109 protein-coding genes (1 of these 109 only partly in view) are annotated in these 111269 nt (G+C 61.8%); 51 read left to right on the forward strand and 58 right to left on the reverse strand.

The window, feature by feature from the left end; all coding sequences use genetic code 11:
• Positions 1–84 precede the first annotated feature (84 nt).
• On the forward strand, positions 85–804 hold the full coding sequence (locus tag E4T63_RS26270; RefSeq protein WP_134784857.1) for a 16S rRNA (uracil(1498)-N(3))-methyltransferase: 720 nt from the start codon (positions 85–87) through the stop codon (positions 802–804).
• Positions 805–925: 121 nt separating this feature from the next.
• Here E4T63_RS26270 and E4T63_RS26275 read toward each other — a convergent pair whose 3' ends face one another.
• Together E4T63_RS26275 and E4T63_RS26280 are read right to left on the reverse strand one after the other, a co-directional pair.
• On the reverse strand, positions 926–1828 hold the full coding sequence (locus E4T63_RS26275; protein WP_135296748.1) for a transporter substrate-binding domain-containing protein: 903 nt from the start codon (positions 1826–1828) through the stop codon (positions 926–928).
• 41 nt (positions 1829–1869) lie between these two features.
• Positions 1870–3111, reverse strand: a complete 1242-nt coding sequence (locus E4T63_RS26280) for a D-amino acid dehydrogenase (RefSeq protein WP_135296749.1) — start codon at positions 3109–3111, stop codon at positions 1870–1872.
• Positions 3112–3219: 108 nt separating this feature from the next.
• On the opposite strand from E4T63_RS26280, the gene E4T63_RS26285 reads away from it, so the two are divergent.
• Positions 3220–4137, forward strand: a complete 918-nt coding sequence (locus E4T63_RS26285) for a LysR family transcriptional regulator (RefSeq protein WP_135296750.1) — start codon at positions 3220–3222, stop codon at positions 4135–4137.
• 130 nt (positions 4138–4267) lie between these two features.
• Here E4T63_RS26285 and trhA read toward each other — a convergent pair whose 3' ends face one another.
• Positions 4268–4885 carry a PAQR family membrane homeostasis protein TrhA gene (gene trhA / locus E4T63_RS26295; protein WP_007964065.1) on the reverse strand — a complete coding sequence of 206 codons (618 nt, stop codon included), beginning with the start codon at positions 4883–4885 and terminating at the stop codon, positions 4268–4270.
• A gap of 142 nt (positions 4886–5027) precedes the next feature.
• Between trhA and E4T63_RS26300 the strand changes: the two genes are divergently transcribed.
• Positions 5028–5942 (forward strand): LysR family transcriptional regulator, encoded by a 915-nt coding sequence (locus E4T63_RS26300; protein WP_134784861.1) that lies wholly within the window; start codon positions 5028–5030, stop codon positions 5940–5942.
• Positions 5943–6053: 111 nt separating this feature from the next.
• Here E4T63_RS26300 and madM read toward each other — a convergent pair whose 3' ends face one another.
• The 16 genes from madM to pilG all read right to left on the reverse strand — a co-directional run bounded on the left by madM (position 6054) and on the right by pilG (position 24532).
• A complete protein-coding gene (madM, locus tag E4T63_RS26305) occupies positions 6054–6818 on the reverse strand; it encodes a malonate transporter subunit MadM (RefSeq protein WP_135296751.1) in 765 nt (254 codons plus the stop codon).
• 1 nt (position 6819) lies between these two features.
• Positions 6820–7236, reverse strand: coding sequence for a malonate transporter subunit MadL (gene madL / locus E4T63_RS26310; RefSeq protein WP_003229065.1), 417 nt, complete (start codon positions 7234–7236; stop codon positions 6820–6822).
• 66 nt (positions 7237–7302) lie between these two features.
• Positions 7303–8223 (reverse strand): malonate decarboxylase subunit epsilon, encoded by a 921-nt coding sequence (gene mdcH / locus E4T63_RS26315; protein WP_135296752.1) that lies wholly within the window; start codon positions 8221–8223, stop codon positions 7303–7305.
• A complete protein-coding gene (locus E4T63_RS26320) occupies positions 8220–8840 on the reverse strand; it encodes a malonate decarboxylase holo-ACP synthase (RefSeq protein WP_134784864.1) in 621 nt (206 codons plus the stop codon). Before E4T63_RS26320 ends, mdcH begins: the two co-directional genes overlap by 4 nt.
• Complete coding sequence (mdcE, locus tag E4T63_RS26325; RefSeq protein ID WP_135296753.1) at positions 8834–9619, reverse strand: biotin-independent malonate decarboxylase subunit gamma; 786 nt, start codon at positions 9617–9619, stop codon at positions 8834–8836. Before mdcE ends, E4T63_RS26320 begins: the two co-directional genes overlap by 7 nt.
• On the reverse strand, positions 9616–10467 hold the full coding sequence (locus E4T63_RS26330; RefSeq protein ID WP_135296754.1) for a biotin-independent malonate decarboxylase subunit beta: 852 nt from the start codon (positions 10465–10467) through the stop codon (positions 9616–9618). The genes mdcE and E4T63_RS26330 overlap by 4 nt, the downstream gene beginning before the upstream one ends.
• Positions 10460–10759 (reverse strand): malonate decarboxylase subunit delta, encoded by a 300-nt coding sequence (locus E4T63_RS26335; protein ID WP_103522464.1) that lies wholly within the window; start codon positions 10757–10759, stop codon positions 10460–10462. The genes E4T63_RS26330 and E4T63_RS26335 overlap by 8 nt, the downstream gene beginning before the upstream one ends.
• Positions 10759–11631: a triphosphoribosyl-dephospho-CoA synthase gene (locus tag E4T63_RS26340; RefSeq protein WP_135296755.1), complete on the reverse strand. Its 873-nt coding sequence runs from the start codon at positions 11629–11631 to the stop codon at positions 10759–10761. Before E4T63_RS26340 ends, E4T63_RS26335 begins: the two co-directional genes overlap by 1 nt.
• A complete protein-coding gene (gene mdcA / locus E4T63_RS26345; protein ID WP_095137524.1) occupies positions 11631–13301 on the reverse strand; it encodes a malonate decarboxylase subunit alpha in 1671 nt (556 codons plus the stop codon). The genes E4T63_RS26340 and mdcA overlap by 1 nt, the downstream gene beginning before the upstream one ends.
• 321 nt (positions 13302–13622) lie before the next feature.
• Positions 13623–13988 (reverse strand): DUF6124 family protein, encoded by a 366-nt coding sequence (locus E4T63_RS26350; protein WP_135296756.1) that lies wholly within the window; start codon positions 13986–13988, stop codon positions 13623–13625.
• 534 nt (positions 13989–14522) lie between these two features.
• Positions 14523–14993 (reverse strand): chemotaxis protein CheW, encoded by a 471-nt coding sequence (locus E4T63_RS26355; RefSeq protein WP_003229084.1) that lies wholly within the window; start codon positions 14991–14993, stop codon positions 14523–14525.
• Positions 14986–20886, reverse strand: a complete 5901-nt coding sequence (locus E4T63_RS26360; RefSeq protein WP_135296757.1) for an Hpt domain-containing protein — start codon at positions 20884–20886, stop codon at positions 14986–14988. Before E4T63_RS26360 ends, E4T63_RS26355 begins: the two co-directional genes overlap by 8 nt.
• Before the next feature lie 11 nt (positions 20887–20897).
• The gene (locus E4T63_RS26365) at positions 20898–22952 is read right to left on the reverse strand and encodes a methyl-accepting chemotaxis protein (protein ID WP_027610585.1); all 2055 of its coding nucleotides are present in this window, start codon (positions 22950–22952) and stop codon (positions 20898–20900) included.
• Positions 22953–23152: 200 nt separating this feature from the next.
• Positions 23153–23692 carry a chemotaxis protein CheW gene (locus tag E4T63_RS26370; RefSeq protein WP_007964098.1) on the reverse strand — a complete coding sequence of 180 codons (540 nt, stop codon included), beginning with the start codon at positions 23690–23692 and terminating at the stop codon, positions 23153–23155.
• Between the two features lie 10 nt (positions 23693–23702).
• Positions 23703–24068 (reverse strand): twitching motility response regulator PilH, encoded by a 366-nt coding sequence (gene pilH, locus E4T63_RS26375; RefSeq protein WP_025109154.1) that lies wholly within the window; start codon positions 24066–24068, stop codon positions 23703–23705.
• A 59-nt stretch (positions 24069–24127) separates the two neighbouring features.
• Entirely contained in the window at positions 24128–24532 is a 405-nt protein-coding gene (pilG, locus tag E4T63_RS26380; protein WP_003229093.1) for a twitching motility response regulator PilG, read from the reverse strand.
• Positions 24533–24757: 225 nt separating this feature from the next.
• Between pilG and gshB the strand changes: the two genes are divergently transcribed.
• The 7 genes from gshB (at position 24758) to E4T63_RS26415 (ending at position 30868) form a co-directional block, all read left to right on the forward strand.
• A complete protein-coding gene (gene gshB / locus E4T63_RS26385) occupies positions 24758–25729 on the forward strand; it encodes a glutathione synthase (protein WP_095137531.1) in 972 nt (323 codons plus the stop codon).
• Between the two features lie 107 nt (positions 25730–25836).
• The gene (locus tag E4T63_RS26390) at positions 25837–26736 is read left to right on the forward strand and encodes an energy transducer TonB (protein WP_007964106.1); all 900 of its coding nucleotides are present in this window, start codon (positions 25837–25839) and stop codon (positions 26734–26736) included.
• A gap of 233 nt (positions 26737–26969) precedes the next feature.
• Positions 26970–27542 (forward strand): YqgE/AlgH family protein, encoded by a 573-nt coding sequence (locus E4T63_RS26395; protein ID WP_041063515.1) that lies wholly within the window; start codon positions 26970–26972, stop codon positions 27540–27542.
• Complete coding sequence (gene ruvX / locus E4T63_RS26400) at positions 27542–27979, forward strand: Holliday junction resolvase RuvX (RefSeq protein ID WP_003229101.1); 438 nt, start codon at positions 27542–27544, stop codon at positions 27977–27979. Before E4T63_RS26395 ends, ruvX begins: the two co-directional genes overlap by 1 nt.
• 81 nt (positions 27980–28060) lie before the next feature.
• Positions 28061–28567 (forward strand): bifunctional pyr operon transcriptional regulator/uracil phosphoribosyltransferase PyrR, encoded by a 507-nt coding sequence (gene pyrR / locus E4T63_RS26405; protein WP_027610583.1) that lies wholly within the window; start codon positions 28061–28063, stop codon positions 28565–28567.
• A 28-nt stretch (positions 28568–28595) separates the two neighbouring features.
• Positions 28596–29600: an aspartate carbamoyltransferase catalytic subunit gene (locus tag E4T63_RS26410; RefSeq protein WP_003229107.1), complete on the forward strand. Its 1005-nt coding sequence runs from the start codon at positions 28596–28598 to the stop codon at positions 29598–29600.
• The gene (locus E4T63_RS26415; RefSeq protein ID WP_098966064.1) at positions 29597–30868 is read left to right on the forward strand and encodes a dihydroorotase; all 1272 of its coding nucleotides are present in this window, start codon (positions 29597–29599) and stop codon (positions 30866–30868) included. Before E4T63_RS26410 ends, E4T63_RS26415 begins: the two co-directional genes overlap by 4 nt.
• Positions 30869–31020: 152 nt before the next feature.
• Here the strand turns inward: E4T63_RS26415 and E4T63_RS26420 are convergent, their stop codons facing one another.
• Positions 31021–31452, reverse strand: a complete 432-nt coding sequence (locus E4T63_RS26420) for an NINE protein (protein ID WP_007964113.1) — start codon at positions 31450–31452, stop codon at positions 31021–31023.
• A 248-nt stretch (positions 31453–31700) separates the two neighbouring features.
• Here E4T63_RS26420 and E4T63_RS26425 point away from each other — a divergent pair, with 248 nt between their 5' ends.
• Entirely contained in the window at positions 31701–32327 is a 627-nt protein-coding gene (locus E4T63_RS26425) for a C40 family peptidase (RefSeq protein ID WP_003229112.1), read from the forward strand.
• Between the two features lie 132 nt (positions 32328–32459).
• Here E4T63_RS26425 and E4T63_RS26435 read toward each other — a convergent pair whose 3' ends face one another.
• The gene (locus E4T63_RS26435; RefSeq protein ID WP_003229114.1) at positions 32460–33494 is read right to left on the reverse strand and encodes a type IV pilus twitching motility protein PilT; all 1035 of its coding nucleotides are present in this window, start codon (positions 33492–33494) and stop codon (positions 32460–32462) included.
• 56 nt (positions 33495–33550) lie between these two features.
• Between E4T63_RS26435 and E4T63_RS26440 the strand changes: the two genes are divergently transcribed.
• The 11 genes from E4T63_RS26440 to E4T63_RS26490 all read left to right on the forward strand — a co-directional run bounded on the left by E4T63_RS26440 (position 33551) and on the right by E4T63_RS26490 (position 41271).
• Positions 33551–34237: a YggS family pyridoxal phosphate-dependent enzyme gene (locus tag E4T63_RS26440; protein ID WP_098966066.1), complete on the forward strand. Its 687-nt coding sequence runs from the start codon at positions 33551–33553 to the stop codon at positions 34235–34237.
• Between the two features lie 28 nt (positions 34238–34265).
• Positions 34266–35084: a pyrroline-5-carboxylate reductase gene (gene proC / locus E4T63_RS26445; RefSeq protein WP_135296758.1), complete on the forward strand. Its 819-nt coding sequence runs from the start codon at positions 34266–34268 to the stop codon at positions 35082–35084.
• Positions 35085–35094: 10 nt separating this feature from the next.
• On the forward strand, positions 35095–35685 hold the full coding sequence (locus tag E4T63_RS26450) for a YggT family protein (RefSeq protein ID WP_041063533.1): 591 nt from the start codon (positions 35095–35097) through the stop codon (positions 35683–35685).
• Complete coding sequence (locus tag E4T63_RS26455) at positions 35682–35978, forward strand: DUF167 domain-containing protein (protein ID WP_135296759.1); 297 nt, start codon at positions 35682–35684, stop codon at positions 35976–35978. The genes E4T63_RS26450 and E4T63_RS26455 overlap by 4 nt, the downstream gene beginning before the upstream one ends.
• 228 nt (positions 35979–36206) lie before the next feature.
• Positions 36207–37346 carry a homoserine O-succinyltransferase MetX gene (metX, locus tag E4T63_RS26460; protein ID WP_135296760.1) on the forward strand — a complete coding sequence of 380 codons (1140 nt, stop codon included), beginning with the start codon at positions 36207–36209 and terminating at the stop codon, positions 37344–37346.
• A 7-nt stretch (positions 37347–37353) separates the two neighbouring features.
• Positions 37354–37974: a methionine biosynthesis protein MetW gene (gene metW, locus E4T63_RS26465; protein WP_003229126.1), complete on the forward strand. Its 621-nt coding sequence runs from the start codon at positions 37354–37356 to the stop codon at positions 37972–37974.
• A gap of 26 nt (positions 37975–38000) precedes the next feature.
• The gene (locus E4T63_RS26470) at positions 38001–38435 is read left to right on the forward strand and encodes a DUF4426 domain-containing protein (RefSeq protein ID WP_135296761.1); all 435 of its coding nucleotides are present in this window, start codon (positions 38001–38003) and stop codon (positions 38433–38435) included.
• Complete coding sequence (rdgB, locus tag E4T63_RS26475) at positions 38432–39028, forward strand: RdgB/HAM1 family non-canonical purine NTP pyrophosphatase (RefSeq protein WP_041063545.1); 597 nt, start codon at positions 38432–38434, stop codon at positions 39026–39028. The genes E4T63_RS26470 and rdgB overlap by 4 nt, the downstream gene beginning before the upstream one ends.
• Entirely contained in the window at positions 39025–40230 is a 1206-nt protein-coding gene (hemW, locus tag E4T63_RS26480; protein ID WP_135296762.1) for a radical SAM family heme chaperone HemW, read from the forward strand. The genes rdgB and hemW overlap by 4 nt, the downstream gene beginning before the upstream one ends.
• A gap of 29 nt (positions 40231–40259) precedes the next feature.
• Positions 40260–40583, forward strand: a complete 324-nt coding sequence (locus E4T63_RS26485) for a DUF3392 domain-containing protein (RefSeq protein ID WP_003229134.1) — start codon at positions 40260–40262, stop codon at positions 40581–40583.
• A gap of 139 nt (positions 40584–40722) precedes the next feature.
• On the forward strand, positions 40723–41271 hold the full coding sequence (locus E4T63_RS26490; RefSeq protein WP_135296957.1) for an RNA 2'-phosphotransferase: 549 nt from the start codon (positions 40723–40725) through the stop codon (positions 41269–41271).
• Between the two features lie 129 nt (positions 41272–41400).
• Here E4T63_RS26490 and trmB read toward each other — a convergent pair whose 3' ends face one another.
• The 4 genes from trmB to E4T63_RS26510 all read right to left on the reverse strand — a co-directional run bounded on the left by trmB (position 41401) and on the right by E4T63_RS26510 (position 43642).
• Complete coding sequence (trmB, locus tag E4T63_RS26495) at positions 41401–42126, reverse strand: tRNA (guanosine(46)-N7)-methyltransferase TrmB (protein WP_098966076.1); 726 nt, start codon at positions 42124–42126, stop codon at positions 41401–41403.
• 9 nt (positions 42127–42135) lie between these two features.
• On the reverse strand, positions 42136–42930 hold the full coding sequence (locus E4T63_RS26500; RefSeq protein WP_007964131.1) for a thiazole synthase: 795 nt from the start codon (positions 42928–42930) through the stop codon (positions 42136–42138).
• A gap of 59 nt (positions 42931–42989) precedes the next feature.
• Positions 42990–43190, reverse strand: a complete 201-nt coding sequence (thiS, locus tag E4T63_RS26505; RefSeq protein WP_167734067.1) for a sulfur carrier protein ThiS — start codon at positions 43188–43190, stop codon at positions 42990–42992.
• 80 nt (positions 43191–43270) lie between these two features.
• On the reverse strand, positions 43271–43642 hold the full coding sequence (locus tag E4T63_RS26510; RefSeq protein ID WP_003229144.1) for a DUF423 domain-containing protein: 372 nt from the start codon (positions 43640–43642) through the stop codon (positions 43271–43273).
• A 74-nt stretch (positions 43643–43716) separates the two neighbouring features.
• On the opposite strand from E4T63_RS26510, the gene mtgA reads away from it, so the two are divergent.
• Positions 43717–44439, forward strand: a complete 723-nt coding sequence (gene mtgA / locus E4T63_RS26515) for a monofunctional biosynthetic peptidoglycan transglycosylase (RefSeq protein ID WP_135296763.1) — start codon at positions 43717–43719, stop codon at positions 44437–44439.
• A 199-nt stretch (positions 44440–44638) separates the two neighbouring features.
• Here mtgA and rpoH read toward each other — a convergent pair whose 3' ends face one another.
• The 4 genes from rpoH to ftsY form a co-directional block, all read right to left on the reverse strand.
• The gene (rpoH, locus tag E4T63_RS26520) at positions 44639–45493 is read right to left on the reverse strand and encodes an RNA polymerase sigma factor RpoH (RefSeq protein ID WP_003229146.1); all 855 of its coding nucleotides are present in this window, start codon (positions 45491–45493) and stop codon (positions 44639–44641) included.
• A gap of 115 nt (positions 45494–45608) precedes the next feature.
• Entirely contained in the window at positions 45609–46634 is a 1026-nt protein-coding gene (ftsX, locus tag E4T63_RS26525) for a permease-like cell division protein FtsX (protein WP_007964135.1), read from the reverse strand.
• Entirely contained in the window at positions 46631–47302 is a 672-nt protein-coding gene (gene ftsE, locus E4T63_RS26530; protein ID WP_003229148.1) for a cell division ATP-binding protein FtsE, read from the reverse strand. Before ftsE ends, ftsX begins: the two co-directional genes overlap by 4 nt.
• Entirely contained in the window at positions 47299–48831 is a 1533-nt protein-coding gene (ftsY, locus tag E4T63_RS26535) for a signal recognition particle-docking protein FtsY (protein ID WP_135296764.1), read from the reverse strand. Before ftsY ends, ftsE begins: the two co-directional genes overlap by 4 nt.
• 344 nt (positions 48832–49175) lie before the next feature.
• Between ftsY and E4T63_RS26540 the strand changes: the two genes are divergently transcribed.
• The 5 genes from E4T63_RS26540 (at position 49176) to E4T63_RS26565 (ending at position 54564) form a co-directional block, all read left to right on the forward strand.
• Positions 49176–50531: a M16 family metallopeptidase gene (locus E4T63_RS26540; protein WP_025112091.1), complete on the forward strand. Its 1356-nt coding sequence runs from the start codon at positions 49176–49178 to the stop codon at positions 50529–50531.
• Entirely contained in the window at positions 50524–52011 is a 1488-nt protein-coding gene (locus E4T63_RS26545) for a M16 family metallopeptidase (protein WP_135296765.1), read from the forward strand. The genes E4T63_RS26540 and E4T63_RS26545 overlap by 8 nt, the downstream gene beginning before the upstream one ends.
• A complete protein-coding gene (rsmD, locus tag E4T63_RS26550) occupies positions 52011–52616 on the forward strand; it encodes a 16S rRNA (guanine(966)-N(2))-methyltransferase RsmD (RefSeq protein ID WP_134784882.1) in 606 nt (201 codons plus the stop codon). Before E4T63_RS26545 ends, rsmD begins: the two co-directional genes overlap by 1 nt.
• Before the next feature lie 113 nt (positions 52617–52729).
• Positions 52730–53728, forward strand: a complete 999-nt coding sequence (locus E4T63_RS26560; protein WP_135296766.1) for a hydrolase — start codon at positions 52730–52732, stop codon at positions 53726–53728.
• On the forward strand, positions 53725–54564 hold the full coding sequence (locus E4T63_RS26565; RefSeq protein ID WP_135296958.1) for an AraC family transcriptional regulator: 840 nt from the start codon (positions 53725–53727) through the stop codon (positions 54562–54564). Before E4T63_RS26560 ends, E4T63_RS26565 begins: the two co-directional genes overlap by 4 nt.
• A 111-nt stretch (positions 54565–54675) precedes the next feature.
• On the opposite strand, the gene E4T63_RS26575 is transcribed toward E4T63_RS26565, so the two are convergent.
• Complete coding sequence (locus E4T63_RS26575) at positions 54676–55530, reverse strand: sulfurtransferase (RefSeq protein WP_134784884.1); 855 nt, start codon at positions 55528–55530, stop codon at positions 54676–54678.
• 31 nt (positions 55531–55561) lie between these two features.
• Positions 55562–56233 (reverse strand): TetR/AcrR family transcriptional regulator, encoded by a 672-nt coding sequence (locus tag E4T63_RS26580; protein WP_027610562.1) that lies wholly within the window; start codon positions 56231–56233, stop codon positions 55562–55564.
• A gap of 145 nt (positions 56234–56378) precedes the next feature.
• On the opposite strand from E4T63_RS26580, the gene E4T63_RS26585 reads away from it, so the two are divergent.
• The 5 genes from E4T63_RS26585 to E4T63_RS26605 all read left to right on the forward strand — a co-directional run bounded on the left by E4T63_RS26585 (position 56379) and on the right by E4T63_RS26605 (position 61058).
• Complete coding sequence (locus E4T63_RS26585; protein ID WP_134784885.1) at positions 56379–57809, forward strand: coniferyl aldehyde dehydrogenase; 1431 nt, start codon at positions 56379–56381, stop codon at positions 57807–57809.
• A 28-nt stretch (positions 57810–57837) separates the two neighbouring features.
• Positions 57838–58383 (forward strand): twin-arginine translocation pathway signal protein, encoded by a 546-nt coding sequence (locus E4T63_RS26590; protein ID WP_135296767.1) that lies wholly within the window; start codon positions 57838–57840, stop codon positions 58381–58383.
• A gap of 130 nt (positions 58384–58513) precedes the next feature.
• Positions 58514–60109 carry a GMC family oxidoreductase gene (locus E4T63_RS26595; RefSeq protein ID WP_135296768.1) on the forward strand — a complete coding sequence of 532 codons (1596 nt, stop codon included), beginning with the start codon at positions 58514–58516 and terminating at the stop codon, positions 60107–60109.
• Between the two features lie 115 nt (positions 60110–60224).
• Positions 60225–60704, forward strand: a complete 480-nt coding sequence (gene coaD / locus E4T63_RS26600) for a pantetheine-phosphate adenylyltransferase (protein WP_003229157.1) — start codon at positions 60225–60227, stop codon at positions 60702–60704.
• Between the two features lie 102 nt (positions 60705–60806).
• Positions 60807–61058: a YfhL family 4Fe-4S dicluster ferredoxin gene (locus tag E4T63_RS26605; protein ID WP_003195146.1), complete on the forward strand. Its 252-nt coding sequence runs from the start codon at positions 60807–60809 to the stop codon at positions 61056–61058.
• Between the two features lie 132 nt (positions 61059–61190).
• Here E4T63_RS26605 and E4T63_RS26610 read toward each other — a convergent pair whose 3' ends face one another.
• From E4T63_RS26610 to E4T63_RS26620, 3 genes are all read right to left on the reverse strand, one after another.
• Complete coding sequence (locus tag E4T63_RS26610) at positions 61191–61514, reverse strand: multidrug transporter (protein WP_135296769.1); 324 nt, start codon at positions 61512–61514, stop codon at positions 61191–61193.
• Between the two features lie 69 nt (positions 61515–61583).
• A complete protein-coding gene (mutM, locus tag E4T63_RS26615) occupies positions 61584–62396 on the reverse strand; it encodes a bifunctional DNA-formamidopyrimidine glycosylase/DNA-(apurinic or apyrimidinic site) lyase (RefSeq protein ID WP_003229159.1) in 813 nt (270 codons plus the stop codon).
• A gap of 12 nt (positions 62397–62408) precedes the next feature.
• On the reverse strand, positions 62409–63221 hold the full coding sequence (locus tag E4T63_RS26620) for an HDOD domain-containing protein (protein WP_171061892.1): 813 nt from the start codon (positions 63219–63221) through the stop codon (positions 62409–62411).
• A gap of 228 nt (positions 63222–63449) precedes the next feature.
• On the opposite strand from E4T63_RS26620, the gene E4T63_RS26625 reads away from it, so the two are divergent.
• From E4T63_RS26625 to ilvD, 6 genes are all read left to right on the forward strand, one after another.
• On the forward strand, positions 63450–63989 hold the full coding sequence (locus E4T63_RS26625; protein ID WP_135296770.1) for a type 1 glutamine amidotransferase domain-containing protein: 540 nt from the start codon (positions 63450–63452) through the stop codon (positions 63987–63989).
• Positions 63990–64239: 250 nt separating this feature from the next.
• Positions 64240–65436, forward strand: a complete 1197-nt coding sequence (locus E4T63_RS26630) for a class I SAM-dependent rRNA methyltransferase (protein ID WP_135296771.1) — start codon at positions 64240–64242, stop codon at positions 65434–65436.
• Between the two features lie 438 nt (positions 65437–65874).
• Positions 65875–66948: a SagB family peptide dehydrogenase gene (locus E4T63_RS26635; protein WP_135296772.1), complete on the forward strand. Its 1074-nt coding sequence runs from the start codon at positions 65875–65877 to the stop codon at positions 66946–66948.
• Positions 66945–67922: a diiron oxygenase gene (locus tag E4T63_RS26640; protein WP_135296773.1), complete on the forward strand. Its 978-nt coding sequence runs from the start codon at positions 66945–66947 to the stop codon at positions 67920–67922. Before E4T63_RS26635 ends, E4T63_RS26640 begins: the two co-directional genes overlap by 4 nt.
• On the forward strand, positions 67915–69147 hold the full coding sequence (locus tag E4T63_RS26645) for an MFS transporter (RefSeq protein WP_135296774.1): 1233 nt from the start codon (positions 67915–67917) through the stop codon (positions 69145–69147). The genes E4T63_RS26640 and E4T63_RS26645 overlap by 8 nt, the downstream gene beginning before the upstream one ends.
• A gap of 257 nt (positions 69148–69404) precedes the next feature.
• Positions 69405–71246, forward strand: a complete 1842-nt coding sequence (gene ilvD, locus E4T63_RS26650; RefSeq protein WP_135296775.1) for a dihydroxy-acid dehydratase — start codon at positions 69405–69407, stop codon at positions 71244–71246.
• Positions 71247–71466: 220 nt separating this feature from the next.
• On the opposite strand, the gene E4T63_RS26655 is transcribed toward ilvD, so the two are convergent.
• Positions 71467–72522 (reverse strand): haloacid dehalogenase-like hydrolase, encoded by a 1056-nt coding sequence (locus E4T63_RS26655; protein WP_135296776.1) that lies wholly within the window; start codon positions 72520–72522, stop codon positions 71467–71469.
• Between the two features lie 241 nt (positions 72523–72763).
• Between E4T63_RS26655 and E4T63_RS26660 the strand changes: the two genes are divergently transcribed.
• On the forward strand, positions 72764–74155 hold the full coding sequence (locus tag E4T63_RS26660; RefSeq protein WP_135296777.1) for an L-cystine transporter: 1392 nt from the start codon (positions 72764–72766) through the stop codon (positions 74153–74155).
• On the opposite strand, the gene E4T63_RS26665 is transcribed toward E4T63_RS26660, so the two are convergent.
• A complete protein-coding gene (locus tag E4T63_RS26665) occupies positions 74152–74700 on the reverse strand; it encodes a dihydrofolate reductase (protein WP_135296778.1) in 549 nt (182 codons plus the stop codon). The two genes, E4T63_RS26660 and E4T63_RS26665, sit on opposite strands and share 4 nt — an antisense overlap.
• A gap of 85 nt (positions 74701–74785) precedes the next feature.
• On the opposite strand from E4T63_RS26665, the gene E4T63_RS26670 reads away from it, so the two are divergent.
• Both E4T63_RS26670 and E4T63_RS26675 read left to right on the forward strand, forming a co-directional pair.
• Entirely contained in the window at positions 74786–76159 is a 1374-nt protein-coding gene (locus tag E4T63_RS26670) for a DUF2868 domain-containing protein (protein ID WP_135296779.1), read from the forward strand.
• Entirely contained in the window at positions 76152–77537 is a 1386-nt protein-coding gene (locus E4T63_RS26675; protein WP_135296780.1) for a GTPase/DUF3482 domain-containing protein, read from the forward strand. Before E4T63_RS26670 ends, E4T63_RS26675 begins: the two co-directional genes overlap by 8 nt.
• A 174-nt stretch (positions 77538–77711) precedes the next feature.
• On the opposite strand, the gene E4T63_RS26680 is transcribed toward E4T63_RS26675, so the two are convergent.
• The 7 genes from E4T63_RS26680 to E4T63_RS26710 form a co-directional block, all read right to left on the reverse strand.
• A complete protein-coding gene (locus E4T63_RS26680; protein WP_135296781.1) occupies positions 77712–78272 on the reverse strand; it encodes a phosphonate degradation HD-domain oxygenase in 561 nt (186 codons plus the stop codon).
• Positions 78272–79405 carry a TIGR03364 family FAD-dependent oxidoreductase gene (locus tag E4T63_RS26685; RefSeq protein WP_135296782.1) on the reverse strand — a complete coding sequence of 378 codons (1134 nt, stop codon included), beginning with the start codon at positions 79403–79405 and terminating at the stop codon, positions 78272–78274. The genes E4T63_RS26680 and E4T63_RS26685 overlap by 1 nt, the downstream gene beginning before the upstream one ends.
• A 137-nt stretch (positions 79406–79542) precedes the next feature.
• A complete protein-coding gene (locus E4T63_RS26690; protein ID WP_003229178.1) occupies positions 79543–80568 on the reverse strand; it encodes a putative 2-aminoethylphosphonate ABC transporter substrate-binding protein in 1026 nt (341 codons plus the stop codon).
• A gap of 47 nt (positions 80569–80615) precedes the next feature.
• Positions 80616–82340 (reverse strand): putative 2-aminoethylphosphonate ABC transporter permease subunit, encoded by a 1725-nt coding sequence (locus E4T63_RS26695; protein WP_135296783.1) that lies wholly within the window; start codon positions 82338–82340, stop codon positions 80616–80618.
• Positions 82340–83416 carry a putative 2-aminoethylphosphonate ABC transporter ATP-binding protein gene (locus tag E4T63_RS26700; RefSeq protein ID WP_135296784.1) on the reverse strand — a complete coding sequence of 359 codons (1077 nt, stop codon included), beginning with the start codon at positions 83414–83416 and terminating at the stop codon, positions 82340–82342. The genes E4T63_RS26695 and E4T63_RS26700 overlap by 1 nt, the downstream gene beginning before the upstream one ends.
• A 242-nt stretch (positions 83417–83658) precedes the next feature.
• Positions 83659–84522 (reverse strand): LysR family transcriptional regulator, encoded by an 864-nt coding sequence (locus E4T63_RS26705; RefSeq protein WP_027610541.1) that lies wholly within the window; start codon positions 84520–84522, stop codon positions 83659–83661.
• 16 nt (positions 84523–84538) lie between these two features.
• Positions 84539–86854 carry a heavy metal translocating P-type ATPase gene (locus E4T63_RS26710; RefSeq protein WP_134784897.1) on the reverse strand — a complete coding sequence of 772 codons (2316 nt, stop codon included), beginning with the start codon at positions 86852–86854 and terminating at the stop codon, positions 84539–84541.
• 84 nt (positions 86855–86938) lie between these two features.
• On the opposite strand from E4T63_RS26710, the gene cadR reads away from it, so the two are divergent.
• Entirely contained in the window at positions 86939–87388 is a 450-nt protein-coding gene (gene cadR, locus E4T63_RS26715; RefSeq protein ID WP_007964189.1) for a Cd(II)/Pb(II)-responsive transcriptional regulator, read from the forward strand.
• A gap of 126 nt (positions 87389–87514) precedes the next feature.
• Here the strand turns inward: cadR and E4T63_RS26725 are convergent, their stop codons facing one another.
• The 3 genes from E4T63_RS26725 to E4T63_RS26735 all read right to left on the reverse strand — a co-directional run bounded on the left by E4T63_RS26725 (position 87515) and on the right by E4T63_RS26735 (position 90228).
• Entirely contained in the window at positions 87515–88486 is a 972-nt protein-coding gene (locus E4T63_RS26725) for a thymidylate synthase (RefSeq protein WP_135296785.1), read from the reverse strand.
• Positions 88487–88536: 50 nt separating this feature from the next.
• Positions 88537–89352, reverse strand: coding sequence for a prolipoprotein diacylglyceryl transferase (lgt, locus tag E4T63_RS26730; RefSeq protein ID WP_095668081.1), 816 nt, complete (start codon positions 89350–89352; stop codon positions 88537–88539).
• A 93-nt stretch (positions 89353–89445) separates the two neighbouring features.
• Positions 89446–90228, reverse strand: a complete 783-nt coding sequence (locus E4T63_RS26735) for a sulfite exporter TauE/SafE family protein (RefSeq protein ID WP_115985913.1) — start codon at positions 90226–90228, stop codon at positions 89446–89448.
• A 130-nt stretch (positions 90229–90358) separates the two neighbouring features.
• On the opposite strand from E4T63_RS26735, the gene E4T63_RS26740 reads away from it, so the two are divergent.
• A complete protein-coding gene (locus E4T63_RS26740; RefSeq protein WP_135296786.1) occupies positions 90359–91105 on the forward strand; it encodes an NRDE family protein in 747 nt (248 codons plus the stop codon).
• Between the two features lie 116 nt (positions 91106–91221).
• Here E4T63_RS26740 and ptsP read toward each other — a convergent pair whose 3' ends face one another.
• Both ptsP and E4T63_RS26750 read right to left on the reverse strand, forming a co-directional pair.
• Positions 91222–93501: a phosphoenolpyruvate--protein phosphotransferase gene (ptsP, locus tag E4T63_RS26745; protein WP_047596633.1), complete on the reverse strand. Its 2280-nt coding sequence runs from the start codon at positions 93499–93501 to the stop codon at positions 91222–91224.
• A gap of 22 nt (positions 93502–93523) precedes the next feature.
• Complete coding sequence (locus tag E4T63_RS26750) at positions 93524–94003, reverse strand: RNA pyrophosphohydrolase (RefSeq protein WP_003229203.1); 480 nt, start codon at positions 94001–94003, stop codon at positions 93524–93526.
• Positions 94004–94146: 143 nt separating this feature from the next.
• On the opposite strand from E4T63_RS26750, the gene E4T63_RS26755 reads away from it, so the two are divergent.
• Positions 94147–94803: an HAD family hydrolase gene (locus E4T63_RS26755; RefSeq protein ID WP_098966125.1), complete on the forward strand. Its 657-nt coding sequence runs from the start codon at positions 94147–94149 to the stop codon at positions 94801–94803.
• A gap of 106 nt (positions 94804–94909) precedes the next feature.
• Here the strand turns inward: E4T63_RS26755 and E4T63_RS26760 are convergent, their stop codons facing one another.
• Together E4T63_RS26760 and ilvA are read right to left on the reverse strand one after the other, a co-directional pair.
• On the reverse strand, positions 94910–95335 hold the full coding sequence (locus E4T63_RS26760; protein ID WP_098966127.1) for a DUF2269 domain-containing protein: 426 nt from the start codon (positions 95333–95335) through the stop codon (positions 94910–94912).
• A gap of 39 nt (positions 95336–95374) precedes the next feature.
• Positions 95375–96889 (reverse strand): threonine ammonia-lyase, biosynthetic, encoded by a 1515-nt coding sequence (ilvA, locus tag E4T63_RS26765; RefSeq protein ID WP_027610533.1) that lies wholly within the window; start codon positions 96887–96889, stop codon positions 95375–95377.
• A 316-nt stretch (positions 96890–97205) separates the two neighbouring features.
• Between ilvA and rpiA the strand changes: the two genes are divergently transcribed.
• Positions 97206–97880 carry a ribose-5-phosphate isomerase RpiA gene (rpiA, locus tag E4T63_RS26770; protein ID WP_007913886.1) on the forward strand — a complete coding sequence of 225 codons (675 nt, stop codon included), beginning with the start codon at positions 97206–97208 and terminating at the stop codon, positions 97878–97880.
• A 149-nt stretch (positions 97881–98029) separates the two neighbouring features.
• Here rpiA and E4T63_RS26775 read toward each other — a convergent pair whose 3' ends face one another.
• The 4 genes from E4T63_RS26775 to E4T63_RS26790 all read right to left on the reverse strand — a co-directional run bounded on the left by E4T63_RS26775 (position 98030) and on the right by E4T63_RS26790 (position 102463).
• The gene (locus E4T63_RS26775) at positions 98030–98947 is read right to left on the reverse strand and encodes an SdiA-regulated domain-containing protein (protein WP_135296787.1); all 918 of its coding nucleotides are present in this window, start codon (positions 98945–98947) and stop codon (positions 98030–98032) included.
• Between the two features lie 195 nt (positions 98948–99142).
• Positions 99143–100066, reverse strand: a complete 924-nt coding sequence (locus tag E4T63_RS26780; RefSeq protein ID WP_134784902.1) for an SdiA-regulated domain-containing protein — start codon at positions 100064–100066, stop codon at positions 99143–99145.
• 295 nt (positions 100067–100361) lie between these two features.
• On the reverse strand, positions 100362–101027 hold the full coding sequence (locus E4T63_RS26785) for a fumarylacetoacetate hydrolase family protein (RefSeq protein WP_027610530.1): 666 nt from the start codon (positions 101025–101027) through the stop codon (positions 100362–100364).
• A gap of 41 nt (positions 101028–101068) precedes the next feature.
• Positions 101069–102463, reverse strand: a complete 1395-nt coding sequence (locus E4T63_RS26790) for an FAD-binding oxidoreductase (protein WP_098966131.1) — start codon at positions 102461–102463, stop codon at positions 101069–101071.
• A gap of 204 nt (positions 102464–102667) precedes the next feature.
• Between E4T63_RS26790 and serA the strand changes: the two genes are divergently transcribed.
• On the forward strand, positions 102668–103897 hold the full coding sequence (gene serA, locus E4T63_RS26795; protein WP_003229219.1) for a phosphoglycerate dehydrogenase: 1230 nt from the start codon (positions 102668–102670) through the stop codon (positions 103895–103897).
• Positions 103898–103959: 62 nt separating this feature from the next.
• Here the strand turns inward: serA and E4T63_RS26800 are convergent, their stop codons facing one another.
• Positions 103960–104385, reverse strand: coding sequence for a DUF4399 domain-containing protein (locus E4T63_RS26800; protein ID WP_135296788.1), 426 nt, complete (start codon positions 104383–104385; stop codon positions 103960–103962).
• A gap of 135 nt (positions 104386–104520) precedes the next feature.
• Here E4T63_RS26800 and E4T63_RS26805 point away from each other — a divergent pair, with 135 nt between their 5' ends.
• Positions 104521–105090 carry a transporter substrate-binding domain-containing protein gene (locus E4T63_RS26805; RefSeq protein ID WP_135296789.1) on the forward strand — a complete coding sequence of 190 codons (570 nt, stop codon included), beginning with the start codon at positions 104521–104523 and terminating at the stop codon, positions 105088–105090.
• A 121-nt stretch (positions 105091–105211) separates the two neighbouring features.
• On the opposite strand, the gene E4T63_RS26810 is transcribed toward E4T63_RS26805, so the two are convergent.
• Complete coding sequence (locus E4T63_RS26810) at positions 105212–105697, reverse strand: DUF523 domain-containing protein (protein ID WP_135296790.1); 486 nt, start codon at positions 105695–105697, stop codon at positions 105212–105214.
• Position 105698: 1 nt separating this feature from the next.
• A complete protein-coding gene (locus E4T63_RS26815; protein WP_103369653.1) occupies positions 105699–106331 on the reverse strand; it encodes a 2OG-Fe(II) oxygenase in 633 nt (210 codons plus the stop codon).
• A 108-nt stretch (positions 106332–106439) separates the two neighbouring features.
• On the opposite strand from E4T63_RS26815, the gene E4T63_RS26820 reads away from it, so the two are divergent.
• Entirely contained in the window at positions 106440–107192 is a 753-nt protein-coding gene (locus E4T63_RS26820) for a DUF2059 domain-containing protein (RefSeq protein WP_097088904.1), read from the forward strand.
• Between the two features lie 103 nt (positions 107193–107295).
• Here the strand turns inward: E4T63_RS26820 and E4T63_RS26825 are convergent, their stop codons facing one another.
• Positions 107296–108243 carry an alpha/beta hydrolase gene (locus E4T63_RS26825; RefSeq protein WP_135296791.1) on the reverse strand — a complete coding sequence of 316 codons (948 nt, stop codon included), beginning with the start codon at positions 108241–108243 and terminating at the stop codon, positions 107296–107298.
• Positions 108244–108342: 99 nt separating this feature from the next.
• Here E4T63_RS26825 and E4T63_RS26830 point away from each other — a divergent pair, with 99 nt between their 5' ends.
• Together E4T63_RS26830 and E4T63_RS26835 are read left to right on the forward strand one after the other, a co-directional pair.
• Positions 108343–108921, forward strand: a complete 579-nt coding sequence (locus E4T63_RS26830; protein ID WP_135296792.1) for a DUF6436 domain-containing protein — start codon at positions 108343–108345, stop codon at positions 108919–108921.
• Positions 108922–109023: 102 nt separating this feature from the next.
• Positions 109024–111269: the 5' portion of a penicillin acylase family protein gene (locus tag E4T63_RS26835; RefSeq protein ID WP_135296793.1), read on the forward strand. 166 nt of this gene lie beyond the right edge of the window; the window shows 2246 of its 2412 coding nt (coding positions 1–2246); the start codon lies at positions 109024–109026; its stop codon lies beyond the right edge, outside the window.

Below are 111269 nucleotides of genomic sequence, written 5' to 3' on the forward strand. Positions count from 1 at the left end.
AATGCATTTCCCTGTGGGAGCGAGCCTGCTCGCGAATGAAGTCGACACCGATCCAACTGATTCACATCTTTCCAGAGACCCGAAATGAGACTGTCCCGCTTCTTTATCGACGCCCCCCTGAGCACCGGCGAACACGAACTGCCGGAAGCCCAGGCGCATTACATCAGCCGCGTGCTGCGCATGGCCGAGGGCGATGCGGTGCAGCTGTTCGACGGCTCCGGCCATGAGTTTCGCGGCTCGCTGGTGGAGGTCGGCAAGAAACGCGTCGTCGTGCAGATCGACGAGCAGTTAGCCGGGCAGATTGAATCGCCGCTGCAGATCCACCTCGGCCAGGGCCTGTCCCGTGGCGAACGCATGGACTGGGCGATCCAGAAAGCCACCGAGCTGGGCGTGACGGAAATCACCCCGATCTTCAGCGACCGCTGCGAAGTGCGCCTGAAGGACGAACGCGCCGACAAACGCCTGCTGCACTGGCGTCAGGTGGCGATCAGCGCCTGTGAGCAGTGCGGTCGCTCGCGGGTGCCGGTGATTCATCCGCCGGTGCTGCTGGCGGACTGGATCAAGCAGACCGAAGCCGAGCTGAAACTGGTGCTGCACCCGGTGGCCGAGCCGCTGGTGAGCCATGCCAAACCGGCGACGCTGGCGTTTTTGATCGGGCCAGAGGGTGGTTTGTCGGATGACGAGGTCGAGCAGGCCAAGGGCAACGGTTTCCACGCCGCCCGCCTCGGCCCACGCGTGCTGCGTACCGAGACTGCGCCGGTGGTTGCACTGGCGGTGGCTCAGCAGCTTTGGGGTGACTTCTAGGGCCTCTTCGCGAGCAAGCCCGCTCCCACATTGGATTTCCAGTGAGCACAAATTTTGTGTACACCCGAGAACTACTGTGGGAGCGGGCTTGCTCGCGAAAAGCTTCCCCTCGGTCTGACTGTCACTCCACCGGATCACTGACTGGCCTGGCAATGATCGCCTTCAACTCGCTGGTCATCGGAAACTCCAGGTTCAACCCCTTTGGCGGAATCGGCTGTTCGAACCAGCGCTTGTAAATCCCGTTGATCTCCCCCGAGCTGTACAGATCCGCCAGCGCGTCGTTCACCAGCGCGAGGAATTGCGGATCATCCTTGCGCACCATGCAGCTGTAGATTTCCCGCGATTGTTCCTCCCCCACCACGACCCAGTTGTGCGGGTCCCGCGCCTTGGCCCGCTCGCCGTAGAGCAATGCGTCGTCCATGTAGAAGGCCGCTGCCCGTCCCGACTGCAGCATCTGGAACGCCTCGCCGTGATCCTTGGCGCTGATCACGAACATGTTCAGTTTGTGGTCAAGGTTGTAGCTCTTCAGATAGCGCTCGTTGGTGGTGCCGGCGGTGGTCACCACGTTCTTGCCGCGCAGGTCATCGAAGCTGTGAATGCCGCTGTCCTTTGCGGTCAGCAACTGCCCTTTTACGTAGATGAAACCGTAGGAGAACGCGACCTGTTTCTGCCGCTCGGCCGTCACCCCGGTGGAGCCGCACTCAAGATCAACCGTGCCGTTCTGCACCAGCGGAATCCGCGTCTGCGATGTCACCAGGTTGTACTTCACCTTCAGCTCCGGCAACGCCAGTTGCTGCTTGATCCGCTCGACAATCTTGCCCGCCAGCTCCACCGAATACCCCATCGGCTGCCCGGTGTGATCGCCCACATACGAGAACGGCACCGACGCATCGCGATAGCCCAGGGTAATGCTGTTGGCGCTGGCGATCTTGCCAAGCGCGCCGGTCAGCGGCACTTCATTGGCCTGCGCCTGGGCGCCGATGAACAGCGCCAGTGTGCAGCCGAGCAACGTGATTTTTTGCATTGTTATTCTCCGTTGTGGTTGGGGTGTTTTAGCAGAATCCGTCACGCCGCACGGGGATTGAAGCCGTGCAGATCAATGGATGTACGCTGCTGGCCGATCAGTTCGCTGAGCAACTGCCCGCTGCCGCAGGCCAGGGTGAAACCGAGCGCGCCGTGGCCGAGGTTGAGCCACAGATTGCGATACGCCGTGGCGCCCAGCAGCGGTACGCCGGTTGGGGTGGCCGGGCGCATGCCCGCCCACTCCACAGCCGCGTCGTAATTGCCGGCATCGGGAAAGGTGTCGCGGGCCTGGCGCTTGATCAGTGCCAACCGCTCGGGATCTACCGCCGGGTCGAAACCGACGATGTCCACCATCGCCGCCACCCGTAACTGTTCGCCGATGCGCGCGTAGACGATCTTGCGGTCGTAGTCGGTGATGCTCACGTCCGGCGCCCGATGCCCGTTGCCGATCGGCACGGTCAGGCTGTACCCCTTCAGCGGATACAGCGGCACGTGCAGGCCGGGCAGCGCCAGCAAAGAGCTTCGGTGCCCGGCGGCGATTACCAGTTGGTCGACCGGCAGGGTTTCGTCGCCAAGCTCAATGGCGGTGACGGCGCCGTGGCTGTGACGAATGCCGGTGACTGCCTGACCGAGACGAAACTCGCAACGGCCCGACGCCTTCAATCGCACCGCCAACTGCTGGCAGAAGGCGTGACAGTCGCCGACTTCTTCATCCGGCGTGTAGATCGCGCCCACAAATGGCGCCTTGGTCAAGGCCGGTTCCAGCTGCGCACATTCGGTGGCGGACAACACCTGTTGTTGCTGCGGATCGGCCAGGCCCTTGCGCGCATGGTCGAAACTGACGGCATTGCGGAAAGTCACCAGTTTGCCGTTGCGCCGCCAGTTGAAACCGGTGAGTCCGTCATCCTCGCGCCAGCGTTTCAGCGTGCTCTGGCTGAACAGCGCCAGACGCAACAGATGCGCCGCGTTTTCGCGGTTGACCGAGGTGCGGCAGGCGGCGAGAAACGACGCCATCCAGCGCCATTGCGCCGGGTCCAGACGCGGGCGCAGCTTGAGCGGTGAGTCGCCGCGCAGCATCCAGCCGATCGCCTGCAACGGCACGCCGGCATCGGCCAGCGGCGCCACATAGCGGTAGGACAACTGGCCGCCGTTGGCGAAGCTGGTTTCGCTGCCCAGCGACTGCCGCGCCTCGACCACTGTCACTTCGAAACCGTCGCGCACCAGCGCATAGGCCGTTGCCAACCCGATCACGCCGCCGCCGATGATGCACACACGCTGAGCCATGTCCGTCCCTATTTCTATGTGAAGACGAGGCTGAGGTTAGGGTGAGGTGACAGGCGCCGAACAATGAATAAAGATGCCAGACCTATAAACAAAGGTTATGGACTCGCCATGCGCCTTCGCCACATCGAGATTTTCCAGGCCATCCGCCAGACCGGCTCGGTCAGCGCCGCTGCGCAATTGCTGCACGTCTCGCAACCGGCGGTGACCAAAGTGCTGCAGCACGCCGAGCAGCAGTTGGGCTTTCCGTTGTTTCTGCGGGTGCGCGGTAAATTGCAGGCGACCCCGGAAGCGCTGGAGCTGGAGCGCGAAGTCGACAAGGTCACGGAAAGTCTGCAAGGCGTGCGGCGCCTGGCACAGAGCCTGCGCCGCGAACCCGGCCACAGCCTGCGGATCGGCGCGACTCCGGCGCTGGCGCTGTCGCTGCTGCCGCCGGCGATCCGGCAATGGACGGCACAGTTCCCGGACATCGCCTGCGAACTGTCCAGCGCCCACAGCCGCGAGTTGATGCAGAACCTGCTGATGCGCGAAGTGAACGTGGCCCTGACGTTGCAGTTGCCGGATCACCCGGGGCTGAAAGCGCAGCCGCTGGCGGCGGGGGTGCTGGTGGCGTTGGCGCCAAAGGACTTCTGGCCGCCGGCAGACGTCGGCAAACCGCTGCCACTGATGGCGCTTGCGGATGTGCCGCTGATTGGTTTATCCAGCGCCGATCCATTGGCGGCAAGGCTCGACAGCTATCTGGAAGCGGTGGAGCCACCGCCACGGGTGCGGATTGCCGTGCAGACCTATTCGCTGGCACGGGCGATGGTCGAGTCCGGCGCCGGCGTCGCGGTGATCGATCCGTTCACCGCATTGGGCGCCTCTGTGGCAACCACCACCCTCCGCCCCCTCGCCCCGCCACTGCCGATCACTTTGTACGCCGTGACCCGCGCCAGCGAGCCACCACCGCATACGCTCAACGATCTGCTGCAGATTTTCAGCCAGCGAGCTCAGCAACAACTCAATAACCTGCACTCGGCACAAGTCTGATGTGGGAACACAATCTAATGTGGGAGCGGGCTTGCTCGCGAATGCGGTGTGTCATTCAACAGAGATGTTGTCTGAACCAACGCATTCGCGAGCAAGCCCGCTCCCACAGGGAGATTGGGGACAATTCCGGTTAGAGGACATAAAACAGAATCGCCACAAAGTGCAGCAGACTCCCGGCGATCACGAACAGATGCCAGATCCCGTGCGCATGCCGTAACCGGTGATCCAGGGCAAAAAAGATAATGCCCACGGTATACAACACCCCGCCCGACGCCAGCCAGGCAAACCCTGCCGTGCCCAACGCCGCAATCAACGGTTTGACCGCCACCAGCACGATCCAGCCCATCACCGCGTAGATCACGATCGACAGGATCCGCGCTTCCGAGCGTGGTTTGATCTCCTGCAGGATGCCGATCAGCGCCAGCCCCCAGACAATCCCGAACAACGTCCAGCCCCACGGCCCGCGCAGCGTCACCAGGCAGAACGGCGTGTAGCTGCCGGCGATCAGCAGGTAGATCGAAAAGTGATCGACCTTCTTCATGATCGCTTTCTTGCGCCCGCGCACGCTGTGGTACACGGTCGAGGCGCTGTAGAGCACCAGCAAGGTAAAGGCGTAGATCGCCACGCTGACGATCTTCCACGGACTGCCGTCGAGGCTGGCAATCACCAGCATCCACACGCCGCCGATAAATGCGGCCACGGCCCCGACCAGATGCGTCCAGGCGTTGAGTTTTTCCCCGTGATACATGTGTCGCTCACCTCGTTATTCGTTACCGCAGCGCGCAAGGCTCGGGCCTTGAGCGTAAAAGCGCAATGTTTCTGTTCAACGCGGACCTGCGCACGCCACGGTAATTGGGCACAATCGGTCGATACCAAAAAGAGTCCGCGCCATGCTGATCGACGAAGAATTGACCCTGAAAAAACTCGAGGTGTTCCTCGCCTTCATGCGCACCGGCAACCTGGCGCGCGCCGCTGTCGAGTTGCAGACCAGCAATGTCAGCGTGCACCGGGCGATCCATTCGCTGGAAAGCGCCCTGCGCTGCCCGCTGTTCAAGCACGAAGGGCGCAACCTGACGCCCCTGGAAAGCGCCTACGTGCTCGAAGAACGCGCGCAGAAGCTGATCCAGGACGTGGTCGAGAGTGTGCGCCTGACCCGCGAGGCCGCCGGTTTCTCCGCTGAACGCTTCAAACTCGGCTCGCTGTACTCGCTGACGGTGAAAACCGTACCGCAACTGATCATGGGCCTGAAGATCCGCCGCAGCGAACTCAACATCGACCTGATCCTCGGTTCGAACATCGACCTGCTCTACAAGCTGAAGAACATGGAAGTCGACGCGATTCTGGTGTCGCTGGACGACACGGTCAGCGACCCGGACTGCGAGCAGATCCCGTTGTTCTCCGATGACATTTTCCTCGCCACGCCGGCAGATTCAAGATTCGCTCAACGCAGTGAAGTCGATCTGGCAGAGGTGCGCGATGAAACCTTCATCACCCTGACCCAAGGCTTCGCCACCCATCAGGACGGCATTCGGGTGTTCAAGCAGGCGGGGTTCGAGCCGAAGGTGGCGATGCAGGTCAACGACATCTTCACCCTGCTGAGCATGGTCAGCTCGGGGGTGGGTTATGCGTTGCTGCCAGGAAGGATTGCGGCGGTGTACGAGAACCGGGTGAAGCTGATTCCGTTGCAGGAGAAGTATCGGTTGCAGCAGCACATTGGTGTGGTGTTTCTCAAGGCCAAGGAGCGCGATCCGAATCTGCTGGCGTTGCTGGCGGAATGTCGGATGTATGCCAATCGCCAGACTTGAGACCGAGTCGCACCCTTCGCGAGCAAGCCCGCTCCCACAGGGGAACGCATTCCAAATGTGGGAGCGGGCTTGCTCGCGAAAGCGTCAGCCCAGACAACTCAAATTCCGGATCTAGCCCACAATCCCGCGAACAATGAAGAACAACAGCGACGGCCCCAGCAAACAGCCAAGCCCAGTATGGAACGTAGCGGTCAACGCCCCATAAGGCACCAACCGCCGATCCGTCGCCGCCAGCCCCGCGGTAACCCCACTCACCGTCCCGGCCAGACCACCGAACACCATCGCCGAGCGCGGGTTATCCAGGCCCATCCAGCGCGCCGCGACCGGCGTGCCGACCATCACCAGAATCGCCTTGATCAACCCGGTAGCAATCGACAGCGCCATCACATCCGAAGTCGCGCCAATCGCTGCGCCAGTCACTGGGCCGACGATGTAGGTCACCGCGCCCGCGCCGATGGTGGTCATGCTTACCGCATCGCGATAGCCGAAGGCCCAAGCCATACACGCGCCGACAATGAACGGCAGGATCGTACCGAGCAACAGCGCGATCACGCCAATCAACCCGGCCTTCTTCGCCTCGGTCGCCTGCACTTCGAACGCCGTGGCGACGATCGCGAAATCCCGCAGCATCGCACCGCCCATCAGGCCGATGCCGGAGAACAGCGTCAGATCCGCCAGGCCTTTCTGGCCACCGGTCAGGGTGCCGCCGACCCAGGCCAGCACCAGACCGATGACGATGGCAATCGCCGAGCCGTGAATGCGTCCGAAGGTCAGGCGTTTCGAGAGAATCACCGAGACCCACATGATCACGCCGACGAAGGCGAAGGCAGTGACCAGACCGTTGTGTTCCAGACCGTTTTCAATGAGTGCCCACATGTCAGCGACCTCCTACCGGGGTGCCGACCGGAGTGACTTCCACCGGTTCGTCGGGCAACGGTTCGCCTTTATGGGTGCGGCTGATCAAGGCAATCGTGCAACCACACACCACCACCGAACCGATTGCCGCCAGCACCGCCACCGGGCCACCGTGCAGGGCGGTGACGACGTTCTGTTGCGCGGCCATCGCCACCACCACCGGAATGTACATTGCGCCCCAGAAGCCGACGCCCATTTCGCAATCCTTGGTCATGCCGCCGCGTTTCTGCATCCACAACCGCGCGCAGATCAACAGGATCATGGCGATGCCGACCCCGCCGACGTTGGATTTGACACCCAGCAACACGCCAAGCATGTCACCCATGATCACCCCTGCCAGCGTACAGATCGCCAGCAGCGCCACACCGTAAATAATCATTGTTGTAGTCCTCAAAGTGCATCGTCGAATGTTGTTTTTGTTGTTCGAAGCCTGAGTCGCGGCAGTTTATGGTCGGCGGCCACCCTCCTCTCGCAACAGCGCCTGCAAGGTGTCCAGACGCGCTCTGTCAAAGGCAGTGACCGTGCCCGATTCAAACACCCGGCGCGCCAGCCCGGTCAGCACCGCACCGGGCGGCAGTTCGATTTGTAAACGTACGCCGCGCTCGTAAGCGCTTTGCACGGTGCCGCGCCAGTCCACCACGCGGCACATGTTGAAAGCGAGGTCATCACGCAAGGCATCTGGCTTGACCAGCGGACGCGCGCGACTGCCACTCAGGTAAGCGATTTTCGGGGGCTTCAGTGCAACCTTGGCGAAGGCTTCGGCGAGGGTTTGCGCCGGCGCTTCCAGCAACGGACAGTGTGACGGCACGCTCACCGCCAGGCGTTTCGCCAGACCGGCGCCACGACTGCGCGCCAGTTCCGCCACCGCTTGCATCGCCTTGTCGCTGCCGGCAATCACCACCTGGTTATCGGCATTGATGTTGGCCAGATACACCGGCGACTCCGCGCTGTGCACCTGCGCCAGCAGCGTTTCGACGGTGGATAATTGCAGGCCGATGATTGCGGTCATGCCAAAGCCTTGTGGATAAGCCTGCTGCATCAACTCGCCACGCAGGCTGACCAGATTTAACGCATCGCTGAAGCTCAATGCCCCGGCGACCACCGCTGCCGGGTAGGCACCGATGGACAGACCGGCGACGTAATCCGCTTCCAATTCGTCCTGTAGCAACTGCCGCGAGGCAGCGACCCCGGCGATCAACAGGCACAGCTGAACCGCCCGGGTGCTGCGCAACGCGTCGGCAGAATCGAGCAGCGCGACATCTTCACCGAGCACGTCGCTGGCCTCGGTCAAGGTTTCCCGAGGCAAACGCAGGAGCATGCCCGGTTGCTGCGCGCCCTGGCCGGGGAACACCAACAGGCTGCTCACGCTGCCTGCTCCTGCGGGTTCCACGGATCAGTGACCAGACAGGCTTGATGGGCGTTTTTCAGCAGCACCCGTGCAGACCCGCCGGCCCATTCGCGCAACGCGACTGCACCGAACGGCGTCTGCAATTGCATGTCGACCCGGCACACGGCTTGATCAAAAACCGCGACCAGTTTGCGTGCCTGATTACGCGTGATCAGTTGCGGTGTCCGCAGAATCAGATCGAGGTCACTGGCCGCGTGCATCGCGGTAAAACCACTGGCCAACTCAAACCCGACACTGCCGCTGACACCCCAGACCCAACCGCAGTCATCGAGCATTGGCCGCAGTTGTTTGAGGGCCTGCATCACTGGCAGATCGCGCTCGCAATCGACATGACTAAGCGCTTCGGGGCTGACCCGACAGGCAATCGAATCGAGCGCCATAAACGCCGCCAGCCGCTGCTCACGCAACACACCGCGAATGCCCACCGCGACCCAAGCTTCAGCGCTCACCGCTCGCCGCACGACCACCGGTTGCCCGGCAGCCAGCGATTCGACTGCCCACTGTGGCGCATCCGCCGGCAGCTGCGCCGGGGTCATGCCCCACAGCAGATCGTGGGCCAGTGGCAGGTTCACCACTGCGCCCTCAGCAATTCACGCACGCGGCTGGACGCTTCACGATTTTTCGCGCCGAGACGCTTGCGCAAGTCAGTGCTGGAGATATCGACGATGGCCTGTTTCAGGCATTCGGTCACCCGCGCCAGATCCTCCGCCGTCGGCTGCTCGATCTGCTGCACCGAGAGGGTTTCCCAGAGCAATCCGAGGCTGGCGTAGCTGTCGATGTCATAGGCCATTGGCGGCACGCTGGCGGACAGTGCTTCCAGTTCCTCGACACTGCGCAGCGTCACTCGCGCCGCCGAGGCCTTGCCCATCGCATGCACCATCACCCCGGGATCGCGCAGGGCAATCAAACGGTTGGCCTGATAACCATGAGCAAGAAACGCCCCGGACATGGCCTTGCCCACCAGCAGCGCAATCACCGGATGCCCGGCCAGACGGGCGCGGGCATAACTGTCCGCCGCACCGGCCAGTGCCTGATGAATGCCGAGGGCTTCTTCGCGACGACCGTAAGCCTGGCTCGGGACGTCGACGATGGCGATGATCGGGCGCTTCTGCGCTTTGTCGCGATCCGCCGTGATCGCGTCATCTACAGCCTTGGCCAGACCCCAGCCTTCGAGCAAACCGACTTCGCCATTGCGAGCCCGTGGGAAACGGTTGTCGGGGTCAGCGACCACCGCAATAAAGCGTCCAAGTTCGCCATCGGCCACTTGCAACGATGGCGGCAAACCTTCTACGGCTTTCGCGCCCGCGCTCAGGGCGTTGAACCAGTTCAAACCGCGCACGGAATAACCACTCATGAGCGCTCTCCTTGATACAGATCGCGAACCACCGACGGTTCGATTTGCTTGGCGGTGTCCAAACGGTTCAGGCGTTGCAGGAACCAATCGGCGCGCTGACTGCGCGGCTTAGCGGGCAAACCCTGCTGCAGCAATTCACCGACCTGCTGACGGATCTGCGCCACATCATCGGCGACATAACGATCCACCAGCCCGCTGGCGAAACGCTGTTCGCCGCCGGTCAGGCTCCAGATGAAGGGCCGGTCGCGGGAGTCGTATTCCTCGATCCCGGCTTCCTGCTCGATCACCTGCGGCCCGTTCAAACCGAGACGCGCTTCCTGGGTCACCAGCAAATAACTGCACAGCGCAGCGGCAATCGACATGCCGCCGAAACAACCAACACTGCCCGCGACCACACCGACCACCGGTTGGTACTGCTGCAAATCGACAATCGCCGCATGAATATCGGCAATCGCCGCCAGCCCGAGGTTGGCTTCCTGCAAACGCACGCCACCGGTTTCCAGCAGCAACACAGCGCGAGTCGGGATGCCCTTGCGGTTGTCTTCGGCGGCCAGTTCCAGCGCGCCGGCAATCTTCGCCCCGCCGACTTCGCCGAGGCTGCCGCCCTGGAACGCGCCTTCGATGGCGGCGATCACCACCGGCAAACCGTCGACGCTGCCCTTGGCAATCACCACGCCGTCATCGGCTTGCGGCACCACGCCCTGGCGTTCGAGCCATGGCGACATGACCCGTTGAAACGGGTCGAGCAATTCGCGGAAGGTCCCGGCGTCGAGCAAGGCTTTCGCCCGTTGCCGTGCGCCGAGTTCGACGAAGCTGTGTTTGTTGAGCAACGCTGCGCTGTCAGTCATGGCCGAGCTCCTCGAAACCTTGTTCCAGACGCAGGCGCACCACACCTGGCGTGGCGCCGAAATCATGAATATCGATGGCCATTGCCGGTGGCGTGGTGCCGTCGAACATCCGCGCAAACAGATGCTGCCAGCGCTGCTGCGCACCGTTGACCGAGGTCTGCACATTGATCGTCAGTTTGCCGGCCAGCCCCGGTTCGATCAGCACTTCCAGATCGCCCGAGCCGACACAACCGACCAGCGCCCGCCCGCGTGGCGGCTGCCCGGCGGGGAATTCAAAGGATAAGGTTTCCATCAAAACGCTCCCTGAAGGATGCCGTCGCGCTCGATACGGTCGAGCAGCAGCGTGGCGGCGAGCAAGTCGGCGGCGCCACCGGGCGAGGCATTCAATGCGATGAGTTGTTGATCCAGTTCGTGCAGGCGCCGACGCCCGGTGAGGCTGGCGCTGCCACCAGCGTCGAGCACCGCTTGCGCACCTTGTTGCATGGCCTGCAAACCCTCTTCGCCCGCGCGGTAGAGTACGCAGGTGTCGGCCAGATCGGTCATGATCGCCAGCAGCGCATCGAGCCGGGCGTTCTGTTCGCCGTGGCCTCTGGCGCGGCTGCGTTTGAGTTGCGGCAGGCCACGTTGCAGCACGGACGGGAAGCCGAGTTGCGCTTCTTCCCGAGCGCCGCGTGCGCCATAACGTAGGGCGACTTGTGCGCCGTGGCTCAGCGGTTTTGGTGCGTAGCGGTCATCGAGTAATGCCAGACGTGCGGCGCGCAAGGTGACAGCGTTGGCGCTGGAGGATTTCGGTTCCAGCGCAGCGGCGGTCACCAGTAATCCAAGTGCCCAAATTGCCCCGCGATGGGTATTCACCCCGTTGGTGGTCGCGAGCATCGCTTGCTCGCCTTCGCGACCGATGCGGCCAATCGTTTCGCGCAACGTGGAATCGACTTCGCCGATTTCAACCGCCGCTTCGGCCATTTCCTTGAACGCCGGCCACAACGACAATGCCGAAGCGTGCATCAGGCCCAGGTGCAGATCGGTGTGCGCGCCATTGCCACGTCGGTCGACCAGCGCCGGTTTTGGCGACAGATCGGCTTCGTCGATCAGCGCATCCACCGCCAGATCGGCCAGGCGTTCGCTCAGGCTCAGGGGTTTCGCTTGCAAATTGAGTGCGTGCATTACCAGCTCCTGAACTTGGCGGGCGGGTTGTACAGGCCGCCGGACCACTCGACCAGATCGGCCACGCTTTTCGCCGCCAGCAGTTCGCGGGTGGCGTCGGTGCGGCGGATGCCGAGGTCTTCGGGCAAGGCGATCAGGCCTTCGCGGCGCATGCGTTCGGTGTCTTTCGGGTTATGCCGCAGGCCGATGGCGGTGACGCCGGCCACCGCGGCGATCATCGCCTGACGTTCTTCCAGCGAGCGCGCCTTGTACAGGTAGGCGATGCCTTCCTCGGTGAGCAGGTGGGTTACGTCGTCGCCGTAGATCATGATCGGCGCCAGCGGCATGCCGCTTTTCTTCGCCACTTCCACCGCGTCGAGGGTTTCGACGAAGGTCGGTTTTCCGCCCTCCTGGAAGGTCTCGACCATTTGCACCACGAGTTTCTTGCCGCGTTCGAGCATCGGTTGCTGTGAATCGTCGTGGCGCATGTCGAGCCACGCCGGGGTGCCGTGACGCCGACCGCGCGGGTCGTGGCCCATGTTCGGTGCACCGCCGAAACCGGCGAGACGACCACGGGTCACGGTCGAGGAATGGCCGTCGCCATCGACCTGCAACGTCGCGCCGATAAACAGATCCACCGCGTACTGCCCGGCGAGTTGGCAGAACATCCGGTTGGAGCGCAGCGAACCGTCACGCCCGGTGAAGAACACGTCCGGGCGTGCGGCGATGTAGTTCTCCATGCCCAGTTCAGTGCCGAAGCAATGCACGCTTTCGACCCAGCCGCTTTCGATCGCCGGGATCAGCGTCGGGTGCGGGTTGAGCGTCCAGTTGCGGCAGATCTTGCCTTTGAGGCCGAGGGATTCACCGTAGGTTGGCAGGATCAACTCAATGGCAGCGGTGTTGAAACCGATGCCGTGGTTGAGCGACTGCACGTTGTGTTTTTCGTAGATCCCGCGAATCGCCATCATCGCCATCAACACGTGCACCGGTTTGATGTGCCGTGGGTCGCGGGTGAACAGCGGTTCGATATAGAACGGTTTGTCGGCCACCACCACGAAATCCACCCACGAGGCCGGGATGTCGACGCGCGGCAGTTCGCTGACGTCATCCACCAACTGGTTGACCTGAACGATGACGATGCCATCGCTGAACGCGGCCGGTTCGATCAGTGCCGGGGTGTCTTCGGTGCTGGGGCCGGTGTAGATGTTGCCGGCGCGGTCGGCCATGAACCCGGCCGAGAGCACGACGTTGGGGATCAGGTCCACCACCAGCCGGGCGTAGAGTTCGATGTAGGTGTGAATCGCGCCGATTTCCAGCAGGCCGTCTTCGAGCAACTGGCTGATGCGCAGGCTCTGGGTGCCGGCGAAGGAGAAATCGAGCTTGCGGGCGATGCCGCGTTCGAACAGGTCGAGGTGTTCGGAACGGCCGACACTGGGCATGATCATGTGCAGATCATGCAGCTTGGCCGGATCGGCTTTGGCCAGCGAACGGGAAAGAAAATCCGCCTGCTTCTGGTTGTTGCCCTCCAGCACCACCCGGTCGCCGGGATGGATCAACGCTTCGAGCGCGGCGACGATCTTGTCGCTTGGCAGTACCACACCGTCGGCCAGCCCGCGCACCTTGTCGAGACGCCGCTGCTTCTCGTCACGCCGCCGCGTCCAGCGCGAGTCGGGGGAAATTGTTGTTGTCATGCTCACTCCACGGGGTTCGCTGTCGTGGAGCTACGTTAGGCGTGTGGGGTGGGGGCATCAATCAAGCGCAGAGGTGAATCGTTACGCTCAGGGTAACGATCTAGGGCTGCCCTCACCCTAGCCCTCTCCCGGAGGGAGAGGGGACTGATTGGGGGATGCTCAAGGGTTACGTCGACCTGGGAGTGTTGTACTGAATCCGGAATTCACCAGGTTTACCAAATCCATAATCGACTCGGTTTTTCAGGTCGATGTACAACGCCAGACACCTCGGTCGGCCCCCTCTCCCTCCGGGAGAGGGCTGGGGTGAGGGTCGGCTTTTAATCACTCCGTCGGCACCAACCTATCCAACACCCGATTCACCGCCATCTCCGCCACCATCACCACCTGAGCAATGCCCTGCAGCGTCTTGCGGTGCGTGCCTTGCACCAGCGCCGCATGGTTGTTGAGCATGACCGTGGCCGAGCCGAGGGATTCGCTGGCGTCGGCCAGCAGGGATTCGCTGTCGGCGTCGGGGTTGGCCATATACAGCGTGTTGGGGGTGTAGGGCGTGGCCATGAGGTCGGGTTTTGGCGGGCCGAGGTAATGGTCGAGGGCGCGTTCCGCGGCTTCGTGGAATTTCTTTGATTCGGGGGCTTCGTAAGGGGATGCCGTGTCGGTGACCGGCGGGTTTGGCGTTACTTTGAACATGGTGACTAACCTCGGTGAGGCCGCAATCCTTTCGCCGCTAAGCAAAAGGGTGGCGGCTATGCGCAAGTTAGCGGACCGGTAGTCACCAAAAACCCGGCGCACCCGAAGGTGCCATGCGCACAGCCACCATCAAGTGCAGGCGAATGCCTGACTGGATGAGACATGTGCAACCGTAGGGACTAGCCGAGCCGCTAAGCTCGATCACTGGAAATCAGTGACGGGATCAAGTTACGCAGCATGCCCAAGGCGCACAAGCCGGCGGATTCTGGTGCATGCGTAGGCAGCGGCGCAAGGATTTGTAAGCCAGGGAGCCGTAACATCGAGTGTCTTTAAACAGCTGCGCTGAAAGGTGTTTATTGCGCACGGAGATTGAGGATTTGTCTGTCGGATTGAGGTGAGGCGACTGGCGCCTTCGCGAGCAAGCCCGCTCCCACAGGGGATTTATGGCGTACATAAAATCTGCATCCACTGAAGACCCACTGTGGGAGCGGGCTTGCTCGCGAAGAGGCCAGGCAGGCCACTGAAGACTCCGGATCAGTGGATAAGTCCGGCATCCACCAACAACTGCTCCAACCCCAACAAATCCGGCACCTTCGCCACCTGCTCCCCGACCTGCACCGCCGCCTGCTCCAGCGCACACAACGGCACATCGACATAACTCAACTGACTGTCGAGCTTGTACGAACGCGGGATCCCCTGCACCAGCAGCGCAATGAATTTCAGCTGCGGCAACCCACCGAGAGCATTGAGGATGACGATCCGCGCGCGTTCGCCGATGACGATTTTCTGCCCGCAGGCCGACTCGAAACTCAGCAGCGGAATCTGCCGCTCACGCCAGCTCACCCGCCCCAGGTACCACGGCGGTGTGTCGAGGTCGAAGGCGCTGGCCTGGTAGTCGATCAGCTCGGCGACGGCGACGTTGGGCAGGATCAGGTTGCGATCGGCCAACGGCAGCAGCAGGCCGGTGAGTTGGCTGGTGCGCGCGTTGTGGCGGCGCTCATGCATGTTTCTTGCTCCAGTGGGCAATGCTTTCGAGCAGCACCGATTCCTGATACGGCTTGCCGAGGTAGTCGTTGACGCCGATGGCCATCGCGCGGTCGCGGTGTTTCTGCCCGGTGCGCGAGGTGATCATGATGATCGGCAGGTGTTGCAGACGTTCATCGTTACGCACCTGGGTGGCGACTTCGAAACCGTCCATGCGCGGCATTTCGATGTCGAGCAGCATCAGGTCGGGCATGTGTTCTTCGAGCAGCAACATGGCGTCGACACCGTCCTTGGCGGTCAGCACGTTCATGCCGTGGCGTTCGAGCAAACGGCTGGTGACCTTGCGCACGGTCACCGAGTCATCGACCACCAGCACCAGCAGTGGCTTCTGCGGTTCGCTGTCGATTTCCGTCTGCGCCGGGCGCTGCGCAACCCGCGCCTGCATCGCGCGGATCGGTGCGAGTAGATCAAGAATCAGCACCACCCGGCCATCGCCGAGAATCGTCGCCCCGGACACGCCCTGCACTGCCGCGAACTGCGGGCCGAGGCTCTTGACCACGATCTCGCGGGTGCCAGCCATCGCATCGACCTGCACCGCGATGTGCCGGTCATTGCACTGCACCAGCAGCACCGGCAGCGGCAGGCTCTGGCCGAGCAGTTTCGGGCGTGGCGCGGTTTTCAGCAGCTCGCCCAGATAGCACAGTTCGTAACGCTGGCCGGCGTAGTGGTAGCTCGGCGGATCGTTGCGGTAGTGCGCTTCCAGATCATTCGGCAACACGCGGACGATGCCTTCGATGGTGTTCAGCGGAATCGCGTATTGATCCTCGCCGCACTGCACCATCAGCGCGCGGTTGACCGACACGGTGAACGGCAGACGAATGCGAAAATGCACGCCCTGCCCCGGCACCGAGTCGATGCTCATGGTGCCGCCGAGCTGACGGACTTCTTCGTGAACCACGTCCATGCCGACGCCGCGTCCGGAAATCTGGGTGATCTTTTCCGCCGTGGAGAACCCCGGCTGCAGGATGAATTGCAGCACGTCGCGGTCGCTGATCTCGGCGTCCGGTGCCAGCAGGCCGCGCTTGATTGCCTTGCGCCGCACCGCGTCCAGCGGCACCCCAGCGCCATCGTCGCGAATATCGAAAACGATGTCGCCACCCTCGCGGGTCAGGTCGAGGGTGATCGTACCCTGCGCCGGTTTGCCCGCCGCCAGCCGCACTTCGGCCGACTCCAGACCATGGTCGACGGCGTTGCGCAGCATGTGCTCCAGCGGCGCGGCCATGCGCTCCAGCACGTTGCGATCCATCTCGCCTTCGGCGTTGCCGATGATGAACGCGACGTCTTTGTTCAGCTCTTCGGCGACCTGACGCACGATGCGTTTCAGGCGCGGCAGCATCCTCTCGAACGGCACCATGCGCGTGCGCATCAGGCCTTCCTGCAATTCGGTATTGATCCGCCCCTGTTGCTGCAACAGGTTCTCGGCGTCGTGGTTGCGGCGCTCAAGGGTTTCCTTGAGATCGAGCAAGTCGGAGGCGGATTCGAACAGCGCCCGCGACAGTTGCTGCAACTGCGAATGGCGGTCCATTTCCAGCGGGTCGAACTCTTCGTAGCCGAGGCGTTCAGCATCGACTTGCTGGCGGCTGAGAATCCGCCCCTGGGTTTCGGTGTCGAGCCGGCGCAACTGATCGCGCATGCGTTCGATGGTGGTTTCCATCTCGTTCAGCGCGGTTTGCGCATCGCTGACTTGCTGCTCGATACGTCCACGGAAAATCGAGGTTTCCCCGGCCAGGTTGACCAGCTCATCGAGCAGTTCGGCGGAGACCTTGACCATGTCTGCACCGGCATCAGCGGCGGGTACCGCAGGCTCGGTCTTGGCCGGAATCGGCAGCAGCGGCGGCGTGTCAGGGGTCGCCGGGTGGCTGAAATTCTGGATCGCGTTAATCAGCCGATCCGCCGGTGGGCATGGCTGCCCGGCGCGCACGCCATCAAGCATCTGCGCCAACCGGTCATGCCCGCGCTGCACCAGCGCGAACAGTTCGGCGGACGGTTGCAGCACGCCGGTGGCGAGGCTTTCGTAAAGGTATTCGAGCTCATGGGCGAGGTCGCCGATCGGGCCGATCTCGACCATCCGCGCGCCGCCCTTGAGGGTGTGCAGATCGCGCAGCAGGGTTTCCACTTCCTGACGATTGCCCGGCTCGGCCTGCCAGCGCAGCAACGCCGCGCCGGAGCTTTCGATGATGTCGAAACCTTCTTCGAGGAAGATTTCCAGCAGTTCCGGATCATGCGCCGCGCTGTCGGGTACAGCCGTAGGCTGTGCCGCTTCGGCACTGCCGGACTGGCCCTGACGGAACTGGCGGATCGCTTCGATCAGGTCTTGCGCCGGGGTCAGCGCCTGATGGTTTTGCAACTGTTCAAGCAACTGCGCCAAGCGGTCATGGCTCTTGTGCAGCAAGCGTCCGAGCAGCTCGCTGTAACTGTAGCGACGATCCACCAGACCTTCGTAAAGACTTTCCAGCTCATGGGCCAGATCGCCGATGGCGTCGACTTCGGCCATCCGCGCGCCGCCCTTGAGCGTGTGCAAATCGCGCTGCAACGACGACAGCGGCGCAGCGTTGTCCGGGTCGCTCAACCAGCGCTGCAGGGCTTGCCCGGCACTGTCGAGGATGTCCACCGCTTCTTCGAGAAAGATCTCGACGATCTCGTCGTCGGGTGCGGTCTCGGCATTGGCGTGGGCGAGTTCGGCAGTCGCGGCGCCCAGTTCGCTGATGCTCAAGGTCCTGCTGCCGTCGCTGCGAATCAGCCCCATCGCCGTCGGGTCGAGGCTTTCATCGAGCAGTTCGTGCAGGGCGCGAATGCGCTGCGGCTGTGGGGTGATTTCCTGACCGGCGGCCAATTCGTCGAGCATGTTGATCAGCGCTTCGTGAGCGTTCTGCGCTTCGTGGAAGAACCTGTCGCTGACCGCCAGGCTGCTTTCTTCGACAGCGCCATAGAGGTCGAGCAAGGCTTCGCACAGCACGTCCACCGGCAGCAGATCGGCGAGGTGTGCGCCTTCGCCGAGGGTGGTCAGTTCATCGAGCAGCGCGCTGAGTTCCTGACGCTCGCCGGGATGTTGCTGCCAGCGCTGCAACAGGCTTTCGGCGTCGAGCAGGATGTCCATGCCCTGGGCGAGGAAGTTGTTGATCAGTTGCGGATCGCGCTTGATCCGCAGGCCGGTGTTCGGCGCGTTGAGGATCGCCTCCAGGCGTTCGGCCAGCAGCGTTTCGGTGCGTTTGATCAGCGACTGCGCACCGACAATCGGTGCCAGCGGATCGTGCTTGAGCTGGCGCAGACCGACGCGGAACAGGCCTTGGGCTTCAAGGAGCAATTCCACTTCATCAAGATCCAGCGGCAACTGATGCGCCTTGAACTCGCGCGCCAGTTTATCCAGCGGCGCGGCCAGTTCGGCAATCGGCAACACGCCGGCCATCGACGCACTGCCCTTGAGCGTGTGCAAGGCGCGCTGCAATTCGTCGCTGGCCGGCAGCGGCACATGCTCGGCAGCCTGATCGAGGAAGCGGTTGAGGCTGGCGAGGTGGGTTTCGGCCTCGTTGCGGAAGATCTCCAGCAACAACGGGTCGAGGGCCGCCACGTCGTCGACGTCTTCGGCCGCCAGCGGCTCGACGCCTTTGGCCAGCGCATGCGCGCGGGCCGCCAGTTGATCGACATCGCTGCGCTGACGCTGGCGCTGCGTGGCGAATTCGCTGATCAGTTCCGGCAGTAGCAACGCCGTGTCGGTGAGCAACTGCTGCACCTGCGCGCCAGGTTCGACGCTGTGTTCCAGCACGCGGTTGAGCAGGTTTTCCACCGCCCAGGCCAGCTCGCCAAGGATCAACGCGCGAACCATGCGCCCGCTGCCCTTCAAGGTGTGAAAGGCGCGGCGCAGTTCGGTCAGGGCGGCGCGGTCATGAGTGTCGGCCGACCAGCGCGGCAGGTATTCGTGCAGGACTTCGAGGACTTCGTCGGTCTCTTCGAGGAACACTTCGCGCAGTTCATCGTCCACCGGCTCTTCATCGGCCGGTGGTGGCATCAGGCTGCCGGGCGTGATCAAGGCCGGCGGGTTGACCGCCGACACCGGGCTGGCCAGCACATCGGCCAGCGACTGCACGGTGTCAGGGTCATCCAGCGCTTGCAGGTCCTGCATCACCAGCGCTTCGCTGGGGCTGAGCACATCGTCGAGCACCGGTACGTGCTGTTCGTGTGGAAAGAAACCGAGGCTGGCGAGGCTCTTTTGTGCGACATCCAGCAGTTGTTCATTCGGCGCTTGCGGGTCGTCGCTCAGGCGCTCGAGGTAATACTCGAGGCTGGTGATGACGTCGGCCAGATTATCCAGTTGCTGCCAGCCTGGCTGGTGCGGATCGAGCAGCAGGTGTTCGCGGATGAAGCTGTTACAGGCCTCGACCAGACTCGCCGCGCGGCTCAGCGGAATCATCGCCAGCGCGCCGCGCACTTGAGTCAGCAGTTCAGGCAGCGGCTGCAGTTGCTGGCGATCCCAATCGGCGTCGATGTAATCAACGATCATGTCCTTGGCCTGTTGCAGGCAGATGCGCGCTTCCTTGATCACGATCTGATGAATCTGCGTCAGGTCGGTGGTCGGCAGGCGCGCGTCTTCGGGGCTTTCCGGCTCGACGGTGCCGACCATCCCGGCGAGGTTGGCTTCGACGTAAAGCAGCGCGCCGGCAACGTCCATCAGGGTCGCGTCATTCGGTTCGCGCTGGCCCTGAGCGAGGCTGAGCACCACCGCCAGTTGATCGATGATGACTTTGCGCGGCTGGCCGAAACCGAGCACCGCGAGGGTGTCGGCGATCTGTCGCAACGGCGCCAGCAGACTCTCCAGATCGGAGGTGTGCTGACGGTCGCTACGGACGAACAGGTCGAGGCGTTCCTTGACCCGCACCAATTCTTCGCACAGCGCCGCCAGCACCGAGCGCATCGCATCGCGGTCGGGGCCGGCCAGACGCGCGCGTTCTTCGTCGACCATCGCGCTGTCGGGCAACGCGTCGTCCAGGGAGTAGCGATCTTTCATGGTCAGCATCTGCCCGGTAGGATGTTCGGCTTTGGCAATATAGAACAGCAGGCTTTTCAGCAACTCCGGCGGGGGCGGCTGATTGAGGCCGCGCGGGCCTTGTTCGAGCAGGCGCTTGAGTTCCTTGTCGGCGTCCTTGAACAGGCTGCGCAACGCCGGGCTGTTGGCGATGGCGCCTTCGCGCATGCCTTCGACCAGCGCGGAAGCGACCTGCCACAGCGGGCTCAACGGCGCGTCAAAGCTCAGCGCTTCGAGACGCTGGAAGACTTTCGCCAGGTATTCGAGGTGGGTCTGGTCATCCTGCTCGCGCAACAACCCCACCAGCGCCATTTGCAGCATCTGGCGCAACTTGCGCAATACGTTGGGCAGGTCGGCCGGCTCCAGCGCGACCAGGGCTTCTGCGCTCAACGGCGGCAAGTCCTGCAGTGGCGGGCTGAACAGGCTGGTTTCCGAGAGCAGGCTGTCGCCGCGCGCACTGCGCAGGTCGTTGATCAGCGGCAGCACCACCAGCGGCAAGTCGCGGCGGGCGCTCTGCACCCGATCGAGGTAAATCGGCAATTGCCCGAGGGCTTGCAGCAGCAAGTGCAGGGCTTCATCGCGATGGGCGACGCGCCCCTGCTGCAAGGCTTCGACCAGATGCTCCATTTCTTCGGCGAGCAACGCCGCGCCGTAGAACTCGACCATCTGCAAACTGCCGTGCACCTGATGGATATAGGCCAGACACTCATCCAGCCCCGGCGTGGCCTGCGGGTCATCGAGCACGGTTTCAATCGCCTGATGCGCCTGTTTCAGCGTTTCGGCAATTTCACCCTTGACCCATTCGAGGGCCACGTAGTCGTGCCGGTCACCCATAACCACTCCACTCACGCCTTGTCCGTCGCGGACGCCGACGGCAAGGTGAAACCGGATACCGAACGGCGCAGCTGACTGGCCATTTTCGCCAGATTGCCGATGCTCTCGGCGGTGGCGGTGGAGCCGGACGAGGTCTGCGTGGTGATCTGCTGAATCACGTTCATCGTCAGCGAGATCTGCCCGGCCGACGAGGTCTGCTGCTGCGCCGCGTTGGAGATGCTTTGAATCAACGCGGCGAGGGTTTTCGAAACGCCTTCGATTTCTTCCAGTGCCACTCCGGCATCCTGCGCCAGTCGCGCGCCGCGCACCACTTCGGTGGTGGTCTGCTCCATGGAAATCACCGCTTCGTTGGTGTCGGTCTGAATCGCCCGCACCAGGGTTTCGATCTGCCGGGTGGCGGCGGACGAACGTTCGGCCAGCCGCTGCACTTCGTCGGCGACCACGGCAAAACCGCGTCCGGCATCCCCGGCCATCGACGCCTGAATCGCCGCGTTGAGCGCGAGGATGTTGGTCTGGTCGGCAATGTCGTCGATCAGGCTGACGATGTCGCCGATTTCCTGCGACGACTCGCCCAGACGCTTGATGCGTTTGGCGGTGTCCTGAATCTGTTCGCGGATGTTGTCCATGCCGTGGATGGTGTTGTGCACCACCTCGTTGCCCTTGTTGGCGATTTCCACCGAACGCTCGGCCACCGCCGAGGATTCAGCGGCGTTGGCCGAGACCTGATCGATCGACTGAGCCATGTCGCTGATCGCGGTCGAGGCTTCGGAAATCTGCTGCGCCTGATGCTCCGAGGCCTGGGCCAGGTGCATGGCGGTGGCCTGGGTTTCCTGCACGGCGGCGGCGACCTGGCCAGCGGTGAGGTTGATGGTCGCGACCAGATCGCGCAGTTGGTCGACCGAGTAGTTGATCGAATCGGCGATGGTCCCGGTGAAGTCTTCGGTCACCGAGGCGGTTACGGTCAGGTCACCGTCGGCGAGGTCTTCGATCTCGTCGAGCAGGCGCATGATCGCGTTCTGGTTGCGCTCGTTCTTCTCGGCGGTCTCGCGCAACTGGCGGTTGGTTTCACGAACCATGACCATGCCGATCAGGATGATCGAGGCCAGCGCCAGCAAGCCCAGCACGTAACCGCCGATGGTGTCGGTGTTACGCCCGCCGGCAAGGTTTTCGAAACCGCTGGCGAGGTGCGAGGCCTCGTCGAGCAGGGTCTGCGACAGGCTGAAAATGTTGCTCGCCGATTCACGGACCTTGAACAGTTCTGGCGAGGTTTCGAGGATTTCATCCACCGAGCCGGAGACGAACTGGAACAGCTCGGAAATTTCACTCAGGCGCGCACGGGCATCGCGGTCTTCGACCTGGCTGATTTTCAGGGTCGGGTTGCCCTGCAGCATGCCGTTGAGCACCTGACCGAAACGGGTGGCATCGCGGCCAAACGCATCGGCGGCCTGCTGCGAATTTTCGTCGCCGGCCAGCACGGTGTTGACCGCACCGAGGATGCGCTCGGCCAGCAGCGATTGGCGTTGGGCCATCGCCACCTGCGCTGCCGGCGCGCCGCGCTGCAGGAGGATCTCGACGACTTTTTCGTATTCGATCTGCAACTGCGGCACGGTTTCAGCCAGGGTCGCGGCGACCTGATGCAGCGAGAGCACGGTCTGCTCGCTGGAGAGAATCGCGTCGGTGTTTTTCAGCAGGCGTTCCCAATCCAGCTGCACCGCGCGCATTTCCGGGCGCACGGTGGCCGGCGCGGGCGGCAGGCCGGTGGCCGGGTCGCCCTTCTTCAGGTAACCCCAGCGCTGGGCAAAATCGTTGCGCGCATCGCTCAGCAGCTTGAACGCTGCCGACTTCCCGGCAGCCGCTTCGGTGGCGTTCTTGGCGATGCGTTGCGACAGCACGCGCAGCTCACCGGCGTGGCCGATGTACTGCTTGTCGTAGTTGGCCTGGGTGTTGAGGTAGGCGAAGTTGGCGAACAGCAGCATGATGAACACGATCAGTGCGATGAACAGCACGATGATCTGCGAGCGACTGCGCGACCCTTCCGCCGATTTGCCTGTTTTTGCCTTTGTCATCGGTCCTCGCCTATGAAACCTGCCACGGTCCACTGTGGGATTTGTGGTGAGGGGATTTATCCCCGATGGGTCGCGCAGCGGCCCCAATACTGAGTTGTATCTGGCACATCGCGAATGCAGGTTTTGGGTTGGCTTAGCCAACCATCGGGGATAAATCCCCTCGCCACAGACCCCCACCCCATAGATATCTGGTGCTTCGGCTATATCGCGACGCTCATGAACACCGGCGATTTGGCCAGCGCAAACAGGCTGAACACTCGCCAGTTCTGCTCACGCCGGAAATAGCCTTTGACGAACTCGGCCTTTGAGCCCTGGCGCTTGCTGATCGAGATCGGTTCGAAGCTGTCCTGCTCGAAGTGCTGCAAACCGAACACCTCATCCACCAGCAGCCCGGCGAACACGTCGTTGTGCTCCACCACCAATACCCTGCGCTGCTTGCGCAGCGGCGACAGCTCGTGACCGAAAAAGCCGCACAGGTCCATGATCGGCAGCAAGCGCCCACGCAGGTTAGCCACCCCTTTGACCCACGGCTTGACCCCGGGCAACTGAGTGCAGCGCGGTTCGTGCAGCACTTCGCTGACTTCGCCCATCGGCGTCACGTACCAATGCTCGCCGAGGCGAAAACCGATGCCGCTCCAGCGATCCTGACGGCCGGGCTGCGACGGCAGGTCCGCCGCCAGCAGACGGCAGCGCTGGTCGATCTGCCACAGCAGCTCGAACGCGGTCAGCGACTGGTTCATGGCCGCGCGATCAACCGGCCAGCACGTTGTTCAGGGTCTTGATCAGCATGTCTTCTTCGACCGGTTTGGTCAGGTAATCCTTCGCGCCCTGGCGCGTGCCCCAAACCTTATCGGTTTCCTGATCCTTGGTGGTGATGATGATCACCGGAATATGGCTGGTCTCGGCATCCTTGGTCAGTTGCCGGGTGGCCTGGAAGCCGTTGAGGCCGGGCATGACGATGTCCATCAGCACGGCGTCGGGTTTTTCCTGACGGGCCAGGGCCACGCCGTCGGCGCCGTTTTCGGCCTTGAGCACTTCATGGCCGTGCTTTTCCAGCATGCCGGTGAGTTTGTACATTTCAGTCGGCGAATCATCGACGATCAGGATACGTGCCATGGTCTTCCCCATTTTTCTTGTCGACTCCCGGCCCGCTGGCCGAGCGTCACTGTACGTGTCTACTGCGGCAAAACGGCGGCGAAGCCCGGAACATGGGCCTGAATCGCGTCAAGCAGCTCTTCCTTGCTGAAAGGCTTGGTCAAAAATTGATCAGAACCGACAATCCGCCCCTTGGCCTTGTCGAACAGCCCGTCACGCGACGACAGCATGATCACCGGCGTGGCCTTGAACGCACTGTTGTTCTTGATTAAAGCGCAGGTCTGATAACCATCCAGACGCGGCATCATGATGTCGACAAAAATGATCCCGGGGTGGTGGTCGGCGATCTTCGCCAAAGCGTCGAAGCCATCGATCGCCGTGATGACTTCGCAGCCCACATTTTTCAACAGCGTTTCGGCGGTGCGACGAATCGTTTTCGAGTCATCGATCACCATGACCTTCAAGGCGCTGGACTGCTGTTCCATAAGAGGGGTCTACCGTCGCCTTTGCGAATCAAATTGTCCGTTTTGCGATGAGTAATGGCTGGAAACCCTTGATGCTCAAGGGCCAGCACGCTATGCCAGCCTTTTTAGCACAGTCTCCAGATGCAATCTATCGACGGGTTTTTCCTTGACCGAAAACCCTGCCAGCGCCACTCTGGCGGCACTTTTTCAATACCGATCCGGTAGCCAATTTTCGAGGAAAACCCAATGAGCGTTCGCGTCGGGATTGTCATGGACCCTATCGCCAGCATTTCCTATAAAAAGGATAGCTCGCTGGCCATGCTGCTGGCCGCGCAGAAACGTGGCTGGGAACTGTTCTACATGGAGCAGCGCGACCTGTATCAGGCCGAAGGTCAGGCCCGGGCGCGCATGAAGCCGCTGAAAGTCTTCGCCAACCCGGAAAAATGGTTCGAACTGGACGCCGAGCAGGACAACCTGCTGAGCGATCTGGACGTGATCCTGATGCGCAAGGATCCGCCGTTCGACATGGAGTTCGTCTACTCCACCTACTTGCTGGAACAGGCCGAAACCGCTGGCGTGCTGGTGGTCAACAAGCCGCAGAGCCTGCGCGACTGCAACGAAAAACTGTTCGCCACGCTGTTCCCGCAGTGCACCCCGCCGACCATCGTCAGCCGCCGCGCCGATGTGCTGCGTGAATTCGCCGCCAAGCATGGCGACGTAATCCTCAAGCCGCTGGACGGCATGGGTGGCACTTCGATTTTCCGTCACCGCGCCGGCGACCCGAACCTGTCGGTGATTCTGGAAACCCTGACCGCCCTCGGCAATCAGCAGATCATGGGCCAGGCCTACCTGCCGGCAATCAAGGACGGCGACAAACGCATCCTGATGATCGACGGCGAGCCGGTGGATTACTGCCTGGCGCGAATTCCGGCTCAAGGCGAAACCCGTGGCAACCTCGCGGCCGGTGGTCGTGGTGAAGCGCGGCCGCTGACTGACAAGGATCGCTGGATTGCCGCGCAAGTCGGCCCGACTCTGCGCGAGAAAGGCCTGCTGTTCGTTGGCCTCGATGTGATCGGCGAAAACCTCACCGAAATCAACGTCACCAGCCCGACCTGCATCCGCGAGATCGACAATGCTTTCGGTACCGACATCGGCGGCATGCTGATGGATGCCATCGACAAGAAGCTGCAAGCCGCCGGCAAAAAGCCGCAAGCTTGACGTGTGTCACATGCAGCTTGTCGCTTGAAGCGTGAAGCCCAAGGCGCGAAACCAACATTGCGTTATCATGCGCAGCCTCTGAAAAACGCGATGTTGGTTTTCTTGTCATGACCCTCCCGTCCGATCTGCCCGCAGAACTCGCCCACCGTGGCGTGCGCCCGGCCGATCGCCTCGGATTTACCCTGTTTCTCGCGGCGCTGATTCATTTGGCGCTGCTGCTTGGCGTTGGCTTCACCATGGTCGAGCCCAAGCAGATCAGCAAAACCCTGGAAATCACCCTCGCCACCTTCAAGAGCGAAACCAAGCCGAAAAAGGCTGACTTCCTCGCTCAGGAAAACCAGGAAGGCAGCGGCACCCTCGACAAGAAGGCGATTCCCAAGACCACCGAGGTCGCGCCGTTCCAGGACAATCAGGTCAAGAAGGTCACCCCGCCCCCGGCCGCCAAACCGGAAGTACGCGAAGCGGCGCCCAAGGCTGCGGTGACCACCGTGGCGCCGAAACAGCAAAAGGCGCCGACCAAGAAAGAAGAAACCAAAACCGAGACCAAACCCGCGGTCAACGCGCCGACATTCGACAGCTCGCAGTTGTCCAGCGACATCGCCAGCCTCGAAGCGGAACTGGCCAACGAACAACAGTTGTACGCCAAGCGCCCGCGGATTCACCGCTTGAGCGCCGCCTCGACCATGCGCGACAAGGGCGCCTGGTACAAGGACGACTGGCGCAAGAAGGTCGAGCGCATCGGCAACCTCAATTACCCGGAAGAAGCGCGGCGCAAGCAGATTTACGGCAACCTGCGCCTGATGGTTTCGATCAACCGCGACGGCTCGCTGTATGAAGTGCTGGTGCTGGAATCCTCCGGCCAGCCGCTGCTGGATCAGGCGGCGCAGCGCATCGTCCGGCTGGCGGCACCGTTTGCACCGTTTACCGGCGATCTGTCGGATATCGACCGACTGGAAATCATCCGCACCTGGAAATTCGCCCGGGGCGACAAGCTTTCCAGCAACTGACCGCCGGCATACAGTTTTTTTGGTGAGGGGATTTATCCCCGATCGGCTGCGAAGCAGTCGCAAAACCAGCATGCGCGGTATGTCAGGCATATCACGTCAATGGATTCAGGGCCGCTTCGCGCCCCATCGGGGATAAATCCCCTCACCACAAAGGTTCAGCTTCAACAATGGATCTGCGTTGTTCTCTGATCGTCAGCTTGTCAGTTTGCCCCTACGACGCCACACTATCGCTCATGAAAAACGTCAGCCCCAGCTACCTCAAGCATCACTTCCTGATCGCCATGCCACACATGGCCGACCCGAACTTTGCCCACACCTTGACCTACATCGTCGAGCACACGGCCAATGGCGCCATGGGGCTGGTGGTCAATCGACCGCAAGAGCTGAATCTGGCTGACATTCTTGAACAACTGCGCCCGGACATCGACCCGCCAGCGCTGTGCCAGCATGTGCCGATCTTCATTGGTGGCCCGGTGCAGACCGATCGCGGTTTCGTCCTGCACCCGTCGGGCAAGACCTTTCAGGCCACCGTTGAGCTTGACGGGGATCTGGCGCTGTCCACCTCGCAGGACGTGCTGTTCGCCATCGCCGACGGCGTAGGCCCGGCGAAAAGCGTAATCACCCTTGGTTATGCCGGTTGGGAAGCCGGGCAACTGGAGGCCGAACTGGCCGACAACGCCTGGCTGACCTGCCCGTACGACGCCGACATCCTGTTCAACACCAGCAGCGAGCTGCGTCTGGAAGCGGCGGCACGGCATCTGGGGATCAACCTCAGCCTGCTGACCAGTCAGGCGGGGCACGCCTGATGGCCCTGCGCCTGATTCTCGGCTTCGATTACGGCACCAAACAGATCGGCGTTGCGGTCGGCCAGGTGATTACCGGCCAGGCCCGCGAGCTGTGCACCCTGAAAGCGCAGAACGGCGTGCCCGACTGGAATCAGGTCGAAGCGCTGTTCAAGGAATGGAAACCCGACGCCGTGGTGGTCGGCCTGCCGCTGAACATGGACGGTACGCCCAGCGAGATGTGCCTGCGCGCGGAGAAATTCGCCCGCCGTCTCAATGGCCGCTTCAATGTGCCCTTCTATACCCACGACGAACGCCTGACCACCTTTGAAGCCAAGGGTGAGCGACTGGTGCGCGGCGGGCAGAAAGGCAGTTACCGCGACAACCCGGTGGACGCCATCGCCGCCGCCCTGCTGTTGCAGGGCTGGCTCGATGAAAACACTGCATTGTTTGAATCCTGACAAGCGCTTCGGCGCTTTTCTTTTGGTTATAAACCCAGCCACGTCCGGCAGGACGCGGCTCGGAATCACGAAGGAGCATCCATGAGCCTGCCCAATCCCGCCGATCTGATCAGCCAGATGGCGACCCGCCTCAAGGCGCACCTTGCACAGCGTGATATCAGCGAACCGCGTTACATTGGCATCCGCACCGGCGGCATCTGGGTCGCGCAGGCCCTGCTCAAGGAATTGGCCAGCGACGCGCCGCTGGGCACGCTGGATGTTTCCTTCTACCGCGACGACTTCAGCCAGAACGGCCTGCACCCGCAAGTGCGCCCGTCGGCCCTGCCCTTCGAGATCGAAGGCCAGCACCTGGTGCTGATCGATGACGTATTGATGAGCGGCCGGACCATCCGCGCCGCCATGAACGAATTGTTCGACTACGGCCGCCCGGCCAGCGTGACCCTGGTCTGCCTGCTCGATCTGGACGCTGGCGAACTGCCGATCCGCCCGAACGTGGTGGGTGCGACCCTGTCGCTGGCCGCCAATGAGCGGGTCAAGCTGTCCGGCCCGGAGCCGCTGACGCTCGAACTGCAAGACCTGAATTCCTAACCCGCCCTTATTGAGAGTCCCCCTCGCGATGACGCCTCTAGATACCAAGCGCCCGCTGCAGCTCAATGATCAGGGCCAGCTGCGCCACTTCCTCTCGCTCGATGGCCTGCGCCGCGAGTTGCTGACGGAAATCCTCGACACTGCCGACTCGTTCCTCGAAGTCGGTGCCCGGGCGGTGAAGAAGGTCCCGTTGCTGCGCGGCAAGACCGTGTGCAACGTGTTCTTCGAAAACTCCACCCGCACCCGCACCACCTTCGAACTGGCGGCCCAGCGGCTGTCGGCGGACGTGATCACCCTGAACGTGTCGACCTCGTCGGCCAGCAAAGGTGAAACCCTGCTCGACACCCTGCGCAATCTCGAAGCGATGGCCGCCGACATGTTCGTGGTGCGCCACGGTGACTCCGGCGCCGCACACTTCATCGCCGAACACGTCTGCCCGCAGGTGGCAATCATCAACGGCGGCGACGGCCGTCACGCGCACCCGACCCAAGGCATGCTCGACATGCTCACCATCCGTCGGCACAAGGGCGGTTTCGAAAACCTCTCGGTGGCGATCGTCGGCGACATCCTGCACTCGCGGGTGGCGCGCTCGAACATGCTCGCGCTGAAGACCCTCGGCTGCCCGGACATCCGCGTGATCGCGCCGAAGACCCTGCTGCCGATCGGCATCGAGCAGTACGGCGTCAAGGTCTACACCGACATGAACGAAGGCCTGAAGGACGTCGACGTGGTGATCATGCTGCGCCTGCAGCGTGAGCGCATGACCGGCGGCCTGCTACCGAGCGAAGGCGAGTTCTACCGCCTGTTCGGCCTGACCACCGCGCGTCTGGCCGGGGCCAAACCCGATTGCATCGTCATGCACCCAGGGCCGATCAACCGTGGGGTAGAGATCGAGTCGGCGGTGGCCGACGGCCCGCATTCGGTGATCCTCAATCAAGTCACCTACGGCATCGCCATCCGCATGGCCGTGCTGTCGATGGCCATGAGCGGGCAAACAGCGCAACGTCAATTCGAGCAGGAGAACGCCCAGTGAAGCTCAGCATTCTCGGCGCCCGCGTCATCGATCCAAGCAGCGGCCTGGATCAAATCACCGACATCCACGTTGAAGCCTGCAAGATCGTCGCCCTCGGCGCCGCACCGGCCGGTTTCACCGCTGTGGAAACCATCGACGCCAGCGGTCTGGTTGCAGCACCGGGCCTGGTCGACCTTAACGTGGCTCTGCGCGAGCCGGGCTACAGCCGCAAAGGCAGCATCGCCAGCGAAACCCGCGCAGCGGCGGCCGGCGGCGTGACCAGTCTGTGCTGCCCGCCGAAGACCAAACCGGTGCTCGACACCTCGGCCGTGGCCGAACTGATCCTCGACCGCGCCCGTGAGGCCGGCAACACCAAAGTGTTCCCGATTGGCGCACTGAGCAAAGGCCTGGACGGCGAGCAACTGGCCGAACTGGTGGCGCTGCGCGACGCCGGTTGTGTGGCGTTCGGCAACGGTCTGGAGAGTTTCCGCAACACCCGCACCCTGTGCCGGGCGCTGGAATACGCGGCGACCTTCGACCTGACAGTGATTTTCAATTCGCAGGATCACGATCTGGCGGATGGCGGTCTGGCCCATGAAGGCGCGGTCGCCAGTTTCCTCGGCCTGCCGGGGATTCCGGAAACCGCGGAAACCGTGGCTCTGGCTCGCGATCTGCTGCTGGTCGAGCAGACCGGCGTGCGCGCGCACTTCAGCCAACTGACCAGCGCGCGCGGCGTGGCCCTGATCGCTCAGGCGCAGGCCCGTGGTTTGAAGGTGACGGCGGATGTCGCGCTGTATCAGTTGATCCTCACCGATGAAGCGCTGATCGACTTCAGCAGCCTGTATCACGTGCAACCGCCGCTGCGCACCCGCGCCGACCGCGACGGCCTGCGTGAAGCGGTGAAGTCCGGGGTGATTTCGGCGATCTCCAGCCATCACCAGCCGCACGAACGCGACGCCAAACTGGCACCGTTCGGCGCGACCGAGCCGGGCATCAGCAGTGTGGAGTTGCTGCTGCCGCTGGCGATGACGCTGGTTGAGGATGGTTTGCTGGATCTGCCGACCCTGCTGGCGCGCCTGAGTGCCGGGCCTGCGGATGCACTGCGTCTGCCGGCGGGCAAACTGGCGGTGGGCGGTGCGGCGGATATCGTACTGTTCGATCCGAAGGCGTCCACCGTGGCCGGTGAAGGCTGGCTGTCGAAGGGCGAGAACTGCCCGTTCCTTGGGCACACCCTGCCGGGTGTGGTTCGCTACACCTTGGTGGATGGGCGGATCAGTCACCAGGCGTAACCGGCTGCTGAGGGACATTGTGGCGAGGGGATTTATCCCCGATGGGCTGCGCAGCAGCCCTCAATCTACAACCGCGGTGATTCAGTTCCTCCGCGGTTGAATGTTTTAGGGCCGCTACGCGCCCCATCGGGGATAAATCCCCTCGCCACAGGTTACTGAAAGGCGCCGCGATTCTGCGCGTTACGCACCGAGACCTGATCATTCAGTGTCCAGAAGTCATACAGCACACCAATAAAGAACAACCCGCCGGTCAGCAGATACAGCAACCCGCTGATCCACTTGCCCTGGTACATCCGGTGCACGCCGAAAACGCCCAGGAACGTCAGCAGAATCCACGCCACGTTATATTCGATCGGCCCTGCGGTGAAGCGCAGATCCGCCTCGCGATCCATTGCCGGGATCAGGAACACGTCGATCAGCCAGCCAATGCCCAGCAGACCGAAGGTGAAGAACCAGATCGTCCCGGTCACCGGCTTGCCGTAATAGAAGCGGTGAGCGCCGGTGAAACCAAAAATCCACAGCAGATAACCGATGATTTTGCTGTGCGTATCCTGCGGTGCAGCAACCTGCTGATAGCGGTTCATGAAGACCTCGATTCACTCGATAGATAAATTTTCTTTAATTCTTTGTGACTTTTTTACATGTAGCCGACGTACGGCAAATGTTACCGTGTCGTCCGTCAAAGCCTTATAGCACCGGACTTCTGTCCGACAATTGCGTCCGTTTGCCGCTTGTTTGGTTCCGTTGCCCTCCGATGGAATCGACCAACGGCCTCGGAAGGGACAAAAAAGCTGTTATAAAGTTGCGCGCTAACACATAAGAGCCACGCCTAATGCGACCATTTTTCAAGACATGGCTAACTATTTGCCTATTAATGCCACTGGCCGCCCACGCCACCAATCGTGAGCAACGTCTTCCCAACGTTAACGGTTTCACCCCTAAATCCCATGCTTCGGCTCCTTCGAGCAAGAGCAGCAAACAAACGAAACACACCACGCTCGCCAGCAAGAATCACGGCAAGCTGGTTCCACCGATGGCCAACAAGGAAAGCAGCAACGTCCTGAGCCGTGCGGTGAACGTCCTCGGTACTCCCTACCGTTGGGGCGGCAGCAGCCCAAGTAAAGGGTTCGATTGCAGTGGTCTGGTGAAATATGCGTTCAACGACGCCACATTCGACCTGCCACGCACCTCCAACGCGATGGCCAGCGGGCATGGCGAGAAAGTCGAACGCAAGGATCTGAAGCCGGGCGACCTGATTTTCTTCAACATCAAGAGCCGTCGGGTCAACCACGTTGCCATCTACCTGGGCAACGACCGCTTCATCCACGCCCCGCGCCGTGGCAAAGCGGTGAGCATCGATACGCTGAACAAGCCGTACTGGGAACAGCATTACGTGGTTGCCAAGCGTGTGCTGCCGAAAGAACCGGCTGGCAAACAGATGCGCGTGGTTCAGCGCTGAGTCGACTGATCCGGAATCTGCTCAAGCAGTACTGACCCCTTCGCGAGCAAGCCCGCTCCCACATTGGAATGCATTCGAATGTGGGAGCGGGCTTGCTCGCGAAGAGGCCAGTGAAAGCAACACAAGCCTCTCTTAAAAATTATCCGGCGTACGCGCCTTTTCCCGCGCATGCTCGCGGCTGATCAAGCCCTTGGTCACCAGCTCCTTCAGGCACATGTCGAGTGTCTGCATCCCCAACGACCCGCCGGTCTGAATCGCCGAATACATTTGCGCCACCTTGTCCTCGCGGATCAGGTTCCGGATCGCCGATGTTCCCAGCATGATCTCGTGGGCTGCCACCCGCCCGCCGCCGATCTTCTTGATCAGCGTCTGCGACACCACCGCCAGCAATGACTCGGACAGCATCGAACGCACCATGGACTTCTCGTCGCCCGGGAACACATCGACAACACGGTCGATGGTCTTGGCGGCCGACGTCGTGTGCAGCGTGCCGAACACCAGATGCCCGGTTTCAGCGGCAGTCAGTGCGAGGCGAATGGTTTCCAGGTCGCGCATCTCGCCAACCAGAATCACGTCCGGGTCTTCGCGCAGTGCCGAGCGCAGCGCCGTGGCAAAGCTGCGGGTATCGCGATGGACTTCGCGCTGATTGATCAGGCACTTGCGCGATTCGTGGACGAATTCGATCGGGTCTTCGATGGTGAGGATATGGTGATGGCGATGGGTATTGAGGTAATCGATCATCGCCGCCAGCGTGGTGGATTTGCCGGACCCGGTCGGCCCGGTCACCAGCACCAGCCCGCGCGGCGCATCGGTGATCTTGCGAAAGACATCGCCCATGCCGAGGTCTTCCATGCTCAGCACTTTCGAGGGAATGGTGCGGAACACCGCGCCGGCGCCCCGGTTCTGGTTGAACGCGTTGACCCGAAAGCGCGCCACGCCGGGGACTTCGAACGAGAAATCCGTTTCGAGGTGTTTCTCGAAGTCGACCCGCTGGGTGTCGTTCATGATGTCGTAGATCAATTCGTGCACTTGCTTGTGATCCAGCGCCGGCAGATTGATCCGCCGCACATCGCCATCGACGCGGATCATCGGCGGCAGACCGGCCGACAGGTGCAGGTCGGAAGCGCCCTGTTTGGCGCTGAACGCCAGCAGTTCAGTGATATCCATAGCGTCCCTCAATTCCAGTAGAATGCCGCGAACCTTCAGACCGCCGGCGCCTCTTGATGTCCACGATAGCAGACAACATTCTTCAGGTTAGTTCGCGTATCCAGGCAGCGGCCAAAGCTGCAAACCGCGATGAACACAGCATCCAGTTGCTGGCCGTGAGCAAGACCAAACCGGCGCAGGCCCTGCGTGAAGCCTACGCCGCCGGCCTGCGTGACTTCGGCGAGAACTATCTGCAGGAAGCCTTGGGCAAACAGCTCGAACTGGCCGACCTGCCCTTGATCTGGCACTTCATCGGCCCCATTCAATCGAACAAGACTCGCGCCATTGCCGAGCATTTCGACTGGGTGCACTCCGTGGATCGCCTGAAAATCGCCCAACGCCTGTCCGAGCAGCGCCCGGCCGAGCTACCGCCGCTGAACATCTGCATTCAGGTCAACGTCAGTGGTGAGGCGAGCAAGTCCGGCTGCACCCCGGCCGACCTGCCGGCGCTGGCCGAGGCCATCAGCGCCCTGCCCCGATTGAAACTGCGCGGGCTGATGGCGATTCCCGAGCCGACCGAAGATCGCGCCGAACAAGACGCCGCTTTTGCTGCCGTGCAACGTTTGCAGGCCAGCCTGAATCTGCCGCTCGACACACTTTCCATGGGCATGAGCCACGACCTCGAGTCGGCCATCGTTCAAGGCGCCACTTGGGTGCGGATCGGTACCGCCCTGTTTGGCGCCAGAGATTACGGTCAGCAATGACCGACAGCCATCTGAAAAAGGACCTGACATGAGCAACACACGCATTGCCTTTATCGGTGCCGGCAACATGGCCGCCAGCCTGATCGGCGGCCTGCGGGCCAAGGGTCTGCAAGCCAGCCAGATTCGCGCCAGCGATCCGGGCGAAGAGACCCGAACGCGCGTCAGCGCCGAACACGGCATCGAAACCTTCGCCGACAACGCCCAGGCCATCGACGGTGTCGACGTGATCGTGCTGGCGGTCAAGCCACAGGCGATGAAAGCCGTGTGCGAAGCCATCCGTCCAAGCCTGAAACCGCAGCAACTGGTGGTGTCGATCGCAGCCGGCATCACCTGCGCGAGCATGACTGCTTGGCTCGGCGAGCAGCCGATCGTGCGCTGCATGCCGAACACCCCGGCGCTGCTGCGTCAGGGCGTCAGCGGTTTGTACGCCACCAGCGAAGTGACTGCCGAACAGCGTCAGCAGGCTGAAGAGCTGCTGTCCGCCGTGGGCATTGCGCTGTGGCTGGACGAAGAGCAGCAACTCGATGCCGTGACCGCCGTCTCCGGTTCCGGCCCGGCGTACTTCTTCCTGCTGATCGAAGCGATGACCGCTGCTGGCGTCAAACTCGGCCTGCCAAAGGAAATCGCCGAGCAACTGACCCTGCAAACGGCGCTGGGCGCCTCGCACATGGCGGTATCCAGCGATGTCGACGCTGCCGAGCTGCGCCGCCGCGTGACGTCGCCAAATGGCACCACAGAGGCCGCGATCAAATCATTCCAGGCTAATGGCTTCGAAGCCCTGGTGGAAAAAGCACTCGGCGCCGCCGCGCACCGCTCGGCCGAAATGGCCGAACAACTGGGCAAATAAGGAGCCTTACATGATTGGATTGAACACCGCAGCGGTTTACGTGCTGCAAACCCTCGGCAGCCTGTACCTGCTGATCGTGCTGTTGCGCTTCGTCCTGCAACTGGTGCGCGCGAACTTCTACAACCCGCTGTGCCAGTTCGTGGTCAAGGCCACCCAGCCGCTGCTCAAGCCGCTGCGCCGGATCATCCCGAGCCTGTTCGGCCTGGATATGTCATCGCTGGTGCTGGCAATTCTGGTGCAACTGGCCTTGATGGCCCTGACCCTGCTGCTGACCTACGGCACCACCGGTAACCCGCTGCAGCTGTTCATCTGGTCGATCATCGGCGTGACCGCGCTGTTCCTGAAGATCTTCTTCTTCGCCCTGATCATCAGCGTGATCCTGTCGTGGGTCGCCCCAGGCAGCCACAACCCGGGCGCTGAACTGGTCAACCAGATCTGCGAGCCGGCGCTGGCACCGTTCCGCAAGATTCTGCCGAACCTCGGCGGTCTGGACCTGTCGCCGATCTTCGCCTTCCTCGCGCTGAAGCTGATCGACATGCTGGTGATCAACAATCTGGCGGCGATGACGATGATGCCGGAAATCCTGCGCCTGCTGATGTGAGCTGGTTTCGCTGGGACGGGGACGATTTGATCCTCGAATGTCATCTGCAACCGGCAGCCCGCAGCGATGATTTCGCCGGGCTGCACGGTGACCGCCTGAAGATCCGCCTCACCGCGCCGCCGGTCGAGGGCAAGGCCAATGCGTATCTGATGGGCTTTCTGGCCAAGGCGTTTGGGGTGTCCAAGAGTCAGGTCAGTTTGCTCAGTGGCGAGTTGAACCGGCAGAAACGGGTGAAGATCTGTGCGCCGAAGAAGCTGCCGGAGTTGCCAGGGTTGTTTGGGCGCTTGTCTTGAGTTTTGCGGCGTCTGTACCCCTCACCCCAGCCCTCTCCCCCTGGAGAGGGAGCCGATCCAGGGTGTTTTCAGAAACTGAGTTCAGCCCGGATAGATCAGGTCGGTGTAGCTCAAAAGAACACCTCGGTCGGTCCCCTCTACCTCTGGGAGAGGGCTAGGGTGAGGGCCGCTTGCCGCTAACCCCCCCGGTCTTTAGACTTACGCCTCATTTCAACGAGAGCAGGGTCGATGCCAGCTGCCTTTCCCCCCGATTCTGTTGGTCTGGTGACGCCGCAAACGGCGCACTTCAGTGAACCTCTGGCTCTGGCCTGTGGCCGTTCGCTGCCTGCCTACGACCTGATCTACGAAACCTACGGCACGCTGAACGCGCAAGCGAGCAACGCCGTGCTGATCTGCCACGCCTTGTCTGGTCATCATCACGCTGCCGGCTATCACAGCCCCGACGACCGCAAGCCCGGTTGGTGGGACAGTTGCATCGGCCCCGGCAAACCGATCGACACCAACAAGTTCTTCGTGGTCAGCCTGAACAATCTGGGCGGCTGCAACGGCTCCACCGGCCCGAGCAGTATCAACCCGGAGACCGGCAAGCCGTTCGGAGCCGATTTCCCGGTGCTCACCGTCGAAGACTGGGTGCACAGTCAGGCGCGTCTGGCCGATCGGCTCGCCATCCGCCAGTTCGCCGCCGTGATCGGCGGCAGCCTCGGCGGCATGCAGGCCTTGCAGTGGACCATCACTTACCCGGATCGCGTGCGCCACTGCCTGGCCATCGCCTCGGCGCCCAAGCTGTCGGCGCAGAACATCGCCTTCAACGAAGTGGCGCGCCAGGCGATCCTTACCGACCCGGAATTCCACGGCGGTTCGTTCCAGGAACAAGGGGTGATCCCCAAGCGCGGGCTGATGCTGGCGCGGATGGTCGGGCACATCACCTACCTGTCCGACGACTCGATGGGCGAGAAATTCGGCCGCGGCCTGAAGAGCGAAAAGCTCAACTACGACTTCCACAGTGTCGAGTTCCAGGTCGAAAGCTACCTGCGCTATCAGGGTGAAGAATTCTCCGGGCGTTTCGATGCCAACACTTACCTATTGATGACAAAGGCACTGGACTACTTCGATCCGGCGGCGAACTTCGACGATAACCTGGCGAAAACTTTCGAAAACGCCACCGCCAAGTTCTGCGTGATGTCGTTCACCACCGACTGGCGCTTCTCCCCGGCTCGCTCGCGAGAACTGGTGGACGCACTGATGGCAGCACGCAAAGACGTCAGCTACCTGGAAATCGACGCGCCACAGGGCCACGACGCCTTCCTGATTCCGATCCCGCGCTATCTGCAGGCGTTCGGCAATTACATGAACCGAATTACGGTGTGAACAAGCCATGAGAGCTGATCTGGAAATCATCCAGGAATGGATCCCCGCCGGCAGCCGCGTGCTCGACCTCGGTTGCGGCGACGGCGAACTGCTGACCTGGCTGCGCGACAACAAGAACGTCACCGGTTATGGCCTGGAAAACGACGCCGACAACATCGCCGAGTGCGTGGCCAAGGGCATCAACGTCATCGAGCAGGACCTGGACAAGGGGCTGGGCAACTTCGCCAGCAACAGTTTCGACATCGTCGTCATGACCCAGGCCCTGCAAGCCGTGCACTACCCGGACAAGATCCTCGACGAGATGCTGCGGGTCGGTCGTCAGTGCATCATCACCTTCCCCAACTTCGGCCACTGGCGCTGCCGCTGGTATCTGGCAAGCAAGGGCCGGATGCCGGTCTCCGAGTTTCTGCCGTACACCTGGTACAACACGCCGAACATTCACTTCTGCACCTTCGAAGATTTTGAAGAACTTTGTCGCGAACGTGATGCGAAGGTCATTGATCGGCTTGCCGTGGATCAACAGCACCGTCACGGGTGGGCCAGTAAGCTATGGCCTAATCTGTTAGGTGAGATTGGTATCTACCGCGTCAGCAGCCCGGTGCTTGCAGATCATCGGGTCGCGGTCTGAACCACGACATTTCGAGGAGAACGATCATGGGTCGCTTGATTACTGTGCTATTGGCCGCCTGCCTGAGTCTGTCGGCGGTGGCCGCCGATGCCATCAAGGGCGAACGCAAGGAAGTGTTCGGCGACGTTACCGTGCACTACAACACTTTCAACTCGACCTTCCTGACACCCGACATCGCCAAAGCAGCCGAGCTGATCCGCAGCAAGAACCAGGGCGTGATCAATGTCTCGGTGATCAAGGACGGCAAACCGCTGATCGCCAACGTCACCGGCACGGTCAAAGACCTGACCAGCCAGAGCGTGCCGCTGAACTTCCGCCAGGTCACCGAACAGGGCGCGATCTACTACATCGCCCAGTACCCGGTGGAGCAGCAGGAAACCCGCACCTTTGAAATCAAGGTGCAGAACGGTAACAAGATCAACACCATCAACTTCAACCAAGAACTCTTTCCCGGCGAATGATGAACCTCACGCAACTCGTACTGGCCAGCCATAACGCCGGCAAACTCAAGGAACTCCAGGCCATGCTCGGCGATTCGGTGCAACTGCGCTCGATCGGCGAATGGAGCAAGGTCGAACCGGAAGAAACCGGTCTGTCGTTCGTCGAGAACGCGATCCTCAAGGCGCGCAATGCCGCGCGCATCTCCGGGCTGCCGGCACTGGCTGATGACTCGGGTCTGGCGGTGGATTTCCTTGGCGGCGCGCCGGGCATCTACTCGGCGCGCTATGCCGACGGCAAGGGTGATGCGGCGAACAACGCCAAACTGCTCGACGCGCTTAAAGACGTGCCGCAAGCCGAGCGCGGTGCGCAGTTCGTCTGCGTGCTGGCACTGGTGCGGCATGCCGATGATCCGCTGCCGATCCTCTGCGAAGGCCTGTGGCACGGGCGCATCCTGACCGCCGCCAGCGGCGAGCACGGGTTCGGCTACGACCCGCTGTTCTGGGTGCCGGAGCGTGACGTGTCCAGCGCCGAACTGAGCCCGGCCGACAAAAACCAGATCAGCCACCGCGCCCGTGCAATGGATCTGCTGCGCCAGCGTCTGGGTTTGAAATGACCGACAACCCCTCCGCGTCGTCGCTAATCATCGGCGGCGCCGCCTCTTCGCCTCGGGCGCCGCTGCCGACGCTGCCGCCTCTGGCGCTATACATCCACATTCCGTGGTGTGTGCGCAAATGCCCGTATTGCGACTTCAACTCGCACACCGCCAGCCCGGTGCTGCCGGAACAGGAATACGTCGACGCGTTGCTGGCCGATCTCGATCAGGACCTGCACGCGGTGTATGGCCGGGAGATCAGCTCGATCTTCTTCGGTGGCGGTACGCCGAGTCTGTTCAGCGCCGAAGCGCTCGGGCGATTGCTAAAAGGCGTCGAGCAGCGCATCCCGTTTGCGCACGACATCGAGATCACCCTGGAAGCCAATCCCGGCACCTTCGAGCAAGAGAAGTTCGTCGCGTATCGCAAGCTGGGGATCAATCGCCTGTCGATCGGCATCCAGAGCTTCCAGCAGCAGAAACTCGAAGCCCTCGGCCGTATCCACAACGGCGACGAAGCGGTGCGCGCGGCAGGTATGGCGCGTCAGGCCGGGTTCGATAACTTCAACCTCGACTTGATGCACGGCCTGCCCGATCAGTCGCTGGACGATGCCTTGAGCGACCTGCGTCAGGCCATCGAACTGAAACCGACGCACATCTCCTGGTATCAGCTGACACTGGAGCCGAACACGGTGTTCTGGAACCAGCCGCCGGTGCTGCCGGAAGACGATACGCTGTGGGACATTCAGGAGGCCGGACAAGCGCTGCTGGCCGCGCACGGTTACGCGCAATACGAAGTCTCGGCCTATGCCCAGCCCGGGCGGCCGGCGCGGCACAACCTCAATTACTGGAGTTTCGGCGACTTCATCGGCATCGGCGCCGGCGCCCACGGCAAGCTCAGCCATCCGGACGGGCGCATCGTGCGCACCTGGAAGACACGCCTGCCAAAGGACTATCTCAACCCAGCCAAGAGTTTCCAGGCCGGCGAGAAAGCCCTGAGCAATGACGAGATGCCGTTCGAGTTCCTGATGAACGCCCTGCGCCTGACTGCCGGGGTGGAATCACGCCTGTATCCCGAACGCACCGGCCTGCCGCTGGAAAGCCTCGCAGAAGGCCGGGCAGCGGCAGAACAAAGTGGCCTGTTGCAGGTCGAACCGTCACGTCTGGCGGCCACCGAGCGCGGACAACTGTTTCTCAACGACTTGCTGCAGAAATTTCTGAGCTGAGCCCTAACGGCCGCCCCAAGGAAAACCGCATGGATTTGATACTTGATCTGCTCGCCACCGTGTCCCGCTGGAGCCGCAGCAACCTCTCGGAAATCGCCCTGGCGCTGGTGGGCTGCCTGCTGGTGCTGTTCGGCGCCGACTTCAAAGGCTGGGTCGAACAACGCCTGGGTAGCATCGCCGGCGCCTTGCGCGTACCGCTGATGGCCCTGCTGTGCGTAATCGGCAGCGGCGCCGCGCTGATCTACGCCACGCCGTGGGTGGTCAAGGGCCTGAGCCAGTTCAACAACTACAGCCTGGCGCCGGTGCTGCTGGTGGTGCTGGTGCTTATCGGCGTAGTCGCTGACCGCCGCTGATTTTCAGCCATCACCAAAAACAACTGTGGGAGCGGGCTTGCTCGCGAAGGCGTCGTATCAGTCAACATCAACGTTGAATGATTCACCGCTTTCGCGAGCAAGCCCGCTCCCACAGTTGATCGCAATGACAGGGAAGTTCATGAGCAAAAAAATTTTGGACGAGACAAGCAAATTTCTCAGCTTCGTATTGCGCCACGAACCTCAGGCGATCGGTCTGACGCTGGACTCTGAAGGCTGGGCAAATATCGAAGAACTGATCAACGGTGCTGCGCGTGACGGTCGCAAACTGGATCGCGAACTGATTGAAGCGGTCGTGACAAGTAGCGACAAGAAGCGCTTCTCGATTTCCGAGGACGGCCAACTGATTCGTGCGGTTCAGGGCCACTCAACGAAAAGCGTGGATCTGCAGTTCGAGCAGAAACCGCCACCGCAAACGCTGTATCACGGCACAGCAACGCGCTTTCTTGATTCAATCAAAGAACAGGGTCTGATCCCGGGATCACGCCATCACGTGCACCTTTCCCAAGACATCGGCACCGCTTCGACCGTCGGGAAGCGCTATGGCACCGTGGTGATTCTGCAAGTCGCCGCACGGCAGATGGAAGAACAGGGCTTCAAGTTCTTTCAGGCCGAAAACGGCGTCTGGCTGACAGAACAGGTGCCGGCGCGCTTCATCTCTACCCTGTAATTTCTCGAACACCCAAAACAACTGTGGGAACGAGCTTGCTCGCGAAGGCGTAGTGTCAGTCAACTCAGCGTTGAATGATCCATCGCATTCGCGAGCAAGCTCGCTCCCACCGTTTTTATTGCATGTTGCTTAAGCGATTTTCTCGAACTTCAGATCCCACACGCCATGCCCAAGACGTTCGCCGCGGCGTTCGAACTTGGTGATCGGGCGCTCGGCCGGGCGCGGTACGCATTTGCCGTCTTCGGCGAGGTTGCGGTAGCCCGGGGCGACGTTCATCACTTCCAGCATGTACTCGGCGTACGGTTCCCAGTCGGTGGCCATGTGCAGGATGCCGCCGACCTTCAGCTTGCTGCGCACCAGTTCGGCGAAGGACGCCTGAACGATGCGACGCTTGTGGTGACGGCTCTTGTGCCACGGGTCAGGGAAGAACAGCATCAGGCGATCGAGGCTGTTGTCGGCGATGCAGCGGTTGAGCACTTCGATCGCGTCGCAATCGTAGACCCGCAGGTTGGTCAGGCCCTGAGTCAGCACGCCATTGAGCAGCGCGCCAACACCCGGACGGTGCACTTCCACACCGATAAAGTCCTGATCCGGTGCCGCCGCGGCCATTTCCAGCAGCGAGTGGCCCATGCCGAAACCGATCTCCAGCGAGCGCGGTGCCGAACGGCCGAACACCTGATCGTAATCCACCGGCGCGTCGGCCAGCGGCAGCACGTACAGCGGCGCGCCCTGGTCCAGACCCCGTTGCTGGCCTTCGGTCATGCGCCCGGCGCGCATCACGAAGCTCTTGATGCGGCGGTGTTGGCGCTCGTCGCCCTCTTCCGTCTGGAGAGGCGTGTCGTTCGATTCAGTCATCAATGGCTCTTACTTGATCAGACCATCCAGCGGCGAAGAGGCGCTGGCATAGAGTTTTTTCGGCATGCGGCCGGCGAGGTAGGCCAAGCGGCCTGCGACGATCGCGTGTTGCATGGCTTGGGCCATCATCACCGGTTGCTGAGCATGGGCGATGGCCGAGTTCATCAGCACCGCGTCACAGCCCAGTTCCATGGCGATGGTGGCGTCGGAGGCGGTACCGACACCAGCATCCACCAGCACCGGAATCTTGGCTTCTTCGAGGATGATCTGCAGGTTGTACGGGTTGCAGATCCCCAGTCCGGAACCGATCAGACCGGCCAGCGGCATGACCGCGATGCAGCCGATTTCCGCCAGTTGGCGAGCGATGATCGGGTCATCACTGGTGTAAACCATCACGTCGAAGCCTTCCTTGACCAGCGTTTCGGCGGCCTTGAGGGTTTCGATCACGTTGGGGAACAGGGTTTTCTGGTCGGCCAGCACTTCCAGCTTCACCAGGTTGTGACCATCGAGCAGCTCACGGGCCAGGCGGCAGGTGCGCACGGCCTCGATAGCGTCGTAGCAACCGGCGGTGTTCGGGAGGAAGGTGTAGCGATCGGGCGACAGCACTTCGAGCAGGTTCGGCTCGCCTTCGATCTGGCCGAGGTTGGTACGGCGCACGGCGAAGGTGACGATCTCGGCACCCGAGGCTTCGATGGCCTGACGGGTTTCTTCCATGTCGCGGTACTTGCCGGTACCGACCAGCAAACGCGACTGGTAAGTACGACCGGCCAGAACAAAAGGCTTGTCGCTGCGAACGATGCTCATGGGGAATCCTCTTTAGGGGTGAGGGTCTTGCAGAATTCTGTGCCCTTGCGGGCCGGCGATCAGCCGCCGCCGATGGCGTGCACCACTTCGACGTTGTCGCCGTCGTTCAGGATGGTGTCGGCATGCTGGCTGCGCGGGACGATATCCAGATTGAGTTCGACTGCCACCCGGCGACCGGTCAGGTCCATACGGGCAATCAGGGCCGCAACGGTTTCACCGTCGGGCAGTTCAAGGGATTCGCCGTTCAACTGAATGCGCATGCGCCTGGCCGCCATCATTTTTAGGGGGTGGCATTCTAGCCCGATCATGACCTAAAGGTCAGCACCAAGCGTCAAGCGGTTTACTGCAGGCGCCAGGCGGCAAGTCCAAGACACAGCCAGCCAACCAGAAACGCCAGACCGCCGAACGGAGTGATGATGCCGAGCTTGCTGATGCCGGTGGTGGTCAGCACATACAGACTGCCCGAGAACAACAGGATGCCGACGGCGAACGAGATACCAGCCCAGGTCACCAGCCGCCCCTGAATCTGCGTGGCCAGCAGCGCCACGCCGAACAGTGCCAGGGTGTGCACCAGTTGATAGGTCACGCCGGTGTGGAAAATCGCCAGATACTCGGGGGTCAGGCGGCTCTTCAGGCCATGCGCGGCGAAGGCGCCCAGGCCCACACCGGTAAAACCAAAGAAAGCGGCCAGCATCAGAAAGCCACGCAGCATGTGGAACTCCAGTCAGACTCGTTCGGCAGGGTCTGTATAATGGCCCGCTCTATCGGTTCGGCCAAGCCATCTCTATGCTGCGTTCACTTTTGCGTCGTCTCACGAAGGCCCTGCTCTGGTTCGCGGGCGGCAGTGTATTGCTGGTGTTGCTGTTTCGCTTCGTGCCACCGCCGGGCACGGCGCTGATGGTCGAGCGCAAGATCGAATCCTGGGTCGACGGCGAGCCGATTGACCTGCAGCGCACCTGGAAACCGTGGGACGAGATCTCCGACGATCTCAAGGTCGCGGTCATGGCCGGCGAAGACCAGAAGTTTCCCGAGCACTGGGGTTTTGACTTCGGCGCGATTCAGGCTGCGCTGGCCCACAACGAACTCGGCGGTTCGATTCGCGGTGCCAGCACCTTGAGCCAACAAGTGTCGAAGAACCTGTTTCTGTGGTCGGGGCGCAGCTATCTGCGCAAAGGCCTGGAAGCCTGGTTTACCGGACTGATCGAGGTGTTGTGGCCCAAGCAGCGGATTCTTGAGGTGTACCTGAACAGCGTCGAGTGGGATGACGGGGTGTTTGGTGCCGAAGCCGCAGCACGTCATCACTTTGGTGTGAGCGCCAAGTCACTGTCGCGGCAGCAGGCGAGTTATCTGGCGGCGGTGCTGCCTAACCCGCGCGTGTGGAGCGCCAGCCATCCGACGGCTTATGTATCGCGCCGGGCCGGGTGGATTCGCCAGCAGATGAGTCAGTTGGGCGGGACCAGCTATCTGCTAGGGCTTGATGATTCGCGTCGGGCGCCTTGGGCCGAATAACCACATTCAATCATTCAGACACCATCAATCACTGTGGGAGCGGGCTTGCTCGCGAAGGCGGTGGGTCAGCCAGCATTGTCGGTGACTGACACGACGCCTTCGCGAGCAAGCCCGCTCCCACAGGGATTTGTGTTGAAACAGAAATAAAAACGCCCCGATCATCGCTGATCGGGGCGTTTTTTGTTTGCCGAGGCACCGGTTATGCGGCGATCGACAATTTGAGCTTGTTCATCGCGCTCTTCTCGAGCTGACGGATCCGCTCGGCCGATACGTTGTACTTCTGCGCCAGGTCGTGCAGCGTGGCTTTCTCTTCTGCCAGCCAGCGCTGGTAGAGGATGTCGCGGCTACGTTCGTCCAGCACTTCCAGCGCTTCGTGCAGGTTGTGGTTGGAGTTGTCGCTCCAGTCGGCATCTTCCAGTTGACGCGCCGGGTCGTACCGGTGGTCTTCCAGGTAGTTGGCCGGCGACTGGAAAGCGCTGTCGTCGTCAGCTTCTGCAGCCGGGTCGAAGGCCATGTCATGGCCAGTCAGGCGACTTTCCATCTCGCGCACTTCACGTGGTTCGACGCCAAGGCTTTCCGCCACACGGTGGACTTCCTCATTATTCAGCCACGCCAGACGTTTCTTCTGGCTGCGCAGGTTGAAGAACAGCTTGCGCTGGGCCTTGGTGGTCGCGACCTTCACAATGCGCCAGTTGCGCAGGATGAACTCGTGAATTTCCGCCTTGATCCAGTGCACGGCGAACGACACCAGACGCACACCCATTTCCGGGTTGAAGCGTTTTACCGCCTTCATCAGACCGACGTTGCCTTCCTGGATCAGGTCAGCCTGAGCCAGACCGTAGCCGGAATAGCTACGGGCAATGTGTACGACAAATCGCAGGTGGGCGAGCACCATCTGCCGAGCCGCCCCCAAATCCTGCTCATAGTAGAGACTCTCGGCCAGTTCACGCTCCTGCTCCGGCGTCAGCAATGGAATGCTGTTGACGGTGTGCACATAGGCTTCCAGGTTCGCACCCGGAACCAACGCGTACGCAGGTTGCAAAGAATTGGTCATGCGAAAAAACCTCCCACTTACATACTCGTGCCTCTCGGCACTGCGAAAAATTGACCGGGAATTCAAGTACAAGTTCCCAAAAAAACCGCAAGGTCAATCACGCGCAAAAAAGATTCTACTTCGGCGCCAGCTCCCTGAGATGACGTGCGACTGCAATCCATGCACCGATATAACCCAACAGCACCGCGCCAAGCAAGAGCGACAGACCGTCGGCAACTGGCACTCCGGCCAGCGCGAAATCACTGCCGTACAAGCCGGCCAGTCCAACCACCGCGTCGTTCAGCCAGTTCAGGCCGAACGCCAGCACACCCCAGGACAGAACCCCCGCACCGAAGCCATACAACGCGCCCATATAAAGGAAGGGGCGACGTACATAGCTGTCAGTGCCGCCGACGAGTTTAATCACTTCTATCTCTGTGCGGCGGTTTTCAATATGAAGACGAATGGTATTGCCTATCACCAAAAGTAATGCAGACACCAAAAGCACCGTCAGACCGAAGACAAAACGGTCACCGAGCTTGAGGATGGCGGCCAGACGCTCGACCCAGACTAGATCAAGTTGCGCCTGTTGTACCTTCGGCAGCTCGGAAAGTTTTTGTCTTAATGCTTCCAGAGTCGGCTTGTCGACCTCGTTCGGGGTCACCAGCACCACGCCCGGCAGCGGGTTCTCCGGCAGCTCGCGCAGGGCTTCGCCCAGACCGGACTGCTGCTGAAACTCTTCCAGCGCCTGATCACGACCGACATATTCGGCATCAGCGACGCCGGGCATGCCTTTGATCTGCTCGCGCAACGATTCACCCTGCGCGGGCGTGGCATCCAGCTGCAGGTACAGCGAAATCTGCGCCGCACGCTGCCACGAACCGCCGAGACGCTCGACGTTGTTGATCAGCAGTGACAAGCCCATCGGCAGGCTCAGCGCCACAGCCATCACCATGCAGGTGAAGAAGCTGCCGATCGGCTGCTTGCCGAGGCGACGCAGGCTGTCGAGCAGGCTGGCGCGGTGACTTTCGATCCACGAACGCAACAGCGTGGAAAAGTCCGGACCGTCGTCATCGTCGTGTTTTTTCTTCTTTGGCGGTTGCGGGTCGGCGGCTTTCGGGGCCACGCGCTCGGAAACCTTCGGACTGCGTGTCGCACTCATACGCCGGCCTCCCCGTCGCCGATCAATCGGCCGCGTTGCAGGGTCAGCATGCGGTGCCGCATACGCGCAATCAGGGCCAGGTCGTGACTGGCGATCAGCACGCTTGTGCCCAGTCGGTTGATGTCTTCGAACACGCCCATGATCTCGGCCGCCAGACGCGGGTCGAGGTTACCGGTCGGTTCGTCCGCCAGCAGCAGGGCTGGACGGTGGACGATGGCGCGGGCGATGCCGACGCGCTGTTGCTGACCGGTGGACAGGTCGCCCGGGTACAGATCGGTTTTATCCGACAGCGCCACGCGCTCCAGCGCCGAATCCACGCGCTTGGCGATTTCGGCCTTGGACAAGCCGAGAATCTGCAGCGGCAGCGCGACGTTGTTGAACACCGTGCGATCGAACAGCAACTGGTGATTCTGGAACACCACGCCGATCTGCCGACGCAGGAACGGAATCTGCGCGTTGCTGATGGTGCTCAGGTCCTGCCCGGCCAGCAGCAGTTTGCCGCTGGTCGGACGCTCCATCGCCAGCAACAGGCGCAACAGCGTGGACTTACCGGCACCGGAGTGACCGGTGACAAACAGAAACTCGCCACGACGGACTCGAAAGCTCAGCTCATGCAAGCCGACGTGACCGTTCGGGTAGCGTTTACCGACCTGTTCGAAACGAATCATGAACGCTCCCGCTCGGCAAACAGTGCCTGGACAAAGGGTTCGGCTTCAAAGGTACGCAGATCGTCGATGCCTTCACCGACACCGATGTAGCGGATCGGCAGACCAAACTGCTTGGCCAGGGCGAAAATCACCCCGCCCTTGGCGGTACCGTCGAGCTTGGTCAGCGCCAGGCCGGTCAGTTCGACGGTCTGGTTGAATTGCTTGGCCTGGTTGATCGCGTTCTGACCGGTGCCGGCATCAAGTACCAGCAGCACTTCGTGCGGTGCGTCGGCGTCGAGCTTGCCGATCACCCGGCGAACTTTCTTCAGCTCTTCCATCAGGTTGTCTTTGGTGTGCAGACGACCGGCGGTGTCGGCGATCAACACGTCGATGCCACGGGCCTTGGCGGCCTGCACGGCGTCGAAGATCACCGAAGCAGAGTCGGCACCGGTGTGCTGGGCAATCACCGGGATCTTGTTGCGCTCGCCCCAGACCTGCAGCTGCTCAACGGCAGCGGCGCGGAAGGTGTCACCGGCGGCGAGCATGACTTTCTTGCCTTCCAGTTGCAGCTTCTTCGCCAGCTTGCCAATGGTGGTGGTCTTGCCGGCGCCATTGACGCCGACCACCAGAATCACGAACGGCTTGTTCTGCGAGGCAATTTTCAGCGGCTGCTCGACCGGCTTGAGCATCGCCGCCAGCTCGGCCTGCAACGACTTGTACAGCGCGTCGGCGTCAGCCAACTCTTTGCGTGCAACCTTCTGAGTCAGGCGCTGGATGATCTGCGTGGTGGCTTCGACACCGACGTCGGCGGTCAGCAGACGGGTTTCCAGCTCATCGAGCAAATCGTCATCAATGGTTTTACGGCCGAGAAACAGGCTGGCCATGCCCTCGCCGATGCTGGCGCTGGTTTTCGACAGGCCTTGCTTGAGGCGGGCGAAGAAGCCGACTTTGGTTTCTTCGCTGCGCGGGGCTTCCACTGGCGTTTCAGCAACCACTTCTACCGGCACCACCGGAGCAGCGACGACAGGTGCAGGTGCAGGTGCAGGTGCAGGTGCAGGTGCAGGCTCGGGCTGCTGAGCGACCGGCGCAACAGGGGCGACGACCACCGGGGTCACTGGCTCGGGAACAGCCGGCGCAGGCTCGACAACCGGCTCAACCACTGGCGCCGGAGCGACTTCAGGGACGAACGCGGCAGGTGCAGGAATCGGCGGCGTCACATGCGGCGCGGCCTCTTCGACCAAGGCCACCGGTTCTTCCGCCACCGGCAAGGTCAGCCACGGCTCGGCCGCCGGAGTCAGTGGCAGCTCGGCCGCCACCGGGGTTTCAGATTCTGGCTCGGGTTCGACCGGTTGCAGCACCGGCTCGGCAATCGGCAGCACGATCGGCGCCGGCTCTTCTTCTATAGCAGGCGCTGGCGTCGGAGCCGGTTCAGGAATCGCGGGCGGCTGTTCGACGACGGGTTCCTGCGGTTTCTTACGCAGCCATCCGAACAGGCTTTTCTTCTCGCCAGCCGCAGCTGGGGTCTTCTTGTCGTCGTTGGAACCAAACATGGAGGACGGCTATCTCACGGTAGCGACGCGCCATAAGGGCGCCCCGGCAAATAAATATTCGATGCAGAACAGACTGTGTTTCATCCAGCTTGTTCACGCGCAACATTTTGTCGAGGCGCCAGCGGCACCCCAAAGATTCGTATTAACGAAGGACTAAACCGGCAAAATCGGCGAAAAAGCGAAGTCTAGTCGATAAACCGCAGCTTTCTGCCGCCAACCTATACAACCGCATCAGGCCTGAAAACCTGATAGGCGTGGTCGCCGGTAAAACGGATCAGTATCCTAGCACCCTCTCGCCCGCCGACGCTAAGACCAAGCGGGCAGCCCAACAGGTTAAAAAACGAATGAATGCTCTAGCCCGCCGCGCTGCAGGCCTGCTGCTCAGCACAGTCTGCCTGCCCCTTTCGGCCTTGGCGGCCGACCCGCAACCGACCCACGAATTCACCCTCGACAACGGCCTGAAGGTCGTCGTGCGCGAAGACCATCGCGCGCCGGTGGTGGTGTCGCAGGTCTGGTACAAGGTCGGTTCCAGCTACGAAACCCCGGGCCAGACCGGCCTGTCCCACGCGCTCGAGCACATGATGTTCAAGGGCAGCGAGAAAGTCGGCCCCGGCGAAGCCTCGTTGATCCTGCGCGATCTGGGCGCCGAAGAAAACGCGTTCACCAGCGACGATTTCACCGCGTATTACCAGGTGCTGGCCCGCGACCGTTTGGGCGTGGCCTTCGAACTGGAAGCCGACCGCATGGCCAATCTGCGCCTGCCGGCTGACGAGTTCGCCAAGGAAATCGAAGTCATCAAGGAAGAGCGTCGCCTGCGCACTGACGATAAGCCGATGTCCAAGGCTTACGAGCGTTACAAGGCTATGGCTTACCCGGCCAGCGGCTACCACACACCGACCATCGGCTGGATGGCGGACCTGGACCGGATGAAGGTCGAAGAGCTGCGCCACTGGTATCAGTCCTGGTATGTGCCAAACAACGCCACGCTGGTAGTGGTCGGCGACGTCACCCCCGATGAAGTGAAGACCCTCGCCCAACGCTACTTCGGGCCGATTGCCAAGCGCGACGTGCCACCGGCGAAGAAACCACTGGAACTGGCCGAACCCGGTGAGCGCCAGATCACCCTGCATGTGCAGACCCAACTTCCCAGCCTGATGCTCGGCTTTAACGTGCCAAGCATTGCCACTGCTGAAGACAAGCGCTCGGTCAACGCCCTGCGCCTGATCTCGGCGCTGCTCGACGGCGGTTACAGCGGGCGCATCCCGACGCAACTGGAGCGCGGTGAAGAGTTGGTCTCGGGCGGTTCGTCGAGCTACGACGCCTACACCCGTGGCGACAGCCTGTTCACCCTGTCGGCGACGCCGAACACGCAGAAGAAAAAGACCATGGCGCAAGCTGAAGCCGGTCTGTGGAAACTGCTGGAACAGCTGAAAACCACCGCACCGTCCGCCGAAGAACTCGAGCGCGTGCGGGCGCAAGTGATCGCCGGCCTGGTGTTCGAACGTGATTCGATCACCAGTCAGGCCACCGCCATCGGCCAACTGGAAACGGTCGGGCTGTCGTGGAAGTTGATGGACACCGAACTCGCCGATCTGGAAAGCGTGACCCCGCAAGACATCCAGAACGCCGCCAAGCTGTATTTCACCCGCGAACGTCTCAGCGTCGCCCATGTCCTGCCACTGGAGACGACTCATGAGTGAGCGCAAATCCCCACGCCTGTTGCTTGGTCTGATCGCCATTGCAGTGATCGGCTCCGCCGCGTTCTATCTGATGCCCGGTGTCAAAACCGACGCCAGCGAAGCACTGGACAACGCCAAGACCAGCCAGAAGCTGCAATCGCTGGCCGAACTCGACGGCAAGGCCCCGGCCAGCCGCAAGCTCGACGTGCAGGCCTGGAACACCGCCGAAGGCGCCAAGGTGCTGTTCGTCGAAGCCCATGAGCTGCCGATGTTCGACATGCGCCTGATCTTCGCCGCCGGCAGCAGTCAGGACGGCAATGCACCGGGCCTGGCAGTCCTGACCAACGCCATGCTCAACGAAGGCGTGGCCGGCAAAGACGTCGGCGCCATCGCCCAAGGCTTCGAAGGCCTCGGTGCGGATTTCGGCAACGGCGCCTACAAGGACATGGCGCTGGCTTCGCTGCGCAGTCTGAGCGCCGCCGACCAGCGCGAGCCGGCGCTGAAGCTGTTCTCCGAAGTGGTGGGCAAACCGACCTTTCCGGCCGATTCCTTTGCGCGCATCAAGAACCAGATGCTCGCCGGATTCGAGTACCAGAAACAGAATCCCGGCAAACTCGCCAGCCTTGAGCTGATGAAGCTTTTGTACGGCGATCACCCATACGCGCACTCCAGTGACGGCAACCCGCAGAGCGTGCCGAAGATCACTCTGGCGCAACTGCGTGAATTCCACGCCAAGGCCTACGCGGCCGGCAACGTGGTGATCGCACTGGTCGGTGACCTGTCGCGCGCCGAGGCCGAGGCGATTGCCAATCAGGTCTCCGGCGCCCTGCCCAAAGGCCCGGCGCTGGCGAAAATCGCCCAGCCGCAGGAACCGAAAGCCAGCGTCAATCACATCGAGTTCCCGTCGAAGCAGACCAACCTGCTGCTCGCACAGCTGGGCATCGACCGTGACGATCCGGATTACGCGGCGCTGTCGATGGGCAATCAGATCCTCGGTGGCGGCGGTTTCGGCACCCGCCTGATGAGCGAAGTGCGCGAGAAGCGTGGCCTGACCTACGGCGTGTACTCGGGTTTCAGCCCGATGCAGGCTCGCGGCCCGTTCATGATCAACCTGCAAACCCGCGCGGAAATGAGCGAAGGCACGCTGAAACTGGTGCAGGACGTGCTCGCCGATTATCTGAAGACCGGCCCGACCCAGAAAGAACTCGACGACGCCAAGCGCGAGCTGGCCGGCAGCTTCCCGCTGTCCACCGCAAGCAACGCCGATATCGTCGGCCAACTGGGCGCCATGGGCTTCTATAATCTGCCGTTGAGCTATCTGGATGACTTCATGCGTCAGTCCCAGAGCCTGACTGTCGAGCAGGTCAAAGACGCGATGAACAAACACCTGAGCACGGACAAACTGGTCATCGTCAGCGCTGGCCCGACCGTGCCGCAAAAGCCGTTACCGGCCCCATCTGATAAACCTGCCGAGCAACCGCTCGGGGTTCCGGAGCATTAATGGCTACTCGTCCTAAAAAACCTGCGCAGAACGTTCACAACGGTGTGAACCAGCTACGCATCATCGGCGGCGAATGGCGCAGCCGCAAACTGAGCTTCCCCGATGCACCGGGCCTGCGCCCGACACCGGACCGCGTGCGCGAAACCCTGTTCAACTGGCTCGCGCCGTATGTGGCCGGGGCCAAGGTGCTGGACCCGTTCGCCGGCAGCGGCGCGCTGTTTCTTGAAGCACTGTCGCGTGGCGCAGCCATGGGTCAGGCGCTGGATGCCAGCCACGTAGCGGTATCGAGCCTGAAGGAACACCTCGGCACCCTGCGCTGCACCAACGGCCAGGTGCAGACCGCCGACGCGCTGCGTTATCTGGAAACCCAGGTCGCCACGCCGTTTGATCTGGTGTTCCTCGATCCGCCGTTCAACCAGAACCTGCTGCCGGCCGTTTGCGCCCTGCTGGAAGAGCGCCAATGGCTGGCGCCGGATTCGTGGATCTACACTGAAAGCGAGACCGCGCCTTCGACGCTGGGCCTGCCGGGCAACTGGCGCCTGCACCGCGAGCAGAAATCCGGGCGGGTGTACTACGCGTTGTGGCAACGTATGGCCGTTAACTGAACGTATTGAACAACCCTGTGGCGAGGGAGCTTGCTCCCGCTGGACTGCGCAGCAGTCCCCAAAAAGGGCCGCTTCGCGCCCCAGCGGGAGCAAGCTCCCTCGCCACAAAAGGTGTGTGCCCTCTGGAAACTGAACGTTTCACCCCCGCCTTCGGCCTCGGCAATCCGCACCTGCAAACCTTGTGGGGGCCGCTGTGGCGCAAAACCGTCCACCTTGATCGCGAGCGGGAACGCCTGTGGCTGGATGACGGCGACTTCCTCGACCTCGACTGGCATGGCCCGCACAGCGCCGAGGCGCCGTTGGTGCTGGTGTTGCATGGGCTGACCGGTTCTTCCAATTCGCCTTACATCGCCGGGATTCAGGCAGCACTCGCCGCGCAAGGCTGGGCCAGTGTCGCGCTGAACTGGCGCGGTTGCTCCGGCGAACCCAACCTGCTGCCGCGCAGTTACCACTCCGGCGCCAGCGAAGACCTCGCCGAAGCCATCAGACACCTGCGCGCCAAGCGCCCGCTGGCGCCGCTGTATGCGGTCGGTTATTCCCTCGGCGGCAATGTGTTGCTCAAGCATCTGGGCGAGACCGGCAGCGACAGCGGCGTGCTCGGTGCAGTGGCGGTGTCGGTGCCGTTTCGTCTTGATCAGTGTGCAGACCGCATTGGCAAGGGATTTTCCAAGGTTTATCAGGCGCACTTCATGCGCGAGATGGTCGCCTACATCAAGAACAAGCAACGCCAGTTCCAGCATGACGGACGCGAGGATGGCCTGGCGGCTCTGGCGGCGCTCGGCTCGCTGGAGAACATGCGCACCTTCTGGGACTTCGATGGCCGGGTCACCGCGCCGCTGCACGGCTTTACCGATGCCGAGGATTACTATCGCCGGGCGTCGAGTCGCTACTTTCTCGGCGAAATCCGCACCCCGACCCTGATCATTCAGGCCGCTGACGATCCGTTCGTGTTCCCCCACAGCTTGCCGACGGCCGAAGAGCTGTCCGCCAGCACCCGGTTCGAGCTGCAGGCCAAGGGTGGGCATGTCGGGTTTGTCGATGGCACGTTGCGCCAGCCCGGTTACTACCTGGAACGGCGCATCCCGCAATGGTTGGCCCGTGTGACGTCATGAGCGACCAGGGCGAGTCGATCCGGTTCTGGCAAACCGCACCGCTGGCCGGGGTCGAGTTGTTGTCGGCGCGCTACATCGAGCATCGCTTCGCCCCGCACGTCCACGACGGCTATGTGATCGGCATGATCATGGCCGGTGCCCAGCGTTATCGCTATCGCGGTGCCGAACACCTGGCCGGCAGCGGCACGCTGGTGCTGATCAACCCGGACGAATTGCACACCGGCCACAAGGGCACCGAGGACGGTTGGCTGTACCGGGCGTTTTATCCCGATACCGGACAGATCGTTTCCCTGCTCGAAGAACTGGAACTGCCCACCGCGCCGATGCCGGCCTTCGGCGCAACGCTCTACCGCGACCCGGATCTGGTCAACGGTTTCTGTCAGTTGCATCGCTTGCTGGAAAGCCCGGCCACCGCGCTGCAACAGCAGACGATGTGGCGCGAAATGATGATGCTGCTGTTGCAGCGGCATGCGGCGGTGCAGATCAACGGTAAACCGGGCAAGGAACACCGCGCGGTGGTGATGGCCAAGGAGTTGCTGCATGCGCAACTCGCTGCGCCGCCGTCGCTGGAAGAGCTGGCGGCCGCAGTGAATCTGTCGCCCTTCCACTTCGCCCGGGTATTCCGCCGCGCCACCGGCATGCCACCGCACACCTGGCTGATGCAGCAGCGCATCGCCACGGCCCGGGGTTTATTGCAGCACGGTTGCCTGCCGGTGGAAGTCGCCATGCAACTGGGCTTTGCCGATCAGAGTCATCTGAGCCGGCAGTTCAAGCAAGTGTATGGCGTGGGGCCGGCAGCGTATCGCAGTGCCCGACAACCTGTCAGCGACGATTAACCCCTGTGGGAGCGGGCTTGCTCGCGAAAGCGGTGTTTCAGCACACATCATGGTTGACTGACAAACCGCTTTCGCGAGCAAGCCCGCTCCCACATTGGGGGTATGGTGACTTTATTCGCCGGTGGCAATCCCGCGAGAAGGCTCGTTGATCCACTCACTCCACGACCCGGCATACAACGAACCCAGCGGATACCCCGCCAGGCACAACGCGAACAGATTGTGACACGCCGTCACCCCGGAGCCGCAGTAAGCGACCAGCTCCGAAGGCGAACGCTCGCCGAGTTTCGCAGCAAAGCGTTGCTTGAGCTGCTCTGCTGGCAGGAAGCGTCCGTCGCTGCCGAGGTTTTCGGTAAACGCCGCACATTGCGCGCCGGGAATGTGCCCGGCAATCGGATCGATCGGCTCCACTTCACCCTTGAAGCGCGGCAAGGCCCGGGCGTCGATCAGGGTCAGGGACGGCTGACCGAGGCGCTTGTGCAATTGCTCGGCGCTCAGCAGCAGTTTCATGTCCGGCTGACCACTGAAGTTGCCCCGGCTGACCGACGGCGCATCCAGACTCAGCGGCAGACCCGCCGCGTGCCAGGCCTTCAGCCCGCCGTCGAGAATGAACACGCCATCGCGCTTGCCCAGCCACGCCAGCAACCACCAGGCGCGAGCCGCATAGGCACCGGGGCCGTCGTCGTACAAAACCACATCGCTGTCGGCATTGATGCCCCAGGCTTGCAGACGTTCGATCAATGCCGCCGGTTCGGGCAGCGGGTGACGCCCGGTCACGCCTTTGATCACCTTGCCGCTGAGGTCACGCTCAAGGTCGGCGAAGCGGGCGCCGGCGATGTGCCCTTCGGCATAGCTGCGCTGCCCGTAGTCCGGGTCTTCGAGGGCAAAACGACAATCGAGAATCACCAGCCCCGGCTGCTCCTTGCGGGCATCCAGTGCATTCGGGCTGAGCAGTTGCGCAATCGGCATAACGGACTCCTGTGAGCGACTTCGAAATGGGTTACCGCCCTTCCTCGAGGGCCTGGGCCAGCGGCACGTAGAACTCGTCGAACAAGGCATTCACCTCTTCACGGGCCTGATCGGTGACGAATCCGGCTTCCAGCACCAGCACCTGATACACGCCACGCTTGATGGCCTGCTCGCTGAGGTGGTTGGAGTTTTCCCGGGTGGTGCACAGAAAGCGCACCCACGAGGTGAGGATGATCCAGGCATTGATCGTCAGGGATTCGATCTGCACCCGATCCATCTTGAGAATGCCGGCGGCGACGAAACCTTCGTAGATCGCCATGCCCTGAATCACGCAGCGCTGAGAGAAACGCCGGTAGCGCGCGGCCAGGTCCGGGTCGCTGTCGAGCAGGTGCTCAAGATCCCGATGCAGAAAGCGGTAGCCCCACATCGCCGACAGCAGCTCCTTGAGGTAATAGCGCTTGTCTTCGACGGTGGCGGCACGCCCCTGCGGCGGGCGCAGAAAGCTGTCCACAAGCGTCTCGTACTCACTGAACAGCACGGCGATGATCGCCTGCTTGTTCGGGAAGTGGTAGTACAGATTGCCCGGAGAAATCTCCATGTGGGCGGCGATGTGATTGGTGCTAATGCTGCGCTCGCCCTGCTGATTGAACAGTTCGAGGCTGTTCTGCACGATGCGCTCGCTGGTTTTTATTCGTGGGGCCATGGCTTGAGCTTTAATTCAGAGTGCGGTGAGGGGCATCTTACGACCTAACCGGAACTGGATAAAACAAAGCTGTGTCGGGAAGTCATTTGACTTTCTAGAGCATAGACTCTAGAACGTCATCACTACAATAAATCCGGAGCCGACGATGACTGCCGACATTGCTTATCTGCAAACGCTGCAACAGCCCCTGGAAGAGCTGGATCGGCTGTTCGCGGCACAGCGCGCCGCCTATGCCGCCAACCCGATGCCACCGGCAGATCAGCGCCAGCAATGGCTCAAGGCGTTGCGCGACTTGCTCAGTAATGAGCGGCAGGCGCTGGTCAATGCCATCAGCGCAGATTTCAGTCATCGCAGCGCCGATGAAACCCTGCTCGCCGAACTGATGCCCAGCCTGCACGGCATCCATTACGCCAGCCGCCACCTCAAGGGCTGGATGAAGTCGTCGCGACGCAAAGTCGGCATGGCCTTTCAGCCAGCGTCGGCGAAAGTCGTGTACCAGCCGCTTGGCGTGGTCGGCATCATCGTCCCGTGGAACTACCCGTTGTATCTGGCCATCGGCCCACTGGTCGGCGCGCTGGCGGCGGGCAACCGGGTGATGCTCAAGCTCAGCGAATCGACCCCGGCCACCGGCCAGTTGCTCAAGACCCTGCTGGGACGGATTTTCCCCGAAGATCTGGTCTGCGTGGTGCTGGGCGAGGCCGACATCGGCGTGGCGTTCTCCCGCCTGCATTTTGATCACCTGCTGTTCACCGGCGCCACCAGCATCGGCAAACACGTGATGCGCGCTGCGGCGGAAAACCTGACCCCGGTGACCCTCGAACTGGGCGGCAAGTCCCCGGCCATCGTCTCTCGCGACGTGCCGCTCAAGGACGCCGCCGAACGCATCGCCTTCGGCAAGACCCTGAACGCCGGCCAGACCTGCGTCGCCCCCGATTACGTGCTGGTGCCGCAAGACCGCGTCGGCGCGTTCGTCGAAGCCTATCGTCAGGTGGTCAACAATTTCTATCCGACCCTCGCCGACAACCCGGACTACACCGCGATCATCAACGAACGCCAACTGGCCCGGCTCAACGGTTATGTCAGCGACGCCACGAGCAAGGGCGCGCTGCTGATCCCGCTGTTCGAACAAGGCCAGGGCCGGCGCATGCCGCACAGCCTGCTGCTCAATGTCACTGACGAGATGACCGTGATGCAGGACGAAATCTTCGGCCCGTTGCTGCCGATCGTGCCATATCAGGATCTGGATCAGGCGTTTGCCTACATCAATCAGCGCCCGCGTCCTCTGGCGCTTTACTACTTCGGCTACGACAAACGCGAACAGAACCGCGTGCTGCACGAAACCCACTCCGGCGGCGTGTGCCTGAACGACACCCTGCTGCACGTGGCGCAGGACGACATGCCGTTCGGCGGCATCGGCCCATCGGGCATGGGCCATTACCACGGCCACGAAGGCTTCCTGACTTTCAGCAAGGCCAAGGGCGTACTGATCAAACAGCGCTTCAACGCCGCGAAGTTGATCTATCCGCCCTACGGCAAATCGATTCAGAAACTGATCCAGAAGCTGTTCATCCGCTAATCGTCGTCACCGCCGGGTAATAACAACAATGCACCCAAGCCTGACCGAAACACCTGCCCTGTCGCGCCGTGGCCTGCTGAAGTTCAGCCTTGGCGCCACAGCGTTTCTCGCCACCGCCGGCCTCGGCGCCAGCCTCAGTGGCTGTTCATCGAGTGTCGCAGCCAATGGCTTCGTCACTTTGCGTGACGGCGACCTGCTGTTTCTGCGCGCACTGATTCCGGTGATGCTCGAAGGCGCCGTGGCCGCCGAGAAAATGCCCGGTGCGGTGGATGGCACCCTGAAGTCGCTGGACTACAGCCTCGATCACCTGTCGCCGGAAATGCTCAAACTCACCCGGCAATTGTTCGATGTGCTCGGCATGACCGTCACCCGCGGTCCGCTCACAGGGATCTGGGGCAGTTGGGAAAACGCCAGCCCCGAGACCATGCGCCACTTCCTCGAGCGCTGGCAGAACAGCTCATTGAGCCTGCTGCGCATGGGCCACAGCTCATTGCAGCAGATGGTGATGATGGCCTGGTACACCCGCGCCGAGTCCTGGGGCCATTGCGGCTACCCCGGCCCGCCCACGGTCTGAAACCGAGTCGCGCCGTTCGCGAGCAAGCTCGCTCCCACAAGGGAATGCATTTCAATGTGGGAGCGAGCTTGCTCGCGAAGGCGCCAGCCACCACACCACCGCTCCCAGAATAATAAAGAGAACCTGATCAATGCCCGTACCCGACCCGTTCCGCGAAGGCCTCGCCCGTGGCTGGAAAACCTACAACGGCGCCCAACTGACCGGCGACCTGACGCTGCAAGCCGATGTGGCGATCATCGGCAGCGGTGCCGGTGGCGGCACCACGGCAGAAATCCTCAGCGTCGCCGGTTACAAAGTGCTGCTGATCGAAGAAGGCCCGCTCAAGACCAGTTCCGACTTCAAGATGCTCGAAGACCAGGCCTACAGCAGCCTCTATCAGGAAGGCATCGGCCGCATGAGCAAGGACGGCGCGATTACCATCCTCCAGGGCCGTGCGGTCGGCGGCACCACGCTGATCAACTGGACCTCGAGTTTCCGCACGCCCGAGCCGACCCTCGAGCACTGGGCCAAGGAACACAACGTCAAAGGCCACAGCCCGGCCGAGATGGCGCCGTGGTTCGAAAAAATGGAGCAGCGTCTCGGCGTCGCGCCATGGATGGTGCCGCCCAACGCCAACAACGACGTGATCCGCAAGGGCTGCGAGCAACTCGGCTACAGCTGGCACGTGATCCCGCGCAACGTGCGTGGCTGCTGGAACCTTGGCTATTGCGGCATGGGCTGCCCGACCAACGCCAAGCAGTCGATGCTGGTCACCACCATTCCGGCGACCCTGGAAAAGGGCGGCGAGTTGCTGTACCTGGCCCGCGCGGAAAAGCTGTTGATCAGCGGCGACAAGATCACCGGCCTGCAATGCGTGGCGATGGACGAGCGTTGCGTCGCGCCGACCGGACGCAAAATCACGGTCAAGGCCCGGCATTACGTGCTGGCCGGCGGTGGCATCAACAGCCCGGCACTGCTGCTGCGCTCGGATGCACCGGATCCGCATCAGCGCCTCGGCAAACGCACGTTCCTGCATCTGGTGAACATGTCCGCCGGGCGTTTCGACGAGGTGATCAATCCGTTCTACGGCGCGCCGCAGTCGATCTACTCGGATCATTTCCAGTGGAAGGACGGCACCAGTGGGCCGATTGGCTACAAACTCGAAGTGCCACCGCTGCAACCGGCACTGGCCGCGACCTTGCTCGGCGGTTTCGGCCAGCAGAATGCCGAACACATGGCCGACCTGCCGCACACCCACGCGATGCTCGCGTTGCTGCGCGACGGTTTCCACCCGGACAGCCCCGGCGGCAGTGTCGAACTGCGCGGTGATGGCTCGCCGGTGCTCGACTATCAAGTCTCGCCTTATGCCTGGGAGGGCCTGCGCCGCGCCTTTCACAGCATGGCCGAGATCCAGTTTGCCGGCGGCGCCAAAGCCGTGATGCCGATGCACGCCGATGCGCGCTACGTGAAAACCCTGGCCGAAGCCCGCACGCTGATCAACGGTCTGAGCCTTGAGCTGTATCGCACGCGCCTGGGCAGTGCCCACGTGATGGGCGGTTGTGCGATGGGCGAAGACCCGAAAAACGCAGTCACCGACAGCCTTGGCCGGCATCATCAACTGAGCAATCTGTCGATTCACGATGGCTCGCTGTTCCCCACCAGCATTGGCGCCAACCCGCAATTGTCGGTGTATGGCCTGACCGCGCACCTGGCGACAGCCCTCGCCGATCGGCTGAGAAATCCGTGAAAAAACCGGTTTATCGCGTCGTCTATAGTGCTTTCTTACCCAACAGGCGACTTGGCCGACCGGGACGGCTGCGATACCATCCGACTCCCCAACGGACTCCCGCCAGGACGACGCGATGAACCGAGTGTTGTACCCAGGTACCTTCGACCCTATTACCAAAGGGCATGGCGATCTGGTCGAACGCGCCTCGCGCCTGTTCGATCACGTGATCATTGCGGTCGCCGCCAGCCCGAAGAAAAACCCGCTGTTCCCGCTGGAACAACGGGTTGAGCTGGCTCGCGAGGTCACCAAACACCTGCCCAACGTCGAAGTGGTCGGCTTCTCGACGCTGCTGGCGCATTTCGCCAAGGAGCAGAACGCCAATGTGTTCCTGCGTGGCCTGCGTGCGGTGTCGGACTTCGAATACGAATTCCAGCTGGCCAACATGAACCGCCAGTTGGCCCCGGACGTCGAGAGCCTGTTTCTCACCCCGTCCGAGCGTTATTCGTTCATTTCCTCGACGCTGGTGCGGGAAATCGCCGCGCTGGGCGGCGATATCAGCAAGTTCGTGCACCCGGCCGTGGCCGATGCCCTGACCCTGCGCTTCAAGAAGTAACGACCGTTCAAACGGCGCCCGCGTGCACTGCGGGCGCCAATGCGGCACAATTGCGCGCATTGATTTATAGCGCCCGGGCCTGCCGCCCCGGCTGGAGTTAGCATGTCCCTGATCATCACCGACGATTGCATCAACTGCGACGTCTGCGAACCCGAGTGCCCGAACGCCGCGATTTCCCAAGGCGAAGAGATCTACGTGATCGACCCGAACCTGTGCACCCAGTGCGTCGGCCATTACGACGAACCGCAGTGCCAGCAGGTCTGCCCGGTGGATTGCATTCCACTGGACGAGGCGCATCCTGAGACTGAAGAACAGTTGATGGAAAAGTACCGCAAGATTACCGGCAAGGCCTGATCTGAACGTTTTGTAGCGCTCTTCCGGGCCTCTTCGCGAGCAAGCTCGCTCCCACATTTGAAATGCGCTCCAATGTGGGAGCGAGCTTGCTCGCGAAAGGGCCATCAGCAGCAGCGCAAAACCCTGATCAGCTCACTCGCGCTGCTCAACCCCCTCCCCTGTACACCCCAAACAGCGCACAAACGCCGCTTTCGCCGGATCCACCACCAGCGCCTGCCCCGCATCGCCTACCCCGCCCCCCAGCGCGGTAAACGGCAATGACACCACAAACACCCCCGCACCCAGCACCGTCGCCACCACCAGCAAAGGTCGGGCAATCAGCAAATCGCCGATCATGGCGTAGGCGGGAGGGTTCTGGATGGCGTAGCGCGGATCACCGCTGCCGTTTTCCGCGGCCTGAACGGCCAGGCTGGAACACAGCAATAGTGTGGCAAACAGGACTTGCAAGGACTTCATGGCACGATCCTTCGGGCTGAACAGTGAGACCACTCACTATAGACCGTAGGACTTTTTCAGATTTTTGCCTCAGGTCTGGCAGCGCGGACAGAACACACTGGCCCGTTGCCCCAGCTTCACTTCCCGCAGGCCAGTACCGCAGACCTTGCAGTGCTCGCCGCCACGGCCATAAACGAACAGCTCCTGCTGGAAGTACCCCGGTTGCCCGTCACCGCCGATGAAATCCCGCAACGTGGTGCCGCCGCGCTCGATGGCTGCGGCGAGAATCCGTTTGATCTCAATCGCCAGCTTCAGATAACGCGCCCGGGAGATGCTTTTGGCTTCGCGGCGCGGATCGATCCCGGCAGCGAACAGCGCTTCGGTCGCGTAAATGTTGCCGACACCCACCACCACCGCGTTGTCCATGATGAACGGCTTGACCGCCATCGAACGCCCGCGCGACAACTGGAACAGGCGCTCGCCGTCGAACAGATCGGTCAACGGCTCTGGCCCGAGACGAATCAGCAGTTCGTGATTGAGCGGGTCGGTACTCCACAGCATCGCGCCGAAACGGCGTGGATCGGTGTAACGCAGCGCCAGACCGGATTCCAGCTCGATATCGACGTGCTCGTGCTTGAGCGCCGGCAACCCGACTTCCACCAGCCGCAAGTTGCCCGACATGCCCAAGTGACTGATCAACGTGCCGACTTCGGCATTGATCAACAGATACTTGGCCCGCCGCTCGACCAGCACGATGCGCTGCCCGGAAAGACGCACATCGAGGTCTTCGGGGATCGGCCAGCGCAGCCGACGATCCCGCACGATCACCCGGCTGACGCGCTGGCCTTCCAGGTGCGGAGCAATGCCCCGGCGGGTGGTTTCGACTTCCGGCAGTTCAGGCATGGTGTCCTCGAATCAATGCGCGCCGAGGTCGCGGATCGTCTGTTTGAGGGTTTCGAAATCGTAGTCCGACAGACCGACGTAATCGAGAATAAGCGGGCCAATGCTGTTCCACTCGTGGTCTTCAGTCTGGTTGCCCAGCACCCGATAAGACGCACAGATGTGCTCGGCCATCTTCAAGATCGCCAGCAGATTCTTCATCTGGCTGTTGCGAGAGGATTCGTCGCTGAAGATCGCCAGCGCATTGTGGTGATTGGCGATCGCCGTGCTGACGTGTTCCGGCAGGCGCCACGACTTGGCGGTGTAGTAGCCGACCACGGCGTGGTTGGTATTGAACTCGGCGTTCTCGGTGTCCACCACCCGGCATTCGGCGCTGGCATTGGCGTAAGCCTTTTCCAGTACCGACATGTAGTTGGGGAAGCGCTGCAGCATCAACGGCACGCCGCAGTCGTGGAACAGCCCCAAGGCATAGGCTTCATCACCGGCCTGGGTGCCGATGCGCTTGGCCAGGGTCAGGCAGGTCATCGCCACGTCCTGGGCGGTGTCCCAGAAACGGTTGAGGGTGACGATGGTGTCATCGTTCATCTCGCCCTTGATCGACTGCGCGTTGATCAGGTTGATGATCGAACGGCTGCCCAACAGATTCACCGCACGCTGGATCGAAGTGATCTTGTTGCTCAGGCCGTAATACGGCGAGTTGACGATTTTCAGCAGAGAACCGGACAGGCCGGGATCCTGGGCGATCAGCTTGGCGATCACCTCCAGGTCCGGGTCGGGCATGTACTGCTCCATCTGCAGATCCACCATGATCTGCGGCTGCGCGGGCACGCTGATGCCTTGCAGGGATTGTTGAATCTGTTCGGTGGTCAGCTCTTGGGACATAAGTACACACTCTGGGACAGGCGGCGATTCTAACCTCTAAAAACCGCAGGACGACACACCAGTGGGCAATTGTCAGGAACTTTCATTCACGCTCAGGCTTCGGACTTTGTAAGGCCGACCGGACAATCAAGCACCGGCTCGGCGGTAATTTCCCGCAGACTCAGGAGCTTATCGATGGCTACTTCCCTCACTGGCAAACGCGTCGCCATTTTAGTAACAGACGGTTTCGAACAGGTCGAACTGACCGGGCCCAAGCAAGCACTGGAGCAGGCCGGCGCCCAGGTCGACATCCTTTCCGCCGAGGCCGGCAAGGTCAAAGGCTGGAACCACGACAAACCGGCGGATGACTTCAAGGTCGACCAGACCTTTCAAGGCGCCAGCAGTGAGCAGTACGACGCGATCGTTCTGCCGGGCGGCGTGCAGAACTCCGACACCATTCGCATCGACCAGGACGCCCAGCACCTGGTCAAGACCAGCGCCTCGGCCGGCAAGCCGATTGCGGTGATCTGCCACGGCGGCTGGCTGCTGATTTCCGCCGGGCTGGTCAACGGCAAAACCATGACCAGCTACAAGACACTCAAGGACGACCTGGTGAATGCCGGGGCCAACTGGGTCGACAAGGAAGTGGTCAAGGACGGTCATCTGATCAGCAGCCGTCAGCCGGACGATATTCCAGCGTTCAACAAGGAGTTGATCAGCGCCCTGTCAGCCTGATCTGTGGGCTAGTGAATTTATGTGGTGAGGGGATTTATCCCCGATGGACAGCGCAGCTGTCCCAGATCGACTCACGCGGTCAGTCAGAAAACTGCCTTGGGGGTTTGCGGCTGCTGCGCAGCCGATCGGGGATAAATCCCCTCGCCACAGGTAATGTCTTCCACCGGCAATGACTTGCCACATGTCCACTCACCAGCCAATCAGGCCGAGCAACACGGTATACTCCCGCTCTTTTTTCCGGAGCGACGTCATGTCCCTGCCTAGCCTGCGCCTCAAAGCCAACGCCGACCGTCGCCTGCGCAACGGCCACTTGTGGGTCTACAGCAACGAAATCGATGTGGCTGCCACGCCACTGCACGGCTTCAAGGCCGGCGATCAGGCGATCCTCGAAGCGGCCGGCGGCAAGTCGCTGGGCATCGTCGCCATGAGCCCGAACAACCTGATCTGCGCTCGTCTGCTGTCGCGCGACATCAAACTGCCGCTGGACAAATCACTGCTGGTACATCGCCTGAACGTGGCCCTGTCGCTGCGCGAGCGCCTGTTCGACAAGCCGTTCTACCGCCTGGTCTACGGCGACTCCGACCTGCTGCCGGGCCTGGTGGTCGACCGTTTCGGCGACATCCTCGTGGTGCAGATCGCCTCGGCGACCATGGAAGCGCATAAAGATGACGTGATCGCCGCACTGACCCAGGTGCTCAAGCCAAGCGGCATTCTGTTCAAGAACGATTCCGCCGCCCGTGATGCCGAAGGCCTCAACCGTTACGTCGAAACCGTGTTCGGCCTGGTGCCGGAGTGGGTCGCCCTGGAAGAGAACGGCGTGAAGTTCGAAGCGCCGGTCATTGGCGGCCAGAAAACCGGCTGGTTCTACGACCACCGCATGAACCGCGCCCGCCTCGCCCCTTACGCCAAGGGCAAACGCGTGCTCGACCTCTATAGCTACATCGGTGGCTGGGGCGTGCAGGCTGCGGCGTTCGGTGCCAGCGAAGTGTTCTGCGTCGACGCGTCGGGCTTCGCCCTCGACGGCGTCGAGCGTAACGCCGCGCTGAACGGCTTCGCCGACAAGATGACCTGCATCGAAGGCGACGTCTTCGAAGCATTGAAGGAACTCAAGGCCAGCGAAGAACGTTTCGACGTGATCGTTGCCGACCCGCCAGCGTTCATCAAGCGCAAGAAAGACATGAAGAACGGTGAAGGCGCCTACCGTCGTCTGAACGAGCAAGCCATGCGCCTGCTGACCAAGGACGGCATTCTGGTCAGCGCTTCGTGCTCGATGCACCTGCCGGAAGACGATCTGCAGAACATCCTGCTGACCAGCGCCCGTCACCTGGACCGCAACATCCAGATGCTCGAACGCGGTGGTCAGGGCCCGGACCACCCGGTACACCCGGCCATCGCCGAGACTCGCTACATCAAGAGCATCACCTGCCGCCTGCTGCCTAACAGCTGATCGGCCCATGAAACGGGGAGCCTGCGGGCTTCCCGTTGGCTTTACGGCGATGCAATGTCGTCGAATTTCTTCCTCTTTCCTACAACTAACTTCCTACATGCATGCAGGACATTTCCCTGCGCATTACATTTCAACATCTAATACTTACAAGTTTGCCCTTGCAGCACGCCCACTCCGACAAAATTAATAGAAATTTCCTACCCAAGTATCGCTTGCCAATAATTCATTACAACCTATTATTAAGTTGTCACCACGACGGTGACATTCACTCTCAATGAACAAGGAGTTCATACTTATGAAAGCAATTACTCTGGAAACCAACCAAATCGCAAACCTGGCCTTCCTGGTTGCGCCTAAAGCCCGCTAAGTGAGCCAGAACGCTGGGGAGTGCCGGCACCCCAGCGTTCTTCCGACCCGTTCCAGAGCGATGAACACAACATGCATATCAATCCCTATTTATTCATATTGCCGCGCACGCCCGGACAAATAGTCTGGAACTATAAAGACCACACCCAACATGAACTTGACCTGACTTACTCTTGTCGACTTGCACAACTTATCAATAACCCGGAACAGTTCGACAGACGCAACATAATAGACTCACAACTTCTGAACGCGGGCATATTAACCGTTGCAAAAATAGACAGTCCGCCATGGGGCTGGGATGAATTGTCGAAGATTTATCATATTGGCACCCAGAACATTCCCTGCGAACAGATACCCCAGAATATTCAAGAGTGGTCCAGGCAATACCTGAACCATTGCAGCGCGGTGCTGACTACACCGGCCCCCGCACTAGATCGGTCGACACCTCAAGACGAACCTCGAATCGCCCTGCCCGCCTCCGCGGCCCTGACCGTTGCCAGCTTGGGCAATGTCCTGCGCCTGAGAAAAACCTGCCGCTCTTTCACTGGCGCAGCGATCACCCTCAATGACGTCGGTACACTGCTGTACCTCTCGCTGGGCTTTCTTCGCCATCGCGACAATGACCGCGACGAGAGCATCGCCGAGGGCCTCGGCGCCCGCCGCAGCAGTCCTTCAGGTGGCGGGTTGAATGCCTGTGAAGGATTTCTTCTGGCACGCAATATCGAGGGCCTCGAACCGGGTGTCTACGCCTACCACCCGGCAGAACACGCACTCAGCCGGGTCAATCCTTTGCCCGACCCCGCGCTGGGTCATTTGCTGGCGGGTCAGCACTTCATCAATAACCTGCCACTGGGTCTGTTTATCACCGCTCGTTTCGACAAGCTCTGGTGGAAGTATGAACACTCACGCGCCTATCGCATGGCGTTTGTCGAGGCGGGTCATCTGTCGCAAACCTTTCAACTGGTGGCCACAGCGCTGGGCCTGGGAACGTGGCTGACCGGGGCATTCACCGACCGCCAGGTCGAAGCCCTGCTCAAACTCGAAGGCAGCGCTGAACAACCGTTGTTCTTTGTCGGCTGCGGCGCTAGCGACGGTCAGGCGATGTGTCAGGAAATGCGCGACCTGTTGCAGGAGACGCGCAAATGAGCGCATCAACCGTGGATCAGCCCGAAGCGCCAGAGTCCTGGGCGCTTCGATTCACCCTCGGCGACTGGAACAACCACGCTTCGGTACGCACCAGCCGGCACGACTACCAGTTGCCGGCAGACCTGCAGTTGCAACTGCAAACCCGCTTCTGGTTTCCGCCGGCATTCCTGCCGTATCTGTCCCACCCGGCGATCGAAGCCGCAGGCAGCAAGGTCATGCATCGGCTGGCTGCCAACCACCTGGTGCACTTTCTCGACTACACCACGCTGCTGGAACACCGCATCGTCAACCGCGCCGTGGAAACCATCGTCCACGGTGAGTTGCCCGCGCACATTCCGTCGAGGATGAAAACCGCCGCGCTGCAGCTCTATACCGACGAGGGTTATCACGCACTGTTCTCCCATCATCTGGCCGAACAGATCGCCGAACTGCATGGTTTCACCGGTCGTCAGCAGGTGCCGTTGCGCATCACCCGCCTGACCGGTCAGATCGCCCGAACGCCGGAGAGCAAACGCCCGCTGGCATGGTTTCTGCTCGGCTTCGTCTCCGAAACCATCATTGCCCGGGAGTTGCTGGATGTGTGTCGGGAAACGCTGGTCAGCAGCGTGAACGACATGCTGCGCGACCACCTCGCTGATGAAGCGCGCCACAGCCGTTTTTTTTCCGAGGTCTTTCACTACCTCTGGTTGACCCTGAACAGCCGCCAGCGCGCCTTTGCGGCCAGAACCTTGCTGGAGACCCTGGCGACCTTCTTCGAAGTCGACGAGCAATGGCTGCACCAAAGCCTGCGCCGCGCCGGCATTGGCGAAGGTGCGATCAAGGAAATCCTCGACAGCCTGACCAACGAACAGGCCAGCCGCCAGCGTGCCCGATCCGGAGCCACGGCTACGCTTGCTGCACTCGAAAAAGCCGGATTCTTCGCGCTACCCAACAACCGCAAACTTTTCGCCAAGGCAGGACTGATCGATGCTTGAAGGAAGAACGGTGGTAACGACCCGACAACGACGCGGGGCGGTCAGCCTGCTTTTGGCCATGGTGCTACTGGGGGTGTTTCCGCTGGACGTCCTGCTGCCGTCGTTCCCGGCGCTGGCCGAACACTTCGCCAGCACTCCGACCGACATCGCCCTGTCGATCAGCCTGTTCGCGGTGGGCATTGCCTTTGCCCAACTGTTGATCGGGCCGTTGTCCGACGTCATCGGGCGCAAGGGGTTACTGCTCGCCGGCATGGCTGTCTCGATCCTCGGCGCCATCGGCTGCGTAATGACCAGTGACTACATACTGTTCATGACTTTTCGCATCGTGCAGGCCATCGGTTGTGGCTGTTTCGTCCTGTCACAGGCGCTGGTGCAGGATCTGTTCGAGGGCGCAGAGCGCGATCGCCTGCGGATCCTGATGGTGACCGCCACCGGGATCTTCATCTCCATATCACCGCTGGCCGGAACCTTTCTGCAGGCGACCCTGGGCTGGCGTGGCAGCTTCTGGCTGTTCATCGCACTGGCGGCGGTGGTGTTGCTCAAGGCCTGGCTGTTTCTGGACGGCGGTCGGCCAGTCGCCAAGGGCACACCGCTCAACTTTCTCAGCGCCTATCGACGGGTGCTGGGGGATTTCGAGTTCGTCGGCTACTGGCTGATTTCGGCTTTCGCGTTCGCCTGCCACTTCTCGTTCATCGTCATTTCGCCATTGATCTTCATGGATCAGTTGCAGCTGTCAGCCTACGACTTCTCGCTGATCCTGCTGATCTACGGTGCGGCGTATGTGACCGGCGGGATTGCCGCCACGCTGTTGAGCCGGCGCATCAGCTCTGCGCAACAGATCGTGGCCGGGTTGAGCCTGATTCTGCTGGCAGGGCTGGTGATGCTATTCCTGTCGCAGTACTTCGCACTCTCGCCCGTCACGGTATTGATCCCTATGCTGATCTGCACCGCCGGCACCACCATTGCACGCCCGGCCGCCACCTCACGCGCCATGGGCCTGTTCCCGGAGAACGCCGGTACTTCGGCCTCGGCAGGTAGCACGATCATCTTCATCTGCGGCGGGTTGATCAGTGCGCTGATCAGCCTGAGTCCAGGCAACCTGCAGGCCACTCTCGGCTACTGTTTTGTCCTGCTGAGTTGCATCGCGCTGGCGCTGAACAAGAGGATCAGCCATCGCGCCAGCATTATCGAGAACGGCGCCGTCACGCCCTCTGGCAGCGATTGAGCCTGCCGGTCGTCATGCCATACGCACCGTCGGCACTGGAACAACACTTTGCGCCATTCCCTCCAGACGCCAGCGGTGTAGAATCGGCTGATTCATCGCCATTCATCCCCCGGCGGGTTTATGAGCTCAGGCTGAGGCAAGCGGCGATCCCGCAAAGTCATCGGCAACATCCAGGACACACGGCCATTTCTGAGTGTTCCAGACGTCAATAGAAGCTCACTCCCTTTTGATACCTGATTAGCCGCCCGGAGTGCTCCATGCCAGATTACCGCTCGAAAACATCCACCCACGGCCGCAACATGGCCGGCGCCCGCGCACTGTGGCGCGCCACCGGGATGAAAGATGACGACTTCAAGAAGCCGATCATCGCCATTGCCAACTCCTTCACCCAGTTCGTGCCGGGCCACGTGCACCTCAAAGACCTCGGTCAACTGGTTGCCCGGGAAATCGAACGCGCCGGTGGCGTAGCGAAAGAATTCAACACCATCGCCGTGGATGACGGCATCGCCATGGGTCACGACGGCATGCTCTATTCGCTGCCGAGCCGCGAGATCATCGCCGACTCTGTCGAATACATGGTCAACGCCCACTGCGCCGACGCCATCGTCTGCATCTCCAACTGCGACAAGATCACCCCGGGCATGTTGATGGCCGCTTTGCGCCTGAACATTCCGGTGATCTTCGTTTCCGGCGGCCCGATGGAAGCTGGCAAGACCAAACTCGCTTCCCACGGCCTCGACCTCGTCGACGCCATGGTGATCGCCGCCGACTCCAGCGCTTCTGACGAGAAGGTTGCCGAGTACGAGCGCAGCGCCTGCCCGACCTGCGGTTCGTGCTCCGGCATGTTCACCGCCAACTCGATGAACTGCCTGACTGAAGCCCTCGGTCTCGCACTGCCGGGCAACGGTTCGACCCTCGCCACCCACAGCGACCGCGAACAACTGTTCCTGCAGGCCGGCCGCACCATCGTCGACCTGTGCAAGCGCTACTACGGCGAAAACGACGAATCCGTGCTGCCGCGCAACATCGCCAACTTCAAGGCGTTCGAGAACGCGATGATGCTCGACATCGCCATGGGCGGTTCGACCAACACCATCCTGCACCTGCTGGCTGCCGCCCAGGAAGCCGAGATCGATTTCGATCTGCGCGACATCGACCGTCTCTCGCGCAGCGTGCCGCAACTGTGCAAGGTCGCGCCGAACATCCAGAAGTACCACATGGAAGACGTGCACCGCGCTGGCGGCATCTTCAGCATCCTCGGTTCGCTGGCACGCGGCGGTCTGCTGCACACCGACCTGCCGACCGTGCACAGCCGCAGCATGGAAGAAGCCATCGCCAAGTGGGACATCACCCAGACCGACGATGAAGCCGTGCACCACTTCTTCAAGGCCGGCCCGGCGGGCATCCCGACCCAGACCGCGTTCAGCCAGTCGACTCGTTGGGAAACCCTGGATGACGACCGAGAAAACGGCTGCATCCGCAGCTTCGAACACGCCTACTCGAAAGAAGGCGGCCTGGCCGTGCTGTACGGCAACATCGCTCTCGACGGTTGCGTGGTAAAAACCGCCGGCGTCGACGAGTCGATCCATGTCTTCGAAGGCAACGCGAAGATCTTTGAAAGCCAAGACAGCGCGGTGCGCGGCATCCTCGCCGACGAAGTGAAGGAAGGCGATATCGTCATCATTCGCTACGAAGGCCCGAAAGGCGGCCCGGGCATGCAGGAAATGCTCTACCCGACCTCGTACCTGAAGTCCAAAGGTCTGGGCAAAGCTTGTGCGTTGCTCACCGACGGTCGTTTCTCCGGCGGTACTTCCGGCTTGTCGATCGGCCACGCTTCGCCAGAGGCTGCGGCCGGTGGCGCGATCGGTCTGGTGCAGGACGGCGACAAAGTGCTGATCGACATCCCGAACCGCTCGATCAACCTGTTGGTCAGCGATGAAGAACTGGCTGCGCGCCGGGTCGAACAGGACAAGAAAGGCTGGAAACCGGTCGAGCAGCGTCCACGCAAAGTGACCACTGCGCTCAAGGCCTACGCCCTGCTGGCGACCAGCGCCGACAAGGGTGCGGTGCGTAACAAGGCGATGCTCGACGGGCTGTAAGCGTCAATCGCAAAAACAAAAATGCCCGGCCAAAGTGCGGGGCATTTTTTTGCCTGATCCAAAAACAATGAAGATCAAAACTGTGGGAGCGGGCTTGCTCGCGAAAGCGGTCTACCGGTCAAAAAATCTCCCGCCTGACACTCCCTCTTCGCGAGCAAGCCCGCTCCCACAAGGGACTGTCAGTGATTCTGGAATCTAAGTTCCAACAGGGATTGGGGGCTTACTGGATTTCTTCAGGCTTGACGATCACCCAGTTCTTGTCCGCCGTCACCGGCAATCCTTCCTTGGCCTGCGCCGCTGCGTGTTTGGCCATCATGCCGTTGAGCTGGGTCATGTATTTGTCCTTGCGGTTGACCCACAAGTGAATGCCGCCCTTGGCTACATCCACATCGTGGAACAGCATGTAGCCGTCGCTGCTCGGTGTGTCGCCGCCCACCAGTACCGGTTTTTTCCACTCATCAATGTAGGTCAAGATCGCCGCGTGTTTGCCGGCCATCCAGGTTGCCGGGGTCCACAGGTACGGCGTCAACTCCAGACCGAGGTTGGCCTTCTCGTCATATTTGCCGGCGGTGATCTGCTTGCGCGCGGTCGTCAGCTCGCCGGTTTCGCGGTTCTTCAGCAACATGGTCACGCCGATCACGTTCTGCGGTTTGACGTTGTAGCCGTACTTCGGATCAGCCGCGACCATGCGCACCAGCTCTTCTGAAGCGGCGGTCATCACGTAAACCTCGATGCCGTTCTCCATCAGCTTGTTGTACAGCTCTTGCTGGCCGGTGAAGATCTTCGGCGGGTTGACGTCGAGTTTCTTCACCACATCGCCTTCGTAGTAGGTCGCCGGCACCGGTTTGCCCGACGCCATCAGCTCATCGACGTAGCCCTTAAGTTCCTTGAGGGTAAAGCCGGAGAACACTTGCGCCACCCACGGGTAGCAGACCATGTCGTCGACTTCGCACAGGCGATAGTAGTAACTGAACAGGCTTTCCTTGTGGTCGGCTGTGTCCTTGAACGGCATCAGTTTCAGGGAGGGATCGAGTTTGTCGCGGGTGATCACGCCCTTGTTTTCCATGAACGGCAGCAACGACTCTTCGAGGTCGTAGCGGTAACTGGTGTTGTCCATGTCGAACACCGCGTAGTTACCTTTGTTGGCATTGGCGGCGATCATCGCGTCCAGTGCCTTGGCCTGATCCGCCGGCCAGTGCTTCAGGTCGGTGGCGAATGCGTGAGCGGCCAAGCCCAATCCAAGAACCACAGCGAGCATTTTCGGTGCGAATTTCATCGGCGTTTTCTCCCTGACTGAAAGACATCGACGCTAACAAATAAGTGTGACAGTCCTCGTCTGTCAGCGACCGCTTACGTCTCCTCTACGCCAGTTGCATTGCCGAGAGCGACAAGCGCTTATTCCAAAAACGACGGACAACCTGCGATTTCGGTATTAATTCATTGGAAATCAAACTGTTAGGCTTGCCGGTTCGCAGTTGCCCCAGAAGGCGACTGGCACAAGTCTTATCGGAGTCTTCATGAATCTGCCGCTGATCCTCAATCTGCTGGTGTTCCTCGCCCTGCTCTTCGGTCTGGCGCAAACCCGCCACACGACGTGGAGCCTGGCGAAAAAAGTCCTGCTCGCGCTGGTGCTCGGCGTAGCCTTCGGTGTTGCCCTGCACACTGTTTACGGTGCCGGCAACCCGGTCCTGAAAGCCTCGATCGGCTGGTTCGATCTGGTCGGCAACGGCTACGTGCAACTGCTGCAAATGATCGTGATCCCGCTGGTGTTCGCCTCGATCCTCAGCGCGGTTGCGCGTCTGCACAACGCCTCGTCGCTGGGCAAAATCAGCTTCCTGACCATCGGCACCCTGCTGTTCACCACCGCGATCGCGGCGCTGATCGGTATCGGCCTGACCAACCTGTTCGGCCTCACCGCCGAAGGCCTGGTCGCCGGCACGCAGGAAATGGCCCGCCTGCAAACCATCCAGACCGACTACGCCGGCAAGGTTGCCGACCTGAATGTGCCGCAGCTGCTGCTGTCGTTCATTCCGCAGAACCCGTTCGCCGACCTGGCCCGCGCCAAGCCGACCTCGATCATCAGCGTGGTGATCTTCGCCGCGTTCCTCGGGGTCGCGGCGCTGCAACTGCTCAAGGATGATGTCGAGAAAGGTCAGAAAGTGATCAACGCCATCGACACCCTGCAAGCCTGGGTGATGCGTCTGGTGCGTCTGGTGATGAAGCTGACCCCGTACGGCGTGCTGGCGCTGATGACCAAAGTGGTCGCCGGTTCCAACCTGCAGGACATCATCAAGCTCGGCAGTTTCGTCGTGGTCTCGTACCTCGGTCTGGGCCTGATGTTCGTGGTGCACGGCCTGCTGGTGTCGGCGGCCGGGATCAATCCGCTGCGGTTCTTCCGCAAGATCTGGCCGGTGCTGACGTTCGCGTTCACTAGCCGTTCCAGCGCGGCGAGTATTCCGCTGAGCATCGAAGCGCAGACCCGTCGTCTGGGCATTCCGCAGTCGATCGCCAGTTTCGCCGCCTCGTTCGGTGCGACCATCGGCCAGAACGGTTGCGCCGGTCTGTACCCGGCGATGTTGGCGGTGATGGTTGCGCCAACAGTCGGCATCAACCCGCTGGACCCGCTGTGGATCGCGACGCTGGTGGCGATTGTGACCTTGAGTTCGGCCGGTGTGGCCGGGGTCGGTGGCGGCGCGACGTTTGCCGCACTGATCGTGCTGCCGGCGATGGGCTTGCCGGTGTCACTGGTGGCGCTGCTGATTTCGGTGGAGCCGCTGATCGACATGGGTCGTACGGCGTTGAACGTGAGTGGTTCGATCACCGCGGGTGCGATCACCAGCCAAGTGATGCAGCAGACCGATAAAGCACTGCTGGATGCGAATGAGCATGCGGAGCTTGCTCAGGCTTAAATTCTTCTTTGCCTGACCTGCCCTCTTCGCGAGCAAGCCTTTTCCCAGACCTCGAAGTTGTAAGCGGGCTTGTCGCCCTCAGCCGGATTCGGCACGTTCGACACCAGCTTCCACTGGTTCAGGTCAAACTCCGGAAACCACGCATCGCCTTCCGGGCTCAGCGCCACTCGGGTCAGATACAAACGATCTGCCTGCGCCAGCCCCTGTGCATACAACTGCGCGCCGCCAATCAACATCAATTCATCGACACCCTGCGCTTTCGCCCATTCCTCGGCGCGCACCACTGCAGCTTCCAGCGACGGATACACTTCCGCCCCCTCCAGCAGCAGATCCGGCTGACGGCTGACCACGATGTTCAAGCGCCCCGGCAGCGGACGACCGAGGGAGTCCCAGGTCTTACGGCCCATGATGATCGGCTTGCCGAGGGTCGTGGCCTTGAAGTATTTGAAGTCCCCCGGCAGGTGCCAGGGCATGCTGTTGTCGACGCCGATCACGCGGTTTTCACCGAGGGCTGCGATCAGGCTGAGGGGGAGTGATTTAGTCATGCCGGCGAGGATACCAGAGCCTCGCTTGACCCGATAAGTGCCACAGCGGTTATGCTCACTGCTCAATCGAGCAACGGAATGGCGCGTGACTGAACTGACTCCACTGCAAAACCTATGGCTGACCGAAACCATCCGCCTGCGCGAAGAACACGCAGGTCCCCTGGAGGATCTGGAAGCTAATCGACTGGCCCGCGCGGCCGGCGGCGATCTGCCGGGCCGTATTCAGCGCCGCGCCGTGTGGCTGGCCGAGCGCGACGGGCTGAGCGCAGCACTCCAGCACTGGCTGCAAGGCGCGCGTCTGGCGCTGGTGCTGCTGGTCATTTTTGCGCTGCTGAGCGGCGCCGGGCTGGCCTTCGCCGCACTGAGCCAGACGCCGGTCAATGTGTTCTGGGCCCTGGGCAGCCTGCTCGGGCTGAACCTGATTCTGCTGCTGAGCTGGGCGCTGGGGCTGATCTTTGCCGGTGAACACGGCGCCACCCTCGGGCGCTTGTGGCTGTGGCTCAGCGAAAAACTCGCTCGCGATGCCAAAGCTGCGCAACTCGCGCCGGCCCTGCTGCTGATGCTGCAACGCAAAAAACTCAATCGCTGGGCGCTCGGCACATTGGTCAACGGTCTGTGGTTGCTGGCGATGCTCAGCGCCCTGCTGTTGCTGCTGACACTGATGGCGACCCGGCGCTACGGCTTCGTCTGGGAAACCACGATTCTCGGCGCCGACACCTTCATCAACCTGACCCAAGCCCTCGGCGCGCTGCCGGCGCTGCTCGGCTTCAACGTGCCGACCGTAGAGATGATCCGCGCCAGCGGCGGCGCAGCGCTGGATATCGAAAGCGCACGCCAGGCCTGGGCAACCTGGCTGGTCGGCGTGCTGGTGGTCTACGGCGTACTGCCGCGCCTGCTGCTGGCGCTGTTGTGTTTCTGGCGCTGGAGTCGCGGCAAAGCCGCGCTGACGCTGGACCTGAACCTGCCCGGTTACGCCCAGTTGCGTGAGCGGCTGATGCCGACCAGCGAACGCCTCGGCATCAACGACGCCGCGCCTGCGCAGTTGCATCGCGTTGAAAGCAGCGTCAGCGAACACGCCAGCGACGGCGCTTTGCTGGTGGCCATCGAACTCGACGATCAGCGCCCGTGGCCACCGGCCCTGCCGAAAACCGTGAGCAACGCCGGCATCCTCGACAGCCGCGAATCACGGCACAAACTGCTCGAACAGCTCAGCCGTTTCCCTCCGGCACGCCTGCTGATCGCCTGCGACCCGCGACGCTCGCCGGATCGCGGCAGCCTCGCGCTGATCGCCGAACTGGCGCGCAACGCCAACGCCACCCGGGTCTGGCTGCTGCAAGCACCGCCCGGCGAAGCGCTGGACAGTGCCCGTCTCGGCGACTGGCACGTTGCGCTGCAACAACTGGAGTTGCCGTTCGCCGATTGCGCACCGATGAACTGGCTGGAGAGCGGTCATGACTGATGCCCGGAGAGCGCCGCTGAAACTCGCGGTGGTCGGCCACACCAACGTCGGCAAGACTTCGCTGCTGCGCACCCTGACCCGCGACGTCGGCTTCGGCGAAGTCTCCCACCGCCCAAGCACCACCCGGCATGTCGAGGGCGCGCGGTTGTCGGTGGACGGCGAGCCGTTGCTCGATCTCTACGACACGCCGGGGCTGGAAGACGCCATCGCCCTGCTGGATTTCCTTGAGCGTCTGGAGCGCCCCGGCGAACGTCTCGACGGCCCGGCGCGACTGGCGCGGTTTCTCGACGGCAGCGAAGCACGTCAGCGTTTCGAACAGGAGGCGAAAGTCCTGCGACAGCTACTCGCGTCCGACGCCGGTCTGTATGTGATCGACGCCCGCGAACCGGTGCTGGCCAAGTATCGTGACGAACTCGAAGTGCTCGCCAGTTGCGGCAAGCCGCTGTTGCCGGTGCTGAATTTCGTCAGCAGCGCCAACCATCGCGAGCCGGACTGGCGCGAAGCGTTGGCGCGGCTCGGCCTGCATGCGCTGGTGCGCTTCGACAGCGTTGCGCCGCCGGAAGATGGCGAGCGGCGCCTGTACGAAAGCCTTGCGCTGTTGCTGGAAAACGCCCGTCCGCAACTGGAGCGCTTGATCGCCGATCAACAGGCCCAGCGCCTCGCCCGCCAACAAAGTGCGGCGCGTTTGATCGCCGAATTGCTGATCGACTGCGCCGCCTGCCGACGCAGTGTGGTCAGCGAGGCCGAGCAGGAGCAGCAAGCGATCAGCGAACTGCGCAAAGCCGTGCGCCAGCGTGAACAGAAATGCGTCGAAGCGTTGCTCAAGCTCTATGCGTTTCGCCCGCAGGATGCGGCGGCCAGTGATCTGCCGTTGCTCGATGGGCGTTGGGGCGACGATTTGTTCAACCCGGAAACCCTGAAGCAACTCGGCGTGCGCGTGGGCGGCGGGATTGCTGCCGGTGCCGCGGCGGGGGCTGGGGTTGATCTGCTGGTCGGCGGGATCACCCTTGGCGCTGCGGCATTGGCCGGTGCGATCGCCGGTGGCGCGCTGCAAACCGCGCGCAGTTATGGCAGCCGCTTGCTCGGCAAGATCAGGGGCCAGCGGGAGTTGACCGTGGATGACGGGGTGTTGCGGCTGCTGGCGTTGCGTCAGCGCCAACTGTTGCTGGCGCTCGATCAGCGCGGGCATGCGGCGATGGACGCGGTCCAGGTCGCCACCCCGCAGGACAAGACTTGGCGCGAGGGCAAGTTGCCGGAAGCACTGAGCAAGGCGCGGGCGCATCCGCAGTGGTCTTCGCTCAATCCGCATGCGAAGTTGAATCAGGCGGAGCGGCAGGAGCAGATTGAGGCGTTGGTTGATCGGGTGCTTGAGCTTTAGATCGCTACCCCCTCACCCCAGCCCTCTCCCGCAAGGGGTAGAGGGGGGAAGGGAGCAGATCTTCTGGCTTTTCAAAACCTGAGTTCGACTGGATATTTCAGATCGATGTAGGGCCCAAGAACAACACGGTCGGCTCCCTCTCCCTCCGGGAGAGGGCTGGGGTGAAGGTTGCAATCACTCAGCAGACAACAAAACCTCAGCCTTGCGCTTCAGCACACCCAAATCCATCACCGGCACCGCCCTCTCCTTGGCCAGCTCGTCCCACTGGCGCATGCGCAAGCTGACGGCACACAACGAATCCCGCTCAAACACATCCGCCTCAGCCTCGCTCATCACCCCGCCCTGATATTCCAGCGTGCGGCGACTCGCTTCACTCAGGCGCTCTAAATACCCAGGCTCACGCAAGGTCAGATAGCGCTTGGCCTGCACGTGATATTCCACCAGCCGGGCCATACGCTCACTAAAACCCGCCTCACGCAAGTAGTCCGCACCCAATCGCTCATGGCTGACCACGCCATAACCGCCCATGTTCTCTGCGCCTTCGGCACACAAATGACCGATGTCGTGGAAGAACGCGGCGAGCACCACTTCATCATCAAAGCCTTCAGCCATCGCCAACTGCGCTGCCTGAGACATGTGCTCGATCTGCGACACCGGCTCGCCGATGTAATCGCGGGTGCCAAAGCGTTCGTACAAGTCGAACATTCGGTCGACGACCTGTTGCTGATCCGCCATCAGATTTCCTCCAGCCACTGCGCGACATTGCGCTCGGCCAGTGCCGGGCCGACGCTCATGCCGACGCCGGTGTGCATCAACGCCACACTCAGCCCCGGTGCCGGGCGCAGCAACGAAAACGGCCCCGGCCCACGGGCACCGTAGACGCCCTGCCAGCGCTCGACCACTTGCACCTTGCAGCCCAGCGTGTGCTCGGCCAGTTCGAGCATCCAGTTGTCCACTTGCTCGGCGTTGAACGGCGACGGATCGCTGCCGTAATGGTGCGAGTCGCCGATGATCAGCTCGCCATACGGCGTCGGACTGATCAGCAGGTGAATGCCGTTGTCGTGCAGGTGCGGTTGTTCGCGCAGGATCTGCGCCTGCACCGCCGCCGCTTCTGGCAAATCGGCGAAGGCGCCGTAGTGCACGCAGCTCAAACCGGTGAGCAAGGCGTGTTGCAGATTCAGCTCGATCTGCGGTTTGGCGCGGAGCATTTGCAGGCGGCAGATCTGCGGATCGAGCGCGGCAATCGGTTCGGCCAGCAGGGTCTGATAATCGTGGCCGGAGCAGACGATGATTTGCTTTGCCGTGAAGCTGCCGGCGGTACTATGCAGGTGCCCCGGTTCGACGTCGCGCACCAGCGTACTGAAGTGAAACTCGACGCCGAGGTCGCGGCGCAGATAGTCGATCAACGCCGGAATCGCTTCGCGCGAGTACAGCTGTTGATCGTCCAGGCCGTGCAACGCCGCGCGGTGATGACTGAACTGACCGTGGTACAGATCACGCAGGGCAGCGCCATGCAGCAAGGCGACGTTGTACCCGTGCTCCACGGCGCGGCCGTTGCAGAAAGCTTCGAGCAAGTGTTCTTCGGCTTCGCTGCGGGCGAACAGGTACGAGCCGTTGCGCTTGATCTGCAGACCGGCGAGTTGCGCCCAGTCACCCCAGATCTCGCGGCTGGCCTTGGCCAGTTCAAGCATCGGCCCGGGTGGCTGACCGGTGACCAGCGCCTGACCGAAGTTGCGCACCGAGGCACCGAGGGGCGTGGCGGTGCGTTCGAATACGCTGACCTTGAGGCCGCGTTTGGCGGCGGCGTAGGCGTGGGACAGGCCGAGGATGCCGGCGCCGACGATGAGCAGGTCTTTGTGTTGAGTCATGGAGATTTTCCCTGAATGGGAGACCGCCTTCGCGAGCAAGCCCGCTCCCACAGTTTGATCGCATTCCTTCCGGTGGAACTCGGTCGAATGTGGGGGCGGGCTTGCTCGCGAAGAGGCCCTGTCAGTCGATAAAGATCTTACTTGGCGACAACTTTCTCGGACTTGCCGTCATAGCGCTTGCGCCACTCGGTCAGGATCTCGTCGCGATTCTTCGAGGCCCAGGCAAAGTCGTTCTTGATCAGGCGCTGCTCGTAGTCGGCTGGCAGTTCGGTCTGTGGCTTGGCGATACCCGGCTGCGCAAGAACCGCAAAGTTCTCCTTGTACAGATCCATTGCCTCGGCGCTGGCGGAGAAGTCCGCGAGTTTTTTCGCCGCGTCTTCATGCGGGGTGCCTTTGATCACGGCAGTCGCTTCGATTTCCCAGCCCAAGCCTTCCTTCGGCAGGATGATGTCCAGCGGCGCGCCCTGGCGTTTCAGCTGTACGGCTGGATACTCAAAGGAAATGCCGATCGGGAATTCCCCCGCCGCCGCCAGTTTGCAAGGCTTGGAACCGGAGTGAACGTACTGGCCGATGTTCTGGTGCAGACCGTCCATATAGGCCCAACCCTGCTTCTCGCCGAAGGTTTGCAGCCAGGCGCTGACGTCGAGGAAACCGGTGCCGGACGACGCCGGGTTAGGCATGACGATCTTGCCCTTGTACTCAGGCTTGGTCAGATCCTGCCAGCTCACCGGCTTGCTCAAGCCCTGCTTCTCGGCTTCCACGGTGTTGAAGCAAATAGTCGCGGCCCACACGTCCATGCCGACCCAGGCTGGCGGGTTGGCAGCATCGCGGTAGTTCGCGCCGATCTTGCCCAGATCCTTCGGTGCGTAGCTTTGCAGCATGCCCTGCTGATCGAGGATCGCCAGGCTCGAAGCGGCCAGGCCCCAGACCGCGTCAGCCTGCGGACGGGCCTTTTCGGCGAGGAGTTTGGCGGTGATGATCCCGGTGGAATCGCGCACCCACTTGATCTCGACGTCCGGGTTAGCCTTCTCGAACGCAGCTTTGTAAGCGGTCAGTTGCTCGGCTTCGAGGGCGGTGTACACCGTCAACTCGGTTTTTGCCGCGAAGGCATTCAGGCTGAAAGTAGCGAGCACAGCAGCGGCCAGGGCCATAGGCTTGAACATGATCGTTTTCCTGTCGGTGAGTTGAGGCTGTAGGGATAAGTCGTCAATCAGTGACCGGGCGCGGTTTGCCGCCAGGCCTGGGAACGGCGCAGCAAGCCGCGCGAAGCCCACGCCAGCAGCAAGGACACGCCTGCCGAGGTGAACAGAATCAGGGTCGACATCGCCGCCGCGCCGCCGACGTTGCCGGCGTCATCCATGTTCAGCACCGCCACCGCCGCGAGGATGGTGTCGGGGCTGTAGAGGAAGATCGCCGCCGACACCGTGGTCATCGCCGAGACGAACAGGTAGCGCACGATGTCCAGCAGCGCCGGCAGGCAGATCGGCACGGTGACGCGCAGGTAGTGGCGGTACAGCGGGGCCTTGAGCGACAGCGCGGCGGCCTCGAACTCGGCGTCGAGCTGGCGCAGCGCGGTGGTCGCGGTCATTTGCGCGGTGGTCAAATAGTGCGCAATGGTGCAGACGATCAGCAGGGTCATCGTGCCGTACAGCACGTGCAGCGGGTTGCCGCTGAGGTTGAAGAAAAAGACGTAACCCAGGCCAAGCACCAGCCCCGGCACTGCCATCGGGATGAAACTGAGCATGCGCAACGTCAGGTTGAGGCCGCGTTGGCTGCGGGTTTTCTCCATCAGGTAAGCGCCAGTGAAGATCAGCACGCTGCCAATCAGCGCCGTGCCCAGCGCCATCTTCAAGCTGTTGCTGTACGCCAGCCAGCCACCGCCGGCGGTCTCGTTGAACTGGTAGTGATTGAGCGACAGCGACAGGTTGTACGGCCAGAACTTCACCAGCGACGAAAACACTGCCATGCCGAACACCAGCAGCAGCGCCGCGCTGATCAACAAAACAATCGCCAGATAGCAGGCATCGCGCCGCTTCGACGGCGCCGGTTTGAACACCTGGGCGCGGCCGCTCATGGAATCGCCGTGACGCCGACGCAACCAGGCATCGACGCCGAAGCTGAACAGCGCCGGCAGCAACAGCACCATGCCGATCAGCGCCCCGCGACCGAATTGTTGCTGGCCGACCACGGCTTTGTAGGCTTCCAGCGCCAGCACTTGATAGTCGCCACCGACCACCACCGGCACGCCGAAATCTGTGATGGTCAGGGTGAACACCAAGCAGAACGCGGCGAACACTGCCTGCCGGGTCGCCGGCCAGGTGATGCTGCGAAAGGCTTTCGCCGGACTGGCGCCCATGCTCGACGCCGCATCGAACAGCCGCGCATCGGCCAGCGACAGCGCCGACAGCAGAATCATCAGCGCATGGGGAAAGGTGTAGATCACCTCACCCAGCACAATGCCCCAGAAACCGTAGATATTGTCCGAGAGCAGCCCGCGCAACATGCCCTGGTTGCCGAACAGATAGACCAATGCGATACCCGGCAGCATCGATGGCGCCATCAATGGCAGCAGGGAAATCCCGCGCCAGATGCCCTTGGCTGGAATCAATGTACGTTGCAGGGCGTAGGCAAACAGGTAGGCCAGCGGTACGACGATGGCCGCGACGCTGAGGGAAACTTTCAGGCTGTTGCCGAGCAGCCAGTGGAAATTCGCGCTGCTCACCAGTTCCTTGGCGGCGAGCCAGCCACCGCCCTGCCCGGCCTCGCTGCTGAAGCCGCGCCAGAAGATCGCCAGCAACGGCAGCAGCACAGCGACACCGAGTAGCAATAGCAGCAGGAGTTTGCCGCCGAGGACGAAGATCCGGTCACCGACCTCGGCCCCGGACACTCGCCGCGCCTGCTTGTGCGGTAGCGGCAGTGCGATGTTCGCGCTCATCAGGCGAACACCTGCAGGCTGCGCGGCGGCAAGGCGACCATGATCTGCTGGGCGCCAAGGCGTGGCATGGCTTCCGGCGCCAGTTCAGCAAGCAGCGCGTGGCCCGGCAATTGGTCGAGTTCGAAGCTCATGCGGCAGCGATTACCGAGAAAGGTGATCTCACGGACTTTCGCCGGGAACATGTTTTCTTCGTGCACCAACGGATTGACGTTGATTGCTTCCGGACGGCAGAACAGTCGGCCCGAAGCGCCGCTGACGCTACCATCCGCCAGACGCACATCCATCCCGCCCACCCGGGCGTGACTGGCGCTGCTGCGCTGGAACGGCAGCCAGTTGCCCTGCCCGACGAACTCGGCCACGAATGGCGTGGCCGGGCGGTTGTAGATTTCCTGCGGGGTAGCGTATTGCTCGACGCGGCCGTTGTTCATCACGGCGATGCGGTCGGCCATCAGCATGGCTTCGCCCTGATTGTGCGTGACCATCAGGGTGGTGATGCCGAGGTTGCGCTGCAGTTGGCGCAGCTCGGTGCACAGATGCTCACGGACGCGGGCGTCGAGGGCCGACATCGGTTCGTCGAGCAATAGCAGCGACGGCGCCGGGGCCAGGGCGCGAGCCAGGGCAACCCGCTGTTGCTGGCCGCCGGACAATTGACCCGGGTACTTTTTCTCACTGCCGGTGAGGCCGACCAGTTCCAGCATCTGCCCGACGCGACGGCGTACTTCGTCGCGACCGCTGCCGGCGAGGCCGTAGGCAATGTTCGCTTCGACGGTCAGATTGGGGAACAGCGCGTAGGACTGGAACAGAATCCCGTAATCCCGGGCCTGCGGCGCGAGGTGCGAAACATCGCGGTCACCGAGGTACAACTCGCCGCTGTCCTGCTTCTCCAGCCCGGCGATGCAGCGCAGCAGCGTGGTCTTGCCACAGCCCGACGGGCCGAGCAGACACACCAGCTCACCGGCCGCGACATCGAGGGAGACGTTATCCAGCGCGGTGAACGCGCCGAAGCGTTTCTGCACGCCGCGCACTTTCATCGGCGCACCGGGGTTGGTCAGGGCAGTTGCGATTGCAGGATTCATGGACAGACCTCATCAAGCTGATGGGGCCAATCCTAGAGTTGTAATGCGTCCGTCATGTGGCAGTGAGGCAAAAACGGCTGATAGTGGTATTCGGGGATTTTGGTTCAGGTTTCAAGTCATGTGTTGCCTGGTCTGACGCCTTCGCGAGCAAGCCCGCTCCCACACGGGGACAGTGTTCACAACACAAATCCAATGTGGGAGCGGGCTTGCTCGCGAAGAGGCCCATATGTGCACTGAAGAAATCAGGCCGGGGACATCTCTTGGGCCAGGCCAAGAAACGCCGCCGGCAACCGCGCACCCTTGCGCTCCTTGAGGCAATACAGATACTCGGGAATCTGCGGCGCATTCTCGATGGTCAGCACCCGCAACTGCGGATCGTGCGGCACTTCCTGGCGGGCAATGATGCTGATGCCGATATTGCGCAGCACCGCCTCGCGGATCGACTCGCGGCTGCCGATCTCCAGCAACGGGCCGAAACTGACCCCGGCGCTTTGCAGCAACTCCTCGGTCAAACGGCGGGTGGTCGAACCCGACTCGCGCATCAACAACGTATGCCCGGCCAGCGCACTCAACGCCACATGTTCCTGCGCCGCCAGCGGATGATTGCGATGCACCGCCAGCACCAGTGGATCGCTGCCCAATACCCGGCGAATCAACCGCGCATCCTCAAGCAACTGCGACGACGCGGCGACATCGACCCGGTAATCCTCCAGCGCTTCGAGCACCTGCTGCGAGTTGCCGATCTCCACCGATACTTCCACCTGCGGCAGACGCTCGCGGAAGGTCTTCACCAGATCGAGGATGTAATACGGCGCAGTGGCAGCGATGCGCAACGTGCCCTGCACCTGACCGCTGTTGCGCAGGAAGAACTCGATATCGGCCTCCTGCTGCAACAGCGCCTTGACCATCGGCAGCAACCGCGCGCCTTCGTCGCTGACACTCAAGCGTCGGCCGCCACGGTAGAACAGTTCCACCGAGTACTGACTTTCCAGATTACGAATCTGCGTGGTCACGGTGGGTTGGCTGAGGCCGAGCTTTTTCGCCGCCAGCGTAATGCTGCCCAGGCGGGCGACCATATAAAACGCTTTCAGCTCGGCACTCAGCACAACCATCCCTCATCGTTTATTTACGCAGCAGGCGCAAACCGTTGAACACCACCAGCAGGCTCACACCCATGTCGGCGAACACCGCCATCCACATGGTGGCGAGCCCGGCGAAGGTTACCCCAAGAAAGATAGCCTTGATCACCAGTGCCAAGGCGATGTTCTGTTTCAGGATGCTCGCGGTGTCACGCGACAGGCTGATGAACGCGGGAATTTTGCGCAGATCGTCGTCCATCAGGGCGACATCGGCGGTTTCAATCGCGGTGTCGGTGCCGGCGGCCGCCATGGCGAAACCGATCTCGGCGCGGGCCAGTGCCGGGGCGTCGTTGATGCCGTCGCCAACCATGCCCACCCGATGACCCTGTGCATAAAGCGCTTCGATGGCTTGCAGCTTGTCGGTTGGCAGCAAGTCGCCCTTGGCCTGATCGATGCCGACCTGCGCGGCAATCGCCTGCGCGGTGTGCACGTTGTCACCGGTGAGCATCATGGTTTTCACGCCCAGCGCGTGCAACTGGCGGATCGCTTCGCGGCTGGACTCCTTGACCGTGTCGGCCACGGCGAACAGCGCCAGCGGACCAGAACTGTCGAGCAGCAACACCACGGATTTGCCCTGTTTCTCCAGCGCAAACAGCTTCTCTTCCAGTTGCGGCGAGCACAGGCCCAGCTCCTCGACCAGACGATGGTTGCCCAAGTGATAGGTCTGGCCGTTGACCTGTCCCTTCACGCCACGACCGGCCAGCGCTTCGAAGTTATCCACAGTCAGCACGGCGAGGTTTTTATCCACAGCCGCATTGGCGATGGCCAGCGACACCGGGTGATCGGAGCGCCCGGCCAGTGCGGCGGCGATTGCCGGAGCGCTGGCGTCGGCGGTCGGGTCGAGCGACAGGTAATCGGTCTGCACCGGTTTGCCGTGGGTGATCGTGCCGGTCTTGTCCAGCGCCAGATAATCGAGCTTGAAACCGCCCTCCAGGTACACGCCACCCTTGACCAGAATGCCTTTGCGCGCCGCTGCCGCGAGGCCGCTGACGATGGTCACCGGGGTGGAAATCACCAGTGCACAGGGACACGCCACCACCAGCAGCACCAGCGCACGGTAGATCCAGTCGAACCACAACGCGCCCATAAACAGCGGCGGAATGATCGCCACCGCCAGCGCCAGCACGAACACCACCGGGGTGTAGATTTTCGAGAATTGATCGACGAAGCGCTGAGTCGGTGCCCGTGCGCCCTGAGCCTGCTCGACGGCGTGGATGATCCGCGCCAGGGTCGAGTTGTTCGCCGCCGCAGTCACCGTGTATTCCAGCGAACCGGCCTGGTTGATGGTGCCGGCGAAGACTTTGTCGCCGATGGTTTTCTCCACCGGCAGGCTTTCACCGGTGATCGGCGCCTGATCGATGGTCGAACTGCCGCTGACGACCTCGCCGTCCAGCGCAATGCGCTCGCCGGGTTTTACCCGCACGCGGGCGCCGAGTTCGACGCTTTTGACCTCTTGTTCGACCCAGTTGCCGTCGGCTTGCTGCACCGTGGCCTGTTCCGGGGTCATCTGCATCAGGCCGCTGATGGCATTGCGCGCACGATCCAGCGAGCGCGCCTCGATCAGCTCGGCCACGGTGAACAGGAACATCACCATCGCCGCTTCCGGCCACTGCCCGATCAGCACCGCACCGGTCACCGCGATGCTCATCAGCGCGTTGATGTTGAGGTTGCGGTTCTTCAGGGCGATCCAGCCCTTTTTATAGGTGGTCAGGCCGCCGCTGAGGATCGACACCAGCGCAATGATCGCCACCACCCAGGTCGGCGCGGCGTTGGTGAAGTGGATCACTTCAGCCGCCAGCGCACCAACGCCAGACAGCGCCAGTGGCCACCAGTGTTTTTTCACCGGCGCCGGGGCCGGGGTTTCGATGCCCGCCTCCAGTGGTTCGGCGTGCATGCCCAGAGACGTGATCGCATCGGTGATCGGCGCGGTGTCCGGCAGATTGTGGGTCACGCCGAGCACGCGGTTGATCAGGTTGAATTCTAGTTGCTGCACACCGGCCAGTTTGCCGAGTTTGTTCTGGATCAGCGTCTGCTCGGTCGGGCAGTCCATCGCTTCGATGCGGAAACTGCTCAGGCGGGCGTCAGCGCTGGTCTTTTCGCTCAGTTGCACCAATGCAGGCGCGGCGACTGTCGACGAGCAGCAAGAATCTTCGTGCGAATGAACCGGTGCCGGTGCTGCGGCTTTCGACGCGCAGCAGGAATCGCCACCGTGGTCATGCTTATGCACAGGCTGCAATTTATGGCTGTGGCTATGATCGTGCCCGTCGCCGGGCTTGTGGGTGTGCTGGGAATCGCTCATTGGTCGCGTCCATGAAGGTGCCTGTTGCCAAGTAAAGACCCTGTAGCCACTATAGGGTCAAGCACCCTTTTGGAGATTGCCGTCATGAAGATCGGAGAACTGGCCAAACTCACCGACTGCGCCGTGGAAACCATCCGCTATTACGAGCGCGAAAACCTGCTGCCGGAGCCGGCGCGCAGCGACGGTAACTACCGCGTTTACACCCAGGCCCACGCCGAACGCCTGACCTTCATCCGCAACTGCCGCACCCTCGACATGACCCTCGAAGAAATCCGCAGCCTGCTGGCCATGCGCGACAGCCCGCAGGATCAGTGTGCAAGCGTCAATACGCTGATCGACGAGCACATCCAGCATGTGAAAGCGCGGATTGACGGGTTGCTGGCGTTGCAGACACAACTGCTCGACCTGCGCCAACGCTGTGGCGAAGGGCCGGGGGCGGATCAGTGCGGGATTTTGCAGCGGCTGGAGGTGAGTGGCGGGGTTGTGGCGACGGAAGTCGAACACTCCCATGTGGGCCGTAGCCACGGCCACTGAGACTTACACAGAACCGAATGTGGGAGCGGGCTTGCTCGCGAAGACGGAGTGTCAGTCGACATCATCGTTAACTGATACACCGCATTCGCGAGCAAGCCCGCTCCCACCAGGTATTGCGTGAAGTTTTTAGACCGCCATCGGCGCGGTCATCGGCGCGTGGTGCTCATAGCCTTCCAGCGAGAAATCGCTCGGTTCTACCAACTCCAGCCACTCCGGCTGGTACACACCGGTGTTGGCAAACTCCGGCACGCGGTCGGAGATCTTCAGTTTCGGCATGGCGAACGGCTCGCGCTTGAGCTGTTCGTTGAGCATGTCCAGGTGGTTTTCGTAGACGTGGGCGTCACCGATGAAATAGGTGAACCAGCGCGGCGTGTAACCGGTCAGGCGCCCGATCAGGCTTAGTAGGGCGGCGCCCTCGGTGAGGTTGAACGGCGTGCCCAGGCCCAGGTCGTTGGAGCGGATGTACAGGGTCAGGGAGATCTCTTTGGTCTCGACGTTCGGGTGGAACTGGTACAGCAGATGACATGGCGGCAGGGCCATTTCATCGAGCTGGGCGACGTTCCAGCCGTGGAACAGAATACGGCGGCTGCCCGGATCGTTGATGATCGTGTCGACGCACTGGCGCACCTGATCGATGGCTTTGTACAGCACCACGTAAGCCTGGCCGTCTTCTTCGCCCTGGGCGATCTGCTTGTAGCCGTTGCTCAGGGTTTGTTCGATGGCGGCGGTGTTGCTCAGCGGGATCTGCTTGTACGCCGGCCATTTGCGCCATTGCACGCCGTAGATTTCACCGAGGTCGTCTTCGCCCTGACGGAACGGGTTGGCCAGCCACTGCGCGTTTTCGTTGGCGTTCTGGTCCCAGACCTTGCAGCCCAGCGCACGGAACTCCGCGGCGTTGTTCACGCCACGCAGAAAACCGCACATCTCGCCGATGGCCGATTTGAAGGCCATCTTGCGGGTGGTGATCGCCGGAAAGCCTTCCTGCAGATCGAAACGCAGCATCGCACCCGGGAAGCTGATGGTGTTGATGCCGGTGCGGTTGTCCTGTTTGGTGCCGTTCTGAATGACGTGCGAGACCAGTTCGAGATATTGCTTCATGAGTTACCTGTGTCCTTTGAGCCCCGGCGTCGCGCGCCGGGGTTCGTAGTTTAAGCGGTCGGCGCGAGCGGCGCTGCCGGCGCACGACGATAGGCCAGCCAGATCAGGAACAGCCCGCCGACGATCATCGGTACGCACAGCACCTGACCCATGGTCAGCCAGTTCCAGGCCAGGTAGCCCAGTTGCGCGTCCGGCACGCGGACGAACTCGACGATGAAACGGAAAATGCCGTAAAAAAGCGCGAACATGCCGGATACGGCCATGGTCGGACGCGGTTTACGCGAGAACAGCCACAGGATCAGGAACAGCGCCACGCCTTCGAGCGCGAACTGATACAGCTGCGACGGGTGACGCGGCAGCTGCGCCGGATCGCTGAACGGCGGGAAGATCATCGCCCACGGCACGTCGGTCGGCTTGCCCCACAGCTCGGCGTTGATGAAGTTGCCGATACGCCCGGCACCCAGACCGATCGGCACCATCGGAGCAACAAAGTCCATCAGTTGGAAGAAGGTCTTGCCGTTGCGTTTGCCGAACCACAGCGCGGCGAGCATCACGCCGATGAAACCGCCGTGGAACGACATGCCGCCCTTCCACACTTCGAAAATCAGCGTCGGGTTGGCGAGGTAGGCGCTCAGGTCGTAGAACAGCACATAGCCCAGACGTCCACCGACAATCACCCCCATCGACAGCCAGAACACCAGATCGGAGAGCTTCTCCTTGGTCCAGGTCGGGTCGAAACGGTTGAGCCGGCTCGACGCCAGCAGCCATGCGCCGCCGATGCCGACGAGGTACATCAGGCCGTACCAGTGGATTTTCAGCGGACCGATGGCCAGGGCCACCGGGTCGATCTGCGGGTAAGGCAGCATTGCGACTCCTCGTTAGAGTTGAAACCAAAATTCCCGGGCGACGCTGCCACCTCAGGATTAAGCCAGGATTGCGGCCTGCTCTGAACCAGAGGCTCAGAGCAGGAAATTCAGGCCCACGCAGAACAGCAAAGCGGCGAACAGCCGTTTCAGCAAGCGCGGCGACAACTTGTGCGCCAGACGCGCGCCGAGACGGGCGAATACCATGCTGGTCAGGGCGATGCCCAGCAGCGCCGGCAAATAGACAAAACCGAGACTATGCGGCGGCAACAACGGATCATGCCAGCCCAGAATCATGAAACTTAACGCACTCGCCACAGCAATCGGCAAGCCACAGGCCGACGACGTTGCCACCGCCTGCTGCATCGGCACGCTGCGCCAGGTCAGGAACGGCACGGTCAGCGAACCGCCGCCGATCCCGAAAATCGCCGAGGCCCAGCCGATCACACTGCCGGCCACGGTCAGACCGAGTTTGCCCGGCACCGTTCGACTGGCCTTGGGTTTGACCTCCAGCGCCAGTTGCACGGCAATCACCAAGGCGAACACGCCGATGATCTTCTGCAGGTTCGGCCCGGAAATCGCCTCGGCCGTCAGCGCCCCAAAACCGGCGCCGAGCAGAATACCCACGGTCATCCACATGAAGATCGGCCAGCGCACCGCACCACGCCGATGGTGTTCACGCACGGCATTGACCGAAGTGAAAATGATGGTCGCCAGCGATGTCCCTACCGCCAGATGCGTGAGGATCGACTGATCGAATCCCTGCAAGGTAAAACTGAACACCAGCACCGGGACAATAATGATCCCGCCGCCCACCCCGAACAGCCCGGCCAGCACGCCCGCACAGGCGCCCAACGCCAGATAGAGCAGAAATTCCATGACCGTCTCCCAGACGCATCCCCAAAACCGGAGCGGCATGGTAACGGATGCATGCCCTTTGGCTCCACTGACGATGGATGCACGGACGCCGACTGCGTAGAGTGAGCAGAAAACACACAAGGACCACCTTATGTGCCTGATCGTTTTCGCCTGGCACCCGGGCCATGCCCAGCCGCTGATCGTCGCGGCCAACCGTGACGAGTTCTACGCCCGCCCGAGCCTGCCGCTGGCGCCATGGGCCGACGCGCCGCAAGTGCACGCGGGGCGCGATCTTGAGGCTGGCGGCACGTGGCTGGGAATCGGCGCCAATGGGCGCTTTGCCGCGCTGACCAATATCCGCGATCCGCACCAGCCGCCGGCGCGTAAATCAAGGGGCGAGCTGGTGGCGCGGTTTCTCACGGGCGATGCGTCGATTGATGATTATTTAAGCGATGTGGTCGCGCGCTCGCCGGAGTACGCCGGGTTCAATCTGCTGCTGGGTAATACCCATGAGCTGTGGCACTTCAATGCGCGGACGTCTGAGCCGGTGATGCTCGAGCCCGGAGTTTACGGGCTATCGAATGCCGGGCTGGATACGCCGTGGCCGAAGTTGCTCAAGGCCAAGGCGGCCCTGAGCGCGGTCTTGGATGATCCGCAGCCTGCGCGACTGCTGGGGTTACTGAGCGATGCGCAGACCGCGCCGTTTAACGAATTGCCGGACACCGGGGTCGGGCTGGCCACTGAATCACTGCTGTCGAGTGTGTTTATTGCCAGTCAAAGTTACGGGACACGGGCGAGTACGGCGTTGATCGTGCAGGCGGACGGCACGCGGCGGATGGTCGAGCGCAGTTTCGGGCCGTATGGCGGGCATTTGGGCGAGGTGGAGATTGCTGTTTAGCAGCGTTTGAACTGACGCCTTCGCGAGCAAGCCCGCTCCCACATTCGACCACATTCCAAAGGTAGAACTCGGTCAAATGTGGGAGCGGGCTTGCTCGCGAAGAGGCCCTCAAGGTTTTAGAGGGCCTTGTTGACCGCCGGCGGATTCATCTTCGACAACCCGAGATTCTTCAGCGCCAGTTGCAGCGAGCTGTGGATCACTTGCGGGTTATCGATCTTCATCAGCTCCGCCAGCAAATCCTTGGCCTTGCTCAGGTTGATCTGGCGCAGCATCCACTTCACTTTCGGCAGGTTGGTGGCGTTCATCGACAGGCTGTCGAAGCCCATCGCCATCAACAGCACCGCCGCTGCCGGATCACCGGCCATTTCGCCGCAGATGCTCACCGGTTTGCCTTCGGCATGCGCATCGCGCACCACGGTCTGCAGGGCTTGCAGCACCGCCGGGTGCAGGTAGTCGTAGAGATCGGCCACTCGCGGGTTGTTGCGGTCGACCGCCAGCAGGTACTGAGTCAGGTCGTTGGAGCCGACCGACAGGAAGTCCACCTGCCGCGCCAGTTCCTTGGTCTGGTACACCGCGGCCGGAATTTCGATCATCACTCCGATCGGCGGCATCGGCACGTCGGTGCCTTCGTCGCGCACTTCGCCCCAGGCCCGGTGGATCAGGTGCAGGGCCTCTTCGAGTTCGTGAGTGCCGGAAATCATCGGCAGCAGGATCCGCAGGTTGTTCAGGCCTTCGCTGGCCTTGAGCATCGCGCGGGTCTGCACCAGGAAGATTTCCGGGTGATCGAGGGTCACGCGAATCCCGCGCCAGCCGAGGAACGGGTTGTCTTCCTTGATCGGGAAGTACGACAGCGACTTGTCACCGCCGATGTCCAGGCTGCGCATGGTTACCGGTTGCGGGTGGAACGCGGCGAGTTGCTCGCGGTAGATTGCCAGTTGTTCCTTTTCGCTCGGGAAACGCTGGTTGATCATGAACGGCACTTCGGTGCGATACAGGCCGACACCTTCGGCGCCGCGCTTCTGCGCCCGCGCCACATCGGCCAGCAGCCCGGTGTTGACCCACAGCGGCATGCGGTGGCCATCGAGGGTCACGCACGGCAGATCACGCAGGGTGTCGAGGCCCAGCGCCAGTTGTTTCTCTTCTTCGACCACCTCGGCGAACTGCTTGCGCAGCACATCGCTGGGGTTGGTGTAGACCTCGCCGCGGGTGCCATCGACGATCACTTCGATGCCGTCAACCTTGGCGTACGGCAGGTCAACCAGACCCATCACCGTCGGAATGCCCATGGCCCGGGCCAGGATCGCGACGTGCGAGTTACCCGAACCGAGGACCGACACCAGACCGACCAATGTGCCTTCCGGCACCTCGCCGAGCATCGCCGGCGTCAGCTCTTCGCTGACCAGAATGGTTTTTTCCGGGTAGACCAGGTTCTGCTGACGCTCTTCCTGCAAGTAGGCCAGCAGGCGGCGGCCGAGGTCTTTGACGTCCGACGCACGCTCGCGCAGGTAGGCGTCGTCCATCAGTTCGAAACGATTGACGTGCTCAGTGACCACCTGACGCAGCGCGCCCTGGGCCCACTGGCCGGTCTTGATCACGGTGGTGATTTCGCTGCCCAGCGAGGCATCGTCGAGCATCATCAGGTAGACGTCGAACAGCGCACGCTCTTCCGGGCGCAGCTGGGTCGCGAGCTTGGCGGACAACGCGCGCATGTCGGCGCGCACACCTTCGATGGCGGTCTTGAACAGCGCCAGCTCGGCGTCGATGTCGGTGATGGTTTTATCTGGCACAACGTCCAGGTCCGCCGGCGGCAGCATGACCACCGCGGTACCGACCGCCGCACCCGGCGAGCCCGGTACGCCGACGAACTTGGCTTCCTGAATGCCCTTGCCCTGTCTGCCCAGACCACGGATCGAGCCGGTGGCCTCGGCGTGGGCGATAACGCCGGCGAGCTGCGCGCTCATGGTCACGAGGAAGGCTTCTTCACCTTCATCGAACTGGCGGCGTTCTTTCTGCTGGATGACCAACACGCCGACGACGCGGCGGTGGTGAATGATCGGCGCCCCGAGGAAGGAGGCGTAGCGCTCCTCGCCGGTCTCGGCGAAGTAGCGGTAGCGCGGGTGATCCGCGGCGTTTTCGAGGTTCAGGGGTTCTTCACGCGTGCCGACCAGACCCACCAGACCTTCGTTGGGTGCCATGCTGACTTTGCCGATCGAGCGCTTGTTCAAGCCCTCGGTGGCCATCAGGACGAAGCGGTTGGTCTCGGGATCAAGCAGGTAGACCGAGCAGACCTGGCTGCCCATGGCCTCTTTGACGCGCAACACAATAATCCCCAACGCCGCCTTGAGATCCTTGGCGGAGTTAACTTCCTGGACGATCTTGCGCAGCGTATTGAGCATGGCTCGGGGTCGAACTCCGTCGTCAGTCGCGCGCTAAAAGGCGCGGGGCAAGCTCTTTGAGGGCGCGTCGATACACCTCGCGCTTGAATGTCACCACCTGGCCCAACGGATACCAATAACTGACCCAGCGCCAGCCATCGAACTCCGGTTTACCGGTCAAATCCATCCGCACCCGCTGCTCGTTGGAGATCAGGCGCAGGAGAAACCATTTCTGCTTCTGGCCGATGCACAGCGGTTGGCTGTGGGTACGCACCAGACGTTGCGGCAAACGATAGCGCAACCAGCCACGAGTACAGGCCAGTATTTCAACATCTTCACGTTCCAGGCCAACTTCTTCGTTCAGCTCGCGGTACAAGGCGTCCTCCGGCGTCTCCTCGGGGTTGATTCCCCCTTGTGGAAACTGCCAGGCATCTTGATTGATACGGCGAGCCCATAGCACCTGGCCGGCGTCATTCGTCAGAATGATCCCGACATTGGGGCGGAAACCATCGGGGTCGATCACGGCAACAACCTCGCAAACGCATGTCGCCGCATTGTTCCACAAAGCTTGATAAGGCGGCAACGAAGGTTCCTACCTTATGTGCACTCTTGTGAAAAGACCGTATTCTTGTCGCCTTTTTACTGACTTTTCAGCGGGTAACTGCAATGCGCCTGGCTCTATTCGATTTGGACAACACCCTTCTGGGCGGCGACAGCGATCACGCTTGGGGCGACTATCTGTGCGAACGCGGCTTCCTCGACCCGGTTGCATACAAGCAGCGTAACGACGAGTTCTATCAGGATTACCTGGCCGGCCAACTGGATAACGCCGCGTACCTGAACTTCTGCCTGGAAATCCTCGGCCGCACCGAAATGGCTGTGCTTGAGCAGTGGCATAACGATTACATGCGCGACTGCATCGAGCCGATCGTGCTGCCCAAGGCGCTGGAACTGCTCAAACAGCACCGCGACGCCGGCGACAAACTGGTGATCATCACCGCCACCAACCGCTTCGTCACCGCTCCGATTGCCGTGCGCCTGGGCGTTGAAACCCTGATCGCCACCGAGTGCGAGATGGTCGATGGCCGCTACACCGGGCGCAGCACCGACATTCCGTGCTTCCGTGAGGGCAAGGTGACGCGTCTGAATCGTTGGCTCGAAGAAACCGGGTATTCGCTGGATGACAGCTATTTCTATAGCGATTCGATGAATGACCTGCCGCTGCTGGAGCAGGTGGCGAACCCGGTGGCGGTGGATCCGGATCCGAATCTGCGGGCCGAGGCCGAGAAGCGCGGGTGGCCAGTGATTTCGTTGCGCGACTGATTACGCCTTCGCGAGCAAGCCCGCTCCCACAGGAGATGGTGTTCACAACACCAATCCAATGTGGGAGGGGGCTTGCTCCCGAATGGGCTCGACTCGGTGTGAAGCCTTAAACAGGCTTGGCGCCCATCAACCCGGCAATGGCGATAAAGCAGACAAAGCTGAATAACGCCAAGGCAAAAGTGAACCTGCCAACCCCGCCCGGCGCCTTGCGCAACCGATTCAACCGCACCAGCAACCAGAACCACGCCAGCGCCGCCACGGTGTACAGCACGCTGGAAGCCAGCAGCCAGGTCTGCCCCAGCGGCCACCCCACCAGATGCACCATGCCCCAGCCGGTAAACGGCATGCTCAGCAACGCCAGGCCCATCAACAGCCAGATGAACACCCGTGGCCGTTGCAAGGTGCGGCTGCCAGCCGTTGCATCACCTTTGCGGCGCGCCAGAAAAACCCAGACTCCCAAACCCAGCGCACTGGCCAGCAACACCACGGTGGCGACCATGTGCGCGGTTTTCAGGGCAGTTAACGTTTCCATTGTTCGATTTCCTTAAGGCCTGCCCATCAGCGTAGCCGCTCAGCCAAGAAACAGCTGATAGGCCGGGTTCTCGCTTTCATCCCAGTACGGGTAACCGATTTCTTCCAGTGCCGCCGGCACCAGATGACGCTCGTCATGCGGTACTTGCAGGCCTGCGACGACGCGACCATCCGCCGCGCCATGATTGCGATAGTGGAACATCGAGATGTTCCAGCGCCCGCCGAGCTTGTTGAGAAAGTTGAACAGCGCGCCCGGACGCTCCGGGAATTCGAAGCGAAACACCACTTCGTCGATCACGTGCGCCGCGTGGCCGCCGACCATGTGGCGGATGTGCAACTTGGCCAGTTCGTTGTCGGTCAGGTCGAGTACCGGGAAGCCCTGCTCGGTCAGGCTCGCCAGCAGTGCGCTGCGTGGGTCGTTTTCCGGGTGAGTCTGCACGCCGACGAAGATGTGCGCTTCGCTGCCGGTGTTGTAGCGGTAGTTGAATTCGGTGATCTGGCGCTTGCCGATCGCTTCGCAAAACGCCTTGAAGCTGCCGGCCTGCTCCGGGATGGTCACGGCGATGATCGCTTCGCGACCCTCGCCCAGCTCGGCGCGCTCGGCGACGTGGCGCAGGCGATCGAAGTTGACGTTGGCTCCAGAGTCGATGGCGACGAAGGTCTGGCCACTGACGCCGCGCAACTCGACGTACTTCTTGATCCCGGCCACGCCCAAGGCGCCGGCAGGTTCGGTGATCGAGCGGGTATCGTCGTAGATATCCTTGATGGCCGCGCAGATTTCGTCGGTGCTGACGGTGATCACTTCGTCGACATAGTCTTTGCAGATATCAAACGTGTGCTGGCCGATCTGCGCCACAGCCACGCCGTCGGCGAAGATGCCCACGGTCGGCAGCACCACGCGCTCGCCGGCGGCCATGGCCGCTTGCAGGCAGTTGGAGTCGTCCGGCTCGACGCCGATGACCTTGATGTCCGGACGCAGGTATTTCACGTACGCCGCAATACCGGCAATCAGACCGCCGCCGCCGACCGGCACGAAAATCGCGTCCAGCGGTTGCGGGTGCTGGCGCAGAATTTCCATCGCCACGGTGCCCTGCCCGGCAATGGTGTGTGGATCGTCGTACGGGTGGATGTAGACGTAGCCCTTTTCATCGACCAGTTTCAGCGAGTACGCCAAGGCTTCCGGGAAGGAATCGCCGTGCAGCACCACTTTGCCGCCGCGCGAACGCACGCCTTCGACCTTGATCTCCGGGGTGGTCTTGGGCATCACGATGGTCGCTTTCACGCCCAGCACTTTCGCCGCCAGCGCCAGACCTTGCGCATGGTTGCCCGCCGACGCGGTAACCACGCCACGGGCGCGCTCTTCGTCAGTCAGCTGGGTCAACTTGTTGTACGCGCCGCGAATCTTGAACGAGAACACCGGCTGCAAGTCTTCACGCTTGAGCCAGATGTCATTGCCCAGCCGCTCGGAGAGCTGGCGAGCGTTCTGCAGCGGGGTTTCTACGGCAACGTCATAAACGCGCGAGGTGAGGATCTTTTTGACGTACTGTTCGAGCATCGGAAAGCATCACTGGCGATTGGGCGGGACCGACGAGTCTAACCCGGCTTTTGGGCGCACGACCACACTGAACAGGGGGTTTTAGCTGGGGCGAACAGTTTGTGATGTAAACCTCATTGTGGTGAGGGGATTTATCCCCGATCGGCGGCGCAGCCGTCGTCAACCTGAGAGCGCAATATTTGGGAGGAGTGCTGGGGAGCGCTTCGCCCTCCATCGGGGATAAATCCCCTCACCACAGGAGTGTTTCCCCCTGCCTTGTCGCGAGGCCTATAATGCCGGCCTTTCCGCACTCACCTTGCCCGCTTCCGGAGCCCGCATGACCCAGGATCAACTCAAACAGGCAGTGGCTCAGGCCGCCGTCGACTTCATCCTTCCGAAACTCGACGACAAGAGCATCGTCGGGGTCGGCACCGGCTCCACCGCCAACTGTTTCATCGATGCGCTGGCCCAGCACAAGGGCGCGTTCGATGGCGCGGTCGCCAGCTCCGAAGCCACTGCCGCACGCCTCAAGGGCCACGGGATTCCGGTGTATGAGCTGAACACCGTCAGCGACCTCGAGTTCTACGTCGACGGCGCCGACGAGAGTGACGCGCACCTGAACCTGATCAAGGGTGGCGGCGCCGCCCTGACTCGCGAGAAGATCGTCGCGGCCGTGGCCAAGACCTTCATCTGCATCGCCGACGCCAGCAAACTGGTGCCGGTGCTGGGCGAATTCCCGCTGCCGGTCGAAGTGATCCCGATGGCCCGCAGCCACGTCGCCCGCCAATTGGTGAAACTGGGCGGCGACCCGGTTTACCGCGAAGGCGTATTGACCGACAACGGCAACATCATCCTCGACGTGTTCAACCTGCAGATCACCAACCCGGTGGAGCTGGAAGCGCAGATCAACGCGATCGTCGGCGTGGTCACCAATGGCCTGTTCGCGGCGCGTCCGGCGGATCTGCTGTTGCTGGGCACCAGCGAAGGTGTGAAAACCCTGAAGGCTGAGTAAGCCCGGCCGCCCCATTCTTGAGGGTAATTGCGTTACCCCCTGTGGGAGCGGGCTTGCTCGCGAATGCGGTGTGTCAGATACATTAATTTGTCTGATACACCGCATTCGCGAGCAAGCCCGCTCCCACATTTGGTTTTTTGGGGTGTCAGTCAGTTTTGCGCAGGTTTCTTGAAGACGTAAAACAAGTTCGGTTCACTCACCAGATACAACGTCCCGTCGTCATCCATCGCAATGCCTTCGGCTTGCGGCACCCTCTTCTGCAAACCCTGCCGCCCCTTGTTCAGTGACAGTGTGCTCAACGGCCGCCCGTCCACATCCAGCTCCAGAATCAGCCCCGACTCGTCGGACAGCGCCAGCAAATGGCCGCTGCGCTCGTCGTATTGCAGGCTCGACAGATCGCGCACGAACATCCCGGCATCGCGCTTGGGGTTGTTGATCACGTGTACCGCGTAGGACTTTTCCGGATTGAAGTGCGGAAAACCGTGCACCTCATAAATCAGCATGGGGTCACGCTCCTTGGCGACGAACAGACGCTTGCCCACTGAATCGTACGCCAGGCCTTCGAAGCCCTTGTTACCGCTCATGTGCACGCCCAGGGTCATCTGTTCAGCGTCCGCCGCATCGAGGAAAGTGGTGCCCTGCTCCAAATGGACTTTGATCAGGCGTTGCTGGCGCTCGTCGGTGATCACATAGGTGTCGGCGCTGATGAACTCCACCGCTTCAGGATCGCCGAAGCCGATCAGCGCGATGCGCCGCAGGATTTTGCCGTCGAGGGACAACTCGACCAACTCGGCATTCTTGTTGGTCACGGTGAACAGGCTTTTGCGCACCGGATCGTAGGTCAGCGCCGAGACATCGTCGTTCAGGCCGTCGATGATCCTGGCCTCGACCTCGACCCGGTATTGACCCAGACCAATGGCCTCGCTGCTCAACGGCTGCCACAAGGTATGCAGATTGAACCAGGCGCGCTCGAACAGGCGCAGGTATTGGCCGATCGCGATCAACACGATCAGGACAACAACCGACAGGATGATAAACAGGGGCTTGGGGCGGGCAAGTCGACGCATTCAGGCAGGCTCGGGATCAAAACAGGCGGATGAAATATCACGCCTGTCTGAACTGAAGCTTAATGGCCACTTGCCTCAGGCCACAAGACAACCCTGTGTAGGAGTTGCCGCAGGCTGCGATCTTTTGATCTTGAAAAACAAAAGCAAAAGATCGCAGCCTGCGGCAGCTCCTATATGAGGATTAGTGAAAGGTGGTTATTTCTGCTTTTCGAAGCGATAGAACAGGTTCGGCTCGCTGACCATGTACAGCGTACCGGCGTCGTCCATGGTTACGCCTTCGGCACGGGGAATGGTGTCCTTCAAACCATTGAAGCCGCCAAGCAGGGTCATGAAGCTGACCTGCTCGCCCTTCTCGTCCAGTTCCAGCAACAGGTGCGAGTCGGCCGACAGCACCAGGGTGTGGCCGGTACGCGGGTCGATGGCCAGTGCCGAGAGGTTGCGAATGTCCAGTTCATCATTGGCCAGCTTCTGCTTGTCGCCCTTGAGGATCTGGCTGCCGTCGCTTTTCCAGGTGAACAGCGCTGGCGGCCGCTCTTCGCCCAGCAGCAACTGCTGGTTGCGCGGATCCCAGGTGATCGCCTCAAAGGCCTTGTTCTGGTTCTTCGACGGGCCGAGGTCGTATTTCGGGAAGTCGGCGATATTCAGCTCGCGGGTGTTGGCATCTACCTTGACGATGGTCAGCAGGTGTTCGCGCTCATCGACGATCGCCATCAGGCCGTTTTCCATCACGGTCACGCCCTCCGGATTGCTCCAGCCCACCAGCGGCATCTTGCGCAGCACATCACCCTGCAGGGTCAGTTCGACCAGAAACGGATTCTTGCCCATCACCGAAAACAGGGTTTTGGTCTGCGGGTTGTAGGACAGGTCCGAGGCCTCGTCCTTTTCCATGCCCGGCAGCAGTTTGCCGTCGATCACCGCCCGATAATCCGGCAACCAGATGCTTGCCTTCTGCTCGGCCTGAGTCTCGAGTCGCTCGCGCAGCCACAGCAGGCCACGGTCGTCCCAATGCATGATATGCGCCACGCCATAAGCGACAGCGAGCACCAGCAACAGCCAGACATACCAGCGCAGGGCAAAACGTGAACGACGGGAAGTTTTGAGCTGAGTTTGAGCGGACATCAGGGACGCGTTCCGAATATTCAGGCTATGGGTAATAGCACAAAGAGGCCGGCTCAGATGCCAGAATGAGAGGAATTATCCGGACAGAATGTGAAAAAAACGGCAAATGGCGGGATTGTCGTGCGGCTTTGCGAGCCGCGACACAGAGCCAATGTAGGAGTGAGCCCTGTGGTGAGGGGATTTATCCCCGATGGGCTGCGAAGCGGCCCCAAAGCTGGGACTGCTGCGCAGGCCATCGGGGATAAATCCCCTCACCACAACAGGCTCGCTCCCACAGGGTGTTACGGTTTCGCGATTAACGTACGCTGCTGCTGAAGCTGCTCGCGCCAACCAGTTCCAGCACGATGTCGTCGCCGACATTCAGCGGGCCGACGCCCACTGGCGTGCCGGTGAGGATCACGTCGCCGGCCTGCAGCGAAAAGCAGCCGGCCATGTGCTGGATCATCGGCACGATCGGGTTGAGCATCGCGCTGCTGTTGCCGTCCTGGCGTACTTCACCGTTGATGGTCAGACGAATGCCGATGTCGGTCAGGTCAGGGAAAGTGCTGCCGACCACGAACGGGGCAATCACCGCCGCGCCGTCGAACGACTTGGCGATTTCCCATGGCAGGCCCTTGGACTTGAGCTCGGCCTGCTTGTCACGCAGGGTCAGGTCCAGCGCCGGGGCGAACCCGGAGATCGCGTCGAGCACTTCTTCACGGCTCGGCTTAGTCGACAGCGGCTTGCCGATCAACACGGCGATTTCCGCTTCGTAGTGCACCGAACCGCGCTCGGTCGGAATGCTGAAACCGCCTTCCAGTGGCACCACGCAACTGCCTGGCTTGATGAACAGCAACGGCTCGGTAGGCACCGGGTTGTCCAGTTCCTTGGCGTGTTCGGCGTAATTGCGGCCAATGCACACCACCTTCCCGATCGGGAAGTGAATGCGCGTGCCGTCGACGTACTGGTGCTGATAGCTCATTTACCGACTCCTGCCTTCATTGATTCATCAGGGATTGCCAATCAAACCGCGAAGATCTTGCCCGGGTTCATGATGCCGTTCGGGTCGAACACCGCTTTGACCGCTTTCATGTACTCGATTTCGACCGGAGAACGGCTGTAGGTCAAGTAGTCGCGCTTGGTCATGCCCACGCCGTGCTCGGCGGATATCGAACCGTTATATTTCTCGACGGTTTCGAACACCCACTTGTTGACGGTCGCGCACTTGGCGAAGAACTCGTCCTTGCTCAGGTTATCAGGCTTGAGGATATTCAAGTGCAGGTTGCCGTCGCCGATGTGGCCGAACCAGACAATTTCGAAGTCCGGATAGTATTCGCCGACGATCGCGTCGATTTCCTGCAGGAATGCCGGGACTTTCGACACGGTCACCGAGATGTCGTTCTTGTACGGCGTCCAGTGCGAGATGGTCTCGGAGATGTACTCGCGCAGCTTCCACAGGTTCTGCAGCTGGGTTTCGCTCTGGCTCATCACACCGTCCAGCACCCAGCCTTGCTCGACGCAGTGTTCGAAGGTTTCCAGCGCCGTGTTGGCCACTTCTTCGCTGGTCGCCTCGAATTCCAGCAATGCGTAGAACGGGCACTCGGTTTCGAACGGCGCCGGTACGTCGCCACGCCCCAGCACTTTGGCCAGGGCCTTGTCGGAGAAGAATTCGAACGCGGTCAGGTCGAGTTTGCCCTGGAAGGCGTGGAGCACCGGCATGATCGAGTCGAAGTCGGCGGTGCCGAGGACCATGGCGGTCAGGTTTTTCGGTGCGCGATCCAGACGCATGGTCGCTTCGACCACAAAGCCGAGGGTGCCTTCGGCGCCGATGAACAACTGGCGCAGGTCGTAACCGGTAGCGTTCTTGATCAGGTCCTTGTTCAGCTCCAGCACATCGCCCTTGCCGGTAACCACTTTCAGGCCGGCGACCCAGTTACGGGTCATGCCGTAGCGAATCACCTTGATCCCGCCGGCATTGGTGCCGATATTGCCGCCAATCTGACTGGAACCGGCCGACGCGAAGTCCACCGGGTAGTACAGGCCGTTTTCTTCGGCGACGTTCTGCAGGTGCTCGGTGACCACGCCCGGCTGACACACGGCGGTGCGGTCGGTGAGGTTCACGTCGAGAATCTGGTTCATGTAGTCGAACGACACCACCACTTCGCCATTCGCGGCCACGGCGGCAGCGGACAGCCCGGTGCGCCCGCCCGACGGCACCAGCGCCACTTTACGGGTGTTGGCCCAGCGGACGATGGCCTGCACCTGCTCGATGGTCTTGGGAAACACGATGGCGCTCGGCGCGGGGGCGAAGTGCTTGGTCCAATCCTTGCCGTACGCGTTCAGGGAGTCGGCGTCGGTCAGGACCTTGCCAGGCTCGACCAGGGTCTTCAGTTCATCAATCAGGGCAGGATTGGTCATCGACAGAACTCTCGAACAATTCATGGTCATCCTGAAGACGCTTCACGTCGCAGGAATGAGTGTTTAGCGGGGTGGCTATGCTAGCATACCGACCCCGCAGGCCAGTGCCCAAGGCCAGTTCTGCGGTGACGGCTTTCTTGTCGTCCAGGTCAATGTCTGTTGACCATTTCCTGCCATTTTTCTCCGGGATACAGGTTTACGCAGATGAGCAAGACTTCTCTCGATAAGAGCAAGATCAAGTTCCTTCTTCTCGAAGGCGTCCACCAATCGGCTGTCGACGTCCTCAAGGCGGCGGGCTACACCAGCATCGAATACCTGACAGGCTCCTTGCCGGAAGCCGAGCTCAAGGAAAAGATCGCTGACGCTCACTTCATCGGCATTCGTTCGCGCACCCAACTGACCGAAGAGATCTTCGATCACGCGAAGAAGCTGGTCGCGGTCGGCTGTTTCTGCATCGGCACCAACCAGGTTGACCTGAGTGCTGCCCGCGAGCGCGGCATCGCCGTGTTCAACGCGCCGTACTCCAACACCCGCTCCGTCGCGGAACTGGTGCTGGCCGAAGCGATCCTGCTGCTGCGCGGCATCCCTGAGAAAAACGCTTCCTGCCACCGTGGCGGCTGGATCAAATCCGCAGCCAACTCCTTCGAGATCCGTGGCAAGAAACTCGGCATCGTCGGCTATGGCTCGATCGGTACTCAGCTGTCGGTTCTGGCGGAAGGCTTAGGGATGCAGGTGTTCTTCTACGACACCGTGACCAAGCTGCCGCTGGGCAACGCCACTCAGGTCGGCAACCTGCACGAGCTGCTGGGCATGTCCGACATCGTCACCCTGCACGTTCCGGAAACCGCGGCGACCCAGTGGATGATCGGCGAGAAGGAAATCCGCGCCATCAAGAAGGGCGGCATCCTGATCAACGCCGCGCGCGGCACCGTGGTCGAGCTGGACGCCCTGGCGGACGCGATCAAGGACAAGCACCTGATCGGCGCGGCCATCGACGTGTTCCCGGTGGAGCCACGCTCCAACGACGAAGAGTTCGAAAGCCCGCTGCGTGGCCTGGACAACGTGATCCTGACCCCGCACATCGGTGGTTCGACTGCCGAAGCGCAAGCCAACATCGGTCTGGAAGTGGCGGAAAAACTGGTCAAGTACAGCGACAACGGTACTTCGGTGTCGTCGGTGAACTTCCCGGAAGTGGCCCTGCCGGCCCACCCTGGCAAGCACCGCCTGCTGCACATCCACGAGAACATCCCGGGTGTGATGAGCGAGATCAACAAGGTCTTCGCCGAAAACGGTATCAACATCTCCGGTCAGTTCCTGCAGACCAACGAGAAAGTCGGTTACGTGGTGATCGACGTCGACGCCGAGTACTCGGAGCTGGCGCAAGAGAAGCTGCAACACGTCAACGGTACTATCCGTAGCCGCGTGTTGTTCTGATCCGACGCTGAGCGACAAAAAAAGGGAGCCTTCGGGCTCCCTTTTTCATGCGTGCGAAAACGTCATTCGACGTTGACGGTGATCTTTTTCGAGACGATCGGCGGATCGAACGCCATGTGGCCGCTGTCACCCAGCTCCAGTTGCAAGGTGTGCTTGCCCGGAGCCAGTTTGATCGTGGCCTCGGTCTGTGCCTTGCCGAAGTGCATGTGGTTGGCGTCGGTCGGCACGACGGAACCGGCCGGAACGATTTCCTTGGCATCAATCAGCAGGTGGTGGTGACCGGTGTTCTTGGTGACGTCACCGGCCGGTGCCAGCGCAACGTCCTTGACCCCGAACTTGACCTTGAACTCCTGAGAAACCGTGGCCCCGTCTTCGGGAGAAACGATGAACACTTCGGCGCCCTTGGGTGCCGGGGTCGCTGCACTGGCCAGCACTGAAACACTCATCAACAGGCCAGCCAAGGCTGCTCGTGACATAAACGTTTTCATTCTCTTCTCCAGTTTTTCCGTAAAATCCGCGCGGTCATGACAACTTCATGACCATTCGTTGTCGAAGGCACTCGACAACCATAGCAAAGCGAGCCTGACTCAGAGCATCGCAATAATGACTTCAAAGGAGTGACCATGCGCTTTCTGCCTGGCCTGATCTGCCTGCTACCCCTTCTGAGCCCTCTGGCTCACGCCGAACTGATTGATGACGTCAACGACCGTGGCGAGTTGCGCATTGCCCTTGAGGCTAATACACCGCCCTTCAATTTCAAGGATGGCGACACACTCACGGGGTTCGAGGTCGAGCTAGGGCAACTGCTGGCCAACGAGCTGGATGTGCGCGCCGACTTCATCGTCACCGACGAAGCCGACCTGCTCCAGGGCGTTGAAAGCGGCAAGTACGACGTCGCGCTTAACCACATAGCACTGACACCTGAACTCAAGGATCGTTTCGACGTCAGCGAGCCTTACGGCAAGGTCGATTCGCAGCTGCTGGCGAAGAAGGATGAGCAGCCTCGACCGATGGTGCTGGTACAGGCGCTGACCGAGGAGAAGCCGAAGACGGCGGTGCCGGTGGAGTTGGCGATTCCGTTTCAGAAGGGTAATCCGGCGTTTCAGGCGAGCCTTGCGGGTGCGTTGCAGCGGATCAAGGCGGATGGGCGGTTGGCGGCGTTGTCCGAGAAGTGGTTCAGCGAGCCCAAATGAACACTTAAACCCTGTGGGAGGGGGCTTGCTCCCGAAGGCGTCGTGTCAGGCAATACACAGGTTGGATGACCCGCCGCTTTCGCGAGCAAGCCCGCTCCCACATGGGTTTTGTGGGTGGCTTTCAGTCGAGTTGGGTCAGGGCCATTGCGGCCTCAGGCAGTTCGAGCTCACTGAACACCTGCACCCCATGCCGTTTGAGCAGCGCAGCCGTCACGCCTTCGCCACTGACCTTCACCCCACTGAACGTCCCGTCATAGGTCAGCAAATTCCCGCAAGAAGGACTGTTGGCCTTGAGCACCGCCACGCGGATGTCATGCTTTTGCACCAGCGCCAGCGCTTGCCGCGCACCATCGAGAAACTGCGCGCTGACGTCCTCGCCCTCGCTGGTGATCACCGCCGCCGTGCCATCGAGCACTTCCGCGCCCTGCCCGCCCGGGATCTCCGCCGCTGCCCGCGGGGTTGGCAAACCGCCAGCCACTTCGGGACACAGCGGCACCACACGGCCCTCGGCGATCCACTGTTCGAGCAGATCGAACGGCCCGCTGGCCCCGCCGTCGTAACGCACGCGGTGGCCCAACAGGCAGCGGCTGACCAGAATCTTCTGCATATCAGAACGGCTCGTTGCCACGGCGACGGAACCAGCCGGTCAGCGACAGGCGTTCGCGGTGCGCCGGCAGCACTTCATGCGGCACCTCACCGGAGAGGAACACCACCAGACAGCCGCCGGTGGGTTGCACGTCGTGGACCCGGTCTTCGTCCAGATACATGCGCAACTGACCGCCGTCTTCCGGCAGCCACGCGTCATTGAGATAGACCACCGCCGAAACCATGCGCCGGTCATCGTCGCGAAAACGGTCGACGTGCTTGCGGTAAAACGCGCCCGGCGGATACAGGGCGAAGTGGCACTCGAAATCCTCCAGCCCCAGGAACAGCCCGCGATTGAGCGCTTCGCGCAGGCTTTCCATCAGGTTCAGATAACGGTCGCTGGCTTCGGCCTGGCCCGGGTCGATCCACTGGATGTGGTCGCCACGAATACCCTCGCGAATCTCTGAAAACGGCCCACGGCCTACCGCTGCCGGCGCCAGTTCACCCTCGGCCTCACGTTTGCGGCACTCGGCCGCCAGCTCGCGGGTCAAACCTGCGGGCAGGAAAATGTTCTGCTGCGACCAGCCGTGTTCGGCCAGGTCGTCGACGATGCGTAACAGCAGCGGGTGTTCAGAGGATATTTGCATGGCGCGCATAGTATGCCGGCGGCAGGAAATCCGACAGAGCCACGCAGCGGCTTGCTACGAATTCTCGACAAGTACCGGCACCGCACGGAGAATAGTCCGCTGCTGACAGGAGTCCCTATGCGCCGTTTGCTTTTTTCACTGTTGATGTTCTGCGTTTTGCCCGCCTGGGCGGACGGCCACGATCAGCTGTACAAGATCGCCGGCTGGCCAGATCAACGTGCGCATTTCAATGATGCCCTGAGTGCCGCGCAGCAGCGCTACCAGAACAACCTGCCGCCGGCGGTGTTTCAAGCCCTGGTCAACAACAGCAACCAGCGCTTCGCCCCCCAAGCCATGGATCAGCGTGCCGAAGCGCAATTGCGCCAGCACCTGGCCGATCCACAACCGGCGCTGACGTTCTTTCAATCGCCGCTGGGCAAGAAAATCGTCGCCGCTGAATTGCTCGCCACCCGTCGCGATCAACTGGCGAAGAACGCCAAGGGCCTGCCGAAGATGCAGGCCAGCGACAGCCGCCTGCTGATCATCGGCCATCTGGCGCAAGCGCTGCCGGCGCGCGAGGCCGGTGCCGAGGTCAGCCTGGCGATTGCCGGGGTGGCGGCGGACAGTCTGAGTTCGATGATCCCCGGCTTGCTCGGCGGCGGTCAGGCGCAAGGCATGTTGAACGGCCAGCGCCAGCGCCTGATGGAGCAGATCGGCGCCGACCTGAACAACACGCTGCTCTACGTTTATCGCGATCTGTCGGATGACGAACTGGAGCAGTTCGCGACCTTCGCCGAGTCCAGCGAGGGCAAGGCGTATTACCAGGCGGCGCTGGCGGCGATTCGGGCGGGGTTGGCGGTGGGGCAAAGCTCCTCGAACCTTGGCCAGTAATCTTTATTGCCTGACCGGCCGCCTTCGCGAGCAAGCCCGCTCCCACAGGTGATCGCGGTTTCATGTGGGAGCGGGCTTGCTCGCGAAGAGGCCCTTACAAACACTATAAATTTCTGCCCCTGATCCGCTTGTTCAGAAACTCGAAATACTCCTCGCGCATTTCCAGCGTCTCATTCGCCAGATGATGCCGCGCCTCCGGCAGCAGCAGAATCTGCGGCCGGTCGAACTTCCACTTCAGCACCTGCAAGTTGTGCTGCCAGTCCACGGTCATGTCCGCCTGCCCCTGAATGATCAGCGGCCGTCGCGGACTTTTTTTCGCGTGTTCCACACGGATGATCCAGCGCGACAGCGCACCGACCCACGCCGTCGGCAAGCGTTTGGGCTGCAACGGATCGGTCTGCAGAAACGGCAGGAAATCCGGGTCGTTGGAGTTCTCGCTGAAGCGCCGGGCGATGCCCCGCACGAAAGGCCTCAGCAGGTAATAACTGAGCTGCGACCAGCCCCAAGCGCGCGGACGCACCAGCGGCGCCAGCAGAATCAACTGGCCCTGCGCCGGACTGTTCTCGCCATGGTTGAGCACATGATCGACGACGATCGCGCCGCCAGTGCTTTGTCCGCACAGATGCCAGGGTTGCGGCAGGGCGATCGAACTGGCTTCGGCGAACAACGCCTGCAAGGCGTCCTGGTATTCGGAGAAGTCGCGAATGCTCGCCCGCGGCCCACTCGACAAACCATGACCCGGCAAGTCGCAGGCGATGACGGCAAAATCCTGATCCAGCGCCCACTCGATCACATGCCGATACAGCCCGGTGTGATCGTAAAAACCGTGCAGCAGAAACAGCGTGCCCTTGACCTTCTCCGGCCACCAGCAATGGCTGACCAGCTCATAACCGTCCACCTCGAACCGGCCCATGCCGCGCCAGACATCGCGCTCGGGAAAGTCGGTCTGATAGAACCGCTGATACGCCTTGGCCTCGTCCGACAACGGCTGCCACTGGGCCAAAGGCTTGAGGCTGGCGCGTAAATGATCGGCATCGAAAGTGTCAGGCATGCGGGTATTCCAAAGCGGTAAACAGACTTTATCGGCCTGCGATATTCATCTGTTGCGGCAAGCATGGCAAGCTAGCCCCCCTTCGAGGATCGAAAAACCATGCGCTCGCCCTACCGCACCGCACTGTTTGCCAGCCTGCTCGCGCTTGTGTGTGCCGGGGTGCTGTGGGCGGCGTACGACTGGTTTCAGGGGCGTTATCTGCGCGCGTTCAGTCAGCACACCGCGGTGTTTTCCGGTGATCCGTTGCGCCTGCCGGATGAACTGGCCGGCCCCGGCAAAATCCGTCTCGTGCACTTCTGGGACCCGGCCTGCCCGTGCAACGTCGGCAATCAACAGCACCTGACCGAGATGGTCGAGCAGTACGGCGCGCGCGGTGTGGAATTCTTCGCCGTGCAGCGCGCCGGCTCCCACGGCCAGTTACCCGCCACCCTGAGCAATCTGAAAACCATCGCGGTATTGCCCGGCTCCGAGCAGATCCCGGCCAGTCCCGCCGTGGCGATCTGGGACCGTAGCGGCAAACTGGCGTACTTCGGCCCTTACAGCGAAGGGCTGACCTGCAACTCCAGCAACAGCTTTATCGAACCGATCCTCAATGCCCTGACCGATGATCGCCCGGTCAACGCAACGCACACCCTGGCGGTCGGTTGTTATTGCCCTTGGCCGGTGGTGGCGCAGTAAGGCATTCCGGACTTTTCGAGGACAGCGATGCACGGCACGGAAGGTCTGTGCTAATTGTTTGCAGCCCGACGGGCGGCAATCCCGCATGCACAAGGAGTCACCATGAAACGCGTCTTCACCGTTCTTGCCTTGCTCATCGTTGTCCTGCTCGCCGGAGTCGGCGGGTACGTCTATAGCAAGCAACCGACGCGTCAGGGCCAGGTAGAGCTGCGCAATCTGCAAGGTTCGGTGACCGTGCGCTATGACGAACGCGGGGTGCCGCATATTCGTGCCGAGAACGAAACCGATCTGTATCGCGCCCTCGGCTACGTGCACGCTCAAGACCGGTTGTTCCAGATGGAAGCCATGCGCCGCCTCGCGCGCGGCGAGCTGGCCGAAGTGCTCGGGCCGAAGCTGCTCGACACCGACAAACTGTTTCGCAGCCTGCGCATCCGTGAACGCGCTGCCAGCTATGTCGCCAGTCTCGATAAGCAGTCCCCGGCGTGGAAGGCCCTGCAAGCCTATCTGGACGGCATCAACCAATATCAGGACAGCCACGTCGCGCCGGTGGAGTTCGACGTGCTGGGCATTCCCAAGCGGCCGTTCACGGCGGAGGACAGCATCAGCGTCGCCGGTTATATGGCCTACAGCTTCGCCGCCGCGTTTCGTACCGAACCGCTGCTGACCTACGTGCGCGATCAACTCGGCGCCGATTACCTCAACGTCTTCGACCTCGACTGGCAGCCCAAAGGCGTGCTCGCCAAAGATCACGCCAATAAGACCCCGGCCCTCGCCGCCGGCGACTGGAAAGACCTCAATGCCCTCGCCCGCCTCAGCGAGCAGGCGCTCATTGAAAACGGCCTGCCGCAATTCGAAGGCAGCAATGCCTGGGTGATCGCCGGCAGCCGTAGCCAGAGCGGCAAACCGCTACTGGCCGGTGATCCGCATATTCGCTTCTCGGTGCCGTCGGTGTGGTACGAGGCGCAACTGTCGGCACCGGGCTTTGAGCTCTACGGCCATCATCAGGCGCTGGTGCCGTTCGCATTCCTGGGGCACAACCTGGATTTCGGCTGGAGCCTGACCATGTTCCAGAATGACGATCTGGATCTGATCGCCGAGAAGGTCAACCCGGACAACCCGAATCAGGTCTGGTACCACGGCCAGTGGACCGATCTGGTCAGCACCGAGCAGCAGATCGCGGTGAAGGGCCAGGCGCCGGTGACGCTGACCTTGCGCCAGTCGCCCCATGGCCCGATCGTCAACGACGCCCTCGGCACTGCCGCCGGTAAAACGCCGATCGCCATGTGGTGGGCGTTCCTCGAAACGCCGAATCCGATTCTCGAAGGTTTCTACCAGCTCAACCGCGCCGACACCCTGGCCAAGGCCCGGGCCGCTGCGACCAAGGTGCAGGCGCCGGGGCTGAACATCGTCTACGCCAACGCCAAGGGTGACATCGCCTGGTGGGCCTCGGCGCTGTTGCCGAAACGCCCGGCCGGGGTGAAGCCCGAGTTCATCCTCGACGGCAGCAGCAATCAGGCGGACAAGGACGGCTACTACCCGTTCAGCGCCAACCCGCAGGAAGAAAACCCGGCGCGCGGCTACATCGTCTCGGCCAACTTCCAGCCGCTGTCGCCGACCGGAATGGAAATCCCCGGTTACTACAACCTCGCCGATCGCGGCCAGCAGCTCAACCGCCAGCTCAGCGACAAGAACCTGAAGTGGAGCAACGAGGCCAACCAGAAACTGCAACTGGGCACCACCACCGGTTACGGCCCGCGCACCCTGGCACCGTTGCTGCCGGTGCTGCGTGAAGTGGTGAGTGATCCGGCACAGCTGAAACTGGTCGAGCAACTGGCGCAGTGGCAAGGCGACTATCCGCTGGATTCGGTCAACGCCACAGTGTTCAACCAGTTCCTCTACGATCTCGCCGATGCGGCGATGCGTGATGAGCTGGGCAACGATTTCTTCGAGACCCTGCTGTCGACCCGAGTGATCGATGCCGCCCTGCCGCGCCTGGCGGCGAATGCGGACTCGCCGTGGTGGGACAACCGCAACACACCGAACAAGGAGACTCGCGCCGACGTCGTCAAAGCGGCGTGGCAGGCGAGCATGGTGCACCTGAAACAGACCCTCGGCGACAACCCGCCCGACTGGCAATGGGGCACGGCGCACACCCTGACCCACGGTCATCCGTTGGGTCAGCAGAAGCCGCTGGACCGGATCGTCAATGTCGGGCCGTTCGCTGCGCCCGGCAGTCATGAAGTGCCGAACAATCTCTCGGCCAAGCTCGGCCCGGCGCCATGGCCGGTGACCTATGGACCTTCGACGCGGCGCCTGGTGGACTTCGCCGACCCGGCGCACAGCCTGAC

Origin of the sequence: Pseudomonas fluorescens, from assembly GCF_004683905.1 — a bacterium.
Classification (GTDB): domain Bacteria; phylum Pseudomonadota; class Gammaproteobacteria; order Pseudomonadales; family Pseudomonadaceae; genus Aquipseudomonas; species Aquipseudomonas putida_A.

What these genes read in the sequence shown, in the direction of transcription:
- E4T63_RS26270 (WP_134784857.1), top strand. Translation starts at nt 85, where the DNA reads ATGAGACTGTCCCGCTTCTTTATCGACGCCCCCCTGAGCACCGGCGAA.
- E4T63_RS26275 (WP_135296748.1), bottom strand. Translation starts at nt 1,828, where the DNA reads ATGCAAAAAATCACGTTGCTCGGCTGCACACTGGCGCTGTTCATCGGC.
- E4T63_RS26280 (WP_135296749.1), bottom strand. Translation starts at nt 3,111, where the DNA reads ATGGCTCAGCGTGTGTGCATCATCGGCGGCGGCGTGATCGGGTTGGCA.
- E4T63_RS26285 (WP_135296750.1), top strand. Translation starts at nt 3,220, where the DNA reads ATGCGCCTTCGCCACATCGAGATTTTCCAGGCCATCCGCCAGACCGGC.
- trhA (WP_007964065.1), bottom strand. Translation starts at nt 4,885, where the DNA reads ATGTATCACGGGGAAAAACTCAACGCCTGGACGCATCTGGTCGGGGCC.
- E4T63_RS26300 (WP_134784861.1), top strand. Translation starts at nt 5,028, where the DNA reads ATGCTGATCGACGAAGAATTGACCCTGAAAAAACTCGAGGTGTTCCTC.
- madM (WP_135296751.1), bottom strand. Translation starts at nt 6,818, where the DNA reads ATGTGGGCACTCATTGAAAACGGTCTGGAACACAACGGTCTGGTCACT.
- madL (WP_003229065.1), bottom strand. Translation starts at nt 7,236, where the DNA reads ATGATTATTTACGGTGTGGCGCTGCTGGCGATCTGTACGCTGGCAGGG.
- mdcE (WP_135296753.1), bottom strand. Translation starts at nt 9,619, where the DNA reads ATGAGTGGTTATTCCGTGCGCGGTTTGAACTGGTTCAACGCCCTGAGC.
- E4T63_RS26330 (WP_135296754.1), bottom strand. Translation starts at nt 10,467, where the DNA reads ATGACTGACAGCGCAGCGTTGCTCAACAAACACAGCTTCGTCGAACTC.
- E4T63_RS26335 (WP_103522464.1), bottom strand. Translation starts at nt 10,759, where the DNA reads ATGGAAACCTTATCCTTTGAATTCCCCGCCGGGCAGCCGCCACGCGGG.
- E4T63_RS26340 (WP_135296755.1), bottom strand. Translation starts at nt 11,631, where the DNA reads ATGCACGCACTCAATTTGCAAGCGAAACCCCTGAGCCTGAGCGAACGC.
- mdcA (WP_095137524.1), bottom strand. Translation starts at nt 13,301, where the DNA reads ATGACAACAACAATTTCCCCCGACTCGCGCTGGACGCGGCGGCGTGAC.
- E4T63_RS26350 (WP_135296756.1), bottom strand. Translation starts at nt 13,988, where the DNA reads ATGTTCAAAGTAACGCCAAACCCGCCGGTCACCGACACGGCATCCCCT.
- E4T63_RS26355 (WP_003229084.1), bottom strand. Translation starts at nt 14,993, where the DNA reads ATGCATGAGCGCCGCCACAACGCGCGCACCAGCCAACTCACCGGCCTG.
- E4T63_RS26360 (WP_135296757.1), bottom strand. Translation starts at nt 20,886, where the DNA reads ATGGGTGACCGGCACGACTACGTGGCCCTCGAATGGGTCAAGGGTGAA.
- E4T63_RS26365 (WP_027610585.1), bottom strand. Translation starts at nt 22,952, where the DNA reads ATGACAAAGGCAAAAACAGGCAAATCGGCGGAAGGGTCGCGCAGTCGC.
- E4T63_RS26370 (WP_007964098.1), bottom strand. Translation starts at nt 23,692, where the DNA reads ATGAACCAGTCGCTGACCGCGTTCGAGCTGCTGTGGCAGATCGACCAG.
- pilH (WP_025109154.1), bottom strand. Translation starts at nt 24,068, where the DNA reads ATGGCACGTATCCTGATCGTCGATGATTCGCCGACTGAAATGTACAAA.
- pilG (WP_003229093.1), bottom strand. Translation starts at nt 24,532, where the DNA reads ATGGAACAGCAGTCCAGCGCCTTGAAGGTCATGGTGATCGATGACTCG.
- gshB (WP_095137531.1), top strand. Translation starts at nt 24,758, where the DNA reads ATGAGCGTTCGCGTCGGGATTGTCATGGACCCTATCGCCAGCATTTCC.
- E4T63_RS26390 (WP_007964106.1), top strand. Translation starts at nt 25,837, where the DNA reads ATGACCCTCCCGTCCGATCTGCCCGCAGAACTCGCCCACCGTGGCGTG.
- E4T63_RS26395 (WP_041063515.1), top strand. Translation starts at nt 26,970, where the DNA reads ATGAAAAACGTCAGCCCCAGCTACCTCAAGCATCACTTCCTGATCGCC.
- ruvX (WP_003229101.1), top strand. Translation starts at nt 27,542, where the DNA reads ATGGCCCTGCGCCTGATTCTCGGCTTCGATTACGGCACCAAACAGATC.
- pyrR (WP_027610583.1), top strand. Translation starts at nt 28,061, where the DNA reads ATGAGCCTGCCCAATCCCGCCGATCTGATCAGCCAGATGGCGACCCGC.
- E4T63_RS26410 (WP_003229107.1), top strand. Translation starts at nt 28,596, where the DNA reads ATGACGCCTCTAGATACCAAGCGCCCGCTGCAGCTCAATGATCAGGGC.
- E4T63_RS26420 (WP_007964113.1), bottom strand. Translation starts at nt 31,452, where the DNA reads ATGAACCGCTATCAGCAGGTTGCTGCACCGCAGGATACGCACAGCAAA.
- E4T63_RS26425 (WP_003229112.1), top strand. Translation starts at nt 31,701, where the DNA reads ATGCGACCATTTTTCAAGACATGGCTAACTATTTGCCTATTAATGCCA.
- E4T63_RS26435 (WP_003229114.1), bottom strand. Translation starts at nt 33,494, where the DNA reads ATGGATATCACTGAACTGCTGGCGTTCAGCGCCAAACAGGGCGCTTCC.
- E4T63_RS26440 (WP_098966066.1), top strand. Translation starts at nt 33,551, where the DNA reads ATGTCCACGATAGCAGACAACATTCTTCAGGTTAGTTCGCGTATCCAG.
- proC (WP_135296758.1), top strand. Translation starts at nt 34,266, where the DNA reads ATGAGCAACACACGCATTGCCTTTATCGGTGCCGGCAACATGGCCGCC.
- E4T63_RS26450 (WP_041063533.1), top strand. Translation starts at nt 35,095, where the DNA reads ATGATTGGATTGAACACCGCAGCGGTTTACGTGCTGCAAACCCTCGGC.
- metX (WP_135296760.1), top strand. Translation starts at nt 36,207, where the DNA reads ATGCCAGCTGCCTTTCCCCCCGATTCTGTTGGTCTGGTGACGCCGCAA.
- metW (WP_003229126.1), top strand. Translation starts at nt 37,354, where the DNA reads ATGAGAGCTGATCTGGAAATCATCCAGGAATGGATCCCCGCCGGCAGC.
- E4T63_RS26470 (WP_135296761.1), top strand. Translation starts at nt 38,001, where the DNA reads ATGGGTCGCTTGATTACTGTGCTATTGGCCGCCTGCCTGAGTCTGTCG.
- rdgB (WP_041063545.1), top strand. Translation starts at nt 38,432, where the DNA reads ATGATGAACCTCACGCAACTCGTACTGGCCAGCCATAACGCCGGCAAA.
- hemW (WP_135296762.1), top strand. Translation starts at nt 39,025, where the DNA reads ATGACCGACAACCCCTCCGCGTCGTCGCTAATCATCGGCGGCGCCGCC.
- E4T63_RS26485 (WP_003229134.1), top strand. Translation starts at nt 40,260, where the DNA reads ATGGATTTGATACTTGATCTGCTCGCCACCGTGTCCCGCTGGAGCCGC.
- E4T63_RS26490 (WP_135296957.1), top strand. Translation starts at nt 40,723, where the DNA reads ATGAGCAAAAAAATTTTGGACGAGACAAGCAAATTTCTCAGCTTCGTA.
- trmB (WP_098966076.1), bottom strand. Translation starts at nt 42,126, where the DNA reads ATGACTGAATCGAACGACACGCCTCTCCAGACGGAAGAGGGCGACGAG.
- E4T63_RS26500 (WP_007964131.1), bottom strand. Translation starts at nt 42,930, where the DNA reads ATGAGCATCGTTCGCAGCGACAAGCCTTTTGTTCTGGCCGGTCGTACT.
- thiS (WP_167734067.1), bottom strand. Translation starts at nt 43,190, where the DNA reads ATGCGCATTCAGTTGAACGGCGAATCCCTTGAACTGCCCGACGGTGAA.
- E4T63_RS26510 (WP_003229144.1), bottom strand. Translation starts at nt 43,642, where the DNA reads ATGCTGCGTGGCTTTCTGATGCTGGCCGCTTTCTTTGGTTTTACCGGT.
- mtgA (WP_135296763.1), top strand. Translation starts at nt 43,717, where the DNA reads ATGCTGCGTTCACTTTTGCGTCGTCTCACGAAGGCCCTGCTCTGGTTC.
- rpoH (WP_003229146.1), bottom strand. Translation starts at nt 45,493, where the DNA reads ATGACCAATTCTTTGCAACCTGCGTACGCGTTGGTTCCGGGTGCGAAC.
- ftsX (WP_007964135.1), bottom strand. Translation starts at nt 46,634, where the DNA reads ATGAGTGCGACACGCAGTCCGAAGGTTTCCGAGCGCGTGGCCCCGAAA.
- ftsE (WP_003229148.1), bottom strand. Translation starts at nt 47,302, where the DNA reads ATGATTCGTTTCGAACAGGTCGGTAAACGCTACCCGAACGGTCACGTC.
- ftsY (WP_135296764.1), bottom strand. Translation starts at nt 48,831, where the DNA reads ATGTTTGGTTCCAACGACGACAAGAAGACCCCAGCTGCGGCTGGCGAG.
- E4T63_RS26540 (WP_025112091.1), top strand. Translation starts at nt 49,176, where the DNA reads ATGAATGCTCTAGCCCGCCGCGCTGCAGGCCTGCTGCTCAGCACAGTC.
- E4T63_RS26545 (WP_135296765.1), top strand. Translation starts at nt 50,524, where the DNA reads ATGAGTGAGCGCAAATCCCCACGCCTGTTGCTTGGTCTGATCGCCATT.
- rsmD (WP_134784882.1), top strand. Translation starts at nt 52,011, where the DNA reads ATGGCTACTCGTCCTAAAAAACCTGCGCAGAACGTTCACAACGGTGTG.
- E4T63_RS26565 (WP_135296958.1), top strand. Translation starts at nt 53,725, where the DNA reads ATGAGCGACCAGGGCGAGTCGATCCGGTTCTGGCAAACCGCACCGCTG.
- E4T63_RS26575 (WP_134784884.1), bottom strand. Translation starts at nt 55,530, where the DNA reads ATGCCGATTGCGCAACTGCTCAGCCCGAATGCACTGGATGCCCGCAAG.
- E4T63_RS26580 (WP_027610562.1), bottom strand. Translation starts at nt 56,233, where the DNA reads ATGGCCCCACGAATAAAAACCAGCGAGCGCATCGTGCAGAACAGCCTC.
- E4T63_RS26585 (WP_134784885.1), top strand. Translation starts at nt 56,379, where the DNA reads ATGACTGCCGACATTGCTTATCTGCAAACGCTGCAACAGCCCCTGGAA.
- E4T63_RS26590 (WP_135296767.1), top strand. Translation starts at nt 57,838, where the DNA reads ATGCACCCAAGCCTGACCGAAACACCTGCCCTGTCGCGCCGTGGCCTG.
- E4T63_RS26595 (WP_135296768.1), top strand. Translation starts at nt 58,514, where the DNA reads ATGCCCGTACCCGACCCGTTCCGCGAAGGCCTCGCCCGTGGCTGGAAA.
- coaD (WP_003229157.1), top strand. Translation starts at nt 60,225, where the DNA reads ATGAACCGAGTGTTGTACCCAGGTACCTTCGACCCTATTACCAAAGGG.
- E4T63_RS26605 (WP_003195146.1), top strand. Translation starts at nt 60,807, where the DNA reads ATGTCCCTGATCATCACCGACGATTGCATCAACTGCGACGTCTGCGAA.
- E4T63_RS26610 (WP_135296769.1), bottom strand. Translation starts at nt 61,514, where the DNA reads ATGAAGTCCTTGCAAGTCCTGTTTGCCACACTATTGCTGTGTTCCAGC.
- mutM (WP_003229159.1), bottom strand. Translation starts at nt 62,396, where the DNA reads ATGCCTGAACTGCCGGAAGTCGAAACCACCCGCCGGGGCATTGCTCCG.
- E4T63_RS26625 (WP_135296770.1), top strand. Translation starts at nt 63,450, where the DNA reads ATGGCTACTTCCCTCACTGGCAAACGCGTCGCCATTTTAGTAACAGAC.
- E4T63_RS26630 (WP_135296771.1), top strand. Translation starts at nt 64,240, where the DNA reads ATGTCCCTGCCTAGCCTGCGCCTCAAAGCCAACGCCGACCGTCGCCTG.
- E4T63_RS26635 (WP_135296772.1), top strand. Translation starts at nt 65,875, where the DNA reads ATGCATATCAATCCCTATTTATTCATATTGCCGCGCACGCCCGGACAA.
- E4T63_RS26640 (WP_135296773.1), top strand. Translation starts at nt 66,945, where the DNA reads ATGAGCGCATCAACCGTGGATCAGCCCGAAGCGCCAGAGTCCTGGGCG.
- E4T63_RS26645 (WP_135296774.1), top strand. Translation starts at nt 67,915, where the DNA reads ATGCTTGAAGGAAGAACGGTGGTAACGACCCGACAACGACGCGGGGCG.
- ilvD (WP_135296775.1), top strand. Translation starts at nt 69,405, where the DNA reads ATGCCAGATTACCGCTCGAAAACATCCACCCACGGCCGCAACATGGCC.
- E4T63_RS26655 (WP_135296776.1), bottom strand. Translation starts at nt 72,522, where the DNA reads ATGAAATTCGCACCGAAAATGCTCGCTGTGGTTCTTGGATTGGGCTTG.
- E4T63_RS26660 (WP_135296777.1), top strand. Translation starts at nt 72,764, where the DNA reads ATGAATCTGCCGCTGATCCTCAATCTGCTGGTGTTCCTCGCCCTGCTC.
- E4T63_RS26665 (WP_135296778.1), bottom strand. Translation starts at nt 74,700, where the DNA reads ATGACTAAATCACTCCCCCTCAGCCTGATCGCAGCCCTCGGTGAAAAC.
- E4T63_RS26675 (WP_135296780.1), top strand. Translation starts at nt 76,152, where the DNA reads ATGACTGATGCCCGGAGAGCGCCGCTGAAACTCGCGGTGGTCGGCCAC.
- E4T63_RS26680 (WP_135296781.1), bottom strand. Translation starts at nt 78,272, where the DNA reads ATGGCGGATCAGCAACAGGTCGTCGACCGAATGTTCGACTTGTACGAA.
- E4T63_RS26685 (WP_135296782.1), bottom strand. Translation starts at nt 79,405, where the DNA reads ATGACTCAACACAAAGACCTGCTCATCGTCGGCGCCGGCATCCTCGGC.
- E4T63_RS26690 (WP_003229178.1), bottom strand. Translation starts at nt 80,568, where the DNA reads ATGTTCAAGCCTATGGCCCTGGCCGCTGCTGTGCTCGCTACTTTCAGC.
- E4T63_RS26695 (WP_135296783.1), bottom strand. Translation starts at nt 82,340, where the DNA reads ATGAGCGCGAACATCGCACTGCCGCTACCGCACAAGCAGGCGCGGCGA.
- E4T63_RS26700 (WP_135296784.1), bottom strand. Translation starts at nt 83,416, where the DNA reads ATGAATCCTGCAATCGCAACTGCCCTGACCAACCCCGGTGCGCCGATG.
- E4T63_RS26710 (WP_134784897.1), bottom strand. Translation starts at nt 86,854, where the DNA reads ATGAGCGATTCCCAGCACACCCACAAGCCCGGCGACGGGCACGATCAT.
- cadR (WP_007964189.1), top strand. Translation starts at nt 86,939, where the DNA reads ATGAAGATCGGAGAACTGGCCAAACTCACCGACTGCGCCGTGGAAACC.
- E4T63_RS26725 (WP_135296785.1), bottom strand. Translation starts at nt 88,486, where the DNA reads ATGAAGCAATATCTCGAACTGGTCTCGCACGTCATTCAGAACGGCACC.
- lgt (WP_095668081.1), bottom strand. Translation starts at nt 89,352, where the DNA reads ATGCTGCCTTACCCGCAGATCGACCCGGTGGCCCTGGCCATCGGTCCG.
- E4T63_RS26735 (WP_115985913.1), bottom strand. Translation starts at nt 90,228, where the DNA reads ATGGAATTTCTGCTCTATCTGGCGTTGGGCGCCTGTGCGGGCGTGCTG.
- E4T63_RS26740 (WP_135296786.1), top strand. Translation starts at nt 90,359, where the DNA reads ATGTGCCTGATCGTTTTCGCCTGGCACCCGGGCCATGCCCAGCCGCTG.
- ptsP (WP_047596633.1), bottom strand. Translation starts at nt 93,501, where the DNA reads ATGCTCAATACGCTGCGCAAGATCGTCCAGGAAGTTAACTCCGCCAAG.
- E4T63_RS26755 (WP_098966125.1), top strand. Translation starts at nt 94,147, where the DNA reads ATGCGCCTGGCTCTATTCGATTTGGACAACACCCTTCTGGGCGGCGAC.
- E4T63_RS26760 (WP_098966127.1), bottom strand. Translation starts at nt 95,335, where the DNA reads ATGGAAACGTTAACTGCCCTGAAAACCGCGCACATGGTCGCCACCGTG.
- ilvA (WP_027610533.1), bottom strand. Translation starts at nt 96,889, where the DNA reads ATGCTCGAACAGTACGTCAAAAAGATCCTCACCTCGCGCGTTTATGAC.
- rpiA (WP_007913886.1), top strand. Translation starts at nt 97,206, where the DNA reads ATGACCCAGGATCAACTCAAACAGGCAGTGGCTCAGGCCGCCGTCGAC.
- E4T63_RS26775 (WP_135296787.1), bottom strand. Translation starts at nt 98,947, where the DNA reads ATGCGTCGACTTGCCCGCCCCAAGCCCCTGTTTATCATCCTGTCGGTT.
- E4T63_RS26780 (WP_134784902.1), bottom strand. Translation starts at nt 100,066, where the DNA reads ATGTCCGCTCAAACTCAGCTCAAAACTTCCCGTCGTTCACGTTTTGCC.
- E4T63_RS26785 (WP_027610530.1), bottom strand. Translation starts at nt 101,027, where the DNA reads ATGAGCTATCAGCACCAGTACGTCGACGGCACGCGCATTCACTTCCCG.
- E4T63_RS26790 (WP_098966131.1), bottom strand. Translation starts at nt 102,463, where the DNA reads ATGACCAATCCTGCCCTGATTGATGAACTGAAGACCCTGGTCGAGCCT.
- serA (WP_003229219.1), top strand. Translation starts at nt 102,668, where the DNA reads ATGAGCAAGACTTCTCTCGATAAGAGCAAGATCAAGTTCCTTCTTCTC.
- E4T63_RS26800 (WP_135296788.1), bottom strand. Translation starts at nt 104,385, where the DNA reads ATGAAAACGTTTATGTCACGAGCAGCCTTGGCTGGCCTGTTGATGAGT.
- E4T63_RS26805 (WP_135296789.1), top strand. Translation starts at nt 104,521, where the DNA reads ATGCGCTTTCTGCCTGGCCTGATCTGCCTGCTACCCCTTCTGAGCCCT.
- E4T63_RS26810 (WP_135296790.1), bottom strand. Translation starts at nt 105,697, where the DNA reads ATGCAGAAGATTCTGGTCAGCCGCTGCCTGTTGGGCCACCGCGTGCGT.
- E4T63_RS26815 (WP_103369653.1), bottom strand. Translation starts at nt 106,331, where the DNA reads ATGCGCGCCATGCAAATATCCTCTGAACACCCGCTGCTGTTACGCATC.
- E4T63_RS26820 (WP_097088904.1), top strand. Translation starts at nt 106,440, where the DNA reads ATGCGCCGTTTGCTTTTTTCACTGTTGATGTTCTGCGTTTTGCCCGCC.
- E4T63_RS26825 (WP_135296791.1), bottom strand. Translation starts at nt 108,243, where the DNA reads ATGCCTGACACTTTCGATGCCGATCATTTACGCGCCAGCCTCAAGCCT.
- E4T63_RS26830 (WP_135296792.1), top strand. Translation starts at nt 108,343, where the DNA reads ATGCGCTCGCCCTACCGCACCGCACTGTTTGCCAGCCTGCTCGCGCTT.